The 115,343-nt window shown below is 73.3% G+C and carries 96 protein-coding genes (1 of these 96 running past the window's edge); 48 read left to right on the top strand and 48 right to left on the bottom strand.

Annotated elements, in window-relative coordinates; translation table 11 throughout:
* Together LQ326_RS20300 and LQ326_RS20305 are read left to right on the top strand one after the other, a co-directional pair.
* Positions 1-750 (top strand): elongation factor 1-alpha C-terminal domain-related protein (locus LQ326_RS20300; RefSeq protein ID WP_434056953.1); only part of this gene is annotated, 750 nt, incomplete at its 5' end.
* A 242-nt stretch (positions 751-992) separates the two neighbouring features.
* On the top strand, positions 993-1,445 hold the full coding sequence (locus LQ326_RS20305) for an ATP-binding protein (protein ID WP_234538632.1): 453 nt from the start codon (positions 993-995) through the stop codon (positions 1,443-1,445).
* Positions 1,446-1,612: 167 nt separating this feature from the next.
* Here the strand turns inward: LQ326_RS20305 and argF are convergent, their stop codons facing one another.
* Positions 1,613-2,620, bottom strand: coding sequence for an ornithine carbamoyltransferase (argF, locus tag LQ326_RS20315; protein WP_234538633.1), 1,008 nt, complete (start codon positions 2,618-2,620; stop codon positions 1,613-1,615).
* Between the two features lie 164 nt (positions 2,621-2,784).
* Positions 2,785-4,008 (bottom strand): arginine deiminase, encoded by a 1,224-nt coding sequence (locus LQ326_RS20320; RefSeq protein ID WP_234538634.1) that lies wholly within the window; start codon positions 4,006-4,008, stop codon positions 2,785-2,787.
* A gap of 151 nt (positions 4,009-4,159) precedes the next feature.
* On the opposite strand from LQ326_RS20320, the gene LQ326_RS20325 reads away from it, so the two are divergent.
* Together LQ326_RS20325 and LQ326_RS20330 are read left to right on the top strand one after the other, a co-directional pair.
* Entirely contained in the window at positions 4,160-5,293 is a 1,134-nt protein-coding gene (locus LQ326_RS20325; RefSeq protein ID WP_234538635.1) for an SPFH domain-containing protein, read from the top strand.
* The gene (locus tag LQ326_RS20330) at positions 5,290-6,195 is read left to right on the top strand and encodes a hypothetical protein (RefSeq protein ID WP_234538636.1); all 906 of its coding nucleotides are present in this window, start codon (positions 5,290-5,292) and stop codon (positions 6,193-6,195) included. The genes LQ326_RS20325 and LQ326_RS20330 overlap by 4 nt, the downstream gene beginning before the upstream one ends.
* A gap of 9 nt (positions 6,196-6,204) precedes the next feature.
* Here LQ326_RS20330 and LQ326_RS20335 read toward each other — a convergent pair whose 3' ends face one another.
* From LQ326_RS20335 to LQ326_RS20345, 3 genes are read right to left on the bottom strand one after another with little or no spacing between them, the layout of a single operon-like run.
* Positions 6,205-8,751, bottom strand: a complete 2,547-nt coding sequence (locus LQ326_RS20335; RefSeq protein ID WP_234538637.1) for a polynucleotide kinase-phosphatase — start codon at positions 8,749-8,751, stop codon at positions 6,205-6,207.
* Positions 8,748-10,223 (bottom strand): 3' terminal RNA ribose 2'-O-methyltransferase Hen1, encoded by a 1,476-nt coding sequence (locus LQ326_RS20340; RefSeq protein WP_234538638.1) that lies wholly within the window; start codon positions 10,221-10,223, stop codon positions 8,748-8,750. The genes LQ326_RS20335 and LQ326_RS20340 overlap by 4 nt, the downstream gene beginning before the upstream one ends.
* A gap of 59 nt (positions 10,224-10,282) precedes the next feature.
* On the bottom strand, positions 10,283-11,128 hold the full coding sequence (locus tag LQ326_RS20345; protein WP_234538639.1) for an alpha/beta fold hydrolase: 846 nt from the start codon (positions 11,126-11,128) through the stop codon (positions 10,283-10,285).
* Positions 11,129-11,345: 217 nt separating this feature from the next.
* Between LQ326_RS20345 and LQ326_RS20350 the strand changes: the two genes are divergently transcribed.
* From LQ326_RS20350 to LQ326_RS20425, 16 genes are read left to right on the top strand one after another with little or no spacing between them, the layout of a single operon-like run.
* On the top strand, positions 11,346-12,257 hold the full coding sequence (locus LQ326_RS20350) for a VOC family protein (RefSeq protein ID WP_234538640.1): 912 nt from the start codon (positions 11,346-11,348) through the stop codon (positions 12,255-12,257).
* A complete protein-coding gene (locus tag LQ326_RS20355) occupies positions 12,254-13,102 on the top strand; it encodes a fumarylacetoacetate hydrolase family protein (protein ID WP_234538641.1) in 849 nt (282 codons plus the stop codon). The genes LQ326_RS20350 and LQ326_RS20355 overlap by 4 nt, the downstream gene beginning before the upstream one ends.
* A 57-nt stretch (positions 13,103-13,159) precedes the next feature.
* Positions 13,160-14,347, top strand: a complete 1,188-nt coding sequence (locus LQ326_RS20360) for a sugar ABC transporter substrate-binding protein (RefSeq protein ID WP_234538643.1) — start codon at positions 13,160-13,162, stop codon at positions 14,345-14,347.
* A 3-nt stretch (positions 14,348-14,350) separates the two neighbouring features.
* Positions 14,351-15,940, top strand: a complete 1,590-nt coding sequence (locus tag LQ326_RS20365) for a sugar ABC transporter ATP-binding protein (RefSeq protein ID WP_234538645.1) — start codon at positions 14,351-14,353, stop codon at positions 15,938-15,940.
* A 2-nt stretch (positions 15,941-15,942) separates the two neighbouring features.
* On the top strand, positions 15,943-17,151 hold the full coding sequence (locus LQ326_RS20370; protein ID WP_234538647.1) for an ABC transporter permease: 1,209 nt from the start codon (positions 15,943-15,945) through the stop codon (positions 17,149-17,151).
* Between the two features lie 27 nt (positions 17,152-17,178).
* Complete coding sequence (locus LQ326_RS20375) at positions 17,179-18,351, top strand: acyl-CoA dehydrogenase family protein (RefSeq protein WP_234538649.1); 1,173 nt, start codon at positions 17,179-17,181, stop codon at positions 18,349-18,351.
* 39 nt (positions 18,352-18,390) lie between these two features.
* A complete protein-coding gene (locus LQ326_RS20380) occupies positions 18,391-19,242 on the top strand; it encodes an alpha/beta fold hydrolase (RefSeq protein WP_234538651.1) in 852 nt (283 codons plus the stop codon).
* A 56-nt stretch (positions 19,243-19,298) separates the two neighbouring features.
* Complete coding sequence (locus LQ326_RS20385; RefSeq protein ID WP_234538653.1) at positions 19,299-20,471, top strand: acyl-CoA dehydrogenase family protein; 1,173 nt, start codon at positions 19,299-19,301, stop codon at positions 20,469-20,471.
* A 34-nt stretch (positions 20,472-20,505) separates the two neighbouring features.
* A complete protein-coding gene (locus LQ326_RS20390) occupies positions 20,506-21,453 on the top strand; it encodes a VOC family protein (RefSeq protein ID WP_234538655.1) in 948 nt (315 codons plus the stop codon).
* The gene (locus tag LQ326_RS20395) at positions 21,450-22,406 is read left to right on the top strand and encodes an isocitrate lyase/PEP mutase family protein (RefSeq protein ID WP_234538658.1); all 957 of its coding nucleotides are present in this window, start codon (positions 21,450-21,452) and stop codon (positions 22,404-22,406) included. The genes LQ326_RS20390 and LQ326_RS20395 overlap by 4 nt, the downstream gene beginning before the upstream one ends.
* A complete protein-coding gene (locus tag LQ326_RS20400) occupies positions 22,403-23,833 on the top strand; it encodes an FAD-dependent oxidoreductase (protein ID WP_234538660.1) in 1,431 nt (476 codons plus the stop codon). The genes LQ326_RS20395 and LQ326_RS20400 overlap by 4 nt, the downstream gene beginning before the upstream one ends.
* On the top strand, positions 23,827-24,597 hold the full coding sequence (locus tag LQ326_RS20405) for an SDR family NAD(P)-dependent oxidoreductase (RefSeq protein ID WP_234538663.1): 771 nt from the start codon (positions 23,827-23,829) through the stop codon (positions 24,595-24,597). Before LQ326_RS20400 ends, LQ326_RS20405 begins: the two co-directional genes overlap by 7 nt.
* A gap of 55 nt (positions 24,598-24,652) precedes the next feature.
* Positions 24,653-25,243 (top strand): cysteine hydrolase family protein, encoded by a 591-nt coding sequence (locus tag LQ326_RS20410; RefSeq protein ID WP_234538664.1) that lies wholly within the window; start codon positions 24,653-24,655, stop codon positions 25,241-25,243.
* The gene (locus tag LQ326_RS20415; RefSeq protein WP_268207326.1) at positions 25,240-26,694 is read left to right on the top strand and encodes an FAD-dependent oxidoreductase; all 1,455 of its coding nucleotides are present in this window, start codon (positions 25,240-25,242) and stop codon (positions 26,692-26,694) included. Before LQ326_RS20410 ends, LQ326_RS20415 begins: the two co-directional genes overlap by 4 nt.
* A gap of 1 nt (position 26,695) precedes the next feature.
* Positions 26,696-27,508 (top strand): aspartate/glutamate racemase family protein, encoded by an 813-nt coding sequence (locus LQ326_RS20420; RefSeq protein WP_234538666.1) that lies wholly within the window; start codon positions 26,696-26,698, stop codon positions 27,506-27,508.
* A 2-nt stretch (positions 27,509-27,510) separates the two neighbouring features.
* Entirely contained in the window at positions 27,511-28,899 is a 1,389-nt protein-coding gene (locus LQ326_RS20425) for an FAD-dependent oxidoreductase (protein ID WP_234538668.1), read from the top strand.
* A gap of 87 nt (positions 28,900-28,986) precedes the next feature.
* Here the strand turns inward: LQ326_RS20425 and LQ326_RS20430 are convergent, their stop codons facing one another.
* The 3 genes from LQ326_RS20430 to LQ326_RS20440 all read right to left on the bottom strand — a co-directional run bounded on the left by LQ326_RS20430 (position 28,987) and on the right by LQ326_RS20440 (position 32,137).
* On the bottom strand, positions 28,987-29,820 hold the full coding sequence (locus LQ326_RS20430; protein ID WP_234538670.1) for an alpha/beta fold hydrolase: 834 nt from the start codon (positions 29,818-29,820) through the stop codon (positions 28,987-28,989).
* Between the two features lie 65 nt (positions 29,821-29,885).
* Positions 29,886-30,728: an alpha/beta fold hydrolase gene (locus LQ326_RS20435; protein WP_234538672.1), complete on the bottom strand. Its 843-nt coding sequence runs from the start codon at positions 30,726-30,728 to the stop codon at positions 29,886-29,888.
* A gap of 158 nt (positions 30,729-30,886) precedes the next feature.
* Complete coding sequence (locus tag LQ326_RS20440; protein WP_234538673.1) at positions 30,887-32,137, bottom strand: flavin reductase family protein; 1,251 nt, start codon at positions 32,135-32,137, stop codon at positions 30,887-30,889.
* Between the two features lie 209 nt (positions 32,138-32,346).
* On the opposite strand from LQ326_RS20440, the gene LQ326_RS20445 reads away from it, so the two are divergent.
* Complete coding sequence (locus tag LQ326_RS20445) at positions 32,347-32,982, top strand: TetR/AcrR family transcriptional regulator (RefSeq protein WP_234538674.1); 636 nt, start codon at positions 32,347-32,349, stop codon at positions 32,980-32,982.
* The gene (locus LQ326_RS20450) at positions 32,979-33,611 is read left to right on the top strand and encodes a TetR/AcrR family transcriptional regulator (protein WP_234538675.1); all 633 of its coding nucleotides are present in this window, start codon (positions 32,979-32,981) and stop codon (positions 33,609-33,611) included. The genes LQ326_RS20445 and LQ326_RS20450 overlap by 4 nt, the downstream gene beginning before the upstream one ends.
* A gap of 67 nt (positions 33,612-33,678) precedes the next feature.
* On the opposite strand, the gene LQ326_RS20455 is transcribed toward LQ326_RS20450, so the two are convergent.
* From LQ326_RS20455 to LQ326_RS20480, 6 genes are all read right to left on the bottom strand, one after another.
* A complete protein-coding gene (locus LQ326_RS20455) occupies positions 33,679-34,605 on the bottom strand; it encodes a DUF4232 domain-containing protein (protein ID WP_234538676.1) in 927 nt (308 codons plus the stop codon).
* Positions 34,606-34,704: 99 nt separating this feature from the next.
* Positions 34,705-35,628, bottom strand: coding sequence for an LLM class F420-dependent oxidoreductase (locus LQ326_RS20460; protein ID WP_234538677.1), 924 nt, complete (start codon positions 35,626-35,628; stop codon positions 34,705-34,707).
* A 346-nt stretch (positions 35,629-35,974) separates the two neighbouring features.
* The gene (locus LQ326_RS20465) at positions 35,975-36,433 is read right to left on the bottom strand and encodes a DUF6099 family protein (protein WP_234538678.1); all 459 of its coding nucleotides are present in this window, start codon (positions 36,431-36,433) and stop codon (positions 35,975-35,977) included.
* 148 nt (positions 36,434-36,581) lie between these two features.
* Positions 36,582-36,956 carry a nucleotide pyrophosphohydrolase gene (locus LQ326_RS20470; protein WP_234538679.1) on the bottom strand — a complete coding sequence of 125 codons (375 nt, stop codon included), beginning with the start codon at positions 36,954-36,956 and terminating at the stop codon, positions 36,582-36,584.
* The gene (locus tag LQ326_RS20475) at positions 36,953-38,242 is read right to left on the bottom strand and encodes an AAA family ATPase (protein WP_434056954.1); all 1,290 of its coding nucleotides are present in this window, start codon (positions 38,240-38,242) and stop codon (positions 36,953-36,955) included. The genes LQ326_RS20470 and LQ326_RS20475 overlap by 4 nt, the downstream gene beginning before the upstream one ends.
* Positions 38,243-38,448: 206 nt before the next feature.
* Entirely contained in the window at positions 38,449-38,838 is a 390-nt protein-coding gene (locus tag LQ326_RS20480; protein ID WP_181807701.1) for a cell division protein SepF, read from the bottom strand.
* A 292-nt stretch (positions 38,839-39,130) separates the two neighbouring features.
* Here LQ326_RS20480 and LQ326_RS20485 point away from each other — a divergent pair, with 292 nt between their 5' ends.
* On the top strand, positions 39,131-40,828 hold the full coding sequence (locus tag LQ326_RS20485) for a hypothetical protein (RefSeq protein WP_234538683.1): 1,698 nt from the start codon (positions 39,131-39,133) through the stop codon (positions 40,826-40,828).
* 83 nt (positions 40,829-40,911) lie between these two features.
* Here the strand turns inward: LQ326_RS20485 and LQ326_RS20490 are convergent, their stop codons facing one another.
* Positions 40,912-41,427 (bottom strand): YceI family protein, encoded by a 516-nt coding sequence (locus LQ326_RS20490; RefSeq protein WP_234538685.1) that lies wholly within the window; start codon positions 41,425-41,427, stop codon positions 40,912-40,914.
* 100 nt (positions 41,428-41,527) lie between these two features.
* Here LQ326_RS20490 and LQ326_RS20495 point away from each other — a divergent pair, with 100 nt between their 5' ends.
* The 4 genes from LQ326_RS20495 (at position 41,528) to meaB (ending at position 47,098) form a co-directional block, all read left to right on the top strand.
* On the top strand, positions 41,528-42,025 hold the full coding sequence (locus LQ326_RS20495) for a MarR family winged helix-turn-helix transcriptional regulator (RefSeq protein WP_234538687.1): 498 nt from the start codon (positions 41,528-41,530) through the stop codon (positions 42,023-42,025).
* Between the two features lie 113 nt (positions 42,026-42,138).
* Entirely contained in the window at positions 42,139-43,944 is a 1,806-nt protein-coding gene (locus tag LQ326_RS20500; protein WP_234538688.1) for a methylmalonyl-CoA mutase subunit beta, read from the top strand.
* Positions 43,944-46,103: a methylmalonyl-CoA mutase gene (gene scpA / locus LQ326_RS20505; protein WP_234538689.1), complete on the top strand. Its 2,160-nt coding sequence runs from the start codon at positions 43,944-43,946 to the stop codon at positions 46,101-46,103. The genes LQ326_RS20500 and scpA overlap by 1 nt, the downstream gene beginning before the upstream one ends.
* Positions 46,100-47,098 (top strand): methylmalonyl Co-A mutase-associated GTPase MeaB, encoded by a 999-nt coding sequence (gene meaB / locus LQ326_RS20510; protein WP_234538690.1) that lies wholly within the window; start codon positions 46,100-46,102, stop codon positions 47,096-47,098. Before scpA ends, meaB begins: the two co-directional genes overlap by 4 nt.
* Positions 47,099-47,177: 79 nt before the next feature.
* On the opposite strand, the gene LQ326_RS20515 is transcribed toward meaB, so the two are convergent.
* The 4 genes from LQ326_RS20515 to LQ326_RS20530 all read right to left on the bottom strand — a co-directional run bounded on the left by LQ326_RS20515 (position 47,178) and on the right by LQ326_RS20530 (position 50,084).
* Positions 47,178-47,939 (bottom strand): hypothetical protein, encoded by a 762-nt coding sequence (locus LQ326_RS20515; RefSeq protein ID WP_234538691.1) that lies wholly within the window; start codon positions 47,937-47,939, stop codon positions 47,178-47,180.
* 84 nt (positions 47,940-48,023) lie between these two features.
* Positions 48,024-48,749, bottom strand: a complete 726-nt coding sequence (locus LQ326_RS20520) for an alpha/beta fold hydrolase (protein ID WP_234538692.1) — start codon at positions 48,747-48,749, stop codon at positions 48,024-48,026.
* A complete protein-coding gene (locus LQ326_RS20525) occupies positions 48,746-49,099 on the bottom strand; it encodes a hypothetical protein (RefSeq protein ID WP_234538693.1) in 354 nt (117 codons plus the stop codon). The genes LQ326_RS20520 and LQ326_RS20525 overlap by 4 nt, the downstream gene beginning before the upstream one ends.
* A gap of 13 nt (positions 49,100-49,112) precedes the next feature.
* Positions 49,113-50,084, bottom strand: coding sequence for an alpha/beta hydrolase (locus LQ326_RS20530; protein ID WP_234538694.1), 972 nt, complete (start codon positions 50,082-50,084; stop codon positions 49,113-49,115).
* A 458-nt stretch (positions 50,085-50,542) separates the two neighbouring features.
* On the opposite strand from LQ326_RS20530, the gene LQ326_RS20535 reads away from it, so the two are divergent.
* A complete protein-coding gene (locus LQ326_RS20535) occupies positions 50,543-51,283 on the top strand; it encodes a YoaK family protein (RefSeq protein ID WP_234538695.1) in 741 nt (246 codons plus the stop codon).
* A 333-nt stretch (positions 51,284-51,616) separates the two neighbouring features.
* Positions 51,617-51,739: a hypothetical protein gene (locus tag LQ326_RS47935; RefSeq protein ID WP_268207327.1), complete on the top strand. Its 123-nt coding sequence runs from the start codon at positions 51,617-51,619 to the stop codon at positions 51,737-51,739.
* A gap of 14 nt (positions 51,740-51,753) precedes the next feature.
* On the opposite strand, the gene LQ326_RS20540 is transcribed toward LQ326_RS47935, so the two are convergent.
* Positions 51,754-53,496: a pyruvate dehydrogenase gene (locus tag LQ326_RS20540; RefSeq protein ID WP_234538697.1), complete on the bottom strand. Its 1,743-nt coding sequence runs from the start codon at positions 53,494-53,496 to the stop codon at positions 51,754-51,756.
* Positions 53,497-53,613: 117 nt separating this feature from the next.
* Entirely contained in the window at positions 53,614-53,958 is a 345-nt protein-coding gene (locus LQ326_RS20545) for a GNAT family N-acetyltransferase (protein ID WP_234538699.1), read from the bottom strand.
* A 210-nt stretch (positions 53,959-54,168) separates the two neighbouring features.
* Here LQ326_RS20545 and LQ326_RS20550 point away from each other — a divergent pair, with 210 nt between their 5' ends.
* The 3 genes from LQ326_RS20550 to LQ326_RS20560 all read left to right on the top strand — a co-directional run bounded on the left by LQ326_RS20550 (position 54,169) and on the right by LQ326_RS20560 (position 57,262).
* The gene (locus LQ326_RS20550) at positions 54,169-55,335 is read left to right on the top strand and encodes an MFS transporter (RefSeq protein WP_372496907.1); all 1,167 of its coding nucleotides are present in this window, start codon (positions 54,169-54,171) and stop codon (positions 55,333-55,335) included.
* Between the two features lie 379 nt (positions 55,336-55,714).
* Entirely contained in the window at positions 55,715-56,314 is a 600-nt protein-coding gene (locus LQ326_RS20555) for a Dps family protein (RefSeq protein ID WP_234538702.1), read from the top strand.
* Between the two features lie 78 nt (positions 56,315-56,392).
* On the top strand, positions 56,393-57,262 hold the full coding sequence (locus LQ326_RS20560; protein ID WP_362873340.1) for a LysR family transcriptional regulator: 870 nt from the start codon (positions 56,393-56,395) through the stop codon (positions 57,260-57,262).
* A gap of 144 nt (positions 57,263-57,406) precedes the next feature.
* On the opposite strand, the gene LQ326_RS20565 is transcribed toward LQ326_RS20560, so the two are convergent.
* The 5 genes from LQ326_RS20565 to LQ326_RS47940 all read right to left on the bottom strand — a co-directional run bounded on the left by LQ326_RS20565 (position 57,407) and on the right by LQ326_RS47940 (position 64,172).
* Positions 57,407-57,871 (bottom strand): DUF5709 domain-containing protein, encoded by a 465-nt coding sequence (locus LQ326_RS20565; protein ID WP_234538704.1) that lies wholly within the window; start codon positions 57,869-57,871, stop codon positions 57,407-57,409.
* A gap of 481 nt (positions 57,872-58,352) precedes the next feature.
* The gene (locus tag LQ326_RS20570; RefSeq protein ID WP_234538705.1) at positions 58,353-59,300 is read right to left on the bottom strand and encodes a helix-turn-helix domain-containing protein; all 948 of its coding nucleotides are present in this window, start codon (positions 59,298-59,300) and stop codon (positions 58,353-58,355) included.
* A 5-nt stretch (positions 59,301-59,305) separates the two neighbouring features.
* The gene (locus LQ326_RS20575) at positions 59,306-60,334 is read right to left on the bottom strand and encodes an AraC-like ligand-binding domain-containing protein (RefSeq protein ID WP_234538706.1); all 1,029 of its coding nucleotides are present in this window, start codon (positions 60,332-60,334) and stop codon (positions 59,306-59,308) included.
* 75 nt (positions 60,335-60,409) lie between these two features.
* The gene (locus LQ326_RS20580) at positions 60,410-61,378 is read right to left on the bottom strand and encodes an alpha/beta hydrolase (RefSeq protein WP_234538707.1); all 969 of its coding nucleotides are present in this window, start codon (positions 61,376-61,378) and stop codon (positions 60,410-60,412) included.
* A 31-nt stretch (positions 61,379-61,409) separates the two neighbouring features.
* Positions 61,410-64,172 (bottom strand): LuxR C-terminal-related transcriptional regulator, encoded by a 2,763-nt coding sequence (locus LQ326_RS47940; RefSeq protein ID WP_268207328.1) that lies wholly within the window; start codon positions 64,170-64,172, stop codon positions 61,410-61,412.
* Positions 64,173-64,853: 681 nt separating this feature from the next.
* Here LQ326_RS47940 and LQ326_RS20595 point away from each other — a divergent pair.
* The 3 genes from LQ326_RS20595 (at position 64,854) to LQ326_RS20605 (ending at position 70,350) form a co-directional block, all read left to right on the top strand.
* A complete protein-coding gene (locus LQ326_RS20595) occupies positions 64,854-67,631 on the top strand; it encodes an ATP-binding protein (protein ID WP_234538708.1) in 2,778 nt (925 codons plus the stop codon).
* 255 nt (positions 67,632-67,886) lie between these two features.
* The gene (locus LQ326_RS20600; RefSeq protein WP_234538832.1) at positions 67,887-69,221 is read left to right on the top strand and encodes a PP2C family protein-serine/threonine phosphatase; all 1,335 of its coding nucleotides are present in this window, start codon (positions 67,887-67,889) and stop codon (positions 69,219-69,221) included.
* A 106-nt stretch (positions 69,222-69,327) separates the two neighbouring features.
* Positions 69,328-70,350 carry an MASE1 domain-containing protein gene (locus LQ326_RS20605; RefSeq protein WP_234538709.1) on the top strand — a complete coding sequence of 341 codons (1,023 nt, stop codon included), beginning with the start codon at positions 69,328-69,330 and terminating at the stop codon, positions 70,348-70,350.
* Positions 70,351-70,392: 42 nt separating this feature from the next.
* On the opposite strand, the gene LQ326_RS20610 is transcribed toward LQ326_RS20605, so the two are convergent.
* The 6 genes from LQ326_RS20610 to LQ326_RS20635 form a co-directional block, all read right to left on the bottom strand.
* Positions 70,393-71,991: an SDR family oxidoreductase gene (locus LQ326_RS20610; protein ID WP_234538833.1), complete on the bottom strand. Its 1,599-nt coding sequence runs from the start codon at positions 71,989-71,991 to the stop codon at positions 70,393-70,395.
* Between the two features lie 483 nt (positions 71,992-72,474).
* Positions 72,475-73,143, bottom strand: a complete 669-nt coding sequence (locus LQ326_RS20615) for a response regulator (RefSeq protein WP_234538710.1) — start codon at positions 73,141-73,143, stop codon at positions 72,475-72,477.
* The gene (locus LQ326_RS20620; protein WP_234538711.1) at positions 73,140-74,258 is read right to left on the bottom strand and encodes a sensor histidine kinase; all 1,119 of its coding nucleotides are present in this window, start codon (positions 74,256-74,258) and stop codon (positions 73,140-73,142) included. Before LQ326_RS20620 ends, LQ326_RS20615 begins: the two co-directional genes overlap by 4 nt.
* Positions 74,259-74,296: 38 nt before the next feature.
* The gene (locus tag LQ326_RS20625; protein ID WP_234538713.1) at positions 74,297-75,253 is read right to left on the bottom strand and encodes a hypothetical protein; all 957 of its coding nucleotides are present in this window, start codon (positions 75,251-75,253) and stop codon (positions 74,297-74,299) included.
* Positions 75,234-76,151: an ABC transporter ATP-binding protein gene (locus tag LQ326_RS20630; protein ID WP_234538715.1), complete on the bottom strand. Its 918-nt coding sequence runs from the start codon at positions 76,149-76,151 to the stop codon at positions 75,234-75,236. Before LQ326_RS20630 ends, LQ326_RS20625 begins: the two co-directional genes overlap by 20 nt.
* A gap of 285 nt (positions 76,152-76,436) precedes the next feature.
* Positions 76,437-77,069, bottom strand: a complete 633-nt coding sequence (locus tag LQ326_RS20635; protein ID WP_234538717.1) for a type III effector protein — start codon at positions 77,067-77,069, stop codon at positions 76,437-76,439.
* Between the two features lie 126 nt (positions 77,070-77,195).
* Between LQ326_RS20635 and LQ326_RS20640 the strand changes: the two genes are divergently transcribed.
* From LQ326_RS20640 to LQ326_RS20650, 3 genes are all read left to right on the top strand, one after another.
* Positions 77,196-77,627, top strand: coding sequence for an Hsp20/alpha crystallin family protein (locus LQ326_RS20640; RefSeq protein ID WP_234538719.1), 432 nt, complete (start codon positions 77,196-77,198; stop codon positions 77,625-77,627).
* 435 nt (positions 77,628-78,062) lie between these two features.
* Positions 78,063-78,497: a DUF2267 domain-containing protein gene (locus tag LQ326_RS20645; protein WP_268207329.1), complete on the top strand. Its 435-nt coding sequence runs from the start codon at positions 78,063-78,065 to the stop codon at positions 78,495-78,497.
* A 275-nt stretch (positions 78,498-78,772) separates the two neighbouring features.
* On the top strand, positions 78,773-79,102 hold the full coding sequence (locus LQ326_RS20650; protein WP_234538722.1) for an ANTAR domain-containing protein: 330 nt from the start codon (positions 78,773-78,775) through the stop codon (positions 79,100-79,102).
* Positions 79,103-79,180: 78 nt separating this feature from the next.
* On the opposite strand, the gene LQ326_RS20655 is transcribed toward LQ326_RS20650, so the two are convergent.
* Positions 79,181-79,837 (bottom strand): TetR family transcriptional regulator, encoded by a 657-nt coding sequence (locus tag LQ326_RS20655; RefSeq protein WP_234538723.1) that lies wholly within the window; start codon positions 79,835-79,837, stop codon positions 79,181-79,183.
* Between the two features lie 224 nt (positions 79,838-80,061).
* On the opposite strand from LQ326_RS20655, the gene LQ326_RS20660 reads away from it, so the two are divergent.
* Both LQ326_RS20660 and LQ326_RS20665 read left to right on the top strand, forming a co-directional pair.
* On the top strand, positions 80,062-81,045 hold the full coding sequence (locus LQ326_RS20660; RefSeq protein WP_234538724.1) for a quinone oxidoreductase family protein: 984 nt from the start codon (positions 80,062-80,064) through the stop codon (positions 81,043-81,045).
* Between the two features lie 236 nt (positions 81,046-81,281).
* Complete coding sequence (locus LQ326_RS20665) at positions 81,282-82,550, top strand: MFS transporter (protein WP_234538725.1); 1,269 nt, start codon at positions 81,282-81,284, stop codon at positions 82,548-82,550.
* Between the two features lie 238 nt (positions 82,551-82,788).
* Here LQ326_RS20665 and LQ326_RS20670 read toward each other — a convergent pair whose 3' ends face one another.
* Positions 82,789-83,694 carry a LysR family transcriptional regulator gene (locus LQ326_RS20670; RefSeq protein WP_234538726.1) on the bottom strand — a complete coding sequence of 302 codons (906 nt, stop codon included), beginning with the start codon at positions 83,692-83,694 and terminating at the stop codon, positions 82,789-82,791.
* Between the two features lie 120 nt (positions 83,695-83,814).
* On the opposite strand from LQ326_RS20670, the gene LQ326_RS20675 reads away from it, so the two are divergent.
* From LQ326_RS20675 to LQ326_RS20700, 6 genes are all read left to right on the top strand, one after another.
* Positions 83,815-84,798 (top strand): fumarylacetoacetate hydrolase family protein, encoded by a 984-nt coding sequence (locus tag LQ326_RS20675; RefSeq protein WP_234538727.1) that lies wholly within the window; start codon positions 83,815-83,817, stop codon positions 84,796-84,798.
* Positions 84,795-85,757, top strand: coding sequence for a cyclase family protein (locus LQ326_RS20680; RefSeq protein WP_234538728.1), 963 nt, complete (start codon positions 84,795-84,797; stop codon positions 85,755-85,757). Before LQ326_RS20675 ends, LQ326_RS20680 begins: the two co-directional genes overlap by 4 nt.
* A 228-nt stretch (positions 85,758-85,985) precedes the next feature.
* On the top strand, positions 85,986-87,158 hold the full coding sequence (locus LQ326_RS20685) for an FAD-dependent oxidoreductase (RefSeq protein ID WP_234538729.1): 1,173 nt from the start codon (positions 85,986-85,988) through the stop codon (positions 87,156-87,158).
* A complete protein-coding gene (locus tag LQ326_RS20690; protein WP_234538835.1) occupies positions 87,155-88,162 on the top strand; it encodes an amidohydrolase family protein in 1,008 nt (335 codons plus the stop codon). The genes LQ326_RS20685 and LQ326_RS20690 overlap by 4 nt, the downstream gene beginning before the upstream one ends.
* A gap of 13 nt (positions 88,163-88,175) precedes the next feature.
* Positions 88,176-89,114 carry a VOC family protein gene (locus tag LQ326_RS20695; RefSeq protein WP_234538730.1) on the top strand — a complete coding sequence of 313 codons (939 nt, stop codon included), beginning with the start codon at positions 88,176-88,178 and terminating at the stop codon, positions 89,112-89,114.
* Positions 89,115-89,210: 96 nt separating this feature from the next.
* Entirely contained in the window at positions 89,211-90,182 is a 972-nt protein-coding gene (locus tag LQ326_RS20700; RefSeq protein WP_234538732.1) for a fumarylacetoacetate hydrolase family protein, read from the top strand.
* A gap of 111 nt (positions 90,183-90,293) precedes the next feature.
* On the opposite strand, the gene LQ326_RS20705 is transcribed toward LQ326_RS20700, so the two are convergent.
* From LQ326_RS20705 to LQ326_RS20720, 4 genes are all read right to left on the bottom strand, one after another.
* On the bottom strand, positions 90,294-91,307 hold the full coding sequence (locus tag LQ326_RS20705) for a VOC family protein (protein WP_234538734.1): 1,014 nt from the start codon (positions 91,305-91,307) through the stop codon (positions 90,294-90,296).
* Positions 91,304-92,176 (bottom strand): alpha/beta fold hydrolase, encoded by an 873-nt coding sequence (locus tag LQ326_RS20710; RefSeq protein ID WP_234538735.1) that lies wholly within the window; start codon positions 92,174-92,176, stop codon positions 91,304-91,306. The genes LQ326_RS20705 and LQ326_RS20710 overlap by 4 nt, the downstream gene beginning before the upstream one ends.
* 8 nt (positions 92,177-92,184) lie before the next feature.
* Entirely contained in the window at positions 92,185-93,789 is a 1,605-nt protein-coding gene (gene mhpA / locus LQ326_RS20715; RefSeq protein WP_234538737.1) for a bifunctional 3-(3-hydroxy-phenyl)propionate/3-hydroxycinnamic acid hydroxylase MhpA, read from the bottom strand.
* 887 nt (positions 93,790-94,676) lie between these two features.
* Complete coding sequence (locus LQ326_RS20720; protein WP_234538738.1) at positions 94,677-96,164, bottom strand: long-chain-fatty-acid--CoA ligase; 1,488 nt, start codon at positions 96,162-96,164, stop codon at positions 94,677-94,679.
* A gap of 194 nt (positions 96,165-96,358) precedes the next feature.
* Between LQ326_RS20720 and LQ326_RS20725 the strand changes: the two genes are divergently transcribed.
* Positions 96,359-97,573, top strand: coding sequence for a PucR family transcriptional regulator (locus LQ326_RS20725; protein ID WP_234538739.1), 1,215 nt, complete (start codon positions 96,359-96,361; stop codon positions 97,571-97,573).
* Positions 97,574-97,815: 242 nt separating this feature from the next.
* On the opposite strand, the gene narI is transcribed toward LQ326_RS20725, so the two are convergent.
* From narI to LQ326_RS20750, 4 genes are read right to left on the bottom strand one after another with little or no spacing between them, the layout of a single operon-like run.
* Complete coding sequence (gene narI / locus LQ326_RS20735) at positions 97,816-98,658, bottom strand: respiratory nitrate reductase subunit gamma (RefSeq protein WP_234538740.1); 843 nt, start codon at positions 98,656-98,658, stop codon at positions 97,816-97,818.
* On the bottom strand, positions 98,655-99,437 hold the full coding sequence (gene narJ / locus LQ326_RS20740) for a nitrate reductase molybdenum cofactor assembly chaperone (RefSeq protein ID WP_234538741.1): 783 nt from the start codon (positions 99,435-99,437) through the stop codon (positions 98,655-98,657). Before narJ ends, narI begins: the two co-directional genes overlap by 4 nt.
* Complete coding sequence (gene narH, locus LQ326_RS20745) at positions 99,434-100,990, bottom strand: nitrate reductase subunit beta (RefSeq protein ID WP_234538742.1); 1,557 nt, start codon at positions 100,988-100,990, stop codon at positions 99,434-99,436. The genes narJ and narH overlap by 4 nt, the downstream gene beginning before the upstream one ends.
* A gap of 1 nt (position 100,991) precedes the next feature.
* On the bottom strand, positions 100,992-104,687 hold the full coding sequence (locus tag LQ326_RS20750) for a nitrate reductase subunit alpha (RefSeq protein WP_234538743.1): 3,696 nt from the start codon (positions 104,685-104,687) through the stop codon (positions 100,992-100,994).
* 795 nt (positions 104,688-105,482) lie between these two features.
* Between LQ326_RS20750 and LQ326_RS20755 the strand changes: the two genes are divergently transcribed.
* A complete protein-coding gene (locus tag LQ326_RS20755; protein ID WP_308401976.1) occupies positions 105,483-106,307 on the top strand; it encodes a CAP domain-containing protein in 825 nt (274 codons plus the stop codon).
* A gap of 44 nt (positions 106,308-106,351) precedes the next feature.
* On the opposite strand, the gene LQ326_RS20760 is transcribed toward LQ326_RS20755, so the two are convergent.
* The 6 genes from LQ326_RS20760 to LQ326_RS20785 all read right to left on the bottom strand — a co-directional run.
* Positions 106,352-107,185, bottom strand: coding sequence for an ABC transporter ATP-binding protein (locus tag LQ326_RS20760; RefSeq protein WP_234538746.1), 834 nt, complete (start codon positions 107,183-107,185; stop codon positions 106,352-106,354).
* A 4-nt stretch (positions 107,186-107,189) separates the two neighbouring features.
* Positions 107,190-108,155 (bottom strand): FecCD family ABC transporter permease, encoded by a 966-nt coding sequence (locus LQ326_RS20765; protein WP_234538747.1) that lies wholly within the window; start codon positions 108,153-108,155, stop codon positions 107,190-107,192.
* A gap of 56 nt (positions 108,156-108,211) precedes the next feature.
* Positions 108,212-109,249 (bottom strand): ABC transporter substrate-binding protein, encoded by a 1,038-nt coding sequence (locus LQ326_RS20770; protein ID WP_234538748.1) that lies wholly within the window; start codon positions 109,247-109,249, stop codon positions 108,212-108,214.
* A 94-nt stretch (positions 109,250-109,343) separates the two neighbouring features.
* Positions 109,344-113,681: a non-ribosomal peptide synthetase gene (locus LQ326_RS20775; protein WP_234538749.1), complete on the bottom strand. Its 4,338-nt coding sequence runs from the start codon at positions 113,679-113,681 to the stop codon at positions 109,344-109,346.
* Positions 113,668-113,937, bottom strand: coding sequence for a phosphopantetheine-binding protein (locus LQ326_RS20780; protein WP_234538750.1), 270 nt, complete (start codon positions 113,935-113,937; stop codon positions 113,668-113,670). The genes LQ326_RS20775 and LQ326_RS20780 overlap by 14 nt, the downstream gene beginning before the upstream one ends.
* A gap of 29 nt (positions 113,938-113,966) precedes the next feature.
* Positions 113,967-115,343: the 3' portion of a long-chain-fatty-acid--CoA ligase gene (locus tag LQ326_RS20785; RefSeq protein WP_234538751.1), read on the bottom strand. Its footprint extends 201 nt past the window's final position; the window shows 1,377 of its 1,578 coding nt (coding positions 202-1,578); its start codon lies off the right edge, out of view; it ends in the stop codon at positions 113,967-113,969.

The raw sequence follows: 115,343 nt of genomic DNA on the forward strand, positions 1-115,343 counted from the left end.
GAGCGGGCCGCATTCGAGCGGATCGTCGCCGACTTCACCGCCCAGACCGCCGAGCTGGGGCTCCCCGAGGTCACCGCGATCCCGGTCTCGGCGCTCGCCGGTGACAACGTCGTCGACCGTTCCGTGCCCATGGACTGGTACGACGGCCCGGCGCTCCTGGAGTTCCTGGAGAACGTCCCGGTGGCCGCGGACGCGGCCGACGCCCCGGCCCGCTTCCCGGTCCAGTACGTCATCCGGCACGGCGACATCCGGCACTACGCGGGCCAGCTGGTCTCCGGCTCGCTGCGGGTCGGCGACCGGGTCACCGTCCACCCGTCCGGGGAGACCTCCACGATCGCCGCGATCGACGTGCTCGGCACCGGGGTCGAGGCGGCCCACGCCCCGCGGTCCATCGGGGTGCGCCTGGCCGACCAGCGGGACGTCTCGCGCGGCGACATGATCACGGCGGGTCCCGGGGCGCCCGTACTCACCAAGGACGTGACGGCGGCCGTGTGCCATCTGGCCGACCGGCCGCTCAGGGTGGGCGACCGGGTGCTGCTCAAGCACGCCACCCGGACCGTCAAGGCGATCGTCCGGGACCTGGCGGGCGCCACCGCGCTGATCGCCAACGACCTGGGCCGGATCACCCTGCGCAGCGCCGAGCCGCTGCCGCTGGACGCCTACGCGGTCTCCCGCCGTACCGGCGCCTTCATCCTGATCGACCCGGCGGACGGCGCGACGCTGACGGCGGGGATGGTCGAGTTCGGCTGACCCCCTCCGCCGCGAAAGAGCCCCCGGAAACCGGGGGCTCTTTCGTATGTGCCGTGTCACAAGGTCACAGCGTGTCGATAGCGCGGTAACAGCGGAGCCGGATGTGCGAGCGGGGCCCAGGGACGGGGTAAGCCACCCGTTACCGGGACGAAGGTCTCGTCAGGGGGGCGCCGAAGGCCTCCAGAACGGGACCCGTACCATTCCTACAGCCGAAAGCAGGACAAGCAGTGATCGCCTGCGCCATGAACGGAATCGCCGTGTACGAACCACCTTCCGCAGCCGCCTCCTGGCGTATCGCGCTGCCGCACACCGTCGCGGCCGTGCCGGTCGCCCGTGCCCTGGTGCGTTCGGCGATGGAGGAGACCGACCACGCGGCCGACGCCGACACCGCCGAGCTGCTCACCGCGGAGCTGGTCGCCAACGCCGTGGAGCACACCGCCGGCCGGGGGCCGATAGAGCTGGTCGTCGAGCTGATGCCGGGGGGCTGCAAGGTCGAGGTGCACGACCCGGACCCGGCGCCGCCCGGCCATCTCACCCGTCCGGTGATCGAGGAGCCCGACCCCATGCAGGAGGGCGGGCGCGGCCTGCTGCTGATCCGCGCCCTGAGCTCGTCGTGCGGGCACCGCCCCACGGACTCCGGCAAGGCGGTGTGGTTCAGGCTTCCTGTGGTGCCGCGTCAGTGGCGTCCGGCGTGACCGTGTCGTTCCCGGCCACCACCGGCGTGGAGTTCCGGCGCCCGCAACCGACGTAGACCAGCGGGCCCACGGCCGGGAAGACGGCGAACCGGATCCAGGTCGCCCACCCGGTCTCGTGGCCCGGGCAGAGGCCGACGCCCAGCACGGGGGCCGATGAACGGGGCTGGTCAGGCGAGCGTGGCCACCAGGACCGCCTTGATGGTGTGCATGCGGTTCTCGGCCTCGTCGAAGACGACCGAGTGCTCGGACTCGAACACCTCGTCGGTGACCTCCAGCTCGGTCAGCCCGTGCCGTTCGTGGATCTCGCGGCCGACGACGGTGCCGAGGTCGTGGAAGGCCGGCAGGCAGTGCAGGAACTTGACGTCGGCGTTGCCGGTGGCACGCAGCACGTCCATGGTGACGGCGTACGGACCGAGCAGCGCGATGCGCTCGTCCCAGACCTCCTTGGGCTCCCCCATCGACACCCAGACGTCGGTGGCGACGAAGTCGGTGTCGCGCACGCCGTCCTTCACGTCCTCGGTGAGGGTGATCCGGGCGCCGGACGCGCCGGCGAGTCGCTGGGCCAGCTCGACGACGGTCTCGTCCGGCCACAGCGGCCGGGGCGCGACGATCCGGACGTCCATGCCGAGCAGGGCGCCGGTGACGAGGTAGGAGTTGCCCATGTTGTAACGGGCGTCACCGAGGTAGGCGAAGGCGATCTCCGCGAGCGGCTTGTCGCAGTGCTCGGTCATGGTGAGGACGTCGGCGAGCATCTGGGTGGGGTGCCACTCGTCGGTGAGACCGTTGTAGACGGGCACCCCCGCGAACGCGGCCAGCTCCTCGACGACGACCTGGCCGTGCCCGCGGTACTCGATCGCGTCGAACATCCGGCCGAGGACCCGGGCGGTGTCCTTCACCGACTCCTTGTGCCCGAGCTGGGAGCCGGCCGGGTCGAGGTAGGTGGTGGAAGCGCCCTGGTCGGCGGCGGCGACCTCGAAGGCGCAGCGGGTGCGCGTGGAGGTCTTCTCGAAGACCAGGGCGATGTTCTTCCCGCGCAGGTACTGCGTCTCGGTCCCGGCCTTCTTGGCCGCCTTCAGCTCGGCGGCCAGCTCGACCAGCCCGCGGAACTCCTCCTGGGTGAAGTCCAGCTCCTTGAGGAAGTGGCGGCCGGCGAGGGCGGTCGGGACAGTCGCCATGGGGCGCTCCAGCGGTAGGGGTCATCAGCTTCAGGGGCTTTGGAAGTCTATACGATGTTCCACATTTCTATACAGGGGCTTGGGGCGGGGTCCCGCGGAATGTCACACGTCACGCGTCACACGGCCCCGTCACGCGCTCCCGTCACACGGCGTCCCGTCACGCGTCACACGGCGTCCCGCTGCACCGGACAGCTCATGCACCGCGGTCCGCCCCTCCCCCGCCCCAGCTCGCTCCCCGGGATCTCGATCACCTCGATGCCCTGCTTGCGCAGATGGGTGTTGGTGGTGGAGTTGCGTTCGTAGGCGACGACCACACCGGGTTCGACGGCGAGGACGTTGCAGCCGTCGTCCCACTGTTCGCGTTCGGCCGCGTGCACGTCCTGGGTGGCGGTCAGGACCCGGATCTCGCTGAGGCCGAGGGCGGCGGCGATCGCCCGGTGCATGTGCTCCGGCGGATGGTCGGTGACCTTGAGCTCCTTATCGTCGGTACCCGGTTCGATGGTGTACGACCGGAGCATGCCGAGCCCGGCGTACTGGGTGAAGGTGTCGCCGTCGACCATCGTCATCACGGTGTCGAGGTGCATGAAGGCGCGCCGCTTCGGCATGTCCAGGGCGACGATGGTCCGCGCCGAGCCGGCCGCGAACAGTTCGTGCGCGAGCATCTCGACGGCCTGCGGGGTGGTGCGCTCGCTCATGCCGATCAGGACCGCGCCGTTGCCGATCACCAGGACGTCGCCGCCCTCGATGGTGGAGGGGTAGGCGGCCTGCCCCTCCGACCAGACATGGAACGTTTCGCCATGGAAGAGCGGGTGGTGCCGGTAGATCGCCTCGAAGTGCACGGTCTCGCGCTGCCGGGCGGGCCAGCGCATGGCGTTGATGGAGACGCCGTCGTAGACCCAGGCGGAGGTGTCGCGGGTGAAGAGGTGGTTGGGGAGCGGCTGGAGGAGGAAGTCGTCGAGGTCCATGACGTGGAAGCGGACCGAGGTGGGCTCCTCGTGGGCGGCCAGGAACTCCCGCTTGGTCATGCCGCCGACCAGCGCCTCGGCCAGCTCGCGCGCCGGCAGTTCCTCGAAGGCGGCGCGCAGGTGGTCGGTGGCGAGCGGGCCGTACTCCTTCTCGTCGAAGACCCGGTCCAGGACGAGGGTGCGGGCGGCCGGGATCGCCAGCGCCTCTTCGAGCAGGTCGCCGAAGAGATGGACGGCGACGCCGCGGTCACGCAGCACGTCGGCGAACCCGTCGTGCTCGGCCCGGGCCCGGCGCACCCAGAGGAGGTCGTCGAAGAGGAGGGCGTCCTTGTTGCTCGGGGTGAGCCTTTTGAGCTCCAGATCCGGCCGGTGCAGGATGACGCGGCGCAGCCGCCCGGCCTCGGAGTCGACATGGAATCCCATGCCTCCATCCTGACCATCGCGGACCGTGTTCACCCCCTGCTCCGCCGTTTCTTGTCCCGACCGCCCGGCCGTTTCCGCTTCTCGTCCCCTTGACGACAAGCGAGGTGGGCGCGATTATTGTCATACTGACTCTAAATCACGAGGGGGATTCATGGCCGACATCACCCGGCGCCTGGGCTGGCGGCATCTGCGCGGCGCGCCGACGGCGCACGTCAGACACCACCGGGGCGAGAAGCTGCTGCACAAGGGTCCGGGGCTCAGTTTCTGGTTCCGCGCGCTGACCGCGGCCATCTCCGAGGTGCCGGTGGACGACCGCGAGCTGGCGATGACGTTCCACGCCCGCACGGCCGACTTCCAGGACGTGGCGGTCCAGGCGACCGTCACCTACCGCGTCGGCGACCCGGCCGTCGCGGCCGCCCGCCTCGACTTCTCCATCGACCCGGACACCGGTGTCTGGCGCGGCACGCCCCTCGAACAGCTCGGCACGCTGCTGACCGAGACGGCCCAGCAGCACGCGCTGGACGCGCTGACCCGCACTCCGCTGGCGCAGGCGCTGGTGGACGGGGTGGCGGTGGTCCGGGAGCGGATCGCGGCCGGCCTGGCGGCGGAACCGCGGCTGCCCGCCACCGGCATCGAGGTGGTGGCCGTCCGGGTGATGGCGCTGCGGCCGGAGCCCGAGGTGGAGCGGGCGCTGCGCACCCCGGCCCGCGAGCAGATCCAGCAGGAGGCCGACCGGGCGACGTACGAGCGGCGCGCGGTGGCCGTCGAGCGGGAGCGGGCGATCGCCGAGAACGAGCTGGCGAGCCAGATCGAACTGGCCCGCCGCGAGGAGCGGCTGGTCGAGCAGCGGGGCGCCAACGCGCGGCGTGAGGCCGAGGAGCACGCGGCGGCGGACTCCGTCCGGGCCGCGGCGGAGGCGGCCCGGACGGTGAAACTGGCGGAGGCGGAGGCGGCCAAGTCCGTGAAGCTGGCGGACGCCGAAGCGGCGCGCACCCTGCGCCTGGCGGAGGCGGAGGCGGCCCGGTCCGTCAAGCTGGGCGAGGCGGAGGCGGCGCGGGCGGTCACGCTCGCGCGGGCCGAGGCCGTGGGGGCGCGGGAGGTCGGCGAGGCACGGGCCGCGGCGCAGGCGGCCTGGCTGCGGGTGCACGGCGAGGCGGACGTGGCCACGCTGCACGCCCTCACCGGCGCGCGGCTCGCCGAGAACCTGCCGCGCATCGACAGCGTGACCGTGTCGCCGGACGTGCTGACCGGGCTGCTGGCCAGGCTGGGCGGGGAGCGGGAGTGAGCCTCGCGCCGCGTGCCGTGCTGGTCCACCGGACCACGGAGTACGAGGAGTTGGTGGCCCGGCACGGCACGCACGGCCAGGCCGCCTTCTTCCTCGCCTCCCGCGGCCGGGACATGGCCGAGGTCGCCGAACGGCACCGGCGCACCCGGCGGGCGCTCGCCGAGGTGGCCTCGGCGGTGCCGCCGGCCTGGCGCCAGGCCCGGGTCGAGCGGGCCGACCTGGACCGCTTCCTGTTCGCGCCGGAGGACGTGGTCGTGGTGGTCGGCCAGGACGGTCTGGTGGCGAACGTGGCGAAGTACCTGGACGGCCAGCCGGTGATCGGCATCGACACCGACCCCGGCCGCAACCCGGGGGTGCTGGTACGGCACCGGCCGCAGCGGGCGGCCGTACTGCTGGCCTCGGTCACCGCCACGGCCACGGCCACTGGGGCCGACGAGCTGACGATGGTCGAGGCGGTCGCCGACGACACGCAGCGGCTCGTGGCGCTCAACGAGATCTACCTGGGGTCCGCCGGCCATCAGACCACCCGATACCGCCTGGGCCTCGAGGACGACGGGGGTGTCGTCGAGGTCCAGGCCTCCTCCGGGGTGCTGGTGGGCACCGGCACCGGGGCCACCGGCTGGCTGCGTTCGGTGTGGCAGGAGCGCGGCGGCCGGCTGCCGCTGCCCGCCCCCACGGAGGACCGCCTCCTCTGGTTCGTCCGGGAGGCCTGGCCCTCGCCGGCGACCGGGACCGCCCTGGTCGCCGGCGAGCTGACGGCCTCGGCGGCGCTGACCCTCACGGTCGAGTCGGACCGCCTGATCGCCTTCGGCGACGGCATCGAGGCCGACGCCCTGGAGCTGACCTGGGGGCAGACGGTCCGGGTGGGGACGTGCGCGCAGCGGCTCAGGCTGGTCGGCTGACGCCGCGGCTCACAGCCGCGGGTCGACCGGCTCCGACTCCAGGGCCAGGACCGCGAAGACCGCCTCGTGCACCCGCCACAGCGGCTCGCCGTCCGCGAGGCGGTCCAGGGCCTCCAGGCCGAGGGCGTACTCGCGGATCGCCAGGGACCGCTTGTGGTTGAGGAAGCGGCCCCGCAGGCGGGTGAGGTGGTCGGGGCGGGTGTACTCGGGGCCGTAGATGATCCGCAGGTACTCCCGGCCGCGGCACTTGATGCCGGGCTGGACGAGCCGGCCCTGCGCGTCGCGGACCACCGCGCCGGCCGGCTTGACGACCATGCCCTCGCCGCCCCGGCCGGTCATCTCCAGCCACCAGTCGACGCCGGCCCGCACCGACTCCGGGTCGCCGGTGTCGACGTACAGGCGGCGGGTGGTCTGCAGCAGGCCGGTGGGGTCGTGCTCCACCAGCCGGTCCAGGAGGGCGAGTTGCTCGTCGTGCGGGAGCGCGGCAAGGCTGCGGCCCTGGACCGCGAGGATCTGGAAGGGGGCGAGGCGCACCCCGTCCAGGCCCTCGGTGGTCCAGCAGTAGCGGCGGTAGGCGTCGGTGAACGCGGCCGCGTCGGCGGCGCGTTCACGCTGCCGGGTCAGCAGTCCGGTGACGTCGACGCCGCGTGCCGCCGCGCCCTCCAGCGCGGCCAGCGCGCCCGGGAAGACCGCGCCGGAGGCGGCGCCCACGGCCGCGTACTGGGTGCGCAGCAGCCCGGAGGCCTTGAGCGACCAGGGCAGCAGCTCGGCGTCGAGGAGCAGCCAGTCGGTGCCGAGTTCGTCCCAGAGGCCGGCCGCGTCGGCCGCGGCGCGGATCCGGCCGAGGATCTCCTCGGTCACCGAGTCGTCGGTGAAGAACGGGCGTCCGGTGCGGGTGTAGAGGGAGCCGGTGGGGCCGGGCGCGACGCCGAAGCGCTTGTGCGCGACCTCCGCGTCCCGGCACACCAGCGCCACCGCCCGCGAGCCCATGTGCTTCTCCTCGCACACCACCCGGGCGACCCCGTCCGCGGCGTACTGGGCGAAGGCCTCGGCCGGGTGTTCGAGATGGCCTTCGACGTGTGAGGTGGCCGTCGGGGCCATGGTCGGCGGCAGGTACGGCAGCAGCCGCGGGTCGATCGCGAAGCGGCTCATCACCTCGAGGGCGGCGGCCGCGTTCTCCTCGCGGACCGCGATCCGGCCCTGGTGGCGCGTCTCCACGACCCGCCGGCCCTGCACGTCCGCCAGGTCCAGCGGGCGTCCGTCCTGACCGCCGGGCGCCTCGGTGCGCAGCGGCCGGGCCGGCTCGTACCAGACCCGCTCGGCCGGTACGTCGACCAGCTCCCGCTCCGGCCAGCGCAGCGCGGTCAGCTTGCCGCCGAAGACGGCACCGGTGTCCAGGCAGATGGTGTTGTTCAGCCAGGTGGCCTCCGGGACCGGGGTGTGGCCGTAGACGACGGCCGCGCGGCCCCGGTAGTCCTCGGCCCACGGGTAGCGCACCGGCAGGCCGAACTCGTCGGTCTCGCCGGTGGTCTCGCCGTACAGCGCGTGCGAGCGGACCCGGCCGGAGGTGCGGCCGTGGTACTTCTCGGGCAGCCCGGCGTGGCAGACGACCAGCTTCCCGCCGTCGAGGACGTAGTGGCTGACCAGTCCGTCGATGAACTCCCGTACCTGCGCCCGGAACTCCTCGCTCTCGCGGTCCATCTGCTCGACGGTCTCGGCGAGTCCGTGGGTGTGCTGGACCTTGCGGCCCTTGAGGTGGCGGCCGTACTTGTTCTCGTGGTTGCCGGGCACGCACAGGGCGTTGCCCGACCGGACCATCGACATCACCCGGCGCAGCACGCCCGGGCTGTCCGGGCCGCGGTCGACGAGGTCGCCGACGAAGACGGCGGTACGGCCCTCGGGGTGCACGCCGTCGGTGTAGCCCAGCTTGGCGAGCAGGGCCTCCAGTTCGCTCGCGCAGCCATGGATGTCGCCGACGATGTCGAAGGGGCCGGTGAGGTGGGTCAGGTCGTTGAACCGCTTCTCGGTGACGACGGTCGCCGACTCGGCCTCCTCGACCCCGCGCAGGACGTGCACCTTGCGGAAGCCCTCGCGCTCCAGGTGGCGCAGCGAGCGCCGCAGTTCGCGGATGTGGCGCTGGATGACCCGGCGCGGCATGTCGGCCCGGTCGGTGCGGGCCGCGTTGCGTTCGGCGCACACCTCCTCGGGCACGTCGAGGACGACGGCGATGGGCAGCACGTCGTGCTGCCTGGCCAGTTCGATCAGCCCGCGCCGGGACTCCTGCTGCACGCTGGTCGCGTCGACGACCGTGCGGCGGCCGGCGGCGAGCCGCTTGCCGGCGATGTAGTGCAGGACGTCGAAGGCGTCCTTCGTGGCGCTCTGGTCGTTCTCGTCGTCGCAGACCAGGCCCCGGCAGAAGTCGGAGGAGATGATCTCGGTCGGCTTGAAGTGGCGCCGGGCGAAGGTGGACTTGCCGGAGCCGGAGGCGCCGACGAGGACGACCAGGGAGAGGTCGGTGACGGGGAGGACCCGTCCGTGGTGCTGTGTCTCGGTCATGCTGCCTTCGCCTCCTTCGCGACGACGGTGGCCGTGCCGGTGTGGAAAACGGCCATCTGGGTGGGTGGGCCGACCTCGGGGTCGTCCGGTCCGACGGCGGTGAACCCGACCTCGTAGCCGTGGAGTTCGGCGACCCGGTGGGCCCAGGCGCGGAACTGTGCGCGGGTCCACTCGAAGCGGTGGTCGCCGTGCCGGGTGTGGCCGGCCGGGAGGGTCTCCCAGCGGACGTTGTACTCGACGTTCGGGGTGGTGACGAGAACCGTGCGCGGGCGGGCGGCGCCGAACACGGCGTACTCCAGGGCGGGCAGCCTCGGCGGGTCGAGGTGTTCGATCACCTCGCTGAGCACGGCCGCGTCGTACCCCCTGAGCCGCCGGTCGGTGTAGGCCAGCGAGCCCTGGAGGAGTTTGACGCGGGCGGCCTGCCGCTCCCCCATGCGGTCCAGCTTGAGCCGCCGGGAGGCGATGGCGAGGGCTCGCATCGACACGTCGACGCCGACGATCTCGGTGAAGGCCGGGTCCTTCAGCAGCGCCTGCACCAACTGGCCCTGGCCGCAGCCGAGATCGAGGACGCGGGACGCGCCGGACCGGCGCAGCGCCTCGATGATCGCCTCCCGTCGCCGCACGGCGAGCGGGGTCGGCTTCTCCTCCGCCTCCGCCTCCTCCTCGACCGCGTTGTCGATCTCCTCGACCTCGCTGTCGTCGGCCTCGGCGAGGCGTACCAGCTCCAGCCGTTCCATCGCCTGCCGGGTCAGCGACCAGCGGCGGGAGAGGTAGCGGCTGGTGATGAGCTTCTGCTCGGGGTGGCCGGGCAGCCAGCCCTCGCCGGCCCGCAGCAGCTTGTCGACCTCCTCGGAGGAGACCCAGTAGTGCTTGGCGTCGTCGAGGACGGGGAGCAGGACGTAGAGGTGGCGCAGCGCCTCGGAGAGGGTCAGGGCCTCGGACTCCAGGACCAGGCCGACGTAGCGCGAGTCGCCCCACTCCGGGAACCCGGTGTCCAGCGCGACCGGTTCGGCGGTCACCGTCCAGCCGAGCGGCTCGAAGAGCTGCCGTACGAGGACGGGGCCGCCGCGGGCGGGCAGCGCGGGCACCTCGACGCGCAACGGCCTCGGCTGTGCCGGGGCTTCGGGGCGGGCCTTGCAGACGCCGCGCATCGCGCTGGAGAAGACGTTGCCGATCGCCACGGCGAGCAGTGAGGAGGCCGCGTAGGGGCGGTCGTTGACGTACTGCGCGAGCGCCGCGTCGGGTGCGCCGCCGCGTCCCTTGCCCTTGCCGCGCCGGACCAGCGCGACCGCGTCCACCTCCAGGAGCAGCGCCGCGGTGCAGCGCTCGGCGTCCGCCTCGGGGTAGAAGACGTGCGCGACGCCGTAGGACGTCGTGAACGACTGCGCGTTGCCGGGGTGCTTGTGCAGCAGGAACCCGAGGTCGGTGGCCGGGGAGGCGGCGGTGCCGCTCGTGGAGATCGTCAGGAACACCCGTCCGATTCTTCCCGGCCCGCCCCCGCCGCGACCACCGGTTTTCCCGGGAGGCCGCTTCAGATCCGGTCGTGCAGCAGGTCCTCGAGGAGGTGGACGAACACGTCGTGTGCCTCGATCTGCGTCCAGTGACCTGACTTGGGGATGATGTGGAGCGTCGCGTCCGGCAGTGTCCTCGCGAGATAGGTGCTCGACTCGACGGGGACGATGATGTCGTCGCGGCCGTGGACGCACAGGGTCTTGTGCGGCAGTGAGGTGAGCTCCTCGGCCGTGAAGGCCGGCGGCTTCGTGCCGGGGGCGAACATCGCGGCGTGCGAGCGCTTGACGTCGGCCCGCTCGATGTAGGGCATGCGCTCGGCGACGACGCGGTCGACGACTCCGGAGAGCGTGCTCATGTCGAAGACGAAGGACGCCAGGAGCTTGCGCAGCTGCCCGGGCGTCGGGTCGGCGTAGAAGGTGCGCAGGTGCTCAAGACCGGGAGTGACCGGCAGGTCCGGAGCGCCGCCGGATCCCATGAGGAGCATCGTGCCGACGCGCTCCGGCCGGCTCAGGGCCATGCGGAGTGCGATCATCCCGCCCATCGAGTTGCCGACGAGGTGCGCCTTGCGCACGCCGAGCTCGTCGAGCAGGTCCCACAGGGTTTCGGCCTGGACGAGGTTGAGCGGGCCCATGCCGGTCGGCGGTTCCTCCGGATGGGTCGAGTCGCCGAAGCCGATCATGTCCGGCGCCAGGCAGTAGTAGCGCTCGCCGAGCTCCTCGATGACGGCCTTCCAGTTGGACGTCCCCGTCGCCCCCGGTCCCGAGCCGTGCAGGAAGAGGAGGGCCTCGTCGGCCTCGACCCCGGTCCGGTGAAGCCGGTAGGTGACGCCTCCGACGGCGACGTCGTTGCTGGTCACGGTGGTCATGGGTGGCTCCTCCACGCTCGCGAGAGCTGCGAATCCGTCTGAATCAAGCACTACAATTTATGGCCGCTTCCACACCGCCACAAGACCCGTTGAACCACCAAAGTTCCTGGTTGTCCGCCTCTTGCGTTCGCGTCATGGGTCCTGCATCCTCTGGTGCAACCACTACAGGGACGCGCCGATGTCGCGTCCGTCGTGGTCCCGAATCAAGGGAGATTCGATGATCAGGGAACTCGCGTACCTCCGAGTCGCCTCCCCACGCCACGAGGACTGGGTCGCGTACGCCACCGAGGTCCTCGGCTGCCAGCTCGCCCCCCGCGGTGCCGACGGCTCGGTCCGCCTGCGCGTCGACGACGCGGCACACCGGATCACGGTCTCGCCCGGACCCGAGGACGCCTTCGAGAGCGCCGGCTGGGGCTTCGTCAACGAGTCCGAACTCGCGGCGTACGTCTGGCGCCTCAGGGACACCGGGCTGGAGGTCACCGAGGGCACCGCGGAGGAGTGCGCGGACCGCGCCGTCGCCGGCATGTGGTGGGTGGCCGACCCGTGGGGGAACCGTCACGAGTTCGTCTGGGGCCAGCGGCGCCACCCCGGCGTGTTCTGGCCGGGCCGGCGGATCGGCGGCTTCGTGAGCGACGACTTCGGCCTCGGCCACATCGTCCTCATCACGCCGAGCCTGGCCGAGGCCGACGCGTTCTACGGCGCCCTGCTCGGCTTCACCCTCTCGGACCGGGTGGACGAGGAGTTCATGAAGGTCCGCTTCTACCACTGCAACGGCCGGCACCACTCCCTCGGGATCGCCGAGGTGCCGGGCACAGCCGGGTTCAACCACCTCATGCTGGAGGTGCGCGATCTCGACGACGTCGGCACCGGGTACGACCTCGCCCGGGCGAAGGGCCATCCGATCGTCCGGGCGCTCGGCCGCCACACCAACGACCTCATGACGAGCTTCTACATGTCGACGCCGTCCTCGTTCCAGATCGAGTACGGCTGCGGAGGTCTCGTGCTCGACGACCGCACCTGGGCCGCCTCGACGAACGACCGCCCCTCCCTGTGGGGCCACGAGCTGACCGAGTGGGGACGCACCAACCCGCCCGGCATCCTGAACAAGATCGAGGAGCCGGCCCGATGAGGCTCGCCAGCCGCAACGGGCGCGCGTTCGTCCTGCGGGACGAGTCGTCCGGCTGGGATCTGGAGTCCGCGAGCGGCGGCCGGTTCCCGGCCGACCCGATGGCCATGTACGGCCGCGTCGCCGAGATCCGGCAGTGGCTCGCCGCCCACGCCGGGGCGGGGGCCGCGGCCGAGACCGTACGACCTCAGGAGCTCGACGCACCGGTGCCGAAACCGGGCACGATCGTCGCGATCGGCCTGAACTACGCCGAGCACGCGGCCGAGGCCGGTTTCGAGGCGCCGACCGAACTGCCGCCGGTCTTCGCGAAGTTCCCCTCGTCGATCACCGGGGCGTACGGCGAGATCGCCCTGCCCCCGGGCGGCACGACCGACTGGGAGGTCGAGGCCGTCGCGGTCGTCGGAGCCCCCCTGCACGACGTCGCGCCCGAGGACGTGTTCGACCACCTCGCGGGCCTGACCATCGGGCAGGACATCTCCGAGCGGACCCGCCAGCTCTCCGGGCCCGCACCGCAGTTCGGTCTCGCGAAGTCCTACCCCGGCTTCTCGCCGATCGGGCCGTGGGTCGTCACCCTCGACGAGTTCGACGACCCGGACGACCTGCGGCTCGGCTGCTCGGTCGACGGCGAGACCGTCCAGGACGGCACCACCGCCAAGCTCCTCTTCTCCATCCCGCGCTCGCTCTCCGAGCTGTCGAAGGTCATCACCCTCCAGCCCGGCGACCTCGTGTTCACGGGGACGCCGGACGGCGTCGGGATGGGGCTGAACCCGCCCCGCTACCTCGCCTCCGGCCAGGTTCTGGAGACCTGGATCGACGGCATCGGGCGGATGCGACACGTCTTCCGCTGAACCCCGCGCCACCTGAGTCCGCCGGACCAGGCCCGCACCGGCAAAGGAGCCGAACCCATGACCCACCCCCTCGCCACCCGGCGGTTCACCACCCTGGCCGCGGCCACCGTCACCGCCACCGCCCTCCTCCTCACCGCCTGCGGCGCGGGCGAGCAGGACTCGACGGACACGAAGACCTCCGGCGGCACCAGCACCGCGGCCGACCGCGCCGGCACCGCACAGGCGAAGAAGGACGTCGCCGCCTGGGCCGCCGCCCCGCAGTGGCCGGACGTCCCGAAGCTGAGCAGGAAGGTCGACCTGAAGGGCAAGCGGTTCACCTACGTCGCCCTCGGCGACCAGGTGCCCGTCATCCACGGCGTCGGAGTCGGTGTCCAGCAGGCGCTCTCCGCCGCGGGCGCGACGGTGGACACCTGCGACGGCAAGTTCAACCCGACCTCGATCGCCTCCTGTCTGAAGACCGCGGGCGACGAGAAGGCCGACGGCGTCATCACCTCGTTCATCGACTACCAGATGGCCGGGCCCGCCTTCGACCAGCTCGCGCACAAGGGCGTCAAGGTCGTCGTCGGCGGCGTCGCCCCGTCGGGCGGCAGAACGAACGACGCGACCCTCGCGTTCTACGACAACACTCCGCGCGTCTTCGCCCTCCACGAGGCCATGGCGGAGAGCGCCGTCGCCCAGCTCGGCGACTCGGCGAAGGTGGTGTGGGCCAAACTCATGGACTCCACGACGACCCGGACCGCGAGCGCGAAGGGCATCGCCAAGTTCAGGGAGCTCTGCCCGGGCTGCCAGATCGACAGCGTCGAGTTCACCACGGTCAACCTCGACAAGCTCGGCCTGGCGATCAGCGCCGCGCTCCTGAAGAACCCGGACACGAACGCGGTCATCGTCCCGGTCGACACGATGGTCCCCTCGGTCCTCCAGGGCATCCAGAGCGCGGGCAAGGCGGGCAGGATCAAGGTCTTCTCCTCCAGCTCCGACCTGGCCGGACTGCAGCGGGTCAAGGACGGCCGCCAGGCATCCGACCTCGGTACCCCGGTCCTGTACGAGGGATGGCGCTTCGCCCACGCGATGATGCAGCTCCTCGCCGGTGACGACGTCTCCAAGGGCGACCAGCTCGTCACCCGTGACTTCACCGGGGACAACGTCGGCTCGCTGACCCTGACGCCGCAGAAGTACCTCTCCGACGACTGGTTCGGCGGCAGCGGCTACCGCGCCAGGTTCCTCACCGCCTGGGGACTGAAGTAACCCATGGGGACCGAACTCCGGCTCGAGGCGCGGCGGCTGTCGAAGACGTACGGCGGCTCCCGCGCCCTCCAGGACGCCGACCTCGCCGTCGCGCCCGGTGAGATCCACGCCCTCGTGGGCCAGAACGGGTGCGGCAAGTCCACCCTCGTCAAGATCCTGACCGGCTACCACGCCCCGGACCCGGGCGGTTCGGTCCTCGTCGACGGGACCGGGCTGAGCCTGCCCGTGCGGTGGAGCGAGGCGTCCGCGGCGGGGGTGTCCGTGGTCCACCAGGACCTCGGACTCCTCGACCAGCTCACCGTCGCGGAGAACATCGGCGTCGGCGGCTACCGGCACGCCAAGACGACACGGAAGATCGACTGGCGCGCGCAGAACGAGGTCGCGCGCCGGGTCCTGGACCGTCTGCGGGTGCCGGTCGACCCCACCGCGCCGGTCGCGTCCCTGTCCCCGACGCGCCGTGCCGAGGTCGCGATCGCACGGGCGCTGCGCGACCTCGAACCGGGGCGCGGCCTGATCGTCCTGGACGAGGCGACCCGGGCCCTGCCCCGCGAGGAGCTCGACCGGTTCCACGGTCTGCTGAAGCGGATCGTCGCCGAGGGAACGTCGATCCTGATGGTCAGTCACAACCTGGAGGAGGTGCTCAGGTTCGCCGACCGGGTCACCGTCCTGCGGGACGGCAGGGTCGCGGCGGCGGCGCTCCCCACGAAGGGCCTCACCGAGCACGACCTCGCCCGGCACATGCTCGGCCGCACCGTCGACGCCGTCGCCCGCGAGGAGCGCGACTTCACCGACGCGCCAGCCGTCGCGACGGTCACCGGGCTGACCGCCCGGGGCCTGACCGACTTCGCGCTGGAGATCCGGCGCGGGGAGGTCGTCGGGCTGACCGGGCTGCCCGGCAGTGGGTTCGAGTGGGTTCCCCGCCTGGTCGCCGGCATCGAACGGGCGAAGGCCGGCCTGCTCACGACCGGCCGGCGGACGGTCGACCTGAGCCGGGCCGACGTGCGCGACTGCCTCAAGGCCGGCGTCGCCCTCGTCCCGGAGAAGCGCGTCGTCGAGGGGCTCGCCCTGGAGCTGAGCATCCGCGACAACATCGCCATCCCCGACGTCAACCGCCGGGGCAGGCCCTGGTTCGTGGGACGCCGCTGGCAGAGCTCCACGGCGGCCGAGGCGATCACCCGGCTCGGCATCCGCGCCCGCTCCGCGCGGTCCCTGATCCGCGAGCTGTCCGGGGGCAACCAGCAGAAGGTCCTCCTCGCGAAGTGGCTCGCGGTCGCACCGGAGGCCGTCGTCCTGCACGAACCGACCCAGGCCGTCGACGTCGGCGCCCGGGCGGACATCCTCCGCTCGATCCGCGAGGCCGCGTCCCGGGGTCTCGGTGTCCTCCTCGTGAGCATCGAGCCGACCGACCTCGTGGACGCCTGCGACCGGATCCTCGTCGTCGGCCTGGACGGGCGGGTGCGGACCCTGCGCACCCACGAGCCGGACGACGTGTTCGAGGCCGTGTACGAGGAGCCCGCGCCCACCGGGCCGGCACCGGCCGGACCCACCACCGACACACGAGACGACCGGTCCGCTGGGACCGAGGGGAGGTGACCATGTCGGACCTCACGCGCCGTTCCGACTCCGTCCTCGCAGCCGGAGCCGACCAGGAACCGGCCGCGGGCCACGATCCGGCCCCCGGCCAGGAACCGGCCCCCGGCCACGATCCGGCCGACGGCCGGCGGACCACGCCGGTCCCGGACGCCACGCCGGACCCCGACACCACGACGGACCCCGACGCCACGACGACGACCACCGGCACCACGCCGGACCCCAACGCCACGACGGACCCCGGCACCACGACGCCGGACCGCGGCCGGATGCCCTGGCCGGCGGCGGCGAGCAGGTACGCCCTCGTCGTCGTGTGGGCGCTGATGGCGCTCGTCTACTACATCCTCATGCCGCACCGGTTCGGCTCCACGGCGACGATCTCCTCGATCTTCGGCTCCCAGCAGGTCCTCGTCTTCCTCGCGATGTCGGCGATGATCACCCTTGTCGTCGGGGAGTTCGACCTCTCGATCGCCTCGGTCATGGGCATCGCCGCGACCCTCATCCCGGTCCTCGTGACGAGTCACGGCTGGAACGTCTGGGCCGCCTGCCTGTTCGCGCTGCTCGTCTGCCTGGCCGCCGGCGCGGTCAACGCGTTCTTCGTGGTGATCATCGGGGTGCCCAGCTTCGTCGTCACCCTCGGCATGGGCACGCTGCTGATGGGAGCCGCCCAGGCCGTCTCCGGATCGACGATCGTCTCGGTCGCGAGCCCCTCGCTGAGCGGCTTCGCGCTGCACGAGGTGCTGGGCATGCCGGTCTCGTTCTACTACGGCATCCTCCTGGCGGCCCTCCTGGCGTACCTCCTCGGCTGGACGCCGCTCGGCCGCGGCATGGTCTTCGTCGGGGCGAGCCCCGAGGTCGCCCGGCTGGCGGGCATTCCCGTACGCCGGATCCGGATCGGCGCCTACCTCGCCGGCGCGCTCGTCGCCGGTCTCGCGGGGGTCATGCTCGTCGCGACCGTCGGCGGCTTCGATTCCTCCTCGTCGGCGACCTACCTGCTGCCGGCGCTCGCCGCCGTCTTCCTGGGCACGGCCGTCGTCCAGCCGGGCATGTTCAACCCGGTCGGCACGATGATCGCCATCTACTTCCTCACGACCGGCATCTTCGGCCTCCAGCTGCTCGGTTTCTCCGGCTGGATCCAGAACGTCTTCTACGGCGCCGGCCTGGTCGTCGCGGTCACCCTCGCCAAGGTCGTCCGCGACCGGACCACCGAATAACCCCCCACGCCGAAAGGACCACCGACCATGCACCCGGCAACGGCGTACATCCTCGAACACGCGGACGCCCTGCGCGCCGAGGCCGAACCCAGTGACGAGCTCGGACGGATCACCGACCGCACCATGGAGATCCTCCGGGGATCGGGCGGGATCCGCCTCCTGCAGGCCAAGGACCTGGGCGGCTTCGAGGCCCACCCGAACGACTTCCTCGACTGGGTCCTCGCCGTCGGCGAGCGGCACCCGTCGGCCGGCTGGATCGCCGGCGTCGTCGGCATCCATCCGTGGGAGATCTCTATCGCGTCCCCGCGGCTCCAGAAGGAGGTCTACGGGGACGACCGCGACATCTGGGTCGCTTCGCCGTACGCCCCCTTCGGACGGGCGGTGCCGGTCGAGGGCGGCTACCGGTTCAGCGGGAGCTGGCCCTTCAGCACCGGCACGGACCACTGCGAGTGGGTCATCCTCGGCGGCCTGCTCGCCGACGAGTCCGGCCGGCCCACGACGCCGCCGACGATGCGCCACTTCGTCCTGCCGCGCTCCGACTACGAGATCGTCCCGGACTCGTGGCACGTCATGGGCCTGTCCGGCACCGGCTCCAAGGACGTCCGGATGACCGACGTGTTCGTCCCCGACCACCGCGTCCTCGACGGCGTCGAGGTCCGGGACAACACCTACAGCGACCGGTGGCGGCCGGGCGCGCCGCTGTACGCGATGCGGTTCGGGGTCATGTTCCCCTTCGCGATCAGCGCGGGCACCTTCGCCATCGCCCGGGGCGCCGTCGCGGCCGCCGAGCAGCACATCGAGGACCGGGTCTCCTCCCAGGGCAGCGTCTCGAGGACGGACCCCTTCGTCCTCGACGCGCTCGCGAAGGCGCACGCCGACGTGGAGGCGGGGATCGCGCACGTCCGCGTGATCATCGCCGGGTTCTACGACACGGTCGCCTCCGGCGGCGACATCACGGTCAAGGACCGGCTCCGCTTCCGGCGCGACCAGGTACGGGCGACCGACCGCGCGATCGGCTCGGTCAACGAGCTCTACCGGCTGATGGGTTCCTCGTCGATCCAGAAGGCGTCGCCGCTGGAGCGCTACTGGCGGGACCTCCAGGTCGCGGCGACCCACGTGTGCAACAGCCGCGAACCCTGCTACCTCGCCTGGGGCCTGGACCGCTTCGGCGGCGCCGTCCCGCCCACCGCGCAGTACTGAACGACCGTCACCACCTCAGATCCCAGGAGTACTTGAGCAATGGCGCTGACGTACGACGACACCAGCCGGTCCGTGCAGACCGCGGACTGGACCATCCACTGCCAGGAGGCGGGCCCCGCGGACGCCCCCGCCGTCGTCCTCCTGCACGGCTCCGGGCCGGGCGCGACGGGCTGGAGCAACTTCAAGACGAACATCGAGCCGCTGTCCGCGCACTTCCGCGTGCTCGCGCCCGACATGCCCGGCTGGGGCGAGTCCGACCCGGTGACCGCGGAGGAGCGCGACCACGCCAAGGCCGCCGTCCAGCTCCTGGACACGCTCGGGATCGAGAAGGCCGCGTTCGTCGGCAACTCCATGGGCGGCATCACCACCCTCCGCCTCGCCACCGAGTACCCCGAGCGGGTCAGCCACGTCATCACGATGGGGCCCGGCTCCGGCCCCCAGCCCAAGCTCCTCACACCCGGCGGCGGCCTGTCCGAGGGCATGAAGGTCCTCGTCGCCGCCTACCGCGACCCGTCCGCGGAGTCGATGAAGCGGCTGACCGAGGTCATGACCTACGACACCGCCCGCTTCGCGACCGCCGAACTCGCGGCCGAACGCGCCGCCGGCGCCGCCAGGCACCCCGAGCACCTCGCGAACTACCTCGACGGCTTCGCCCGCGGCGGCGCGATCAGGCGGTGGTTCTCCCTCGACGCCCTGGAGTCGACGGACATCCCGGCGCTGCTCATCCACGGCCGTGACGACCGGGTCGTCCACTTCGAGAACTCCCTGACCCTCCTCTCGCGGATCCGGAACGCCCGGCTGGTCCTGCTCAACCGGTGCGGCCACTGGGCGCAGGTCGAGCACGCCGACGAGTTCAACCGGCTCGTGACCGCCTTCGTCGCCCACAACTGACAGTGCCACCCCGCGCGCCGGCCGGCCGGCGCGCGCCCCAGGAAGGTCATACGCACATGAGCGATGTCACGCCCAAGGTCGACGCCGCGATCCCGGTCCTGAAGGAGGAGTCCGTCCCGAGCGACGACCTCGGCCGGCTGACCGACAAGATGGCCGCGGCCCTCCGCGACACCGGCGTCATCCGGATGTACCAGCCGGTCGAGTTCGGCGGTCAGGAGGCCCACCCGGTCGAGTTCATGCGGGCGGTGATGGCCGTCGCCGCGGCCTCGCCCTCCGCGGGCTGGGTCAGCGGCGTGGTGGGGGTCCACCCGTGGGAGATCGCGATGATGGACCACCGTCTCCAGGAGGAGATCTGGGGCGAGGACCCCGACACCTGGACCGCGTCGCCGTACGCGCCCTTCGGCAGGGCCACACCGGTCGACGGCGGCTTCCTCTTCTCCGGCCGCTGGCCGTACTCGACCGGCACCGACCACTCGGCCTGGGTCATCCTCGGCGGGATGGTCGTCGACGGATCCGGCAACCCCGCCACGCCGCCGGACATCCGCCACTTCGTCATCCCGCGCGCGGACTACACGATCCTCGACGGCACCTGGAACACCCTGGGCCTGAAGGGCACCGGCTCCAAGGACGTCGAGATGCACGACGTCTTCGTCCCCGACTACCGCGTGGTCGAGGGCATGGCCATGCACGACGGGGCCTACGAGGACCGCCGGCCCGGCACGACGCTCTACCGGCTGAAGTTCCCGGTGGTCTTCTCCGCCGCGATCAACAGCGCGACGATCGGCATCGCCCAGGGCGCCCTCGACGTCTACCGGGACTACATGGTCCAGCGGGTCTCCGCCGACGGCCGCGTCGCCAGCAAGGACCCCATCCAGCTGAACACCTACGCCGAGGCCGCCGCCGACGTCGCCGCGTCCAGGGCCCACCTCCTGAGCGACATGCGTGAGCTGTTCGACTTCGTCGACAGGGGCGGCGAGATGAGCTGGACCCAGCGGCTGACCGCCCGCCGCGACGGGGTCCGTGCCGTGCGCCGCGCGACCGACGCCGTCGACCGCCTCTACAAGCTCTCCGGCGCCCAGGGCATCCACCTGCGCCTGCCCAACGAACGGTACTGGCGTGACCTGCAGTCGGGCCTGAGCCACATCTGCAACCTCACCGAGGTGGTGAGCGTCGCCTGGGCCGCCGACGACCTCGGCGCGGAACTCCCCTCGCCCCCGCCGTTCGCCTGACCCGGCCGCCACGACACCACCAGGAGACCCCGAAATGATCACCTCCCTCGCCTACCTCGGCGTCGGCTCCCCGAACAAGGACGAGTGGCCCCCGATGGCCACCGGCCTGTGGGGCGCCATGGTCACCGACCCCGGCCCCGACGGGGCCGTCCGCATCAAGTTCGACGACGCGCCCTGGCGCATCCAGATCCACCCCGCCGAGCAGGACGAGACCCGCTACATCGGCTGGGGCGTCGACCGGGAGGAGGACCTGGACACGGTCGAGAAGGCCCTCGCCGACGCCGGCATCACCGCCCGGCGCGGCGACGCGGAGCTCGCCGCGGCCCGCGACGTCAACCGGATCCTCTTCTTCACCGACCCCTGGGGCTTCCGCCACGAGGTCACCTGGGGCCGCACCGCCCAGCGGTCGACGTTCCGCCCCGGCCGCGCGATCTCCGGTTTCGTGACCGGCCAGCAGGGCCTCGGCCACGTCCTGCTGCTCATGCCGGACATCGAGGAGGGCCACCGCTTCTTCACCCGGCTCGGCTTCCGCCTCTCCGACAAGATCATCGTCCCCGGCCGGCTCAACGCCCGCTTCTACCACTGCAACGCGCGCCACCACACGCTCGCCCTCGGGCAGTGCCCCCCGGGCGTCGCCGGCCTCAACCACCTCATGATCCAGGTCGGCTCGCTCGACGACGTCGGCACCGGCTACGAGATCGCCCGGGAGACGGGCGTCCCGATCACGCTCACCCTCGGCCGGCACACCAACGACCAGCAGTTCAGCTTCTACCACTGCACGCCGAGCTCGGTCCACGTCGAGTACGGCTTCGGCGGCCTGGAGGTCGACGAGGAGAACTGGGTGCCGAAGGTCTACGACCGCACCGCGGTCTGGGGGCACCAGCAGCACCCGGACGGCCAGGGCCGCCCGCCGGGCATCATGCACCCGCTGCCCGAGCCGCCCGCCGGACCGGCCGCCGCGGACGGGCCGGTCCAGCCGTGACCAGCGCCCCCGCGCCCTTCCCGGACGCGGACGCACTGACCGGGGTCGGCCCCGCGCCCACCCCGGCGGCGCGGCGCGCCCGCCTCCGGGCCCTGCTCACCGGCCCCGCCACCGGCCCGCTCCTGCTGCCCGGGGTCACCGACGCCCTCGGCGCCCGGCTCGTGGAGTCCGCCGGATTCCCGGCCGCGTACGCCACGGGCGCCGGCCTCGCCAACGCCCAGTTCGGCGTGCCGGACCTCGGCCTGATCTCCCTCGGCGAGGTCGCCGCCCACGTCGACCGGGTCGCGTCCGCCACCACGCTGCCGCTCGTCGTCGACGCCGACACCGGCTTCGGCGGCCCGGTCACGGCGATGCGCGCGGTACGGATGCTCGAACGGGTCGGCGCGGCCGCGATCCAGCTGGAGGACCAGGAAATGCCCAAGCGGTGCGGGCACTTCGACCGCCACGCCCTCATCCCCGCCGAGCACATGGCGGCCAAACTCGTCGCCGCCCGGCAGGCGCTGGAGGACCCGGCGACCGTGCTCGTCGCGCGCACCGACGCGCGCAGTGCCTTCGGCATCGACGAGGCCCTGCGGCGCGCCTCCCGCTACGCCGACGCCGGCGCCGACGTCCTCTTCGTCGAGGCGCCGCGCACCGTCGGGGAACTGGAGCGGATCGGCCGCGAACTCGCCGGCGTCCCCCTCGTCGTCAACGTCGTCGAGGGCGGCAAGACGCCCCAGCTCACCCTCGACGAGTACGCCGCCCTCGGCTTCCGTGTCGTGCTGTACGCGAACTTCCTGCTGCGCGCCGTGATCCGGGCCGGCGCCGACGCGCTCGCCCACCTCCGCGGCAGCGGGGGAAGCGCCGCCTACGCCGACCGGATGGCGACCTGGCAGGAACGCCAGAGCCTGTTCCACCTGCCCGAGTTCAGCGCCGCCGAGGCCCACTTCGACGCCGCCGGGGTGCCGTCATGAGCGAGGAACCCGGCATCCCGCCCGAGGGCCTGCCGGTCGAGACGGGGCTGCCCGGCCGGGTCGGCGTCCTCGTCCTCGGCGGCGGTCTCGCGGGCGCGGCCGCCCTGCTCGCGGCAGCGCAGGCGGGGGCGTACGCCGTCCTCCTGGAGAAGGCGGACACCTTCGGCGGGTCGACCGTGCGGTCGGCCGGGCTGTCGGCGTTCGCGGGCACCGACGAGCAGGCCGAGCAGGGCATCACCGACTCGGTCGAGCTGCTGCGCGAGGACATCCTCACCACCGGCGGGCACGTCAACGACCCCGCGCTTGTCGACCTGTACTGCCGGCGCCAACTCGACACCTACCGCTGGCTGAAGGGACTCGGCGTCCACTACGGCCACATCCACGCCGCCTCCGGGCAGAGCGTGCCGAGGTCGCACCCGAGCGACACGACCGCCATGCTGCGCGCGGTCTTCACGGCCGCCGGCCGGCTCGGTGCCCGCCTGGTGCCCGGCACCGGCGCGCGACGGCTGCTGCGGGAGGACGGCCGCGTGGTCGGCGCCGAGGTGGAGCGCGACGGCCGCCGCCAGGAGGTCCGCGCCGACGCCGTCGTCCTCGCGACCGGCGGCTTCTCCCGCAGCCGGGACATGCTGGCCCGCTTCGCCCCGCAGATGAAGGACGCGCTCCTCGCCGGCGGCGCCGAGAACCGCGGCGACGGCCTGCTCATGGCCTGGCAGCTCGGTGCGGGCATGCGCGACCTGCCCTACGTCAAGGGCACCTACGGCATCTACCACGAGCCGCACCCCGGCGAGGACGGCACCGGGATCCTGGCCGTCTACAAGGGCGCGATCGCCGTCGACCGCGCCGGACACCGCTTCGTCGACGAGTCGATCCCCTACAAGGCGCTCGGCGACGCCAGCCTCGCCCGGCCGACGGCCCGCACCTGGCAGGTCTTCGACGCCACGACGATGGCCGAGACCAACGACGAGGTCCCCATCTACGACTTCGGCGACCGGCTGCGGGCCGGGATGCTCCAGACCGCCGGCACGATCGGGGAACTGGCCGCCGGGCTCGGCACCGAGCCCGGCGTCCTGGAGGCGACCGTCGCGCAGTACAACGACGCGATCGCGCGGGGCGAACCGGACGCCTTCGGCCGGGTCCACCTGGTCGGCGGCGTCGGTGAGCGCCGCCCCGTGGACAAGCCGCCGTTCTACGCCCAGCTGTCGGGGACGGTCGTCCTCGCGACGTACTGCGGGGTCACCGTCGACCCGGCGATGCGGGTCCTCGACGCCTTCGGCGAGCCGATCCCGCGGCTGTACGCGGCCGGCGAACTCGTCGGCGGCTTCCACGGCGCCGGGTACATGACCGGCACCTCGATCGGCAAGTCCGCGGTCTTCGGCCGGGTCGCGGGCACCTGTGCGGCGGCCGAGGAGAGCGAGCTGACGTGGTGAGCGCCCTGTTCGACCTGACGGGCAAGGTCGCCCTCGTCATCGGAGCCGCGGCCGGGGGACTCGGCGCCGCGGCCGCCCGCGGCCTCTTCGACCACGGGGCGACCGTCGCCCTCGCCGACCTCGAAACCCAGCAGGGCCTTCTCGCCGAGACCGCCCGGGCCTGCGGCGGCGCCTTGCGCCACACCGTCGACGTCACCTCCGAGGCGTCCGTCCGCGCGCTCGCGGACTCCGTCGCCGCCGCCCACGGCGGGATCGACGTCGTCGTCAACGCGGCCGGCGTCATGCTGCGCAAGGAGGTCGAGCACACCAGTCTGGCGGAGTTCGAGCACGTGGTCCGGGTCAACCTGACCGGTACCTGGCTCGTCGGCCGCGAGTTCGGTCCCCGGCTCGCGGCGGCCGGCGGCGGCCGGATCGTCAACCTCACGACCGTCTACGCCGAACGCGTCGGCCCCGTCCCCGAGAGCGCCTACTACGCGAGCAAGGCGGGAATCGTCAACGTCACGCGCTCCCTCGCCGCCGAACTCGGGCACTCCGGCGTGAACGTCAACGCCCTCGCCCCGGCCGTCTTCTACCCGACCGCGATGACCGCCCCGCTGGCCGAGACCCCCGACCGGCTCACCTGGTTCGAGCAGCGGACGATGCTCGGCCGTCTCGGCGACCCCGCCGCCGACCTCGCCGGACCGGTGGTCTTCCTCGCGTCCGCCGCCTCGGCCTACGTGACCGGCCAGGTCCTGTACGCCGACGGCGGCTGGTCCGCATGGTGACCACCGCTCCCGAGAGCCCCGACCGCCCCTCCCCGACCGACTTGAGGACCGCTCGATGACCCGCACCGCCCTGCTCCTGCTCGACTACCAGACCGGCCTGGCCGAGGAGGGAGACCGCTGCCTGGCCCCGCCGCTCGCCGCCGCCGTCCGCGAGCGCGGCGTCCTCAGGACGGCCCGCCGGGTCCTGGACGCCGCCCGGTCCGCGCGGATCCCCGTCTTCCACGTCCGGCTCGCCTTCGACCCCACCTATGGCCTGCGCACCAACCGCCTGGCACGCTTCGACGGCTATCCCGCGAACCGCACGATGCTGGGCGACTCGCCGGAGGCGCGGATCGTCGCCGAACTCGCCCCGGCCGACGGTGAGCCCGTCGTCGACAAGGGCTGCGTCAACCCGTTCATCGGGACGCCGCTGCGCGACGTGCTCGCCGCCGACAGCGTCGGCCACGTCGTCCTCGGCGGCATCGCCACGCACCTCGTCGTCGAGTCCGCCGCCCGGCACGCCTCCGACTCCGGCCTGCGGGTCACGGTCGTCGAGGACATGTGCGCGGCCCCGGCACCCGCCCTGCACGAGCACGCCGTCACCGCGACCCTTCCCCTCTTCGGCACGGTCTCCTCGGCCGACGACGTCATCGGGAGCTGGACATGAGCACGAGCGAGAAGACCTACGACGTCGTCGTCGCCGGCAGTGGCATCGCGGGCCTCAGCGCCGCGATCAGCGCGGCGGAGGCCGGGGCCCGCGTCGCGCTCCTGGACCGTGCGACCGAGCGGGAGAGCGGCGGCAACACCCGGTACACCGAGGCGTACCTGCGGATGAAGTCGCTCGACGAGGTCGCCGACGGCCTCGCCGAGGCGATCGTCGACGACTTCATGGGCCACCCGGACCCGGGCGTCGTCGCCGACTCCGCACTCGACTTCGCGCGACGCAACCCGCTGCTGCGCGCCCACCAGGTCGTCGACCTCGACTACGTCGCCGCGTTCGCCGACCACGCGGGGCCGACGCTGCGCTGGCTGGAGGGCCACGGCATCTCCTTCGGTGAGCTGCCGACGCTGTTCCTCACCGTCTCCACGACCCGCCTCGCACCGGTCGGCGGCGGCCTCGCGCTCGTCGAGACCCTCGGCCGCGAGGCCGTCGGGCTCGGCGTCGACCGGTTCTACGAGACGACCGCCCGCGACCTCGTCGTCGCCGGCGACGGTGCGGTGACCGGCCTCGTCACGACCGACGCCACCGGAGCCAGGACCGTCTTCTCGGGCCGGGTCGTCCTCGCCTGCGGCGGCTACCAGGGCAACGCCGAGATGATGGCCCGCTACCACGGCGACAAGGGGATGACCTGCCGGCCCGTCGCCCGCGGCGGCAACTACAACAAGGGCGAGGGCATCGAGATGGCGATCGCCGCGGGCGCCGCGACCGCCGGCAACTTCAGCCTCTTCCACGCCGAGCCCGTCGACCCGCGCTCCGGCGACCCGGAGGCGGCGATCATGGCCTTCACCTACGGCGTCCTCGTCAACGTCGAGGGACGCCGGTTCGTCGACGAGGCGCGCGGCCCGGTCGACGCGTGGTACGAACGGACGACCCGCGACATCCACGCCCAGCCGAGGGGCATGGCCTGGATGATCCTCGACGCCGACGCCCAGGCCGTCCCGAACCTCAGGACCGCCATCCGCACCGAGGAGAAGCCGGTGCGCGGCGACACGATCGCGGCGCTCGCCCAGGCGATCGGCGTCGACCCGGACACCCTCACCGAGACGATCGACGCGTACAACGCCGCGTGCCCGGACGGCGAGTGGGACCCCACCCGGCCCGACGGACTCGCCACGACGGGCGTCACACCCCCGAAGTCGAACTGGGCCCGGCCCGTCGCCCGGGGCCCCTTCGTCGCCTACCCCGTGATGGCCGCGAACGTCTTCACCTTCGGCGGCCTCAAGGTCGACGCCTCCTCACGCGTGGTGGACAGGGACGGCCGCGTCATCCCGGGCCTGTACGCCGCCGGCGAGCTGACCGGCCTGTACTACTCGAACTACACCGGCTCCACCTCGGTCCTGCGCGGCGCGACGTTCGGGAAGATCGCGGGCGCGCACGCCGCGGCGAAGGCGGTCTGACATGCGGATCTGGCACCAGTCCTTCACGGTTCTCGACGACGTCCCGCACTACCGGGACGCGCTGGCGCGCCACCTCGGCTCGGTGGCCGCGCCGGGCACGGAGGTCGTCCTGCACGGAATGGCGCCCGGTACCTACCCGAGCGACTACCCGGGCACGCACATCCGCTACGCCTATCTGTCCGGGCTGCACAAGGAGCAGTTCGTGCACGCGGCCCTGCGCGCCCAGGACGAGGGCTACGACGCGTTCCTCATCGCGACGATCCCGGACACGGCGTACGAGGAGTGCCGCAGCCTCGTCGACATCCCCGTCATCACGCTCGGGCAGACCTCGGTCCTCCTGGCCGCGACCCTCGGCTCCACCGTCGGGATCGTCAATTTCATCGGGGCCCTCGAACCGCAACTGCGCCGGAACATGCTGGTCTACGGCCTGGACCGGATCGTCGGGCCGATCCGCCAGGTCGCCGCGGAGTTCACCGACGTCATGGCCGCGTACGCCGCGCCGGACGCTCTGGTCGCGGCGTTCACGGCGGCGGCCCGCGAGGCGGTCGCGGCCGGCGCTCGCGTCATCGTCCCCGGGGAGGGCCCGCTCAACGTCTTCCTCGCCGACCACGGTGTGAGCCGTGTCGACGGCGTTCCCGTCCTCGACTCCCTCGGCACCTGCCTCCAGGTCGCCCAGATGCGGGCCCGGCAGTACCGCGACGCCGGGCTGGTCGCCTCCCGCTCCGGCTTCCACCATGAACAGCCACCGCGCGAACTCGTGGGCGCGGCCCGGGACTTCTACGGCACGAGCGGCCTCCCGGCCGACGGGCGGTGACCGTGGCCGAGAACGCCAAGAACGCCAAGAACGCCAAGAACGCCGAGGACGTCGTGGTCGACGTCGTCGTGGCCGGCGCGGGGGCCTGCGGGCTCGTCGCCGGCCTCCGCGCGTCAGAGAACCCCGACCTCGTCGTCGCCGTCCTGGAGAAGAGCACGCGGGACGGCTGCAACGCGCAGGTGTCGAGCGGCAGCCTCGCCGCCGGGGGTACCCGTTTCCAGGCCGCCGCGGGGATCGACGACTCACCCGCGCGGCACGCCGCGGACATCCTCGCCGAGAACGGCGACGACCGGCACCGCCCGCTGGTCGAGGCGCTGACCGCGGCCGCGCCCCACTACGTCCACTGGATCGCCGCCGACCTCGGCTACCCGCTCGAGGTCGGCACCGACATGACCAGGCACGGCATCTCCGTGCCCCGCCTGCACACCGACCCGCAGCGCCGTGGCGGCGGCCCGCTCGTCAGCCACCTCCGCGGCATCCTCGCCGCCCGTCCCAACGTCGCCCTCCTCGACGAGACACCGGTGACCGGCTTGCGGGTGGACGGCTCGGGACCGCAGGCCCGTGTCGTCGGGGTCACGGCCCGCCAGAACGGCACGGCCCTGACCGTCGCCGCGCGGACGACGGTCCTCGCCACGGACGGCTTCGCCGGCAACCGGGCGCTGATGCGCGAGTTCTGCGCCGGACTCGGCGACCCGTTCCACGGGGGTGTGAGCACCGCGACCGGAGACGCCGTCGCCTGGCTGCGCGGCCTCGGCGCCGAGTTCCGCAACATGGGCGCCTGCCTGCGCCACGGCCAGGTCACGATGCACGGCACCCGGGTCAACCCGAACCTGCCCTGGCTCGGCGCCGTCCTCGTGAACACCCGCGGCGAGCGGTTCGTCGACGAACAGGCGCACGGTTACTCGGGGCTCGCCCCGCACGTCGCCGCCCAGCCGAACGAGCGCGCCCTGATGATCTGGGACGACGAGGCCGACCTCGTCGCCGCGCACTCGGAGATGATGCGCGAATCGGCGAAGGCCGGTGCCCTCGGCAGCGCCGCGGACCTCGTGTCCCTGGCCCGGGACGTCCGCATGGACCCGCTGCTCCTGGAGCGCGCCCTCGAGCCGATCGACGGCCGCCGTCGCCTCGTCGCGCCGTTCCACTACGCCTGGCTGACCCACGGCGTCCTCACGACCCAGGGAGGAGCCGCGATCGACACCCACGGCCGGGTGCTCCGCAAGGACGGTTCGGCCGTCGCCGGTCTGCGCGCGGGCGGCGGAACGGCCGTCGGGCTCGCGGGCCCCGACTCCGCCGGCTACAGCTCGGGCAACGGGCTGCTCGCCGCGATGGGCATGGGCTGGATCGTCGGCAACGACCTCGCCGCCGGCACCGGCGGCGGCCTCCCCCGGTGAGAGGCCGGTTCGCGACGACACCCCGCCACCGTGGCGACGGCGGCGGGGTGCGCGTGGTTCATGGTGTTCCGAGCGGGGAGCGGCCCGTCACCTGGCCAGGAAGGCGAGCAGGGCGTCGGTGACCTCCTGCGCGTGGGTCCACAGCAGGCCGTGCGGGGCGCCCTCGACAACGACGTACTCGGCCTGCGGGAGCGCCCGGTGGAACGGCTCCGCGGTCGCCTCGATCGGCAGGATGCGGTCGGCGGTGCCGTGCAGGATCAGAGCCGGTACGTCGATCTTGGCGACGTCGGCCCGGAAGTCGGTGGTCCAGGTCGACACGCAGGCCAGGGAGGCGTACCAGGACGCGCCGGCGGCGACGTTCCAGCTGTTGCGGACCGCCTCCTCGCTGATCCGGGTGCCCAGGTTGTCGTCCAGGTTGTAGAAGTCCTGGTAGAACGCGGTGAAGTAGGCGTAGCGGTCGGCGGTGACGGCCTGCTTGATGCCCTCGAACACGGCGCCGTCCACGCCGTCGGCGTTGTCGTCGGTCTTGAGCAGGAACGGCTCGAGGGAGGCGAGGAAGGCCGCCTTGGCGATCCGGGCCGAGCCGTAGGTGCCCAGGTACCGGCCGACTTCGCCGGTGCCCATGGAGAAGCCGACGAGGACGACGTCGGTCAGGTCGAGGGTCTCCAGGACGGTGTTGAGGTCGGCGGCGAAGGTGTCGTAGTCGTAGCCGGTGGTGGGCTGGCTGGAGCGGCCGAAGCCGCGCCGGTCGTACGTGATGACCCGGTAGCCGGCGGCCAGCAGGGCGGCCGCCTGCTTCTCCCAGGAGTGGCCGTCGAGCGGGTAGCCGTGGATCAGCACGACCGGCTGTCCGGTGCCGTGGTCCTCGTAGTAGAGGTCGACGGGGGTGGAGTTCTCCTGGCCGACGGTGATGAAGCCCATGGTGGTTGTCGCTGCCTTTCGGTGTGGGTTCGGTGCTGCGGAAGGGGTGCGGGGGCGGACGCCGGTCAGCGAAGGTTGCGGGCCGCCTGTTCGACGACGCGGGTGACGGCGCCGGGGTGCGAGACGGAGACCGCGTGCGAGGCGTCGATCTCGGTGGTGCGGGCGTGTGCCCGGGCGGACATGAAGCGCTGGGCGGCCACGGGGATGTTGCGGTCCTGGGTGGTCACGAGCGACCAGGAGGGGATCGTCTTCCAGGCGGCCGCGGTGGACTTCTCCTCCAGAGCGGCGGCGGCGATCGGGCGCTGTCCGGCGGCCATGAGCCGTGCCTTGTCCGCCGGTACGTCGGCGGCGAACTGCTGGTGGAACTTGTCCGGCTTGATGTAGACGTCGGCGCCCTGGCCGCCGTCCGGCAGGGTGTAGTTCACCGACTCGATCGCCTGGCCGAGGGTGCTGCCGGGGAACTTGTCCGTCAGGCCGAGCGAGCTCTCGCCGGTGTCGGGCAGGAACGCCGCGATGTAGACCAGCGCCTTGACCTTCTTCTCGAGCCCGGCGGCGGCCTGGCTGATGACGGTGCCGCCGTAGGAGTGACCGACCAGGACCACGGGTCCGTCGATGTGCTCGACGACACTGCGCAGGTAGGCGGCGTCGGTGGCCGGGCCGCGCAGCGGGTTGGCGGCGGCCACCACCGGATAGCCGTCGCGCTGGAGTCGGCTGACGACCCCGTCCCAGCTCGAGGCGTCGGCGAACGCCCCGTGCTCCAGCACGATCGTCGGCCGGGCCTGGTGGCGGGGCGCCGCGCCGGCCACACCGGGGACGGCCACCGCCATGACGGACAGCCCGGCGGCCGCGGTGGCGGCGAGCAGGCCGAACCTGCCGGCGGAACGGGTCGAGCGGCGGGCGATGCGCATGGTGGAGTCCTCTGTTCCTCGGGGTGCCGCCCCTGAGCGGGTGGCGACACCGAGAAACATAGCGACAAATTAAGTTGTGCGCAAATAAGTCGTGCACAACTTATTTGCCCGGAGGAGCCGCCCCGACCCGGGACCGGCACCCCTCACCGCCCCTTCGCTCACATGAGGTAGTCGCCGGTCGTCGCCTGCCACGCGGCGTACTGGTCGCCCGCCCGCGTCTCGAGGCTGCGCGAGATCCTGGCCGCGGCCTCCGCCAGGGCGGCGGTCCACCGGCGCACCTGATGTGCGTCGGCCCCTCGGGGCAGCTGGCCGAGCCGGAGGCACAGCGCGACCGAGCCGTCCGGGCCGAGGACGGGGCCGACGATCGCGCCCAGGTCGTAGGTCTCGCCGTCGACGACCTCGCACGTCTCGTAGAACGGGGACGCGCCGGAGATCACCGCCCGGACGGCGCGCTCGCGGGCCGGCGTCAGCTCCCCCGCGGCGTACTCCCGCATCGCCTCGGTGAGGTCGCCGTACTGCGGGCCGCCCTCGGGCTGGATCCGGGACATCGCGTATCCGACCTCGTGGACCGTCTTGAGGCGGCGACGGTACTCCTCGACGACGGCGGGCTCCTGCGAGGACGCGCGCCGCAGCCACGCCTCGACGGTCGCCTCGGGCGCCCACGCGATGTACGCCTCGCCGAGCGGGGGCATGAGCGGCACCCGCCGCCCGAGCTGCTCCTGCGGCCGGGCGCTGCCACCGAACGCGCATACCGCGGTGGTGAGTTCGTGGTCGTTCACGGCGACGAGGAGGGCCGCCTCGCACCCGTGCTCGCGCGCGAGCCGCTCGGTCGCCGCCCGCCCGACATCGGCGAGCCGGACCGCCTCGATGAGCTCGGCGTCGCCGCGCGCCGCGAGACCGCCCGGCGAGAAGCCGCCGTAGCCGCCCTGGAAGAAGAGCAACGGTGTCGCGGGCCGGGTGACCGACATGTCCTGGACGCGGCACAGGACGATGAGGTGGTCGCCGGCGGGGACGACCCGGTCGAGGGTGCAGTGGATGTGCGCGACGGCACCGTCGAGGGCGGGCGCGCCGTATGCCGACGCGGACCACGCGACGTCGTCGAACTTCCCCGGCCGCGGCACCGCCAGCGCCCGGCACACGTCGAGCTGGTCGTGCGCGAGGACGTTGACGCAGAAGGTTCCCGCGTCGCGCATGAGGGCGAAGGTCCCCGACGTCGTCTTCGGCATGAAGGAGACGAGCGGCGGGTCGAGGGAGACCGACGTGAAGGTGCCGACGACCATTCCGACCGGTTCTCCCGACTCCGCCGTCCCGGTCACCACGGCCACACCGGTGGGATAGTGCCCCATGACCTCCCGGTAGTGCGCGGGGTCGACGGCTCCTGGCTCGCCCGCCTGCTGGGAATCGATCACGGCGTCACCTCACTGTCCACGACTCTGTAGTGCCCACTACAGCGAAAGGTAGGGTCTGCGGCCGGGTGGCGCAAGGTTTCGCGTGCACCAGCACAGGAATTGAGCGCGGTCCGCAGCAGCGAGAGAACAACAGCTTCCGGAACTCCTGTTACAGTGACAGGAGCCGGACGCTTCCGGCCCGAGCCCGGCAGCAGGGGGAGAGCGAAGCAGTGCCACGCAAGACCGATCGCCGCCACCGCCAGGGGGACGAGTCACGGCGCGCGATCCTCGAGGCGACGCTCGAGATCGCGGCACGCAACGGCTACGACGGCACGACGGTAGCCGCCGTGACCGAGGCGACGGGGCTGCCCGCGAGCTCGATCTACTGGCACTTCCGGAGCAAGGACGCCCTGCTCGCCGCGACCCTCGAATTCTCTTACCGCGAGTGGCGGGCACTCGTTCCGACCTGGTCCGGCCCCGTCGAGAACGGTTCGGTCGCCGAGGAGGTCGAGGCACGGTTCCAGCGGGCCGCCGTCTCGCTCACGTCCTCGCCGGAGTTCTGGTCCCTGGGGCTCCTGCTCACCCTCCAGCAGCGGATCAAGGAACCGGCCGCGCGCCGCCTCTACGCCGAGGTCCGGCAGAACACCGAGACCGAGATCACCGACTGGTGGGTCCGGGTCCTGCGGCCCGAGGCGGTGACGGAGGACCCGCGGCTGCCGCGGCGCCTCGCCCGGTTCCACATGATGCTCATGGACGGCCTCTTCATGCACGTCCGCTCGACCGGCGGCCGCGACGTCAAGCGTGTCGTCAGCCTCGTCGCCCTGGGCCTCGCCGAGTACCTCTCCCGGACAGGAGCAGCGGCATGAACGCGCGGCCGGAACCCACGTCGGTGCCCGAGGAGGAGACGACCGCCCGGTCGGCCGACCGCATCCTCAGGGCGGCCGGTGAGCTGGCCAGGACCCACGGAGTGGCCGGCACGACGATCGCGGCCGTGTGCCGGCGCTCGGGCCTGCCGGTCAGCTCGGTCTACTGGCACTTCGAGGACAAGGACGGACTCTTCGCCGAGGTGGTCCGGCACAGCTTCGCCGACTGGCTGGTGACCGTGCCCCGGTGGGAGGCCGAGGAAGGAGCGACGCTCGGGGAGGGCGTCCGCAACGTCCTGGGCGTCTCCTACCAGACCCTCGGCATGGTCCCCGACTTCATGCGCGTCGGGATGCAGGTCCTCCTGGAGAAGAACGACACCTACGCCAAGACCCGCCGCGCCTTCCTCGACTGCCGCCTCCAGGTCAAGCGGATGATCTCCGCCTGGGCGCGCCGCGTCGAGCAGAGCACGCCGGCGGACCAGGCCGACGACGTCGCCACCCTCGTCGTCGCCTTCGCCGACGGCTCGGCCGTCGGCTCGCAGATCTACCCCGACTGGGACCCCGAGGAGTACGTCGACCTCCTGTCCGGCGTACTCGCCTGCCTCCCGCCGACGGGCAGGGCCACCAGCTGACCAGCCGCCCCTGTCGTCGCGGCACGGGTCGTCGGGGGGTGTGCGGGGCCGGGGAGTTCTTCCCGCGTCATCGGTCGGCCCGCTTCCAGGCGCCGACGCCGAGCTTCCCCGTGGTCCCGAGATCCAGGCCCGGCGTGACCGTCACGGGCGCCGCGCCCGGCTTCGCCAGAACGCGGACGTAGGGCACGTTCACCGCCGTGCCCGCCTGCGTCGTGTTGCGCCAGACCAGACCGGAGAGCGCGGACTCACCGGGCTTCAGGACGAGGGGGCCCGGCGGGTCGTCGAACCCGGTTCCCGAAGCGATGGCGGCGCCGCCGCGCAGGATGCGGATGCCCTCGACGGGCTCGCGGTCGTCGTCCAGGAGGCTCAGCTCCGGGTAGCCGTCGAGCGCGTAGTCGCGCTTTCCGCAGTTCTCCAGATGGAGTCCGACGACGCGCAGGCCCATCGCGGCGTCGCCGTCGTCGGCCCACAGCCGCACCCCCGAGGAGGGACAGGCGCCCGTCTCGGCCGGGGCCTCGTCGGCGGGGACCTTGGTGACCTCGGCGACCTTCACCCGGGTCACCGGGGAAGCGCCCGGGGCGAGCACTCCGAGGTGGACGGTTCCGCTGGTGCTGCGGCCGGGCTGGACCGCGGCCACGGTCACCTTCTTGTCGGCCATGACCGCGCCGGTGTCCGTCGTGAAGTCGAAATGCACGGTGTAGGTCATGGCTTCGTCGCCGTCGTTGGTGACCTGGTAGGCGGCGAAGACGCCGGAGTCGCCGGGCAGCGGGTCCGCGTGGACCAGGCCCAGTTGGGCGGACGGGGTCGGGGAGGCGGTCGGAATGGTGACCGAGGTGATCCGGACGCCGTCCACCGGGGGGTCGGTGACCGCGGCGCGGGGCGCCGGCCCGGCCGCGCCCACACCACCGCTCGGGTCCGCGCGCTCCGTGCCGCAGGCCGTGGCCAGCAGAAGGACGACGGCAGGGGCGAGGAGACGGGGGTGTGGTCTGCGCATCCGGTCACCTCATCAGGGCGATCCCCCAACGGCCGTGACGGAGGCCATAGTTCCGGTCACAGCCCTGTCACAGCCGACCGGATGCGCGACCCCGCCCGGTTACGGCAGCTGCGACTTGACCCGGTCGGAGATCAGCTCCAGGTGGTCCAGGTCGGAGAGATCAAGGATCTGGAGGTAGAGGCGGCGGGAGCCGATCCCGGCGTAGCGGCCGATCTTCTCGACGACCTCGTCGGGGGTGCCGGCCAGGCCGTTGGCCTTCAGCTCGTCGACCTCCCGGCCGATCACGGCGGCGCGGCGGGCGACCTCCTGGTCGTCCTTGCCGACGCAGACCACGAGGGCGTTGGAGTACGTCAGCTCGTCCGGGCCCCGGCCGGCCGCCTCGGCGGCGGCGCGCACCCGGCCGAACTGCCGCTCGCTGTCCTCGACCGAGGCGAACGGCATGTTGAACTCGTCGGCGTAGCGGGCGGTCAGCTTGGGGGTGCGGGTGGCGCCCTGGCCGCCGATCAGCACCGGGATGCGCGCCTGGGCGGGCTTGGGCAGCGCGGGCGAGCCGGTGAGGTCGTAGTAGGTGCCGTGGAAGTCGAAGGTGTCGCCGGGCTTGGTTCCCCAGAGTCCGGTGACGATCGCCAGCTGCTCCTCCAGACGGCCGAACTTCTCCTTCGGGAAGGGGATGCCGTACGCCTTGTGCTCCTCCTCGAACCAGCCCGCGCCGAGGCCGAGTTCGACCCGTCCGCCGGACATCTGGTCGACCTGGGCGACCTGGATGGCGAGCACGCCGGGCAGCCGGAAGGTCGCCGCGGTCATGAGGGTGCCGAGGCGGATCCGCTTGGTCTCGCGGGCGAGTCCGGCGAGGGTGATCCAGGCGTCGGTGGGGCCGGGCAGGCCGTCCACGTCACCCATCTTCAGGTAGTGGTCGGACCGGAAGAAGGCGTCGAAACCGAGGTCCTCGGTGGCCTTGGCGACGGCGAGGAGGGTGTCGTAGCTCGCGCCCTGCTGGGGTTCGGTGAAGATACGAAGGTCCATACCCCCATCCTGCACGGCCCCCGCCCCGTCGGCCGCATCGGCATCGCCCGGCACGGACATCCGCCCTCGGGTGAATGCCGTCAGCCGTGGGTCCACGGGGCGGTCACCGGCGGCCGCGGTGATCGTCGGGTGATCCGCGACGGCCCCGAGGGAAGAGGCCGGCCTCGCCCAGGAGACACCACCTAGTGCTGCGACCGGAAAGGTTCACCGGCTCGCGACGCCCGGCACGGCACCTCGCCGCGTTGTCGCATCACCCGAGTACATCCAGTACGAGGGCGATACTCCGCCTTGCGATGCACCGCACCGGACGCCGCGAGCTTTCCGGCAAACCTTTCCGGTCACAGCACTAGCCGTCGCGGACCTCCTCCCGGGCCGCCAGCTTGCGGAGCATCTCCAGCACCCTGTCCCGGGACTCGTCGGCCGCGTCGATGGCCTCCATGCACTGCCAGTACACCCCTTCGTCGGCCGCGGCGCTGGCCATGCCGACCAGCGCGATGCCGACCTCACCCAGGAGACCGCCGAGGCCCAGCAGGGTCTGGCGGGCGTCGTCCAGTTCGGTGAGCTGGGCGGCGCGCAGGGTGCCGGGGTCCAGGTCGGGGGTGCCGAGCACGCCGCAGCCCCGGCCCGCCAGCTCGGTCAGGCCGAGGGCCTCGCCGCGCAGCTCGGGCGGGCCGGAGACGGCCAGCCTGCTGCCGATCGCCTGGGCCAGGGCCTGGGCCTGCCACACCTCGGTCATCATCTCCGCGACGCCCGCGCCACGCGCCAGCGCCCGCCTGCTCACCCCTATGAGCCGCATCGCGTCCATCCGTCGCCCCGTCTTCGTCCGTTCGAACTGCCTTGCCGCGCTCAGTAGTTCACTACCCAGAGTGAGTGTTCCCGAGACGTCGAGCCAGAGTAAGACGGAAATCTGTGGACAACGATTCGGATTCGGGCGGGATTTCAACTACCCAGTGTTAATTCGGAGGGTCGCATTCTCCGCCCTGGTCCGTCCCCGGGCCGCCAGGCGGCGGAAAGCGCTTCTCGTTGCGGTCGATCTTGGCGTTCAGCGCGGCCAGCGGATCGATGCCCAGGACCTCGCAGAGCTGGAGGAGATAGGCGAGGACGTCGGCGACCTCGTCCGTGACCCGGTGCGCGGTGCCGGGGTCGGCCATCACCCGGGACGACTCCTCCGGGGTCAACCACTGGAAGATCTCCAGCAGTTCGGAGGCCTCCACGCTCAGGGCGGCCACCAGGTTCTTGGGGGTGTGGTACTGCCGCCAGTCGCGGGCAGCGGCGAACTCGGCCAGCCGGCGCTGGAGTTTCGCCACGTCGAGGGGTTCGTCGGTCACGCGTCCAGGTGTACCACCGTGACCGCCTCCGCTCCGCCGGCCCACGAGGCGTCGCTCACCGCGCCGACGAGGCGGATGTGGCCGCGTTCGCCCATCCGGACGGCGGTGCGCAGGAGTTGGGTGCGCTGGTGGGGGTCGAGGCAGCGGTCGAAGCCGTCGGCGAGCACGGTGAGACCGCGCATGGCGTCGGGAACCTCGCCGGGGGCGTCGACCGCGAGGACGCCGGGGCCGGTGAAGAGGACCAGGGCGAGGGCGAGGTAGCGCAGTTCGCCGTCGCCGAGCCGCTCCAGCTCGGTGCGGTGGCCGTCGCCGCGGTCCAGCAGTGCCCGTACCGTGCCGTCGCCGAGCGGTTCGGCGAGCAGGTCGGCCACGGGGCCGGCGCAGCCGGTGCGCACCGCGTCGACGAGCTGGGCGTGCCGGCGGCCGCACTCTGAGCGGGTGCGCCACACGACGTCGGCGAGGTTGTCGCAGCCGCGCAGCAGCCGTCCGGAGCCGGTGAGAACGGGGGTGCGCATCCCCTCGGGCCGGGGGTCGCACGGGAAGACCGACCGCAGGGCGACGACCATCTGCTCGGCGGCGGCGAGGACCTGTCGCTGGCCGTCCGTCTTCCCGGCGACGCGCAGCGGCAGCAGGGCGGTGCCGAGGCGGTCGTCGGGAAGCGGGGCCCGGGTCACCGGCGCGGAGCCGGCGGTGTGCCAGGCGGCCTGTACGGCCGGCCGGCCCGGGTCACGCAGCGCGGTCTCCAGGAGCACCAGCCCACCGGCGGTCAACCGCTCGCCGACGACGCGCAGTTCGGGTTCGGCCTGTACGGCGACGTCGAGCCGCACGGGGCCCTCGGCGCCGTCCGCCGTACATCCGATACGGAAGCCCCGCCGCCGCTGCGCGTCGGGCCGGGCCCGCTCCGGCACCAGCGCGCCCGGGTCCGGGAACACCTCCGCGAGCGCGGCCCCGCCCCCGAGCCGCGCGAGCGCCTCGTAGGCCGCGAGCACCGCGCTCTTCCCGCTCCCGCTGGGCCCGGCGAACAGCGTGACCCGCCCGACGGGAAAGCTCGCGCCACGATGCCGGGCGAACGCGGAGAGCCGCAGCTCGGTGACGCGGGGACGCGGGTCCCGACGGTGCGCGGGAGCGGATGCCGGCGCACCGGCCGACGCCCCTTCCCGACCACCCGAGCGAGCAGACGAAACCACCTCCGGCAACCGACCCGACGCACCCGAGCCCGACCGGCGGGAGCCCTCGGGCGGCGGGCCGTCGGTTCCCGTCGGCGCGCTCGGCGGCGCCGACGGCATCGCGTCTTCGGGCGACGGCGGCGGGGCCGGGGTGTCGCCCGGGGCGGAACGAGCGGAAGGAGCAGCAGGGCGGGACGCGGACGAGGCGGAGGGCACGGGCATGGCCGGACCGTAGGCCTCCGGTCGCGCGGCGAACCGTTCCGCCGTCGGGATCTTCCTACGATCGAGGGACGCCCGGTGGTCCGGTCCCCGGCCGAGCGGGCCCCTCAGCCCCCCGACACCCCCGCCCCCTCCATCAGCCCGCTGACCTCCGTGCCCGGCGGGGTGAGCAGGAAGACGTTGCGGTCGACGCGGTGCATTCCGCTGGCCAGGCCGAAGACCACGCCCGTACTGAAGTCGAGGACACGCTTGGCGACCTCCGTCTCGGCACCGGTCAGGTCGAGCAGGACCGGTATGCCGGCCATCAGCGTCTCGGCGACGTCACGGGCGTCGGCGAAGACATTGACCCGCAGGACGACGAAACGGCGGCGCGTCTCGGTCTCCGCGTCCGGCAGCGCACGGTGGCCCACCGCCGACGGCCACGCGTCGCGGCCCCGCAGCGGTACGACCTGGGCGAGCCCCTCCCACTGTTCATCGGTGACGTCGTAACGGCTCACCGGCTCCCCCCGACCTGACTCGCACTCGTTGCCTGCACCAGCCAATTCTTACGCCAAGTCACCCGTTCGGCCCAACAGCGACACGGTGCGCGAACGTTTCCGGTCGCCCGCGCACGAAAGAAGTGATCTTGCCGATATTCAGGCGATTGACGCGCATTAGGGGCTTCTTACCGCCCTCACACCGGACTCTTCTCCTTCTGTGACGCCTCGCTCACCGCCCGCGAATACCGTCCGATCCGTGCACTTGGCAGAAAAACAACAGGTGACACCCGACCGGCGGACACAGTCGGCGGTGTCCGCCGCTCCGGGCGATGCCGGAGCCCCCCTTCCCTGGCACCGCGTCCTGACCCTCCTCGCCGACATCGGTCTGTTCATCGGGACCCGGTCGGTGTGGACCCAGGCGGCGACGCACCACCTGGTCCTGGCGGCCCTGATCTCCGTCTGCTACGTGTCGATCCTGGTGACCGGCGTACTGGCGCTGACGGTCCGCGGCACCCGCTCACTGGCCCGCCTCGACCTGGTGGTCCTGGTCACGGCGGTGACGCTCGCGCTGTGCGCCTGGGCCCTGAACCACAGCGGCGGCGACGAGGCGGCCCTCACCACCCAGGCCGCCAAGGAACTGGTCGCCGGCCACCCCGTCTACGGCCAGGCCTGGCCCTGGCTGTTCCACAGCAAGGGCGTCGCCCTCACGCCGACCATAGGCGGCGGGTACGACTACACCTACGGCTACCCCCCGCTGGCCCCGCTGCTGACCGCCCCGCTGCTGTGGCTCGGCCACCACGGCGCCCCGGCGACGGCGGCGTGCACCGGCGCGCTGATCGCCGGCACGGTCGCGCTGTGGCGGATGCTCCCGGTGCCGTGGCGGTCGGCGGCGACGCTGGCCTGCCTGGCCTTCGGCTTCCTGCCCGCGTACGCCCGGGTCGGCTACCCGGCGGTCATCGCCCTGGCGCTGCTGATCCCGGTGGCGGTGCGCTGGCCGCGGATCGGGCAGGGCGGCCGGCTGGGCACGGCCGGGATCGCGCGGGCGGCGTGCCTGGGGGCCGCCTGCGCCGCGCAGCAGCTGCCGTGGTTCGTCACGCCGTTCCTGCTGGCCGGGATCTACGCGGTGCGGCGCGGGGAGCTCGGCGGCCGGGCCGCCGCTCTGGTGGTCCTGCGGGTGGCCGGCGTGGCCGTCACGGTCTGGCTGCTGATCAACACGTACTTCATCGTGTCCGAGGGAGGCCGCTGGCTCCGCGGGATCGCGCTGCCGCTGATCCAGGACGCCGTGGTGCACGGTCAGGGCCTGGTGGGCATCACCCTCTACTACACGAACGGCAGCGACCGGATCGACTGGTACTCGCACGCGAGCATGCTCCTCGCGGCGGCCCTGCTGGCCCTGTTCGTGCTGTTCGTACGGCGGCTCGGACCGGCGGCGACCGTGCTGCCGTGGCTCGCCTTCTTCCTGGCGACCCGCTCCCAGGACGGCTACTACCTGCTGATGACCCCGCTGTGGCTGGCGGCGGCCGTCACCGTTCCGCTGTCGGAGTTCCAGCGGGCCTGGCAGCCGCGTCCGGCCCCGCTGACCGGCCCCCGCCGCCGTCCCGCCCTGATCGCGACGGTTGTCCTGCTGCTCACCCCGGCGCTGGTGAGCGCGGGGCTCGCGGTGTCCGGCAAGCCACCGCTGCGGATGGAGATCACCGCCCTGCGGCGCGCCAGGCACCATCCCTCGGTGGTCCGGGAGATGACGCTGAAGGTGGTCAACACGGGGAGCGTGCCGCTCACTCCGCACTACACGCTGACCACCGGCCAGGGCATGAGCATGTACTGGCTTCGGGTGCGGGGTCCGGCGACGATTCCCGGGCACGGCACGGCGAGTGTCGAACTCAAGCCGGCGAACGGCCGGTTCGGCATCCCCGCCAAGCCGAGCACCCGGATCCGGCTGCGCGCCTTCACGGCGGATCCGCAGACGTTGTCCAGCCAGGACGTCAAACTCCGGCGCACGGTCCGCTAGGCCGCAGGCCGGGCCGTCAGGCGGCCGGGCCGTCAGGGCGGCCGGGCCGTCAGGGCGGCCGGGCCGTCAGGGCGGCCGGGCCGTCAGGCCGCCGCGCGGATGAAGCGCAGGGTGGCGGTGACGGTGGTCGGGCCGCCCATCATGCCCATCTGGTTGAGCGTGAGGCCGAACTCCTCGCGCACCACCGTGAACTCCGCCTCCAGCGTCAGCCCGTCGGCGTCCGCCGGGACAAGCTTCGCGGTGACCTGCTGGGGCCTGCTGACGCCCCGGACGGTCAGCTGACCGTCGACCCGCACGGCGTCGCCCGCGCCCCGCTCGGCACCGCGCACCGCGAAGGTGATCTCCGGGTGGTTGGCGACGTCGAAGAAGTGGGCCGAACGCAGGTGCTCGTCGCGCTTCTTGTTCTTCGTGTCGAGCGAGGCCGCGTCGAGCACCAGGGTGCCGGTGGCGGTGCCGTCGGCGGACACCTCGCCCCGGCCGGTGACCCCCGTGAAGGTGCCCTTGACGGTGACCAGGCCCCAGAAGGTCTTGTGCCGGACGGCGACGGCGGAAGCGGTCGGGTCGAGCTGCCAGAGGCCGGTTTCCACGGTGACGGTCATGGCCGTGCTCCGATCCATTGATGGTCCAAATTTGGATGACTGCGGTACGGCTGCACGCTAGCCCACTATCCAAATTTGGACAACAGGTAGACTCGATGCCATGGCCGCCGCCCAGGAAGACCCCGCCGAGCTGCCCGAATGCCCCTCCCTGAAGGGCGGCGGGCTGCTCCCGCCCGAGCTGCGCGCCTGGATGCTGCTGCTGGCCGCGACCGGTGCGGTGGAGCAGCGGCTGCGGTCGGTCGTGAAGGAGACGCTGGCCGTCTCGCACGACGAGTTCCTGATCCTGTGCCTGCTGGCCGAACAGCCGCGCGAAGGCGTGCGCATGACCCGGATCGCCGAGCTGCTGGGCCGCCCCAAGACCCGCCTCACCTACCAGATCGCCTGCCTCCAGCACGCCGGCCTGGTCACCCGCAGGGCCGCCTGCGGCGACAAGCGGGGCATCGAGGTCGCCCTCACCGACAAGGCCCGCCGACAGCTCCAGGACGCCTCCGCCGCCCTTGCCGGGACCGTCGCGCAGGCGGTCGGCCACGTCATCGGACCGGAGCAGCGCGAGGCGCTGTGCGCGCTCGTCCCCAGGCTCGCCGACGACACGCCCTGACCGTACGAATCCGGCCACTCCATCCCCGGGAGGCGCAGGTCACAGCCACGGAGAGGGCAAGGTCACAGCCCTGCCAACGGCACGGTTCCAGCGGTCTGCCCTAGCATCCGAGCATGACGGTCCTGCCTGACGACGGGCTCTCACTGGCCGCCGAGTTCCCTGACGCGACGCACGAGCAGTGGCAACGCCTGGTCGAAGGTGTGCTGCGCAAGTCGGGCAAGGAAGTCTCGGGCGAGGCCGCCGAGGACGCTCTGTCCACGACGCTGGAGGACGGGCTGCGCACCCGTCCCCTGTACACCGCGCGCGACACCGCGCCCGACCCCGGCCTGCCCGGCTTCGCGCCGTATGTGCGCGGCGGCCGTCCGGAGGGCGGCGTCACCGGCGGCTGGGACGTACGGCAGCGGCACGCGGCGGCCCCCGACGGCGCGGTCCTGACCGACCTGGAGAACGGCGTCACCTCGCTCTGGCTGCTCGTGGGCCGGGGCGGCATCCCGGTGCCCGGCCTCGCCCGCGCCCTCGACGGCGTCTACCTCGACCTGGCCCCGGTGGTCCTGGACGCGGGCCGGGACACCGAGGCGGCGGCGGCCGAACTGTTCCGGCTGTACGACGAGAAGGGCGTCGACCCCAAGGCCGTACGCGGCAACCTGGGCGCCGACCCGCTCGGGTACGAGGCCCGCACGGGCGAGTCCCTGGACTTCGCCGCCTTCGCCGCGCTCACCCGGCGCGTGGCCGAGGAGTTCCCGGGGCTGCGCGCACTGACCGTGGACGCGCTGCCGTACCACGAGGCCGGCGGCTCGGCCGCACAGGAGCTGGGTGCCTCGCTGGCCACCGCGGTGACCTACCTGCGCGAGCTCACCGAGGCCGGTCTCGGTGTCGAACAGGCCCTCGGGCAGCTGGAGTTCAGGTACGCGGCGACTGCCGACCAGTTCCTGACCATCGCCAAGCTGCGCGCCGCCCGACGGCTGTGGGCGCGGGTCGCCGAGGTCAGCGGGGCGGCCGGCGCGGGCGCCCAGGTGCAGCACGCCGTCACCTCGCCGGTGATGATGAGCCGCCGCGACCCGTGGGTGAACATGCTCCGCACGACGGTCGCGACGCTGGCCGCCGGGGTGGCCGGCGCGGACTCCGTCACCGTGCTGCCGTTCGACCACGCGATCGGTCTGCCGGACGCGTTCGCCCGCCGGATCGCCCGGAACACCTCGACGATCCTGGTCGAGGAGTCGCACCTGGCCCGGGTGATCGACCCGGCCGGCGGTTCCTGGTACGTGGAGCAACTGACCGACGAACTCGCCCACGCCGGCTGGGAGTTCTTCCGGACCATCGAACGGGACGGCGGGCAGGCGGCCGTGCTCCGCTCCGGCCGGCTGCGCACCGACCTCGCGACCACCTGGGCCGCGCGCTCCAAGAAGCTCGCCAAGCGCCACGAACCCATCACCGGGGTCAGCGAGTTCCCGCTGCTCGCCGAGAAGCCGGTGGAGCGCGAGCCCGCGCCCGAGCCGCCGTCGGGGGGCCTGCCCCGGGTGCGCCGGGACGAGGCGTACGAGGAGCTGCGCGCCCGCTCGGACGCCCACCTCGCGGCGACGGGCAGCCGCCCCCGGATCTACCTGGCGAGGCTCGGCCCGGCCGCCGCCCACACCGCCCGCGCCGCCTTCGCGGCCAACCTCTTCCAGGCCGGCGGCATCGAACCCGTCACCGAGGGCGGTTTCGAGGAGAGCGGCGCCACCGAGGCGGTGCTCTGCTCCAGCGACGCGCTCTACGCCGAACAGGCCGAGCAGGCCGCCGAGTCGCTGAAGGCGGCCGGTGCCCGGCACGTGGCCCTCGCGGGCCGGGGCGGGTTCACCGGCGTCGACTCCTACGTCTTCGCAGGCTGCGACGCCGTGGCCGTGCTGTCCGAGACCCTCGACCGCATGGGAGTGTCCTGATGGGAATCCCCGACTTCTCCGGCATCGAGCTGGGGACCCCGCACGCCGAGGGCAGCGCCGATCAGTGGCGGACGGCCGGCGGTGACCTGCCGCTGTGGGAGACCCCGGAGGGCATCGGGGTCAAGCCGCTCTACACCGGCCGGGACCTGGAGGGCCTCGACTTCCTCGGGACCTACCCGGGCATCGCGCCGTACCTGCGCGGCCCGTACCCGACGATGTACGTCAACCAGCCCTGGACCATCCGCCAGTACGCGGGCTTCTCCACCGCCGAGGAGTCCAACGCGTTCTACCGGCGCAACCTGGCGGCCGGCCAGAAGGGCCTGTCGGTCGCCTTCGACCTGCCCACGCACCGGGGTTACGACAGCGACCACCCGCGGGTGACCGGTGACGTCGGCATGGCGGGCGTGGCCATCGACTCGATCCTCGACATGCGGCAGCTGTTCGACGGCATCCCGCTGGACCGGATGACGGTGTCGATGACGATGAACGGCGCGGTGCTCCCCGTCCTCGCGCTCTACATCGTGGCGGCGGAGGAACAGGGCGTACCGCCGGAGAAGCTGGCCGGGACCATCCAGAACGACATCCTCAAGGAGTTCATGGTCCGCAACACCTACATCTATCCGCCGAAGCCGTCGATGCGGATCATCTCCGACATCTTCGCGTACACCTCGCAGCGGATGCCCCGCTACAACTCGATCTCCATCTCGGGCTACCACATCCAGGAGGCGGGCGCCACCGCCGACCTGGAGCTGGCGTACACGCTCGCGGACGGCGTCGAGTACCTCCGGGCGGGCCGGGAGGCGGGCCTGGACGTGGACGCGTTCGCGCCCCGGCTCTCCTTCTTCTGGGCGATCGGCATGAACTTCTTCATGGAGATCGCCAAGTTGCGGGCGGCCAGGCTGCTGTGGGCCAAGCTGGTCTCCCAGTTCGAGCCGAAGAACACCAAGTCCCTCTCCCTGCGCACCCATTCGCAGACCTCGGGCTGGTCGCTGACCGCGCAGGACGTCTTCAACAACGTCACCCGCACCTGCGTCGAGGCGATGGCGGCGACCCAGGGCCACACCCAGTCGCTGCACACCAACGCCCTCGACGAGGCCCTCGCCCTGCCCACCGACTTCTCGGCGCGCATCGCCCGCAACACCCAGCTGCTCATCCAGCAGGAGTCGGGCACCACCAGGGTCATCGACCCGTGGGGCGGCAGCGCCTACGTGGAGCGCCTGACGTACGACCTCGCCCGCAAGGCCTGGGCGCACATCCAGGAGGTCGAGCAGGCGGGCGGCATGGCACAGGCCATCGACGCCGGCATCCCGAAGCTGCGCGTGGAGGAGGCGGCGGCCCGCACCCAGGCCCGGATCGACTCCGGACGGCAGCCGGTGATCGGCGTCAACAAGTACCGAGTGGAGGCCGACGAGGCGATCGAGGTCCTCAAGGTCGACAACTCCTCGGTGCGTGCCCAGCAGATCGAGAAGCTGCGGCGGCTGCGGGCCGAGCGCGACGAGACGGCGTGCCGGGACGCGCTCGACGCGCTGACCCGGGCTGCGGACGGCGACGGCAACCTGCTGGAGCTGGCGGTGCACGCGGCCCGCGCCAAGGCGACCGTCGGCGAGATCTCCGACGCCCTGGAGAAGGTGTACGGCCGGCACGCCGGCCAGATCCGTACGATCTCCGGTGTGTACCGCAACGAAGCAGGCGAGTCCCCGAACGTGGACCGCACCCGGGCCCTGGTCGACGCCTTCGACGAGGCCGAGGGGCGCCGCCCGCGCATCCTGGTCGCCAAGATGGGCCAGGACGGCCACGACCGCGGCCAGAAGGTGATCGCCACCGCCTTCGCCGACCTCGGCTTCGACGTCGACGTCGGCCCGCTGTTCCAGACCCCCGAGGAGGTCGCCCGCCAGGCGGTGGAGGCGGACGTCCACGTGGTCGGCGTGTCCTCGCTGGCAGCCGGCCACCTCACCCTCGTACCGGCGCTGCGCGAGCAGCTCGCCGAGGAGGGCCGGGCGGACATCATGATCGTGGTCGGCGGGGTCATCCCGCCGCAGGACGTGCCGACCCTCCTGGAGATGGGCGCCACGGCCGTGTTCCCGCCCGGGACGGTGATCCCCGACGCGGCCTACGACCTGGTGAAGCGGCTGTCGGCGGAACTCGGGCACGACCTGTGATCGATGTCGACGCCTATGTGAAGGGTGTGCTCGACGGGAGGCGCGCGGTCATCGCCCGCGCCATCACCCTCGTCGAGTCCACCCGGCCACAACACCGGGCGCTGGCACAGGAGTTGCTCACCGAGCTGCTCCCGCACAGCGGCCGGGCGCGGCGGATCGGCGTCAGCGGGGTGCCGGGCGTGGGCAAGTCGACGTTCATCGACGCGTTCGGCACCCTGCTGACGGGGCTGGGGCACCGGGTGGCGGTCCTGGCCGTGGACCCGTCGTCCACCCGCACCGGCGGCTCCATCCTCGGCGACAAGACGCGCATGGAGCGGCTGGCGGTCGACCCGGACGCCTTCGTCCGCCCCTCCCCCAGCGCGGGCACCCTCGGCGGGGTCGCCAAGGCGACCCGCGAGTCGATGGTGGTCATGGAGGCGGCCGGATACGACGTGGTCCTGGTCGAGACGGTCGGCGTCGGCCAGTCCGAGACCGCGGTCGCCGACATGGTCGACTCCTTCCTGCTGCTCAGCCTGGCCCGCACCGGCGACCAGCTCCAGGGCATCAAGAAGGGCGTCCTGGAACTCGCCGATGTGATCGCCGTCAACAAGGCGGACGGCCCGCACGAACGCGACGCCCGGTCCGCGGCACGGGAATTGGCGGGCGCCCTGCGCCTGATGCACGGCAAGGACGCGTTCTGGACTCCCCCGGTGCTCAGTTGCAGCGCGCGGGAGTCGACCGGTCTGGAGCTGGTCTGGGAACGGCTTGAGCAGCACCGGGCGGTGCTGGACTCCGCCGGGCGGCTCGCCGGCAAACGCCGGGAGCAGCAGGTGGGATGGACCTGGTCGATGGTCCGGGACGAACTGCTCGGCCGGCTGGCCGCCCACCCGGCGGTGCGCGCGGCCGCCCCCGGCCTCGAACAGCAGGTCAGGGAGGGCACGTTGACGGCGACGCTGGCCGCCGAGCGCATCCTGAAGGCGTTCGGCGAGCCGGCCGGGGACCCTCGGGCCGGCTGACCCTGGAGCGCCCCGCGGGGCCGGGCGACCAGGAGCGGACCGTGCCCTGGTACGGCGGTCCACCGGCGGGAGGCTCGCCTCACGAGCCGCCCCTCGCCCACGGCCCCTCCGGCACCGCCGTCGGTACCCTCTCCCCCGTCACGTCCACCACGATCGTCCGGTCGTCGTCCAGGTCCTCCCTGACCCGGCGCAGCCGCCCCGCCCCGTCGATCCAGTACCGCAGCGGCGCGTCACCGGCGGACGAGACGACGTCGTAGCGCCGGCCGTCGATCCGGTCCGTCCCCAGATGGCGCCGTCCCGACCGGGCGATCCGCCGCGCGTCGTCCGGGCGGTCGGCGGCCAGGGACAGCGTCAGCCGCAGCGCCGTGTCCAGCGAAGCGGGCCCGTACCGGCGGCGGATCCACGCCGTCGGCCTCAGCCGCGCGGCATCCCGTACCGCCTCCGCCGTGGACGCCGGTCTCGCCAGCGGGCCCGCGGTGCCGTCGGCCCTGGGGCGGGCCACCGCCAGCCCGGCACCGTCCCAGGCCAGCAGCCCCCGCTCCGCCGCGTCCCCCGTGTCGAACCAGCCCACCCCCCGGCGCCGGCGCTCGTCGACCACCGCGCGGACCACGGCCGTACCGCCGGGCAGCGGCGCCCGTACCGTCACCTCGGCCGGGCTGTCCTGGTACGCGCGGAGCGGGGTGAGGGCCAGGCGCCGGGCCTCGTCGGCCGAGAGCGGACGGGGGCCGCCGCCGGCCAGAAGGAAGGGCAGTGCCACGCACACCGCGGTGACGGCGGCGAGGGCCGCCCAGGTCCAGGGGGATCGCAGCCGTGCTCGTACGCGCGCCGGAGTCGTCCGCATGGCACGTACCTACACGCGGACGGGCCGCGCCCGGTCGACACCGGTGCGCGGCCCGCTCGGCATCACCCTTGCGGGGTGCGCCGGTTACTCCGTACCGAGGCTCCGGACGGCCTCGCGGATCAGGTCCACGACCTTCTTCGGGTGCGCGAGCATGACGAGGTGGGACGAGTCGACCTCGACCGTGGTCATGCCGGCGCGCTCGTAGCCGTACCGCTCGACGTCGGGATTGATGGTGTGGTCCGAGGACGACACCAGGCCCCAGGACGGCTTGGTCTTCCAGGCCGCGACCGGGGCCGCCTCGGCGAAGGCCGCGCCGGCCAGCGGCCGCTGGGAGACGGCGAGCACCCGGGCGAGGCCGGGGTCCACGTCGGCGGCGAAGATCGCGGGGAACCTGTCGATCTCGACGGTCACGTCGATGCCGGGCTCGTCCGAGCCCTCGACCGGGAACGGGGTGTACACCAGGGCCGAGGCCAGTTCGGAGTCGGGGAACCGGCCCTGCAGCTCGCCCAGGCTCTCGCCCTCCTCCAGGGCGTAGCCGGCCAGGTAGACCAGGGCCCGCACGTTGTCCTCGGCGCCCGCGACGGTGATGACGGCACCGCCGTAGGAGTGCCCCACCAGGACGACCGGGCCGGGGACGGCGCGGACGACCGAGGCGATGTAGGCGGCGTCGCCGGTGAGGCTGCGGTTGGGCACGGCCGGGACGAGCACCTTCAGGCCGTCGGCCAGCAGCTCCGGGACGACCCGGGCGAAGCTGGACGCGTCGGCGAAGGCCCCGTGCACGAGGACGACGGTGGGTGTGGAGTCGGTCATGGCAGTTCCTTGTCGGTTGTCCGGGAGGGCAGGGCTGTCGGCGTCGGCCGGCGCGGGTCGACGCCGAGGTCGGTGTCGACGTCGTAGGCGGCTTCCGCATGGTTCGGGGCGGGGTGCGCGATGTCGGCGCCCAGGTCGAAGGCCGCCGTCCCGACGGTCTCCGCCAGCTCGGCCTCCTCGCGCTCGGCCCGGCTCTGGCGGTGGTGCTCGGCGAGCTGTTCCTTCAGGTGCCTCAGCAGCGGGTGGCCGTCGTGGGCGGACGGCTCCGCGGGTTCCGGCGGTCCGTACGACGACCGCGACGGTTCGGAGGACGGTTCGGAGGACGGTTCGGACGGCTTGTTGGTGGTCACGTCGGCTCCCGGGTCAGCAGGTGTGGAGGGCCGCGTGCAGCGTGTGCACGGCCAGTGAGATCGCGGCCTGAGCGGCGCGGGTCCCGCGCAGGGCGTCGAGCATCACGAAGTCGTGGATGATGCCCTGGAAGCGGACCGCGGTGACGGGCACGCCGGCCTCGCGGAGCTTGTTGGCGTACGCCTCGCCCTCGTCGCGCAGGACATCGGCCTCGCCGGTGATGACCAGGGCCGGGGGCAGGTCCGTGAGCTGCTCGGTGGTGGCGCGCAGCGGGGACGCGGTGATCTGGGCACGCTCGGCCTCGTCGGTCGTGTACTGGTCCCAGAACCACTGCATGCCGTCGCGGCGCAGGAAGTAGCCCTCGGCGAACTGGTGGTAGGAGCCGGTGTCGAAGCTCGCGTCGGTCACCGGGTAGAACAGGACCTGCCGGCGCAGCGGGAGGCCGCCGCGCTCCTTGGCCATCAGGGTGAGGGCGGCGGTCATGTTGCCGCCGACCGAGTCACCGGCCACCGCGATCCGGGCGGGGTCCAGGTCCTTGGTGGCGCCCTGCTCCACGGCCCACTTCGCGACGGTCCAGTTCTGCTCGACGGCGACCGGATAGCGGGCCTCGGGCGAGAGGTCGTACTCCGGGAAGACGACGGCGGCGTTCGCGCCGACGGCGAGTTCGCGGACCAGGCGGTCGTGGGTGTGGGCGTTGCCGAAGACCCACCCGGCGCCGTGGATGTAGACGATCACCGGCAGGGTGCCGGTGGCACCGGCGGGCCTGACGATCCGGGCCCGCACCGTGCCGGTGGGGCCGCCGGAGACCGTGATCCACTCCTCGTCCACGGCCGGCTTGGCGATCTCGCCGGACTGCACCTCGTCGACGGCCTTGCGGCCCTGAGCGGGAGCGAGGTCGAAGAGGTAGGGCGGGTCGGCGGTGGCCTCGACGAAGGCCTGGGCGGCGGGTTCGAGCACCGGCGTGACAGGCGAGAAGGCTTCGGACATGCGAGTCTCCCGGGATTGCCTACGGCGGCACCGGTCACTCCGGCGCCGCCGCTGTTCACCGTAGGAACCCCGGGCGCCGGGCAGTTGCCTCCGAGAGCACACCCGTCCACCGCGCAGTGCACGCGCGGACCGGGTGCGCTGTGGGGCGGGTGCGAGTGCGCGCACGGGACACACCGCGGCCTGGAACGGGCTAGCGTGACGGTGCCGCGGTCGTGGCTCACCTCCTTTTCGCCGGCCACCTCGTACGCCGGCACCGCGCTTCCGTCCCGGAAGGGGTCCTGCAAGCGTGTCCGCCATGCCGGTGGGCGGTCTGACACCCCAGGCCTCCCACGACGCAGCCGAGTGCGGATCGCCCTCGCGGCGACCGCGGCCGGTCCCGCCGGCGGGTTCCGCACCCGCACGGTGCCTCACCCGGGCGGTGCCGCACCGCGCGTCCACCGCGGCGGAAGGGGCGCCCCGTGCGCAGGCTGCTGACTGACGCGTTCCACACGCTCATACCGCCCCGTGACGACCGGCACGGCCCGCTGCCGCCCCTGATGCTGACGCTGACGGTGGTCACCGGCCTGGTGGACGCGGTCAGTTACCTGTCCCTCGGGCATGTCTTCGTCGCCAACATGACCGGCAACGTGGTCTTCCTCGGCTTCGCGCTGGCGGGTGCCCCGGACCTGTCCGCGCTCGCCTCCGTCATCGCGCTGGCCGCGTTCCTGGCCGGCGCGCTGGGCGGCGGCCGGCTGGGCACCCGGTTCGCCGCGCACCGCGGGAATCTGCTGAAGCGGGCGACGGCCCTGCAGGCGGTCCTGGTCGCCGTCGCGGTCGCCGTCACCGCGGTCGCCGACGGGCGGGTCACGGCCGGCGTCCAGCACACGCTGATCGTGTTCCTGGGGCTCGCCATGGGCCTGCAGAACGCGGTGGCCCGGCGCCTCGGCGTCCCCGACCTCACCACGACCGTACTGACGCTGACCCTGACGGGACTTGCGGCGGACTCCGTCCCGGCGGGCGGCGCGGCCCCCCGGCCCGGGCGCCGGATCCTGTCCGTCCTCGCCATGCTGCTCGGCGCGTTCGCCGGTACCGGACTCCTGCTCCACGGCCACCTGGTGCTCACGCTGGGCCTGGCCCTGCTGCTCCTGGCCGTCACCTCCCTGGCGACGCACCGCCTGGCCGCCGGCGACCCCGCCTGGACCCGGCCGGGACCGGCATGAGCGACCCCGCCCCCGGCTCGACCGGCTCGGCCTGGACACCCGCCCGCTGACCGCCGCCGCCACGCTGCCGCTGACCACCGCCGCATACGGCGGCGGCCGCCGCGAAACCCCAAGGGCACCGGCCCCAGGCCCGCACCACGTCCGGCTGAACAACCGCCACGCTGCCGCTGACCACCGCCGCATACGGCGGCGGCCGCCGCGAAACCCCGAGGACACCGGACCCAAGCCCGCACCACGTCCGGCTGAACAACCGCCACGCTGCCGCTGACCACCGCCGCATACGGCGGCGGCCGCGGCGGAACCCCGAGGGCAGCGGTCCGGGCCCAGCACCACGTGCGGCTGACGGCCGCCTGCCGCCGGTTCGAGGAGGAGGGCCGCGCGCTGCTCACCTCGGACACCGTGCCCGAGGTGACGCGGGCCTTCGACACGACGGCGGGACCGGCGCTACGGCCCTGAGCCCGAGGACGGGCTCACGGGCGGGGGATGTTGCGGAGGTTGGCCCGCGCGAGGTGGACCATCCGGCCGACCCCGCCGCTCAGCACCGTGCGGCTCGCGGAGAGCGCGAAGCCGCTGACCTGCTCGGCGGTGATCTTCGGCGGGACGGCCAGGGCGGCGGGGTCGGTGACGACGTCGACCAGCGCGGGCCCGTCATGGGCGAACGCCTCGCGCAGCGCACCGCGCACGTCGGCCGGCCGCTCCACCCGGATGCCTCGTGCCCCGGCCGCGGTGGCGATGGCCGCGTAGTCGGTGTGCGGGTAGGAGGTGGCGTGCGGGGGCAGGCCGTCGACCATCATCTCCAGGTCGACCATGCCGAGCGAGGAGTTGTTGAAGACGACGACCTTCACCGGCAGGCCGTACTGGACGAGGGTGAGGAAGTCGCCCATCAGCATCGAGAAGCCGCCGTCGCCGGAGAGCGAGACGACCTGGCGGCCGCGGTCCAGGAACTGGGCGCCGATCGCCTGGGGCAGCGCGTTGGCCATCGAACCGTGCACGAACGAGCCGAGGATGCGGCGGCGGCCGTTCGGCGTGAGGTAACGCGCCGCCCACACACAGCACATGCCGGTGTCCACGGTGAACACGGCGTCGGCGGCGGCCTCTTCGTCGAGCACCGAGGCCACGAACTCGGGGTGGATCGGGGTCTGCTTCTCGACATCGTGGGTGTAGGCGTGCACGGCGCCTTCGAGGGCGCGGACGTGCCGCTCCAGCATGCGGTCGAGGAACCGGCGCGACTGCTTCTCCCGCACGGCGGGGGTCAGGCACCGCAGGGTCTCGCCCACGTCACCCCAGACGGCCAGGTCCAGCTGGGTGCGGCGGCCGAGCCGCTCGGGCTGGACGTCGACCTGGACCGTGCGCACGTGGCGGGGCAGGAACTCGGTGTACGGGAAGTCCGTGCCGAGGAGCAGCAGCAGGTCCGCCTCGTGCATCGCCTCGTAGGCGGCGCCGTAGCCGAGCAGTCCGCTCATCCCGACGTCGTACGGGTTGTCGTACTGGATGTGCTCCTTGCCGCGCAGCGCGTGCCCGACGGGGGCCTTGACCTTCTCGGCGAAGGCCATCACCTCGGCGTGGGCGCCGGCGACGCCCCGGCCGCAGAACACCATCACGCGTTCGGCGGAGTCCACGAGCTCGGTGAGGCGGGCGAGTTCGCGGTCGCCCGGGCGGATGGCGGGCAGGTCCAGGGGCAGAGTGAGTTCGGGGGCCGCGTCCGGGGTGTGCTCACCGGCGGTGTCGCCGGAGAGGGCCACGACCGAGACTCCGCGGCGGCCGACAGCGTGCTGGATGGCGGTCTGGACGACACGGGGCATCTGGTGCGGGGAGGAGATCAGCTCCGAGTAGTGGCTGCACTCGGCGAACAGCCGGTCGGGGTGGGTCTCCTGGAAGTAGCCGGTACCGATCTGGCCGCTCGGTATCTGGGCGGCGAGGGCCAGCACGGGCGCCATCGAGCGGTGGGCGTCGTACAGACCGTTGATCAGATGCAGGTTGCCGGGGCCGCAGGAGCCGGCGCAGGCGGCGAGGCGGCCGGTGAGCTGGGCCTCCGCGCCGGCCGCGAAGGCGGCGACCTCCTCGTGGCGGACCTGGACCCACTCCACCGCCTCATGGCGTCTGACCGCGTCGACGACCGGGTTCAGGCTGTCCCCGACCACGCCGTAGACGCGGCGCACACCCGCGCGCGCGATGAGGTCGACGTACTGTTCCGCGATGGTCTGCTTGGCCATGGCACTCCTCGGGCTCCGGCGGCGCGGCGGGGGCCCGCCCCGCCGGCGGTCACGGTAGCCGCCCGGGACGGGCCGGAGTTGACCATCAGCGCATGGGATCGCTGCCGTCAGCGCATGTCACGCCCGGTCGAGTTCGCCGCGCAGCCACCGCAGGACGTCGGGGCTCACCGGATCGGCCAGATCGGCGAACTCCTGGTGCCGGTGCAGGAACCCGGCCACGTACCGGCACACGGGTACGACCCGCTTCCCGCCGGTGCGGACATCGGTGAGCGCCTCCTCGATCAGCCGGCCGGCCAGGCCCTGTCCGGCGAAGGCGTCGTCGACCTCGGTGTGGTAGAAGACGCGCTGGTCACCGTGGTCGCGGTAGGCGGTGAGGCCGACGCGTTCGCCGTCGACCAGGATCTCGTAGCGGTGGTGGGCGCCGTCGTGCACGACGACCGGGGCGGCCTCGGGGCGGCTCATCGGTTTCCTTTCGGTGGGGCGTGGGACAGTCATCTCCCGCTGAGATGACTGACATCCCGGATCATCGCCGGGAAGGGGGAAGCATCACGGGCGGACGAGCGCTGGTGAGGGGTGAGAGCAACACCTGCTGTGAGGAAGGTCCCCGTGTCCCAGTCGTCGTCCGAAGTCCGCTCCCCGCGCGGGGAGGCAGCCGCCGAGGCAGCCCACGGGGTGCCGGGCTGGCTGATCGCACTGTTCGCCGTCGCCTCCGGCATGACGGTCGCGAACCTGTACTACGCCCAGCCATTGCTGTCCGAGCTGCGCGGTGTCTTCCACGTCAGCGAGGCCACCGCGGGCGCGCTGATCACGCTCACCCAGGTCGGCTACGTGATCGGCATGATCTTCCTGGTGCCGCTCGGCGACCGGCTGGAGAAGCGGAACCTGGTCACCGGGCTGCTGACGGTCACCACGCTCGCCCTGGTGGCGGCCGGTCTCGCGACCGGCTTCCCGATGCTGCTGATCGCCTCGCTGGTCAGCGGTGCCACCTCGGTGGTGGCCCAGATACTCGTCCCGTTCGCCGCGAGCCTGGCGCCCGACCATGCCCGGGGCCGGGTGGTGGGCCGCGTGATGAGCGGCCTGCTCACCGGCATCCTGCTCTCCCGCACGCTCAGCAGCCTGGTCTCCAGTGTCGCCGGCTGGCGGGTCGTCTACCTCGGCTCGGCCGTCCTGATGGCCCTGCTGGGCGTGGCCCTGCGGCTGGCCCTGCCGCGGCACGCGCCGACCACCTCCGTGCCGTACCACCACGTGCTGCGCTCCACGGCGGCGCTGGTGCGCACGCACCCCGCGCTGGTGCGCCGCGGCCTCTACCAGGCGGCGATGTTCGGTGCCTTCAGCGCCTTCTGGACCACCGTCTCCTACGTCCTGACCGGACCGCACTTCCACTACTCCGCGGTCGGCGTCGGGGTGTTCGCGCTGGTCGGCGCGGCCGGTGCGGCCATCGCCCCGTTCGCCGGGCGCTGGGCCGACCATGGACTGACCCGCCGGATGACCGGTGTGGCGTTCGGCGTCGCCGCGCTGGCCTTCGCGACGGCCGGCTTCGGCCGGCACAGCGTCATCCTGATCGGGCTCGCGGCCGTCGCCCTCGACATGGCCGTGCAGACCACTCTGATCCTCGGCCAGCACACCGTCTACCAACTCGATCCCCTCGCCCGGGCCCGCCTCAACAGCGCCTTCATCGCGATCTTCTTCTTCGGCGGCGCGCTCGGCTCGCAGCTCGGCTCGATCGCCTACCGGGCCGGCGGCTGGAGCACGGTCAGCCTCTTCGGGGCCGCCCTGCCGGTGCTGGGGCTGCTGTACTGGCTGACCGAGCGCCGGACCGGCGCGAAGCTCTCGGCGTGACGCGGCGCGGGCGGCACGGGCGGCTTCCGTCGCGCGGCGGACAGGCCGGTGGGAAGGCGCCCGTCGAGCCCCGCGCCGGCGAGGCGCCCGTCGAACTCCGTGTCGGCGAGGCGCCCGCCCGGTACTCCCCGCCCGGCCCGGGGCCGACGACGACCACGCCCGCCTGCTCGTTCACACGCGCCTCGCTTCGTACGGCTGCCGGCCACCGACGGTAGGGCGGTACGGCGGGCGGCTCCTGTCCGTGCGCGCACGGCGGTCGGTCCCGGAGTGCACCGGGTGCGCTCCGGGGCACCACCACGGGCGCTGGGGGACAACGCCCGCGCCGCCGGTGCGCCTAGCGTCATCCGCACCGCACATCACATCCACCAGGAGGCGCACCATGACCACCAGCTCCGAGCCCGCCAAGACCTCGGGGAACGCCCTGGGGCACAGCCAGCCGTGGCTGCACCAGAAGGGCGAGGTCATCCAGGAGTTCGGGACCGTCAAGCAGTTCCCGCTGGGCCTCTCGCACGACGCGCGCATGTACTCCTGCCAGCGCCTGAACCGGGTCCTGGCGGACACGCAGATCCTGTACGGCCTCTACAAGAAGCACCACTGGCTGCTGCGCGGCGCGACCTTCTACCAGCTGCACCTGCTGCTGGACAAGCACGCCGGCGACCAGCTGACCCTCGTCGACACGATCGCCGAGCGGGTCCAGACCCTGGGCGGCGTCGCGGTGGGCGACCCCCGGCACGTCGCCGAGATCACCTCGATCCCGCGCCCGCCGGACGGTGTCGAGGAGGTCCCGGCGATGCTCTCGCGGCTCCTCGCGGCCCACGAGACCATCCTGGTGGAGGCCCATGACGCGGCCGCCCGCACCGCCGAGCTCGGCGACGACGGCACCAACGACCTGCTGGTCTCCCAGGTGATCCGCACCGGGGAGCTGCAGGCCTGGTTCCTCGCGGAGCATCTCGTCGACACTCCTCTGGTCCGTTCCTGAGGGCGGGCGGCGCCTGCCTAGGATGCAGCGGAGACCGCCGCCCGGCCGAGGCGGGCGCTGTGTCACCGGGAGCGGATGATGGACCTGCGGCAGATGGAAGTCGTCGTCGCCGTGGCGGACGCGGGCGGGTTCACGGCGGCGGCGCGGCGGCTGCACGTGGTCCAGTCCGCCGTCTCCGGCACGGTCCGCGCCCTGGAACGCGAGCTGGGCACGGCGCTGTTCACCCGGACCACGCACCGGGTCCGGCTCACCCCCGCCGGTGAGGCGTTCGTCCCGGCGGCCCGGCAGGCCCTGCGTGCCGCCGCGCTGGCCCGCGAGGCGGTCGACGCGGCGAAGGGGGAGCTGCGCGGCCGGGTGACGGTCGGCACGATGCAGGGGGTCTGGGCCGACCTGCACCTCGCGCTGGCCGCGCTGCGGGCGGAACACCCGTACGTGGTCGTGCGGTTGCGGCAGGCGGCGGTCACCGACCTGCGGCAGGCGCTGCGCGAGGGCACGGTGGACCTGGCGGTGGTGGCGCTGGACCGGCAGCAGCAGCGCGGGCTGGTGACCAGGCTGCTGTCCCGGGAGGAGATGGTCCTGGTGGCCTCGCCCCGCCGGACTCTCACCACGAGCGGCCCCGAGGGCACCGTCGACCTGGCGGACATCGCCGAACTGCCGCAGGTGGAGTTCGCCCCCGGCTGGGCCATCCGGGACGCGGCCGACCGCTCGTTCCGGGCGGCCGGCGTCGAACGTGCCACGGCCTTCGAGGTCAACGACATCGTGGCCGCGTCCGAACTGGTCCGGGGCGACCTCGGGGTCTGCATCATGCCGCCGACCGTCGCCGGCCGTTTCCCGGACCTGACGACCTACCGGATCGCCCGGCACGCACCGACCTGGAAGGTGATGGTGGTACGCCCGCCGGGCGAGCCCCCGGCGGCCGTCGCCGCGCTGTTGCGCCACATCACCTGAGACCAACCGTGGCCCGGCCCCGCGCCCCGGCCGCCCGGCCCCGGCGTGTCCCGGCACCTCCCGGTGCGCCACGGGACGGCGCGCCACGAGGCAGGTCGCCGGGCCGGGCCGGAAGCCGTCCGGAAGCTGTCGGGGTCCGGTTCGTCAGAAGTCGCCGGACTCGGGGATCACATGCATCGCGGCCTCCTCCGCCGACGCCCCGGCGCCGTCCAGGCCACGGTCGGAGGCGAACAGGCCGGAGTCGGTGACCTCGTGCGCGCCCTCGTCCGGGGCGAGGAGCCGTCCGGCGCGGCCGTCGCCGACCTCGTCGTCCAGGAGTTCGCCGTCCGTGTCCCAGGCGTCGCCGAGGCCGTCGCCCTCGGGGACGCCGACGTCCGGCACCTCCTCGGCGAGGCGCTCGTCCAGGGTCTCCCCGCGCCGTCCCTCCGCCGCGGTCACGCCGGTGTGCTCCACGGCCCAGGGCCGCTCCGGCGGCGAGTAGCCCTCGTCCAGGGCCTCCTCACCGGCCCGGTAGTCCAGGGTGTCCGAGGCGTCCAGCAGGCCCGCGTCGTCCTGCACCTCGGAACCGTCCGGCTGGTAGACCTCGTCACCCATCGCCTCATCGGTCATGTGCGCTCCATCATCACTGTGGTCATCGGTTCGATCCGGCCACCCAGCGGAAAGGGTAGAGGCCGTGGTCGCGGCGGCGCGGCGCGACCACGAAAACGCCGGCCGTCCACGTGCGGACAGCAGGCCGTGGTGGGGCCCCGAGGCCGCGGCGGTGGCGGTCCGCCGTGGTCCGGCCGCCCGACCGCCGGGAACGGGAACAGCACGCGGGCGCCGCCTCGGCCCTGCGCCGGGTGGCCGTCAGTCCCTCGACAGCGGAGCCGGAGTTCGTGCCCGGTTCCGCTCGCCCTGCCTCGCCCGCCCCTGTCGTCCGCCGCCCGCCCGTCCTCTTCGCTCACTCCTCTTCGCTCGCCTCTTGCCTCACAGGGCCGGTGATCCGGACGGTAGGCGGGGGAAGCGGGGGTGATCGTTCCCTGCGTGCCACGGGTGCCGCCCGGCAGCGAACAACCGGGCGGGCACGCGTGCGGGCAGGCAGGGGCGGGGGTCAGCCGCACGGGCCGGACTCGCCCGCCGCCCGCCGCCACTGCGCCGGGGACATGCCGTACGTCTCGCGGAAGGCCCGGCTGAAGTGGGAGGGGCTGGTGAACCCCCAGCGGGCGGCGACCGCGGCGATCGACCGGTGGGCGGCGCCGGGCGCCGCCAGCTCCTCGTGGGCCGCCTCCAGCCGGCGGGCGCGGATCCAGGCGCCCACGGTGGTGCCCTGGCGCTGGAAGAGCCGGTGCAGGTAGCGCAGCGAGATGGCGTGCTGGTCGGCGATGTCCCGCGGGGCGAGTCCGGGTTCGCCGAGCCGGGCCCGGACGGACGCGGTGATCCGTTCCCACAGGGCCGACTCGGGCTGCCCGCCGGTCCGTTCCAGGGCCAGCGTGGCGAGGATGTCCACGACGGTCCGGGCGAGCTGTTCGCGTCGGCCCGGCTCGGGCCGGGACACCTCCTCGGTGAGCCCGTCGAGCAGGGGCAGCAGCAGGCCGGCCGCGCCTCCGTCGGCGCCGTCCACCACGGTGGCGGTGAGGGCGTGCAGCTGCCGTTCCTCCAGGCGCAGCAGGGCGCGGGGCACCATGAAGACCCGGGCCCGCTGCCGCTCGGGCAGCACGATCCGGAACGGCCGCCGGGCGTCGTGGAAGGCCAGCCGGCCGGGGTGCAGTTCGGCGGTGCGGCCGTCCTGGAGGAGCAGGGCGGTGCCGGTCAGCTGGCGGCGGACCAGGATGTGGGTGCGGGGATCGGCGGCGGCCGTGCGGGCGCCGCGCAGGATCGTGCCGGGACCGAAGTCCTCGGTGGCGATCTGGAGGGCGCCGAGCCGTTCGGCGGCCAGTTCGCCGGTCCAGGTCCGGTCGTGCTCCACGGTGACCTCGACGTCCACGAAGGTCCGCGAGAGGGCGCGCTGCCAGGCGGCGAGGCGGTCGCCGGGTGCCAGGTCCCGGGTGGCGCGGGACACCGCGGTCAGCATGGCGGGCCGTCCGCCCGTACCCGGTCCAGCCAGTCCGTCGGGGACAGCCCGAAGGAGCTGCGGAAGGCCTTGCCGAATCCGGCCGCGCTGGTGAACCCCCAGCGCCGGGCGACCTGGCCCAGGCTGACCGAGCCCGCCGGCCGCGCGGTGAGCTCCCGGCGGCACTCGCCGAGGCGCAGGTCGCGGATCCACTGGCAGACGGTGGTGTCCTCGGCTTCGAACAGCCGGTGCAGGTAGCGCACCGAGATGCCGTGCGCGCGGGCGATGACGGACGGGGTCAGTCCGGGGTCGGACAGGTGCCAGCGGATGTACGTCCTGACGCTCAGCAGCAGCGCGCCGTCGGCGCCCGGCAGGTCGGCCGGGTCCGCGCCCAGCTGGTCCGCCGCCGTGGCCGCCACCAGGTCGATGACGCTCTCCGCCAGCCGCTCGGCCGTCGGTGTGGTGTACGACGCGGAGGTGTCCGCCAGCCGTTCCAGCAGCGGCCCGAGCAGCGCGGGGAGCCCGCCGCCCGGGTGGATGGCGCGGCCGGTGAGCTGCCGTATGTCGGCCTCCGGGAGCCCCAGCAGCGGGCGCGGTATGGCGAAGATCTTCAGCCGGAAGCGGTCCGGGAAGGTGGTGTGGAAGGGGCGCCGGGTCTCGAAGAACCCGATGTCGCCGGGGAGCAGCTCGGTGGCGCGGCCGTCCTGTTCGACCCGGGCGCGGCCGGTGCTCTGGACGGCCACGAAGATCTCCCGTCCGTCGCCCCGGGCGATGAACCGCGGCGACCGGTGGACCCGGCCGGGGTCGGCCTCCACCGTGGTGATCCGCAGCTCGCCGAGGCGGTCGGTGCGCAGGGTGGCGTCGTAGGTACGGCCCTCGGCGGCGATGTCCATCCCCACCAGAGTGCCGAGAACGGCGTCGTGCCAGTACTCCAGGCTCTCGTGGGGCGGGACCGAGCACGTGGTCAGCACCCTGGTCCGTTCGCTCGCCGCGCCGGCCGGACGCCGGCTCATCTCCTCGTAGGAGCCGATCGCGGTTGGCATGCTCGCAGTCTCACCGGGCGACGGGTACCCACGCATCAGTCGGCCGACTGGTCCTCGGTGCTGTTCCCGCGCCCGTCACCGCAGTCGGGCCCGCAGGAAGGCGCAGCCCGTCAGCAGCGCCGCCCGGGTGGGCGCGCTGTCGGCGAGGGCGTGCAGCGCCACGAAGTCGTGGATGGTCCCGAGGAACCGCGCGGACAGCACCTCGACGCCGGCCTCGGACAGCCGTCGCGCGTACTGCTCGCCCTCGTCGCGGGCCACGTCGGCCTCGGCGGTGACGACCAGGGCCGGCGGCAGTCCCGCCAGTTCCGCCGGGCGCGCCTGCAACGGTGCCGCGGTGGGCTCGCCGCGGCGGGCCGGGTCGGCGACGTACCGCTCCCAGTAGGCGCGCAGCGCCCGGCGGGTGAGCAGGTAGCCGGTGGCGAACTGGCGTTGCGAGGGACTGTCGCAGCGGGCGTCGGTGAGCGGGTAGTAGAGGAGCTGTGCGCGGATCCGCGGTCCGTGCCGCGCCTTCGCCAGCATGGTCACCGCGGCCGCCAGCGTGGCACCGGCGCAGTCGCCGCCGACGGCCAGCCTGCCGGGGTCCAGCCCGAGCGCGTCGGCCCGGGAGACCGCCCAGTCCAGCAGGGCGTAGCACTCCTCCAGCGCCACCGGGTAGCGGGCCTCGGGGGTGCGGCTGTACTCGGGGACGACGGCGCACACGCCGGCGCCGGTGACGAGTTCGCTGATGAGCCGGGCGTGGGTCTGGGCGTCGCCGAGCGCCCACCGGCCGCCGTGCAGGTACAGCAGGGCCGGGAGCGGACCCGTCGCGCCGGCCGGGCGTACGGTCCAGAAGCCGAGCAGCCGCGCGGGGCCCACCGGTGCCGCCTGGAAGACCGCGTCCACGTCGAAGTCCTCGAACCGGTCGGCCTGGGACTCCCGCAGCGCCTGCCGTGCCGCGTCCGGGCCGAGGTCGTCGAGGGCGGGCGGCACGGCGGCGGCGTTGACCAGGCGCTGCACCACCGGGTCGAGGACGACGGCGGCAGGACCCGGTGCTCCGGCTGTCATCTGCGTCCCTCCGACCGTCCCTCGGACACCCTCACCGGCCCTGCACCAGGTCGCGGAGCTGATGGCGGCTGCTGATGCCGAGCTTGGGATACACGTTGTACAGGTGCGAGCCTACGGTGCGCGGCGAGAGGAAGAGCCGTTCACCGATCTCGCGGTTGGACAGGCCGCGCGCGACCAGCTGGACGATCTGTTGCTGCTGCGCGGTCAGTTGCTCCAGCAGACCCGCGTCCGCCGGGGCGGGGGCCGCACCGCTGGCGCGCAGTTCGGTGCCGGCGGCGGCCGCGAGGGCGCCGGCGCCGAGGCGTTCCGCGGTCTCCAGGACCGTGGTCAGCTGCTGGCGCGCCTCCAGGGTACGGCGGCAGCGGCGCAGCCAGATGGCGTAGTTGAGGCGGACGTGGGCGCACTCCCACGGCCAGCGGTTCGCTCCGTGGTTGACGAGCGCGAGCTGGAAGTGCTGCTCGGCCTCGCGGTCCGGGCCGACCAGGGCGGTGGCGTGGTGCAGCAGCAGCGTCATCCGGGTGCTGGGGCGGTCGCCCTGCTCCGCCAGGACCCGTTCCACGATCGGCAGCGCCTCGGCCGACCGGCCGGTGCGCTGGGCGGTGACGGCGAGTTCGGCGACGGCCCGCGCGGACAGGCAGGGGTGCAGGGGCGCGCCGTCGGCGGTGAACAGGTCGCGCAGCTGCCGCCAGGCGTCCTCCATGTCCCCGCGCCCGAGGGAGGCGAGACCGCGGGCGCGCAGCAGCCGGGCGTGGGTGGCCCGGTTCTCGTCCAGGGAGACGGCCCGCCATACGGAGGGGGTGAACCAGGGCTCAGGCGGCACGGTGCCGCGCAGCGCCCGTACGGTCAGGGCCTGCGCCTCCAGATCGGCGCGCAGCCGTGGCAGGCGCAGCACCGTGGCCTCCGTGAGGGCGTCCTCGATCACGCTCCCGGCCTCGGCGAACCGCCCGGTGGCCAGCAGCGTGTCCACCAGCGGCGGCACCGACCAGCCGCGCAGCCCGAAGGCGCGGGCGCCGCGCAGCCGCTCGTCGGCGGTACGGGTCTGCCCAAGGTCCACGTCCGCCTCGTCCGCCTGGTGGGCGACCGCGGCGAGGACGGCGCGGGCGGCCGCCGCGTCGGGGGCGGCGGGCGGCCGGCCGGAGCCGGGCGGGGCGCCGGTGGGCGGGGCGGACCGCGGCCGGGTGACCGCGGCGACCAGTGCGGCCAGGGTCCGGGTGTGCGGGGTGTCCAGCCGGGCCAGGGGTCCGGCCGTGGCGGGCCGCCAACGCCCCGACGCGTCGGCGTGCCGGGCCCGGTCGAGCAGCGTGGGCAGGGCCGCCGTGTGCTCGGGCAGCCCGGACTGGACGGCGATGCCCGCCGCCAGGCCGGCCAGGGCGAGCGCGAGGGTCCGGTCGACGAAGGGAAAGTGCTCAGCGGCGTCGACGAGCAGCTCGAAGGCCTGGCGCTGGGCGGACTCGTGGGACAGGACGGAGGCCAGGGCACCGGCCGCGGCACAGCCGAACTCGGGTTCGCCGCCTTCCTGGACGAGCCGTTCGTACAGCTCACGGACCCAGCCCGGGTCGCCCGCGGCATGAGCGGCCGTCATGGCCTCGGCCAGCCGGCGGGCGCGCTCCGGCGGCCGTGGGCTGAGCCGGGCCGCCTGCTCCAGGGCGCGTGCGGCCTCCACCGCGTCCCCGCGACGCCAGGCGGAGGCCTCCAGGGCGGCGGCGACGGACGCGTCGGCGCCCACGGTGGCGGCGGCCAGGTGCCGGGCCCGGACCTCGGGCAGCACGGCGACCCTGGCGAGCTCCCGGTGCGCCTGCTGGCGCTCCCCCGCCGGGCGCCTGAGGTAGGCGGCCGAGCGGGCCAGCGGCTGCCGGAAGTCGAAGCGGTCCTCGGCCAGCGCGATCAGCCCGGCCGCCTCCGCGGGCGCCCACACCGCGAGTTCGTCGGTGCCGAGGGCGGCCATCACGGTGGCGACGGTCTCGCCGGGTCCGGCGGCCGCCGCGTACAGCAGGGCCCGGCGGGTGGCGGCGGGAAGCGCGTCGACGCGTACGCCGAAGACGTGCGCGTGCCGTACCGCTTCGGCGGGGCCCGGCGCACCGCGGCCCAGTTCCACGAGGGCCAGCGGGTTGCCCTCGGCCTCGGCGAGGATCTCCAGCCGGTGCCGGCCGGTGGGCGCGGCCGGCTGACGGTCAAGGAGGGCGGCGGCCGAGGTGGCGCTCAGCGGGCCCAGCCGCAGGGTTTCGGTGCCCGGCGGCGGGGTGGGCAGGTCGGCCTCGTGGCGTGCGGCGAGCAGCACGGTCAGGGCGCGGCCGGACAGCTGGCGGACCGCGGCGAACAGCGCCTCCGGGAAGGTTCGGCCGCACAGGTCGGCGTCGTCCACGCACACCAGCACCGGCCGGGACGCGGCGAGCCGGTCCAGCAGCGCGGTCACTCCCGCGTGCAGCTCGGCCTCGTCCACCGGGTCGTCCGCTCGCGGTGCGGCCGTCAGCGCCCGTTGCTGCGCGGCGGGCAGGGCGGCCAGCTCCTCCTGGACCGGCGGCGTCAGCAGCTGGCGCAGACAGGCGTGCCCGTGCCGTGGGTCCTCGGCCCAGCCCTGCGCCGCCAGTACCAGCACACCGTCGACGGCGGCCCGCTCCCGGACGTGCCGGAGCAGCGTGGTACGCCCGGTTCCCTCCTCACCGAGGAGCAGCAGGGTCTGGGCGGCGCCGGGCTCCCGCGCCACGCACCGCAGAATCCGCCCGATCTCGCCGTCCCGGCCCAGAACGCCGACGCCGTCGCCGATCGTGGACTGCTGGGATGGGTGGACCGTCATGCACGTACTCCCCGGGCGGTGCGCTGTTCCCTTGACCGGGGCCATCATCGCGGAGACCGGGGAGACCCGCTTCTGTCACATGACCAGTCACCGGCGCCCGCGGCCCGGCCGGCTCACCTCCGGCCCCGCCACACCGGCCCGGTCGGCTCACCCCCGTCACCACTCCTGACAGTCCCCCGACGGCACCGCTCCCGTCGACTCCCGCACGGCCGGCCTGCGGCCTGCCCCGCCGACCCGACCACGCCTCCCAGCCCACCGCCACCCCCGCGCCCCTGCCGCACCGGCACACCCGTGACGCTGCCCACCGACCCACCCGCAGTCCTGCCGCACCGGCACACCCGCGCCCCGCCACCGCCACCCCCGCGCCCCTGCCGCACCGGCTGCCCACCGACACACCCGCAGTCCTGCGGCACCGGCACACCCGCGCCCCGCCACCGCCACCTCCACGACCCTGCCCACCGCCACCCCCACGGCGCTGCCCCACCGGCACACCCGCGCCCCGCCACCAGCACCCCCCACAGCCCTGCCCCACCGGCCTTCCCACGACCCTGCCCGCCGGCCCGGCCACGCCCGTGCCCCGCCGGCCCGGCCACGGCCCCTCTCGTCCCCTCCGCGGTTCCCGTCCGGCCATAGACCACTGGCAGGATTGTCGTATCAGCGGCTCGACGAGAAGGACGGCTCATGCGCGCCGGCACCACCGACCACTCCTTTGATCCGGGCATCCTGGGACGGGCCGCCGAGCTGGGGCGCCTGGACCGGCTGCTCGGGGCGGTGGACGGCGGCGGCCCGCAGGTGCTGGTGCTGAGCGGGGAGCCGGGGACGGGCAAGAGCACCCTCGTCGACTGGGCGGCCGAGCAGGGCCGGGCCCGGGGGCTCGGGATCCTGCGGGTGCGCGGCAGCGAGGGCGAGGCGGGTCTGGGGCTGTCGGGTGTGCACCAGCTGCTGCATCCGCTGCTGCCCGGAGAGGGCCTGCCCGCAGGGCAACGGGAGGCGCTGGACCGCGCCTTCGGACCGGAGGCGGCGCAGTACGAGCTGAAACTCGATCAGCTGTCCCTGTGCGTCAGCGTGCTCGGGCTCATCACCGAGGCCGCCGCACGCCGGCCGCTGCTCCTGCTGGTGGACGACGCCCAGTGGCTGGACCTCGGCTCGGTGGACGTGCTGGCCTTCCTCGCCCGGCGTCTTGAGGGCCGGCCGGTGGTGCTGCTGCTGGCCGCCCGCGAGGACGGCGTACCGGCCCGCTTCGACCGGGTCTTCCCGCAGATCACCGTGGGTCCGCTGAGCCGTACCGCGGCCGGGCAACTGCTGGACGCGCAGCCGGATCCGCCGCGCGGCAAGGCACGGGCCGAGATCCTCCAGCAGGCGGCCGGCAATCCGCTGGCCCTGATCGAGCTGCCCCGCGCCCTGGCCCGGGGCCGGGCCGGCGACATGGGGGCCGGCGGGGCGGGGGGTGCCACCCTGCCGCTCACCGCACGTCTGGAGAACCTGTTCGCCGCCGACCTGCCGGGCCTGCCGGCGCCCACCAGGGCGGCGCTGCTCCTGGTGGCCGCGGCCGGCCCGGCCCGGCTGACCGATCTCATCCGGGCCGCCCCCGACCTGGACCTCGTATCGGCGCTGGACCCCGCCGAACGCGCCGGCCTGGTGCGGGTGGCGGACGGCGCGGTGCTGCTGCGGCATCCGCTGGTGCGCTCGGCCGTCTACCACGCGGCCTCCTTCCACGAGCGTCGGCAGGCCCATCTCGCCCTGGCCGCCGCGCTGGCCGAGGAGCCGGACCGCCGGGCCTGGCATCTGGCCGCCGCCGCGACCGGCCAGGACGCGGAGGTCGCCGACGCCCTGGCGGAGAGCGCCGAACGGGCCCGGGGCCGGGGCGGCTACGCGGCGGCCGCGACCGCGCTGGAACGCGCCGCCGCGCTGACCCCGGCGCCGGAGCTGCGGGCCCGGCGCCTGCTGACGGCCGCGCAGGCGGCGATGTTCGCCGGTCATCCGCAGTGGGTGAGCGAGCTGAGCGGCCGGGTCGGCCGGCTGACCGAGGATCCCCGGCTGCGCGCCGAGGCCTCGATGCTGGGCGGCTGGGCGCTTGGCGTGACGCTCCGTCACGAGGAGGCGCTGGCACTTCTGCTGGGCGTCGCCGAAGCCACCGCCACCTCGGCTCCCGGCCTCGCCCTCGGCGCCCTGAGCACCGCCGCGACGTCCGTCTACAACTCCGGCACACCGCACTACCGCGCCGAACTCGACCGGATCGGCGCCCTGATCGACAGCGACGGGGATCCCGCCGCCCGTGCCTGGGTGCGGACGGTCGCCGATCCCGTTCACGAACGGCCGCTTCTGGCGCGGCACTTGGCGGACGGGATGGCCGCCCTGGTGCAGGACGAGTCCCTCGGCAACCTCACGGCGCTGGGCGGCACGACGTGGATCCTGGACGAGACCGAGCAGGCTGTGCGTGTCCTCGGGCGGACCATGGACCTCCTGCGGCGGGCCGGCAGCGCGGGCACGAACGCGACCGTGACCCAGGCGCTCGCCCTCGCCCTGTTCGAGAGCGGCTCGTGGACGGCGGCCGGGGAAGCGGCGGACGAGGCGTTCTGGATGGCGACGGAGGCGGGAGCGGACAACGTGACCGTGGGCGCCGACATCCTGCGGGCCACCCTGTGCGCGCTCCAGGGCGACCCCGCGGCCGCCCGGACGCGTGCGATGCGGGCCGTACGCGGCATGGACCCGCGCAAGTCGCTGAGTCTCCGGGTCCGCCACCGGCACGCCATGGGCATGGCCGCGTTCGTCGCCGGCGACCACGTGGACGCGTACGAGCAGTTGCGCGCGACCTTCACCCGGGACTTCCGCCCGGCCCCCGTGCACTACCACGCCTCGCTCTACTACCTGGGCGACCTGGCCGCCGCGGCGGTCCGGGCCGGGCGGGCGGACGACGCGCGCACGGTGGTCGACGCCGTCGAGCAGGACCTGCGGCCCGACCCTTCTCCCCGCCTGGCGGCCGTGCTCCACCGGGCCACCGCCCTGCTGACGGACACCGAGGACGCCGAGCGGCACTTCCGCGCCGCCCTCGACGACTCGGCCACCGACTGCTGGCCCTTCGAGAAGGCCCTCGCCCACCTCGACTTCGGCGAGTGGCTGCGCCGGCGCCGCCGCAGCGCGGAGGCCCGCCCGCACCTGAGCGCGGCCCTGGAGTGCTTCGAGCGCCTGGACGCCCGCCCCTGGACCGAGCGTGCGGCGGCGGAGCTACGGGCGGCGGGAGCGGCGACGGCGCCCGCCGCCCCCGCGGGCGAACTCACGCCGCAGGAACGCCAGATCGCCGAACTCGCCGCCCAGGGCCTGACCAACCGCGACATCGCGGCCCGCCTCTTCCTCTCTCCCCGTACGGTCGGCTACCACCTGCACAAGGTCTTCCCCAAGCTCGGCATCACGGCCAGAGCCCAGCTCCGGGACGCCCTCACACAGGAGGACCAGGGCTGACCCGGCCGGGCGGGGACCCTCTGCTCCCTGACCCGCGAGGCGCGGCCGCGCCAGGCGTACGCCGATTTAATATCCTATAAATGCCCTTTATCCTGTTTGTTCATTCTCGCTGCGGCCACGGTGGTGGAGCAGGCACGCGCCAGGAGGCGGAATGCACCGCTCGATCGTGTGGGCGGACCCGACGGCGTCGACGCGGAGCGACGGTCGTCGGCCGAAGGCGCCCGCGACCCGGCCCCGCGCCGCCGGACCGTCGTGATGACGGGAATCGGAGGAAGAGAGCACGCGGAGGAGCCCCACCTCTCCGACCTGCACCTTCGCCTGCGGGCCGAGCTGGGCCGGATCGACGAGCAGTTGCGCGCCCTGCTGACCGCCATGGACCGGCTGCAGAGCCTGCTGGAAGCGGTGGTGGCCATCAGCCGGGAGGTCGAGCTCCCGGCGGTGCTGCAACGTATCGTGACCACCGCCATGGAGTTGGTGGGCGCCCGTTACGGGGCGCTGGGAGTGCTCGACGAGTCGGGGGAGCACCTGGCGCAGTTCATCACCGCCGGCCTGTCCGAACAGCAGCGCGCCGCTCTCGCCGGGACCGGCTTCCCCCGCGGGCTGGGGGTCCTCGGGCACCTGATCCACCACCCCGAGCCGCTGCGGGTGGATCACATCCAGACTCATCCGGCCTCCGTCGGATTCCCGCCCGGCCATCCGCGCATGCACACCCTGCTCGGCGTCGCCATCAGCGTGCGCGGCGAGGTCTACGGCGACCTCTACCTCACCGAGCGGCGCGACGGAAAGCCCTTCGACGCCCACGACGAGGGCGTGCTCGTCGCCCTGGCCGGCGCGGCCGGCATCGCGATCGAGAACGTCCGCCTGTTCGAACGGGTGCGCGCCGGAGCCGAGCAGTTCCAGCGCCTGCTGCTGCCCACGCTGCCCGACCTGCGGCCCTTCACGGCCGCCGCCGTCTACCGGCCCGCCGCCGAACCCAGCCGGCTCGGCGGGGACTGGTACGACGCCGTCCCGCTGCCCGGCAACGTCGTGGCGGTCGTCATCGGCGATGTGGTGGGGCACGACATCAGGGCCGCGGCCGCCATGGCCTCCGTCCGCAACATGCTGCGCGCGCTGCTGTTCGAAGGCGGCGGCACGCCCGGCGCGGTTCTCGCCCAGCTCGATCGCACTCTGCACGCCATCACCGACACTCCCGTCACCACCACGACGCTGGCCCGCATCGAACCGGACGGGCCGGGCTGGCGGCTGAGATGGAGCAGCGCGGGGCACGTCCCGCCGCTGCTCATCACCCCTGGGCACGAAGCGGAGTACCTGTTCGTCGAGCCCGGGCTGCCGCTCGGGGTCGACTGCGAACAGCCGCGCCCCGACCACTCCCGGTTCGTGCCCCCGGGCGCCACCCTGGTCTTCTTCACGGACGGGCTGATCGAGCGCCCGGACCGGTCCATCGACGCGAGCCTCGACGACCTCACCGGCCTCGCCACCGCGTACGCCGATCTGCCCCTGCAGGAGTTCGTCCAGGCGCTGGCCGACCACCACCCGAGCGACGGTCACGACGACATGGCCGTGCTCGCCCTGCGCGTCCCGCCCGCCTGATAACCCCGGCGGCCAGGCCGAACAGCCGGCTCAACGGTGCCGTGGAGGATCCGGGAGATCCGTCGGATGATGGACCGAGGGGCGATGTCGATGCGGAGGTCGCCCGATGACTGTCGCGCGGCATGCCCGGCTCCGGCACGGTGGTACGGCTGTCCTGGACGTCTGTGTCGTCGCCGCGCTCTACTACGGCTCGGCCAGACTGGGGCTGCTGCAGACACTGGTGCGCGGCCAGGTCACCCCGCTGTGGCCGCCCACCGGTGTCGCGGTCGCGGGCCTGCTGCTGCGCGGCCCACGGGTCTGGCCCGGGATCGCGCTCGGCGCGCTCCTGACCAACGTCGCCCTCGGGCCGTCGGGCTGGGCCGTACTCGTGATCGCGACGGGAAACACGGTCGCACCCGTCTGCTCGTACCTGCTGCTCCGCCATGCGGGATTCCGGACGGAACTCGACCGCCGGCGGGACGTGCTCGCGCTGATCTTCCTCGGCGCGTTCGCCGGGACGCTGATCAGCGCGACGACAGGCAGCGCGACCCTGGCTCTCTCGGGTGCGGTGGCCGCCGGCGGCTTCTGGCCCACCTGGTGGGTCTGGTGGACCGGCGACGCGATGGGCGTCATGGTGGTGACGCCGGTCCTGCTCGTGCTGCGCTCGGCGCGATGGCCGAAGAACGTTCCGGCCGCCCGCTGGGCGGAGGCGCTGCTGCTCGTCGCGGCCACCTACGGCGTCGGTCTCCTGGAGAACGGCAGGACGCCCCTCCTGTTCCTCGGCTTCCCCTTGCTGATCTGGGCGGCCTTCCGGTTCCAGCTGGCCGGGGCGGCGCCCTGCGCGCTGGCCGTGTCGATCTTCGCGATCCTCTCCGCCGTCCGGGGCGCCGGTCCGTTCGCCGGTCACGACCTGCTGACCCGGATGATCACCCTGCAGGCGTTCAACGGTTCCTCCTCATTCACCGCGCTGCTCGTCGCGGCGGCCGTCTGCGAGCGCGACGCGACCCAGAAGGAGGTCGCGCGAGCCTGCGCCCAGCTCGCCGACATGGTGGCCAAGGTCACCGCGGTCGGCCACCACACACCGCCCCCCGACGCCGCGGACACCAGGAGCGACGGGAAACCCGGCGAACGCCCCAGCGGCCGGCCGTGACCGGCCGCCCCGGCCCCCGGGCTGTTCAGGCACCGGCCGGTTTCAGCTGCCCGTCGGGGGACGGCGGCGGCGGTCGGCCCGGACGGCGCTGTCGTCCGCGGCCGGGACGGGCGCGCCGGGGCTGCCCGGTCCGCCCGCGGTGTCCCGCTGCCGCGTGCGTTCGGCGGCGCGGACGATGTTGCGGGCCATGCCGCCGAAGACGATCGAGTGAAAGGGCGACACGATCCACCAGTAGAGCTGGCCGAGCAGTCCGCGCGGGTGGAACAGGGCCCGCTGCCGGTAACGCGCACCGGTCCCCTCCTCCTCGACGTACATCTCCAGCCAGGCCAGGCCGGGCAGCCGCATCTCGGCGCGCAGCCGCAGCAGCCGCCCGCGTTCGATCTCCTCCACCCGCCAGAAGTCCAGCGAGTCACCGACCCGCAGCCGCCGGGCGTCACGCCGTCCCCGGCGCAGGCCCACCCCGCCGACGAGGCGGTCGAGCCGGCCGCGCACCGCCCAGGCCAGCGGCAGGGAGTACCAGCCGTTCTCACCGCCGATGCCCTCGACCACCTCCCACAGGGCGTCGGGGGCCGCCTCGGCGTGGTGTTCGCGTACGTCGGTGCAGAGGCTGCCGCCGGCCCACTCCGGGTCGGTGGGCAGCGGGTCGCTGGGAGCACCCGGCACGGAGGCGGAGGACCAGCGGGTGGCGACCTGGGCGTCCCGCACGCGTTGCAGCGCGAGGGAGACGGCACGGTCGAAACCGATCGGGTGGCCCGGCGGACTGGGCACGTACCGCTCGATGTCCCGTTCCCGGCACACCACCTCGTGGCGCAGCGACTCCGTCAGCGGGCGGGCGACGGCGGCGGGCACGGGGGTCACCAGGCCGACCCAGTGACTGGACAGGCCGGGCGTGAGCACCGGCACGGGCACGATGAGCCGCCGGGGCAGCCCGGCGACGGCGGCGTACCGCCGCATCATCTCCAGGTAGGTGAGCACCTCGGGGCCGCCGATGTCGAAGGCGCGGCTGACGTCGGGCGGCAGGCCGGCGCACCCCACCAGGATGCGCAGCACGTCCCGTACGGCGATCGGCTGGATGCGGGTGCGCACCCAGCGCGGCGTGACCATCACCGGCAGCCGCTCGGTCAGGTAGCGCAGCATCTCGAAGCTGACCGAGCCGGACCCGATGATGACAGCGGCCCGCAGGACGGCCGTCGGCACGCCCGAGCCGAGGAGGATGCGCCCCACTTCGGCGCGGGAGCGCAGGTGCGGCGACAGTTCCCGCTCGGGCACGTCGGCCGGGGTCAGCCCGCCCAGGTAGATCAGGCGGCCGACGCCGGCCGTGCGGGCCTGCTCGCCGAAGACCCGGGCCGCCTGCCGGTCGGTGTCCTCGAAGTCGCGGCCGGTGCCGAGCGCGTGCACCAGGTAGTAGGCGACATCGACACCCGCCATCGCGGCCGCCACCGAGCCCGCGTCGGTGACGTCGCCCTGGACGACCTCGACCCGCCCGGCCCACGGCAGGTCCCGCAGCTTGCGGGGGGTGCGCACCAGGCAGCGCACCCGGTACCCGGCGTCCAGCAGCTCCGGCACCAGCCGCCCGCCGATGTACCCGCTGGCACCGGTCACCAGACAGGTCCGCGGCTCCGTGGCAGCGGTTCCGTCCACGTTCGCCGTCCCGGCCGTCTCGTCCGCCACGCCAACCGCCTCAGTCGTCGTCGGTGCGCCCTGGCGCCCCTCGCCCCACTACCTCTCTACGGTGCGGTCCACGCGTCCGGATGCGCCGGGTGACTGCGGCATCCGGGTTACGCAGAGCGCTTCACGGACCGCCGGGCGGCCGGCACGAACGCCTGGCGGCGGGCGGGGTCCCGGCAGGAACGGAACGGTGAACCGGCGTGTCGGTCCCGTCGCGGGTGGCCGGGTCGAGCGGCTCGTGGTCGGCATCCGGGTCGGCGCGGTGGGCGGGGGCTGCCGATGCCGGGCGGGCGCAGGAAGAACGGGTGGCCCATGAGGCGGAAGAGGCCGAAGGCGGTCTCACCGGCGCCGTGGGTGTCGGCGGTGATCTCGACTGGGCGGAGGGCGCTCTCCTGTTCCGGCGGGTCGAGGCCTCAGCGGTGGCAGGGGCTGCCGTTCCCGTGCCGGGCGGCCCGGCTACGTCGGTCTTCGCGGTGCCGGGCCGGCGAGGCCATGCTCGTAGGCGAAGAGCACGGCGTGGACGCGGTCGCGCAGCCCGAGTTTGGTGAGGGCGTGGGTGACGTGGGTCTTGACGGTGCTTTCGGCGACGAAGAGTTCCTGCGCGATCTCGGAGTTGCTTCTGCCGCGGACGATGAGGTCGAAGATCTCGCGTTCGCGGGGCGTGAGCTGGTCCAGCACCGCGGGCGGCCGGGCCCGAGGGGGCTGCCGGGTGAACTCGCCGAGCAGGCGTTTGGTGACGGTCGGGGAGAGGAGCGCTCCGCCGTCGGCGGCTGCGCGTACGCCCAGCAGGAGTTCCTCGGGCGGGGCGTGCTTGAGCAGGAATCCGCTCGCGCCGGCGCGCAGGACGTCGTAGAGGTACTCGTCGAGGTCGTAGGTGGTCAGGGCGACCACGTGCGGAGGGGAGGGCTGGGCGAGGATGTGGCGGGTGGCGGCGATGCCGTCCAGGCGGGGCATCCGGATGTCCATGAGGACGACGTCCGGTGCCATTTCGCGGGCGAGCGCGACCGCCTGCACGCCGTCCGCGGCCTCACCGACCACCGTGAGGTCCGGCTGGGCGTCGAGCAGCGCGGCCAGTGCGACGCGGACCATGGCCTGGTCGTCCGCGACCAGGACCCGGACCGTCACGACGCCGCCTTGGTGAGCACGTCCGTGCAGGGGACCGACGCGAAGAGCCTGAACCCGCCGCCCGGTGTCGGACCCGCATGCAGGTGTCCGCCGTACAGACCGACGCGTTCACGGATGCCCAGCAGCCCCCGCCCGCCGCCGCCCGGCGAAGGGCGAGGCGCGGGTGCGGAGCCGTTGACGGCGGTGACTTCGACGCGGTCGGGCCGGTAGGCGACGGTGAGGTGCACGGGCGCTCCGGGGGCGTGGCGGGTGGCGTTGGTCAGGGCTTCCTGACAGATCCGGAACAGCGACAGCTCCAGTCCGGGGGTGAGCTGACCGGGGACGTCGCCCGCTGTCCGGTAGCGGACGGGTGTTCCGGTGGCGCGGATGCCGTCGACCAGCGCGTCGAGTTCGGCGAGCGAGGGCACGGGCCGGCGGTCCGGCGCGGTCTCCTGGTCGCGGCGCAGGGCGCCGAGCAGGTGGGAGAGTTCGGTGAGCGCCTCGCGGCCCAGGTGCTCCACGGCCGCGAAGACCTTCCCGGGGTCCTCGGGGGGCGCCAGCCGGGCCGTCCCGGCGTGCACGGTGATCGCGGCGAGCTGATGCGCCAGCACATCGTGCAGCTCCCGGGCGATACGGGACCGTTCGGCCAGGTGCGCGGCCTCGGCCGCGGTGGCCGCCTCGTGACGCCGGGCAGTGGCCGCGTCGCCGACGAGGAACGCGGCGCCGAGCAGCACCCAGGGCACGCCCCCCATGCGGTGGGAGAAGTCGAACAGCCCGATGCCCCCCGCGACGGCCAGTGACAGGGCGCCGAGCAGCTGGGCCGTGCGCCGCCGCGTGCCGTACGCGCCCACGCCGTAGGCAGCGGCCAGCATCGCCACGCCGGCCGCGACCTGGTTGCGGTCGAGCGCGCCGCGCAGCAGGAAGGCCCCGGTGGCGCAGCCGAGCACGGCCGGCGGCACGCGCCGCCACCACCAGAACGGAACCGACTGCGCCAGCGCCAGGGCCAGGTAGCCCAGGACCACCGGTGTCGCGGCCGCGTGCCCCGGCGGCCGCCACCACCAGGGCACGTCCGGCAGCGACCACACCAGCAGTACCGCCGCCAGCGCGGCGTCGACCCGCCTCGGGGAGAAGCGCATGCCATGACTGTACGGGCGGCGGTGCGGCACCGGGTACCTCATCCGAGGACGTCGCCGCGCTGGAACAGTACGGTCGCGCCCCACACGCACAGCGCCGCGACGGCGCCCAGGGCCGTGGCCTCCAGCCCGGTCTCCAGACGGCTCGGCGGGGCGCCGGACGCGCTGAAGAACCGGGACCAGAAGTTGTCGGGCAGGGCCGTGATCGAGTTCTGGCCCGCTCCGAAGCCCATCCAGTCCTGGACCCAGGTCGCCGGGGTCCAGCGTCCGAGGCCCGGCAGCGAGGCGGCGGCGAGCAGGCCGACGACCACCGCGGCGCACGACCCGAGGGCGCCGACGGCGCCGCGGGTGACGACGGAGGCCAGCAGGCCCACCGCGGCGAACAGGGCGAGGACGAGCAGCGCGCGGCCGCACTGCCCGGCGGAGTGCGCCAGCAGGCGAGTGGCCGGGGTCTGGGCGCCCGGCAGCCGGCTGAGCCGCGCGATCAGCGGCCCGGCGCCCGCGAGCACGGCCCAGTCGGTGGCCATGACCGCGACGGCGGCGAGCCACAGGCTTGCCGCCTTGGCCGCCAGCACGCGGCGCCGCCGACCGCACTGGGTGAGCAAGGACTTGAGGGTGTGTCCGGACCATTCCGCGCCCACGTGGCCGCCGGCCAGCAGCGAGACGACCAGCGCGCCGGGCAGCGAGGCCATCAGGCCGGCGGTCTCCGCGCCCGCCCCCGCTGCGGTCAGCCGCTCGGCAGTGTGCACCGCGGTCGCCGAGCGTTCGGCCTGCTGCCGCGCGGCCCGACCCCGCGCGACCCGCTGGACATCGGCGCACGAGGGGCCCGGGGCGAGATGCAGCTCGGCGCAGCTGGGCACGGTGACCGGCTGGGCGTACTGCCGGGCGTTGCCGGCTCCGCCGACGGCGAGGAGCACCGTGAAGACGATCGCTCCCAGCGCGGCGCTCCACAGCAGCGGGCGGTTGAGCTTGAGCAGTTCAGCGCGCAGCAGGCGCATCGGACCCCTCCCCGTCGTGGTCGTAGGCGGTCAGGCTCAGGAAGCGGTTCTCCAGCGCGCCGGGCTCCCGGCGCACTTCGTGAGCCCACACCCCCGCCTGGCCGAGCCGCTGGTTGATCTCGCGGGGGTCGGCGTCCTCCACCAGGAGCCGTCCCGGGCCGGCGGCCCGGTAGCGGTAGCCGGCGAGCAGCCCGGCCGCCTCGGTCATGTCGCTCGCGTCGAGCGTGACCCGCACGGTGGGCCTGGCGACGTCGTGAAAGGGCCCTTCCTCGATCAGCCGTCCGCCGTGCAGCACCGCGACGCGGTCGCAGACCTGTTCGATCTCGGAGAGCAGATGGCTGGAGAGGAAAACCGTGGTTCCGGCGGCGGCCAGCTCGCGCAGCAGGGAGCGCATCTCCTGGATGCCCGCCGGGTCGAGTCCGTTGGTGGGCTCGTCGAGGACGAGCAGCGACGGCTCGCGCAACAGCGCGGCGGCCAGGCCGAGGCGCTGCCGCATGCCCTGGGAGTACGTCTTGACCTTGCGGTCGGCGGCCTCGGTGAGTTCGACGCGCGCCAGAACTCGTTCCACCGCGTCCGGCCGGGGCGCGGGCCCGGCCAGGGCCAGGTACTCCAGGTTGCGGCGCCCGGTGGCCCATGGGTGGAAGCCGGGCTCCTCGATCATCGCGCCGACGCGCGCGAGGCCGTCGGGGTCGGGCAGCGGGCGGCCGTGGATCCAGGCGCGCCCGGAAGTGGGCCGCACCAGGCCCAGCAGCATGCGCATCGTGGTGGTCTTGCCGGAGCCGTTGGGGCCGAGGAAGCCGAAGACCTGGCCTGCTCCGACCGTCAGGTCCAGCCCGTCGACCGCGAGCGCCGCCCCGTACCTTTTGGTCAGCCCCGCACAGCGGATCACTTCGTCCATGCCTGCGACGCTAGGCATCGAAAGCCGCCGCGTCGTCAGCCGTGAGCCGAGATCCGTCTCCCCCGAAGGACGAGGGGCCCCTCGTGCCCACGGGGATCTGCCCGCGGGGCGTGGTCGAAGGTGCTGCAGCCGCCTGTTCGCCGGCCGCCTCGGCGTCACCGGCCTCCGGCGGCGCCCCACCGGCACCGAAGCCGTCCCGCTGCCCCAGGGGACGGGCGGGTGCCGGACGCGGTCACCCACGGCCGACGCGGCGTCGTCCGCGCACCCGCCGGCCGGCCGGCCGGGTCAGGGAGTGATGAGCGTGTCGAGTTGGGCGGCGAGGTCGGGGTGGGTGGCGGTGAGGTGGGGGCGGGTGGCGTGGAGGGGGTGGATGAGGTCGGCGGGGTTGTCGTGGGCGAGGGCCGCGTGGAGATGGCTGAGGGGGAGGCGGGCGGCGTCCGGCAGGTCGGTGAGGGCGGTGATCTGGCCGGCGATGCGACGCAGGTCGGCCGCGTTGCGGCGGGCCCACACGGCGGTGGTGCGTTCGGCGGCGCGGCGTTCCCGGGTGGCCTGGACGCGTTGTTCGCCGGTGGTTCCGGCCGGGCCGGGACGGCCACGCAGGTAGCGGCGTTCGGCGGCCTGGCGGCTGGCGACGCCGAGGGGGTGGGCGAGGTCGGCCCAGCTGGCTCCGGCGTCCCGGGCCGTCTCGATCAGGCCGGTCTCCCATCCGGCGAGCCGCTCGCGCACCTGCCGCAGCAGGAGGAGGGAGGCCAGTGCCTGGTCCGGGCCGACCTCGTGGGCCTCGGCAGTGGCGGGGGCCTCGTGGCGGGCGGCGCGCAGGGCGTCGTCGATGGCCTCCAGGGCTGTCGCGGCGGCCAGGAACGACGCCGGGCTGTTCGCGTCGGCACTGGGTGAAGCCGGCTGGTCGGCCGGGGTCATGGGCACCTCCCTCGGGTTGTCATCCTTTTGACGACACCGTGTTTGTCATCCATCGGATGACATGTTACAACGGTTTCAGTGAGGCGCATTGGCAGCAACTGCCCGAACCCCTGGAGGTGTTTTCCGATGTTGATGCGCACCGACCCCTTCCGCGATCTCGACCGGCTGGCGCAGCAGCTGATGGTCCCCGGCACCTGGTCACGGCCGTCCCCGATGCCCATGGACGCCTACCGCGAGGGTGACCAGTACGTGGTGGCCTTCGACATCCCCGGCGTCACCCCGGACGCGATCGACGTCGACGTCGAGCGGAACATGCTGACCGTCAGGGCCGAGCGTAGGCCTGCGGCGAAGGCCGAAGGCGTGCAGATGGAGCTGTCGGAGCGGCCGCTGGGCGTCTTCTCCCGCCAGCTGGTGCTGGCCGACACGCTCGACACCGAGCACATCCAGGCCGACTACGACGCGGGAGTGCTCACCCTGCGCATTCCGATCGCCGAGCGCGCCAAGCCCCGCAAGATCGCCATCGGCCTCGGCTCCGACCGCAAGGAGATCTCCGGCTGAGCCGGACGGACGAGGGCTGAACAGCGGCGGAGGACGGGAACCGATCTCCCCCCTAGGGGCTGTCCTCCGCGCCCCGAGGACCGCGGAAGGGTGGCGGCCGGCACGCGACAGGGAGCCGAGCGCACGGCCCGCGTGACGGCCGCCCCGGGTGCGGACCCGGTCGGCGAGGCAGGCGCCCCATCGGACGGCGCACCTGCCGGCAGGCACCACCCGTCGCGGAGCTCCGAGCCGCCGGAGCCGCCGGCCCGGAGCGGTTCTCACGGGCAACCGCACGACCTGGACCGAGGACGCCACCGAGCGGACCCGCCCACGGCCCGGGCGGCCGGCGCCGCCCTCCCCTGCTCTTCGGCCACCCCCGGCCCAACCGACCACCCACCCCCGGTGACCGCACACCGGCACCACGACCCTGGTGACAGAAAGGCAACCACCGCAGTGATGTCCGAACGCCGCGCACCGTTCCAGCAGCACCACGGGACGGCGTACGAGCAGATGCTGGAGAAGGTCCGCTACGAAGGCGCCTACTCCACCCGCGAGAGGGCCGAGGAAGCCGTCCGCCTGGTCCTCGCAGGGCTGGGACGCCAGCTGACCGGCGACGAACGCGCCGAACTGGCCGCCCGCCTGCCCTTCGAAGCCGCACGCATCCTCACCACCCAGATCCCCGACTCCCAGCCGCTCACCGGCTGGGCCTTCGTCAAGGACCTCGCCACCCGCACCGGCGCCCCGCAGGCCACGACCCGCTGGGACACCGGCTCCGTCCTCTCCGCCGTCGCGGCCTGTGCCGGCCCCGACCTGATCACCCGCGTCCTTCACCAGCTCCCCGCCGGCTACGCGCTGCTGTTCGGCCGCGCCGAACTCACCCCCGCCGCATAGACGGCGACGGCGAGCAGGTGGCGGGGCGGACGACGACACGACCTCGGCGCCACCGTCCGCCCCGCACCCCGCACCCCTCCCCCACCGCCACCGCCACCGCCACCGCCACCGCCACCGCCACCGCCACTGCCACCGCCACTGCCACTGCCACTGCCACTGCCACTGCCTGGCCAACGCTCTCCCCCGCCCGGCCGAGCGCGTCGGGACCGCCCCGCGCACCCGGCCGGGGCAGCACGCCCTTTCGACCACCTGCCGTACATCGTCTGGACGGTTCCATGGCCCCGACACCGAGCGACCCGGATTACGCCGCCCGCATCCTCGCGCTGGAAGCGGAAGTCGAGCAGTTGAAGGAGGCCGTCACCGCACACGCCGTCGTGGACCAGGCGATCGGGGTGACGGTCGCTCTCGGCCGGGTCTCTCCCGATGAGGGCTGGGCCGTCCTCAAGGAGGTCTCCCAGCACACCAACATCAAGCTCCGCAACATCGCCGAGCAGATCCTGACCTGGGGGCGCCTCGGCGAGCTTCCTCCAGGCATCCGCGCCGAGCTGGAAGACGCCCTCGACCGCCGCGGCCACACCCGGATTCCGGAGACTTCTCCGGAATGACCGGTTCATCTCGAAGCGGCCCGCCGGACCGGCACGGCACCGGACACGGTGGACGCGTCGGCGTCCGCGAGCCCGTGGTCACTCACCGTCCATCACGGTCGCTCCCACGGCGACGGCCTGCAGCAGTCGGGTGAGGCGCGGTTCGAAGTCGAGGGCGACGTGCCCCCACCGGGGGTTCTGGGCGTAGAGCTCCGCGAGCGTGGGGGTCGGGTGGGAGACCTGCCACAGGTGCGCGGTGAGCCCGAGCGCCGCAGCGACCAGGTCCTGGGCCTGTGCCGTCGTGAGGGTGCCGGAGGACACGGTGAGGGCCTCGACGATGCCGTCGTAGGCGGCGAAGGAACTGGTCTTGTAGCGGCGGGCGCGCTCGATGCCGACCTCGCCCTCGAGGCTGAGCGGCACATGGGTGAGCAAGTCGCAGAAGAGGGGCTGGGCCGCGAGGGTGGTGGCGACGGCGGCGGCGGACTCGGCCGGTGCCAGACCCTGCGCGCCCGCCAGGTGGGCGGTGAGGCTGTCACGCCACTGGTGCCACCCGCGTTCGGCCAGTTCCAGCAGGAGTTCCTCCTTGCTGTCGAAGTAACGTCGCACGGCGGACGGATGCAGGTCGGCGGCCTCCGTCACGGCCGCGAGAGTCACGTGCCGTACTCCGCCGCGGGCGGCCGCGAGGGCGCGCGCCGCGTCGAGCAGGTCCTCGGTACGGCGGAGTTTGGCCTCCGGGGAGCGGGCGCGGCTGTGCATTCCCACACCTTAACGCACGCGAGGTGCGTTACATCTCGAAGGCGTGCTAGCTTGCTTTAACGCAAGCACATTGCGTTAGAGACCCAGGAACAACAGGCGATCTTCGCGGCTTGGCGTTCTCCTCCCCGCACCGCGGGGAGGGCCCACCGATGCCGACATAACGCAAGCCGATTGCGTAATGATCTCGCCTGTTTCCAGCCCCTCACCGACTGAGTGGAGTCCCCATGCAAGCCGCCGTCGTCACCGCCTTCGGCCCGGCCGATGTCTTCGAACTGACCGAACTTCCCGACCCCGCACCCGGTCCCGGGCAGGTCGCCATCGACGTCACCCACGCCGCGGTGGGGCTGATCGACGTCCACCTCCGGCAGGGCAGGTACCAGGACCAGAAGGGGCTGCCGCAGCCGCCCTACGTGCCCGGACTGGAGGTGGCGGGCACCGTCCGCGCGCTGGGTGAAGGAGTTGAGGGGCTGCGGGTCGGCGAACCGGTGGTGACCTTGTCGGGCACCGGGGCGGAGGGAGGGTACGCCTCCGTCGCGGTCGCCGACGCCGCGATGACCGTCGGCCTGGAGGGAAGCGGCGTCGATCCGGCGCTGGCGGTCGCGGCCGTGCCCAACGCGGCGACCGCCTACCTGGCGCTGACCGAGGTGGCACACCTCAAGCCGGGTGAGCACGTCCTCGTACACGGTGCGCTGGGTGGCCTGGCGTCCGCCTTTCCGGGCGTGGCCCGCACCCTGGGCGCGGCCGGTGTGACGGGGACGGTGCGTCGCCCTTCGCTGGAACGTGCGCACGCCTCCGCCCTGCCCTACGACGAGGTTCTCGCCAGTGACGACTTCGCCGAGACGGTCGGCGACCGGCGCTTCGACGTCGTCGTGGACCCGGTCGGCGGCCAGGTACGCACGGACAGCCTGCGCGTGATGGCCCCGATGGGGCGGATGCTGCTGGTGGGCAACGCGAGTGGCGACTGGCAGCACACCGCACCCACCAACACCCTGTGGGGCGGCAACCTCGCGATTCTCGGCTTCGCGGTCGGCTTCCACCTCCCCCACCACCCGGAGCAGGCCCGCCCCGCGGCCCGCGCCGCGCTGGAGGCAATCCGCCGGGGCCTGGTGCCGATCGACGTCCAGACCCTGCCGTTGGCCCGGGCGGCGGAAGCGCACCGCCGTATCGAGCAGGGATCGGTCGGAGGCAGGATCGTGCTCACCCCGTGACGTCGACGGGGTCCCGGGCCGCGCGGGGACGCGCTCATCAACGGCGTGGATGACGCGGATACGCGATTCGGATCGCGCCGAGGATGGCGGTACGCGACATGACCGCCCATAGTCGTCCCTACCCGCCCGCCGACGTCCGGACGAGCCCTCGGCGCGCGGCCGTCCCCAGCATGCCGTGCGCCCGTTCGCGCCTGTGACAGGCATGCCCGCTCCGTACCCCGCCCTCTGGAGTCGTCATGCCCGGTTCCGTTCCGCCGCCGTCCGCCACCGAGGTCGACGACGCCGCCTCGCCCCCCGTGGCCGTCTCGGGCCCGGCCCATCTCCTGCGGGTCACCCTCCTGATGGCGGGCAGCTGTCTGCCGATCCTCGGGGCGGTGCTGATCGCCCCCGTGCTGCCGAAGATGCAGGACCACTTCGCCTCCGTGCCGGGGGCCAAGGCGCTGGTGCCGCTCGCGCTGACCGTGCCGGCCCTGGCGCTCGCCGTGCTGGCCCCGTTCGCCGGGGTGATCGTGGACCGGCTGGGCCGCAAGCGGCTGCTGGTCGTGGCGACCCTGCTGTACGCGGTGTTCGGCACGGCCCCGCTCTGGCTGGACTCGCTCGGCGCGATCATCGCCAGCCGCGCCCTGGTCGGGGTGGCCGAGGCCGCGATCATGACGTGCTGCACCACGCTGATCGGTGACTACTACTCGGGGCAGCGGCGGGTGCGGTACCTCGCCCTGCAGACCATGTGCGCGTCCGCGTCGGCCACGGTCTTCTTCGTGCTCGGCGGCGCCGCCGGATCGGCCGGCTGGCGGGTGCCGTTCTTCGTGTACGCCGTGAGTCTGGTGCTGGCCCCGCTGATGGCGACGGCGCTGCCGAGCCCGGCACCGCGCGCGGCGGCGGTCCGGACACCGAGCGACCGGGCCCGACGCACGTTCCCCTGGCGGCAGTTGGGCGGGATCTGCGCCCTGACCTTCTTCGGAGCGATGGTCTTCTACACCGTCCCCGTCGAGATGTCGTACCTGCTCGACGACCTCGGGGTGAAGAACTCCGGGATGATCGGACTGGCCACGGCGATCGCCAGCGCGGCGACGGTGGGCGGCGCGGTCGCCTTCGCCCGCCTGGGCCGCTCGCCGGACCCGCTGCTGCCGGCGGTCCTGGCGGTGTGCGCGGTGGGCTTCGGGCTGATGTTCCTGGCGGGCAACGCGCCGCTGCTGGTCGCCGGGGCGGTCGTCAACTGCGTCGGCACGGGGATGCTGCTGCCCGCTCTGCTGACCAGCGCGATGTCCCGCCTCGACTTCGCGGACCGCGGCCGCGGCACCGGGCTGTGGACGGCGGCCTTCTTCGGCGGCGAGTTCGCGTGCCCGCTGGTGCTGCTCGCGGGAGAGGCCGCGGTGGGGAGTCTGGCGAGGGCGGTGGGAGTGCTCGGGCTGGCTGCGGCCCTGGTCGCCGGCGGGTTGTGGACGGCCGCCCGGCGACGGGGCGAGGCGGTCGGTCCGCGGCCGTCGCCGGAACAAGTGGCATGACCGCTGCCCCCGGCGGACGCGGGCGCTGCGCGACCACCCACCAGACACCCGCAGCCGCCGGCCGGTCCATGACGGCACCACGGCGGCTGACGCCTGGCGGCTGGCAGTTGGCCACTGGCGGCTGACGCCTGACAACTGGCGCCTGACGGCCGACGGCTGGCGCCTGACGGCCGACGGCTGGCGGCTGACGCCTGACAACTGGCACCAGGCACCAGGCGGCGCCCACCGTGGGGTGTCGCTACTCCGTGAGCGACGCCCCCACCTCCGCCGCCTTCTGCCGCAACCAGATGTGCGCCGCGTCCTGCGCATGCACCGGATGCCACCACATGGCCTCCTGCACGGGTACGGCCTCGAAGGGACACGGCAGGACCCGCACCGCCGCCGAGCGCACCGCCCTGCGCGCCAGCCGTTCCTGGATCATCGCCACCCGCCGCGTGCCTTCCACCATGTGGGGCAGGAGCTGGAAGGTCTGCACGGAGACCTCCACCCGGGGACTGATGCCGATCATGCTGAGCTGGCGGGCGACCGGGGCGTCGTAGGGGCGCTGGTAGACCGCCCAGGGCAGACGGGCCAACTGGTCGAGGCTGAGTTCGTCTCCTGCCTCGGGGTGGTCGTCGGCGACCATGCACAGCCAGCGGTCGCTGAAGAGGTCGACGGCGGGCAGGCCGTCGATGACGCCGTGCGGCATCAGCAGTCCGTCGACGGTGCTCAGCACGGTCGCCGTGTTCTCCACCACCGAGGGTGCCGGATGCTGAAAGGTCAGCCGGATACCGGGCGCCTCCTCATGCAGCGCACGGGCGAGTGCCGCGCCGAAGACGGCCGCGCCGTAGTCGGAGGCGAGCAGCGTGAACTCGCGGGTCTCGGCGGCCGGGTCGAACTCGGCCTGGCTGGCGAAGACCCGTTCCAGCAGGTCGCACGCGGTGGCACTGCGGTCGCGCAGGGCCACTCCGAGCGGGGTCAGTTCGTAGACGTTGCCGGTGCGGGCGAGCAGTTCGTCGTCGAAGTGGCGGCGCAGCCGTGCCAGCGCGGCGCTCATGGCGGGCTGGCTCAGCCCCACCCGCTCCCCGGCCCGCGTGACGTTGCGTTCCTCCAGCAGCGCGCGCAGGGCGAGGACCAGGTTGAGGTCGAGTCGGGACAGGTTCACCGGGCACCACCTGGCAGGTCAGAGGTATCCATCGGATGGATTCGCCGCATCCACAGGATCTATTTCCGTGATCGCACGGCGAGGGCCAGAGTAGACCGCAACCCAGTGGGAGGAAATCTCATGGCAACGCTCGCGCAACCTGCCGGCCCGTTCGCGCTCGGCACGTTCTCCGCTCCGGAGGGACCCCGCTTCCCCGGCCTGGTGGCCGCGGACCGGGTGCTCGACCTGAGCAGAGCCCTGGACGGGGCGCCTGCCGACATCCGGGCCGTGCTGGACCGGTGGGAGGAGTTCCTGCCCGTCCTGCGCGCGCTGGCGGACGACCCCGGTCCCGGCCGGTACCCCCTGGACGGCCTGCGGGTGCACGCGCCCGTCGAGCCGCGGCAGATCTTCCAGTCCGGCGCCAACTACCGGCAGCACGTGATCGATCTGGAGGTCGCCCACCGCACCCCCGACGACCCGCGCACGGCCGAGGAGGCGCGCGCGGAGATCGCCGCCGTCATGGACCGCCGGGCGGCCGAGGACCTGCCGTACGTGTTCATCGGGCTGCCGAGCACCGTGGCCGGCCCCTACGACGACGTCGTGCTCCCCTCCTGGGCCGAACAGCCGGACTGGGAGCTGGAGTTGGCCGCCGTCATCGCCAAACCCGCGTACCGGGTTCCTGAAGCGGGGGCCCTGGAGTACGTCGCCGGGTACACGATCGCCAACGACCTGACCGACCGGGCCACAGTGTTCCGGCAGGACATGAAGGCCATCGGAACCGACTGGCTGCGCTGCAAGAACGCGCCGGGCTTCACGCCTCTCGGGCCGTGGCTCGTGCCGGCCGGGTCGGTCGCCGACCCGGGCGATCTGCGGGTCACGCTGAAGCTGAACGGCGACACCATGCAGGACGAGTCGACCAAGGACATGCTCTTCGGCGTCGCCCGGCTGGTGTCGTACATCTCGCAGACCGCTCGGCTGCTGCCCGGCGACCTGGTGCTGACCGGCAGCCCGGCAGGCAACGGCATCCACTGGGGGCGGCTGCTGCGCGACGGCGACGTGCTGGAGGGCTCCATCACCGGCCTTGGCGTGCAGCGCACCCGGTGCGTCGCGGAGGCAGCGGCATGAGCCTGGACCGCACGGACCCCGAGGGCGCGATCGCCGAGGCCGCCAAGGCGTACTCCAACTGGGGGCGTTGGGGCTCGGACGACGTGCTCGGCACCCTGAACTTCCTCGACGCGGCCAAGCGTCGCGAGGGCGCCGCGCTGGTCCGGCGGGGCGTGAGCTTCTCGCTCTCCCAGCGGTTCGACATGAACGGACCGCAGAAGGGCTGGCGGCGGCGCACCAACCCGGTGCACACCATGCTGGACACCGGCACCGACGCCGCCCTCGGCAACCAGGGCTTTCCGCACGGCATCGGCGGCGCGGACGACGTGATCGCGATGCCGCTCCAGTGCTCCACCCAGTGGGACGGGCTCGGGCACATCTTCGACCACGGCAAGGCGTGGAACGGCCGTGACGCGGCGACCACGGTCACCTCCGACGGCGACCTCGTCACCGGCATCGAGCACATGGCACCGTACGTCGCCGGACGCGGAGTCCTCCTGGATGTCGGCCAAGTCATCGGTGAAAAGGGCGAGTTGCCGGACGGCTTCGCCATCACCGAGGCGCACCTGACCGCGACCGCCGAGGCCCACGGCGTGCGCGTCGGCCGTGGCGACATCGTCCTCGTGCGCACCGGCCACCTCACCCGCGCCAGGCGCGACGGCTGGGGGGACTACGCCGGCGGGCCCGCGCCCGGACTGTCCTTCACCACCGCCGGCTGGCTGCACCGCACCGAGATCGCCGCGCTCGCCACCGACACCTGGGGCTTCGAGGTACGCCCCAACGAGTTCGAGCACGCCTTCCAGCCCCTGCACCAGGTCGCCATCCCGCACATCGGCCTGCTGATCGGCGAGATGTGGGACCTCGACACGCTCGCCGCGGACTGTGCCGAGGACGGCGTCCACGAGTTCTGGCTCACCGCCGCGCCCCTCCCCATCACCGGAGCCGTCGGCTCCCCCGTCAACCCCGTCGCCGTCAAGTAGCCCCGCACCGACGCCGGATGCACCGTTCCCGTCCCGTCCCGGACAGCGGCGGCACGTCCGGCCCGCACGCCCCTGGCCCGCGTCCCCGGCGGGCGAGAGCCGCATCCCCGCCGCCCGCATCCCCGCCAGCCGCATCCCCGCCGCCCGCATCCCCGCCAGCCGCATCCCCGCCGCCCGCATCCCCGCCGCCCGAAGCTGCGCGGCCCGATCCCGTGAGGTATCCGCGAGATGACACCCGCCCCCGCCCTCCCCCACTCCCGACTCCGCCCGAGCGGGGAAAACCCCGTCGTCCTCGTCATAGGCGGCGGTACCTCCGGAAACGCTCTGACCGTGCTCCTGCGCCGGGCCGGGATCGCCGTCGACCTGGTCGAGGCCAGCCCGGACTGGAAAGCCTCGCTCGGCTCCGGCATCACCCTCCAGGGCAACGCCCTGCGCGTCCTGCGCGAGGTCGGCGTCCTCGACGCGATCGAGAAGGACGGCTACACCGCCGACGGAGTCGCCATCCTCACCCCCGACGGCACCGTCCTGGCCGCCCACGAGGAACTGCGCACCGGCGGCGACGACCTGCCCGCCCACATCGGCATGCAGCGCCCCCGCCTGCAGCAGCTCCTCATCGAGAAGGTCCGGGCCTCGGGCGCCGACATCCGCCTCGGCACCACGGCCACCGCCTTCGACCAGCACGGGGACTGCGTGGACGTCACCTTCTCGGACGGGACGAGCCGCCGCTACGACCTGGTGGTCGGCGCCGACGGCCTGCACTCCGCCACCCGCCGGATGATCGGCATCACCGACGAACCCGTCCCCACCGGCATGGGCATCTGGCGTGCCCCCGCGCCCCGTCCGGCCGGGATCACCCGCACCGAGATGATCTACGGCGGCCCGTGCTTCATCGCCGGGTACTGCCCGACCAGCGAGGACACGGTCTACACGTATCTCGTCGAACCGGCCCGCGACCGGGCCTCGCTCGACGCCGCCTCGTACGCCGACGAGATGCGCAGGCTCAGCGAGGCCTACGGGGGTGTATGGCCGCAGCTGCGGGCCGCGTTCACCGACCCGAAGGCCGTCAACTACGCCTGGTTCGACCGGCACCTGGTGACGGGCCCCTGGCACCGCGGCCGCATCGTGCTGGTCGGCGACGCCGCCCACTGCTGCCCGCCCACCTTCGCCCAGGGCGCCGCGATGTCCCTGGAGGACGCCCTGGTCCTCGCCGAACTGCTGGCCGGCCCCGGCGACTGGGACGACCGCCTGCTCACCGCCTATCACTCCCGTCGGCTGCCGCGCGTGCGCATGGTCGTCGACGCCTCGGTGCAGCTCGCCCAGTGGCTGCTCGACGGGGTGCGGGACGCGGACGTGCCCGGCCTCCTGCACCGCACCATGACCGCGCTGCGGGAACGCCCGTGACCGGGCCCGAGCCGGCCCCCACGATCGACGTGCACGCCCACCTCCTGGTCCCGGAGGTCGAGGAGGCCGTGGCCGGCCGGCCCGGTCTCGCCGAGGCCCGCGCCCTGGACGCCCGCCGCAACGGACCGGCCGCCCTGAGGGTGAACGGCCCGATGGTCGGCGCACGCGTGCCGATGCTGACGGACGCGGCCGTGCGGCTGGCGGCCATGGACGAGCAGGGCGTGGACGTCCAGCTGGTCAGCCCCTCCCCGTCGCACTACCACTACTGGGCGGAGCCCGAACTGGCCGCGCGCGTGTGCCGGCTGGCCAACGAGTCGACGGCCGCCCACTGCGCCAAGGCCCCCGGGCGCCTGTACGGCCTGGGTCTGGTCCCCCTCCAGCACCCCGCCCTCGCGGCCGGCCTGCTCGACCACGCGCTGGAGCAGGGGCTGCGCGGCGTGGAGATCTCCTCGCACGCGCCCGGCCACGAGCTGTCGGACCCCGCGTACGAGCCGCTGTGGGCGCGGGCCGAGGAGACGGGCGCCCTCCTCCTCCTGCACCCCTTCGGGTGCACGCTCGACGAGCGGCTGGACCGCTGGTACCTCTCCAACACCGTCGGCCAGCCGACGGAGAACGCGGTCGCGCTCTCCCATCTGATCTTCTCGGGCGTCCTGGACCGGCACCCGGGGCTGAAGCTGATAGCCGCGCACGGGGGCGGCTATCTCCCCACCCACCTCGGCCGCTCCGACCACGCCTGGCGGGTGCGCCCCGACGCCCGGACCTGCACGCGGGAGCCGAGCAGTTATCTGCGGCAGCTCTACTTCGACTCCCTCGTCCACGACCCGGCCGTCCTGCGCGAGCTGGTCCGGGTCGCCGGCGCCGACCGGGTGCTGCTGGGCTCCGACTTCCCCTTCGACATGGGCGCCGACGACCCGCTCGGTGCCCTGCGCGCCGCGGGCCTGTCCGACCCCGACTTCCAGTCCGTGCGCGGGGCGAACGCCGCCGCACTGCTCCACCTCTCCTAGGAGGAATCCCCCCATGGGCGACCGTCTGCTCACCCACCTCAGGCACGTCGACCTCGCCGTGCCCGACTACGACAAGCAACTCGACTTCTACGCCGGGGTCTGGGGCCTGACCAAGGTCGCCGAGGACTCCGGGATCTCCTTCCTGGCCGCCGAGGGCTCACCGGAGAACTACGTCGTCCGGCTGCGCAGGGCCGACGAGAAGCGGCTCGACCTGGTCGCGTACGGCGCCGCCTCGGCACCCGACGTGGACACGCTCGCCGAGCGACTCCTCGCCTCCGGTGTGCGGCTGGTCTCCCAGCCCGGCAAGCTGGACACGCCCGGCGGTGGTTACGGATTCCGCTTCTTCGACGTGGACGGACGCACCGTCGAGGTCTCCGCGGACGTGGAGGTGCGCCGGCACCGCAGGATCGAGGAGAAGGAGTCGATCCCCGTCAAGCTCTCCCACGTCGTGCTCAACTCCCCCGACCTGGACGCGACCCGCTCCTGGTACGAGACCCACCTCGGATTCCGCCACTCCGACACCCTGAGTTCGCCGCACGTCGGCGATGTCATGCACTTCATGCGGATCAGCAACCAGCACCACTCGATGGCCATCGCCAAGGGCCCGCACACCTCGCTGCACCACGTCTCCTTCGAACTGCGCGGCATCGACGAGTACCTGCGCGGCTCCGGGCGCGTGCTGCGGGCCGGGTTCAAGAAGGTGTGGGGGCCGGGACGCCACATGGCGGGCGACAACACCTTCACCTACTTCCTCGACCCGCACGGCAACACGGTCGAGTACACCACCGAGTTGGAACTCCTCGACGAGGACACCTGGCACCCGCACGTCTACGACTTCTCCCGGCCGGAGGTCACCGACCAGTGGGGCACCGCCAACCCGATGAACGAACTGGTCGCCAAGGAGTCCTTCAACGACGTCGACCGCGGGGTGTTCGTCGCCCCGCCGGTCTGACCGGCCCGGAACCCTGATCACCGGGGGCGCGGCAGCACGGGCAGCCCCTGACTCCCCGCCGCGTCCCCGGTCCCGCTCTCCCGACAGGACCCCTTCATGCGCTTCGCCACGTACGAACACCGCGACCGACGCCGGGTGGCCGTCGTCGAAGAGGACGGCACACTCCGTCCGTTGCCCGGCGTCACGTCGCTGACCGGCCTGCTCGCCGCGGGCGGCGGGCTGCCGGAACTCCTCGACGCCGGATCCGCGGCGCTCGCCGTGCCGGCCGGCCCCCATGTCTCGCGGGTTCGGCTGCTGCCGCCTCTCCAGCCGCCCACCGTGCGGGACTTCGTGACCTTCGAGGAACACGTCGAGGGCGTACGGCGGTCCGTGGACGGTGCCGCCGGGGTGCCGGAGCAGTGGTATGCGGCACCGACCTTCTACTTCACCAACCCCTACGCGGTGTACGGCCCTTACGACGACGTCCCCGCACCGCCCGGATCGTCCCTGCTCGACTTCGAGCTGGAGGTCGCCGCCGTGATCGGCAAGGAGGGCCGCGACCTCACCCCCGGGCAGGCCCGTGCGCACATCGCCGGGTACACCGTGCTCAACGACTGGTCCGCCCGCGACCTCCAGTCCGCCGAGATGCGAGTGGGGCTGGGCCCGTGCAAGGGCAAGGACACGGCCACCACCCTGGGCCCGTACCTGGTGACCGCCGACGAGCTGGAGAAGTACCGCGACGAGGACGGCTTCCTGCGCCTGGGCCTCACGGCCTCGGTGAACGGCGAGGTGGTCGGCGAGGACCTGCTGTCCAACATGAGCTGGACCTTCGAGGAGATGACCGCCTACGCCTCCCGCGGCACCTGGGTCCGCCCCGGAGACGTCCTCGGCTCGGGCACCTGCGGCAACGGCGGCTGCCTCGCCGAACTGTGGGGCGTCCGGGGCAGGCAGGACCCGCCGCCGCTGCGGCCCGGAGACACGGTCACGCTCACCGTGGAGGGCCTCGGCAGCGTCTCCAACACCGTGGCCGCCGGCCCCGATCCGGTGCCGGTGCCGCCCGCGCGGCGCCGTACCCGGCAACGGCCGTGACCGCCCCGCACAAGCGGACAGGCCGCGGCCCGGGCGTCCTGCCGGCGGCCGGCCGGGCGCGGTCGCCAAGGCCGGCCCGGCGGCTGCCCGTCCGCACGGGCAGCCGTGCCGTCAGTCGTCGGGGACACCCGCCCCGCTGAGGGCGGGGACCGTGGTCTCCCGGTGGGCGAGGGAGCGGATGCCGAGCCGGAACTGGTCGAGTTTGCCGACGATGGTCTGGCCCACCGGGGTGTGGCCCCAGATGCTGATGCCCTGGTGGGTGCTGGGCTGCCAGGTCGACTCGTCGACGACGACGGGGTTCCAGCCCACCTCCCACTCGAAGCCCGACGGGGTGCGCGCGTAGTAGGACAGCTCCTTGTCGTTGGTGTGCTGCCCCACGGACAGGGCCATCTGGAAGCCGAGTTCGTGCACGCGCTGGTAGCTGCGGGCGAGGTCGTCGAGCGTGGCGGCCTGGACATTGAGGTGCTGGACGCGGGTGCGGACCGGGTCGAGGGGCAGCCCCCGGACGGCGGCGATCGCGATGGTGTGATGGCGTTCGTTGACCCGCAGGAAGCGGATCTTCAGCTTCATGCCGTTGATCGTCTCGTCGATGTAGTCGGTCAGGCGGGCGTCGAAGACGGTGTCGAAGTAACCGCGCAGCTGCGCCGGCCTGGTGGACGTGATCGCCACGTGGCCCATGCCGGAGTCGCCCGTGACCCAGCCGGAGGCGAGCATCCGCAGCGGCTCGGACGAGACCACGGGCGTGGTGCAGATCTCCTGGGTGATGCCTTTGGGGCCGGGGAAGCGCAGCAGCCGTTCGACGCCGCGCAGGGCGGCTTCCTCTGCCGAGCCCTGGACGACGGGGACCCCGTGGGCCCGGACACGCGCCTCTATCCGCTCGAACGAGGCGTGGTCGTCGATGTGCCAGCCGGTGACCACGACGTCCTCGGCCGGGCCGCGGCGGAGCAGGAACCGGCACTCCTGCTCGTCCAGGCGGAATCGCATCAGGTCGGCGGCCAGGTCGTCGTGGTGCATGCCGATGGCGTCGGTGCCGAAGCGGCGCCAGTCGGCGAAGCGGTCGGTCTCGATGACGAGGTAGCCGAGGTGGACGGCACCGAAGACGGACGGAGAGCTGTTCGTGTTCATCGGCGGCCTGCCAGGAAGTCGGCGGACAGCCGGTTGAAGAGTTCCGCGCGTTCGAACTGCACCCAGTGACCGGTGTTGGCGACGAGGTAGAGATCGCAGTTGGGCATGCGGTCGGCCAGCATACGGCCGCCGGACGGCCGGTTGACCTTGTCCGCGGTACCCCACAGCACCAGCGTGGGAACCGGCAGGCGGGACAGGCGCCGGTCCCGGGTGAAGTCCATTCTCCACAGCGTGCGCGGTGCGTTCGGGCCGGAGGGGCGGCGCAGCGGCGGGGCGGCCACGACCTCGGGGTCGAGGCTGTCCCGGTAGCGTCCGTCGATGACGCTGTCGGGCACGTCGGCGGCGTTGAAGACGAGGTACTGGCGGATGAACTTCTCCAGTTTCAGGCGCGAAGGCCCGTCCCCGGAGTAGTAGCCGAGGAGGCTGTTGAGGCCCGGGGTCGGCAGGGCGCGGGTGGTGCCGATGCCGCCCGGGCCCATCAGGACCATGCGGTCGACCCGCTCGGGGGTGTCCAGGGCCAGCCGCAGGGCGCAGGAGCCGCCGTAGGAATTGCCGACGAAGTGGGCTTTGTCCAGCTCGAGCCGGTCGAGCACGCCGCGGATGTGGTCGGCGAGGTACCCGAACGGGTCGGTGCCGTCGACGCCCTTGGTGCTGCGGCCGTAGCCGGGCAGGTCCGGGACGATGACCCGGTACTCCTTCGCCAGCTCGGCGATGTTGCGGGCGTAGTTGGAGACACCGGAGGCGCCTGGGCCGCCGCCGTGCAGCAGCAGGACGGGCGGACCGTCCCCGGTCTCGGCGACGAAGATCTTCTTGCCCGCGACGTCGAGCAGCAATTCCCGCATCGACGGCGGTTCGGTGAACGCGGTCATGGGATTCCTCAGGTGGCGGTGGCGGTCGCGGTCGGGTGCGCCGCGGGGGCGAATCCGGCCGGGGGCGGGGGAAGCGGGGCGCCCGCGGGGGCGGCGGCGTAGACGTAGGAGTCCGGCCGCAGGACGAGGGTGGCCGCGCGGTGCTCGCTCATCCAGCGCAGCAGCACTCCGTCGCTGTCGACGAGGGTGCCCTCGGCAGGGTGCGATCCGGCGGGCGTGACGGTGAACGAGGGAACACCCAGCCGGTCCCATGCGGGCTGCGGGCCGGGCAGTCCGCCGTGCAGCAGCAGCCAGTGGCCGCCGAGGACGTCGTCCAGCCGTACCGGTTCGCCGTCGGCGCCGGTCACCCGGGGCTGGGGGATCTGGTGCCCGGACGCCTTGGTGCGGGGTCGGGCCTGGAAGCCGTCGGTGTAGTGGGCGACGGGTATCCAGTTCGAGTCCTGGATCCAGTCGCTGAAGCCTGCCACGCGGTTCAGGACGGGCAGCACGAGGTCGCGGACCGCGGTCACCGCCCGGCGCCGTTCGGTGATGATCCGCCCGACGGTCACCGCCCGCCGGGTGACCTCTTTGACATGCGGCTTGCGCTCGGCCTCGTAGCTGTCCAGCAGAGTCTCGGGCAGCCGCCCGCGCAGCACCGCGTCCAGCTTCCAGCACAGGTTGGCGACGTCCCGGACCCCGGCCGCCATGCCCTGGCCGATCCACGGCGGCATGGCGTGGGCGGCGTCGCCCGCGAGGAAGACCCGGCCCACCCGGAAGCGGGCGGCGAAGCGGACGTGGTGGCTGTAGACGGTGGCACGCAGGATCTTGACGCTGTCCTCGCTGATCCCGTACCGGGCCACCAGTTCGTAGATCGCCTCGTCGCTGGTCAGGTACTGCTCGTCGTCGCCCGGCAGAACCGGGAACTCCCAGCGGTGGTGCCCCAGCGGGGTCGGGCAGTCGACCGCCGGGCGGGCCGGGTCGCAGCGGAAGCGCAGCCGGTCGTGGTCCGGCCACGGCTTGAGCATCTCGGTGTCGATGACCACCCAGCGGTCCGTGTACGTCCGCCCCTCGTAGCCGACGTTCAGCTGGGCGCGGGTCAGGCTGGTGCCTCCGTCGGCCGCGATGACGTAGGAGGCGCGCAGCCGCCGCACGGCGTCGTCGGCCGTACCGGCCACCGTCAGCTCCACGCCGTCCGCGTCCTGTCGCAGGCGCAGGCACTCGTGGCGCAGCCACACCTCCACGTTCGGGTAGCGGTCCACTCCGTCGCGCAGGACCTGTTCCAGCGCGGGCTGGTAGATGAACATCTGCGGCGGATGTCCGTGCCCGCGCGGAACGGGACGCGCGCTGACGAAGGTGCGGCCTCTCGCGTCGACGAAATCGAGCGGGCGGTCGGCGAGCATGTCCCGCTTCAGCCGCTCGGCCAGCCCGGCGCGCTGCCAGATCCTCACGACCTCCTCGTCCGTGGAGATCGCCCGGGCGCGGGAGTACACCTCCGCGTCCCGCTCCAGGACGACGACCCTGAGGCCCATCGCCCCGAGCAGGTTCGCCGCGGTCACGCCCGTGGGGCCGTATCCGATCACCGCCACGTCGTAGGCACTGTCCCCGGCTCCGTCCTGAGCCCGGATTTCACTCATCAGGCCACCTCACTGTGTCCCGTCGGTCTTGATGTAGCGTTCACTCCAATTGGAGCAGTCGTTACGGTAAGCCGGGTTCCGAGGTCGGTCAAGAGCCGCGTACGGGCAGGAACAGCACCCCCATGACCGGGCCGCGGAACGACGTGAGAGAGGCACGTCACCTTGGGGGAGTCGCGACAGCGCGCCCTCGACGTCGCACGGGTACGAGGGCACGCCCGTCGCGGCGCTCGGTGCCGGGTGCGGGTCGCCCGCCGGCTCCGGCTGCGCGCACTTCGAGGACGAGGGCGGCCTGATCGCCGCGGACATCGAGCGCGACTCGGCGGCCCCGGACTGCTGGGAGAAGAGACGGGCACCCCACTGGAGCGGGCCACGATCCCGCGCCGAAGACCGGCGAAGCCACTCGTGGACGCGCCGGGCTTCCCGCGCCTCGGCCTCACGCCCGCCCCGAAACGGCGAAACGGCGCCCCGCCGAGCCGCACGGCCGGGAAGTGACGAAAGGGTGCCGCGTACGACACCGGAGGCGGGCGCGTGATCTCCGGGTCCCGCCCGCACTGCCGTCGGGCGGGGCCGGGACGCGCGCCCGACGGGACCGCGCGTCGCGTCGCCGCGGGGCGCGCGGCGCGGGCCTGCTCACGAGGGCGGGTGTCTCGTACGGCACCGAAGGCGCGCGCCGACTCCGCCGGCGTGACATCCGGGGTCCGCCCGCACTGCCGGCGGGCGGGGGCCAGGTCGCGCGCACGACGGGACCGGGCGTCGCGTCGCCGCGGGGCGCGGGCCTGGGCACGGGAGACCGCTGTGTGGTGGTGGCCGGGGGGAAGGACGGAGCCTGACAGCGGTCTTCTCCGTTCCGGCACGGCCGGAAGGTCACCCCGGGTACGGCCGGGAGGTCACCGGGGAGGCCGGATCTCCCGCTTGAGGATCTTCCCGGTGGGGCCCTTGGGCAGGGCGGCCAGGAACCAGACCTTGCGGGGGTACTTGTACGGAGCGACGCGTTCCTTGACGAAGGACTGCAGTGCCTCGGCGGTGACCCGGGCATCGGGGGTGAGGGCGACGGCCGCGGCGACCTCCTCGCCGAGGGAGGCGTGCGGGACGCCGACGACGGCTGCCTCGACGACCTCCGGGTGCTCGTAGAGGACCTCCTCGATCTCCCGCGGGTAGACGTTGTATCCGCCGCGGATGATCAGATCCTTCTTGCGGTCGACGACGTAGAGGTATCCGTCGTCGTCCTGGCGGGCCAGGTCTCCGGTGCGCAACCAGCCGTCCGGGATCGCCTCGGCCGTCGCGTCGGGCCGGTTCCAGTAGCCCGCCATGACGTTGTGTCCCCGCACGGCGATCTCGCCGACCTCGCCGGCCGGGACTTCCCCGCCGGCGCCGTCGACCAGCCGTATCTCGACACCCTCGATCGGGGTGCCGATCGAGCCGGGCCTGCGGGGCCGGTCGCAGTGGTTGAAGGTGGCCACCGGTGAGGTCTCCGAGAGACCGTAGCCCTCGGCCACCGCGCAGCCGAAGCGGGTCTCGAAGGCGTGCAGCACCTCGGTCGGCAGCGCCGCTCCACCGGAGACGCACACCCGCAGGGTGCCGGCCTCGGCGCCGGTGGCGGACGGGGCCTGGTGCAGCAGCGCGTTGTACATCGTGGGCACCCCCTCGAAGACCGTCACCCGCAGCTCGTCGAGCAGGGCCAGCACCGCGGCCGGTTCGAAGCGGGGCACCAGGACCAGGCAGGCGCCCTGGCGGACCGCCGCGTTCATGCCGCACGTCTGGCCGAAGGCGTGGAACATCGGGAGGCAGCCCATCACCACGTCCCGCTCTCCCAGCTCGATCACCCGTTCGGCCACGACCTCGGCGTTGCGGCCGAGGTTGCGGTGGGTCAGCGCGGCGCCCTTCGGCCTGCCGGTGGTGCCGGAGGTGTAGAGGATCACGGCGAGGTCTTCGTCGTCTCGCGGCGTCTGGGTCCCGGCGGGTTCGCAGTCGTCCGCCTGCGACAGACCGGGGTCGACCGTGGTCACCACGGTGCCCGTCACCCCGGCTGCCGCCGCGGCCTCCTGCGCGGCACCCTCGTGCACGAACAGCAGGCCGGCTCCGGAGTCGGCCAGACAGTGCTCGATCTCACGTGCCTTGAGCAGCGGGTTCATCGGGACCACGACGCCACCGGCCCGCAGGATGCCGTAGTAGAGCCCCACGAACGCCGGAACGTTGGGCAGCATCACACCGACCCGGTCGCCGGCCGTCAGACCCAGAGTCCGCAGCATTCCCGCGACACGCGACGCGGCCATGTCCAGCTCCGCGTAGGTGAGAAGCGTGCTCCCGAACCGGAGAGCGGGGCGCTCGGGGTGACGGCGAGCCGTCTCCGACAGATTTCCCGCGATGTTCGGCATGCGTCCTCCTGTTAACAGCCCGGTAACCTCCGGATGCCGGGTTCAGACTGGCGTCAGGACGGGCCGCTGCCAATGGACCGGCGCACAGGATGGCCCGGCCATGTGTTGTTCCCTGGAACAAGGGACAGCGAGATGATCACCGTGGCTCGGCCAGATCTTGTCCGGGGGAACAAGGGCTCCCGTACCCTGGCCTGGTGCAGCGCCGCCCGCCCGTACCCGAGATCGCCGCCGTGGCCCAGTCCCTGCGCCCACGGCTGGCCGAACTCGTCGAGCGCGCCGCCCGCCGCATCCGCGACGAGATCGACGTCTACGGACCGTCCGGCACCGTCCCGGAGGGTGAGCTGCGGGCGTCGCTGCGGCGCAACATCGACAGCATGCTCGCGCAGTTCGCCCGGGGCAGCGGGCCCGACCTGACCGAACCCGGTGGGACGGGCCGGCTGCGGGCGGTTCAGGGCGGGCCGCTGCCCGACGTGCTGCGCGCCTACCGGATCGGTTTCGCCGAGGTGTGGACGGTCGTGGCGGAGGAGGCGGCGCGTCTTCGCGTGGACCCGGCCGTCATGGTGGCGGCGACGGCCGACGCGTGGCAGCTCGCGGACGAGTACAGCGACGCGCTGACCTCCTCCTATCGCCAGGCGACCGCCGAACTCGTCCGCGCCCGGGAGCGGGAACGGTCCGCTCTCACGGAGGCCCTGCTCAGCGGCCGCATCAACGACCCGGGGGCGCTGTGGGAGGTGGCCCAGACCCTTGGCCTGCCCCGGAAGGGCCCCTTCGTCGCCGTCGCCGCCGAGGTGACCATGCTCGGCCATGAACCGCTCGGCGAGGTCGAGGCACAACTGGCCGCCCACGGCATCCCCTCCGCCTGGGCGCTGCGGCCCGACCTCCACATCGGCATCACGTCCCTGCTCCGCCCCGACGCCCTCGACCTGACCATGACGGTGCTACGGCGCGGCGCCACCGCCCGGGTGGGCATGAGCCCGGCCTTCGCCTCGCTCGACCGCACCGGCCAGGCCCTGCGGCACGCCCGGCTGGCCATGAAGAGCCGGCCCGCCGGCACGGCCGCCGTGGTCCGCTTCCAGGACGATCCGCTCACGCTGGTCATGGCCGCCACGCCGGAGGCCGCGGCCGACCTGGCCCGCGGGGTCATGGGTCCGGTACTGGCGCTCGGCAAGGACGCGAGCGCTGTGCTGCTCGACACCTTCCAGTGCTGGATCGACGCGGCCGGGAACGCCGTCGCGACGGCGCGGGCCCTGCACTGCCACCCCAACACGGTCCGCTACAGACTGCGCAAGCTGGAGGGCCTGACCGGCCGTTCGCTGCAGGCCCCCGGGGACACGGCCGAACTCGTCGCGGCCCTGCGTGCCGTCAGGGTCCTGCCGGACACCGCGGCGGACGGGAACGCTCGTCCATGAACGCGCCGGGAGCGGCCGCGGTCGGGCCAGGGTAGGGAAGCGCTCCCTCCCTGGTCGGCCGAGGCCGGGCAGCGGGGCGCCGGGCGACGTCCCGGGCTCCGCGATCACCTGGATGAGCGCGCCGGCCTCCCCGGTCCGGGCGAGTATCCGCCGGGCCGGGCGGACGAGGGCCCGACGGGTCTCGGCACGGCGATGGCCACCCGGGCGGCCCGGGAACTCGACGACGGCGCAGTTCCGCGCGACTACCTACCGCGTCCCGCCCGCCGGGCAGGCATGGGCCACGAGTCCCGGTCCGCCGGGCGGACGGCGCCCGGGCCGGGTCCGTCCGCCGCCTCCCGCCGGGCACGCGCCCGGGATCTCCCGCCCGGCTCTCCCCGGAACCCCGGGCCGGCAGCCGGCTGGGCCCGCCTGCGGTAGACCAGGTAAGGGCGGGCCAGATAGCCGATCGGGGCACTCCACACGTGGACCAGCCGGGTGAACGGCCAGGCCGCGAAGAGCAGGCAGGCGGTCAGGGCGTGCAGTTGGAACAGCAGCGGGGCGCCGGTCATCGCCTCGGGCCGGGGCTGGAGGGCGAAGACGCCGCGGAACCAGACCGAGACGGTCTCGCGGTAGTCGTAGCCGCCGCCGAAGACGTTGTGCGTGGCGGTGGCGGAGATGCCGAGCACGACGGTGGCGGACAGCAGCGGGAACATCACCTTGTCGCTGCGGTCGGTGGTGAGCCGGATCCGGCGGGTCAGCAGCCGTCGCGCGCACAGCATGCCGAGGCCGGTGAGCATGGCGACGCCCGCGACGGAGCCCAGCCAGACGGCCGTGGTGTGGTAGGCGTGCTCCGAGACGCCGACCGCCTCGGTCCAGGAGGCCGGTACGGCGAGACCGACCACGTGGCCGGCGATCACCGCGAAGGCGCCGAGGTGGAACAGCGGGCTGCCCCAGCGCAGCCAGCGACGCTCCAGCAGCTGGCTGGTGTGGGTGGTCCAGCCGAACTGGTCCTGCCGGTAGCGCCAGACGTGCCCGACGGCGAACACGGCGAGGCAGACGTACGGGAAGGCGACCCACAGCACCAGGTCGGCGGTCGTGACGTTCATCGGCGGTCTTCCTGACGTGCGGTCGGGGCCAGGGTCGGCGCGGCCTGCTGCGGCGGGGTGAAGGTGCCGGGCGGGGCGAACTCCCCGTCGCCGTAGGTTCCGTAGGGGTCCAGGCCGACCTCCTCGTTCGGCGGGCCCTGGGCGGCGAGTTCGGCGACGGCCGCGAGATCCGCCTCCGTCGGCGGTGGCAGCAGGGTGAGCAGAGCGGCCAGGAGGTGCCGGTACGGCGAGTCCGCGTCGGTGAGGGCGCGGTGGATCAACTCCAGCCCGCGCCGGTGCTGCCGCAGCGGCGCCTCCCCGGCGCCCGGACCGGCGAGGGCGGCGAACTCCAGGACGACGGGGAGGTGGTCGGGCAGTTCGCCGGCGTCGGTGCCCCAACCCGTGGCGGCGTAGCGCTGGTTGAGGGTGAGCAGGGCCATGCCGCGGCGGCGGGTGTCGCCGTGGAGGTAGTAGGTGAGATACAGGCCGCTCTTGCGGCGCAGGTCGAACATCTCGACGTAGTGCCGCTCCAGCGCCTCGGGATCCTGTGCGGCGAACCAGTCGGTGAACCCGGCCAGGTGTGCGGCCGCCGGCGTGTCCGGCAGGGCCTCCACCACGGAGGTCAGCTCCGTCCGGGCCGCGGTGATTTCGGCGTCCGGGTACTGCAGGAGCAGCGACACGAGCCGCAGCACCAGCGCCCGGCCCGCCGTCTCCTCGGGTGTGAGCGTGGCCCGGCGGCGGATCGCCGCGCGGACGCGGGTGCGGACGATGGCCGGGACGGTGGCGGGCAGGGGGCTCATGCGCGGTCTCCTGTCGAGGTGCGGCGCAGGGTGGGAATGCCGAGCATCACCCGTCGGCCACCGTCCTGTGCCGGTTCGCCGGGCGTCTCGACCGGGCAGCGGTTCTCCGTCGCGGTGAGCGCGGCGGCGTCCTCCTTGTGCGCGGCGGGGACGACGTACCGGTCCTGGTACTTGGCCACCGCCAGCAGCCGGTGCAGGTCCTCCGCCTCCCGGGCGGTCAGCCCGACGGCCTTGAGGGCGGCCTCGTCGCCCGCCTCGCCCAGGGTCCGCTCCCGCATGTACGACCGGAGGGCGGTGAGTTTCATCAGCACGCCTGCCACGACGTCGGCGTCCCCGGCGGTGAACAGCTCCGCGAGGTACTCCAGCGGGATGCGCAGCCGGGTGACGGCGGCGAAGACGTGGTCGGGGTCGTCCTGGTCGCCGCCGGCCGCGTCGACGGCGTCCAGCACGGGCGACAGCGGCGGGACGTACCAGACCATCGGCATCGTCCGGTACTCCGGGTGCAGCGGAAGGGCGACCTTGTACCGCATCACCAGGTCGTACACCGGCGAGCGCCGGGCGGCCTCCAGCCAGTCCTCGGGGATGCCGGACTCCCGTGCGGCGGCCCTGACCTCGGGGTCGTGCGGGTCGAGGAAGACGCCGCGCTGGGCGTCGAGGAGGTCCTGCTCGTCCGGGGTGGCCGCGGCCTCACCCACCTTGTCGGCGTCGTAGAGGAGCAGGCCGAGGTAGCGCAGCCGGCCGACGCAGGTCTCGGAGCAGACGGTGGGCTGTCCGGCCTCGACGCGCGGGAAGCAGAAGGTGCACTTCTCCGCCTTGCCGGTGGCGTGGTTGACGTACACCTTCTTGTACGGGCACGCCGTCACGCACATCCGCCAGCCGCGGCAGCGGTTCTGGTCGACGAGGACGATGCCGTCCTCGACGCGCTTGTACATGGCGCCCGAGGGACAGGCGGAGACACAGGCCGGGTTGAGGCAGTGCTCGCACAGGCGGGGCAGGTGGAAGAGGAAGGTCTGCTCGAACTCGAACCTGACCTTCTCCGCCCACGCGCCGGTGAGGTTGGGGTCGCCGGCCGCGTGTTCGGGTGCTCCGCCGAGGCCGTCCTCCCAGTTGGCACCCCAGGTGACGGCGGTGGGCCTGCCGGTGAGGACGGAGCGGGGGCGGGCCACCGGGAGGTCCTCGCCGGCCGGGGCGCTGACGAGGTTGTCGTAGTCGTAGGTGACCGGCTCGTAGTAGTCCTCGATGGCGGGCAGGTCCGGGTTGGAGAAGAGCGACAGCAGGCGCCTGACGCGCCCTCCCGAGCGCAGGACCAGACGTCCGCGCTTGTCGAGCATCCAGCCGCCCTTCCAGTGCTCCTGGTCCTCGTAGCGGCGCGGGTAGCCGACACCGGGCTTGGTCTCGACGTTGTTGAACCAGGCGTACTCGACGCCGGTCCGGTTGGTCCACGTCTGCTTGCAGGTGACGGAGCAGGTGTGGCAGCCGATGCACTTGTCGAGGTTCATCACCATCGCCACTTGGGCCATGACGCGTCCGATGGTGGCTTCGCCACGGGGCATCTCAGTACTCCACTTCCTGGCTGCGGCGGCGGATGACGGTGACCTCGTCGCGCTGGTTGCCGGTGGGACCGTAGTAGTTGAAGCCGTAGGTGAACTGTGCGTAGCCGCCCGCGAGATGGGTCGGCTTGAGCAGCAGCCTGGTCAGGGAGTTGTGGATGCCGCCGCGCCGGCCGCTGACCTCGGTCTTCGGCACGTTCACGGTGCGGTCCTGGGCGTGGTGCATGTACACGGTGCCCTCGGGCATGCGGTGGGTGACCACGGCGCGGGCGACGACGACGCCGTTGCGGTTGTACGCCTCGATCCACTCGTTGTCCTTGACGCCGGTCTTCTCGGCGTCGGCGGTGGACATCCAGATCGTGGGTCCGCCGCGGGACAGGTCGAGCATGAACTTGTTGTCCTGGTAGTTGGAGTGGATGGACCACTTGGAGTGCGGGGTCAGGTAGCGGACGGTGACCTCCGCCCGGCCGTCGTGGAGATGCTCGTCGCCGTAGTGCCGGAGCGCGTTCAACGGCGGCCGGTAGACGGGCAGTTGCTCGCCGAGTTCGGCCATCCAGTCGTGCTGGACGAAGAAGTGCTGGCGGCCGGTGAGGGTGTGCCAGGGCTTCTTGTGCTCGGTGTTGATGACGAACGGCGAGTAGCGGCGCCCGCCCGTCTCGCTGCCCGACCACTCGTACGAGGTGATGACCGACCGGGGCTGGGTGCGGGTGTCGGCGAAGGTGATCCGCTCGGCCTCGCGCTCCGCGGCGAGCTCGACCAGCCCCGCGCTGCCGGTCTGCCGCTCCAGTGCGCGGAAACCCTCGGTGGCGAGGCGGCCGTTGGTGGTGCCGGACAGGGCGAGGATGGCCTCGCACATGTCGGAGGCGGTGGCCAGGGACGGACGGCCGGCGGCCACTCCGTCCCGCACGGTGCCGCAGCGGTGGCGCAGTTCGTCCAGCTCCCGGTCCGGGTGGACGGTGATGCCCTTCGTCGTGGTGCCCAGGGTGTCGAGCAGCGGGCCGACGGCGCGCATCTTCTGGGCCACGGCGGCGTAGTCCCGTTCGACGGTGACCAGCTTCGGCATGGTCCGTCCCGGGACCGGTTCGCACTCGCCGGCCTTCCAGTCCCGTACCGCTCCGCCCGGCTGGGCGAGTTCGTCCGGGGTGTCGTGCAGCAGCGGTACGGCCAGGACGTCGGTGCGGGTGCCGAGGTGCTCGGCGGCCAGCTCGCTGAACCGGTCGGCGATGGTCAGGAACGTGTCGTAGTCGGTGCGGGCCTGCCAGGGCGGGGCGATGGCCGGGGTGAAGGCGTGCACGAAGGGGTGCATGTCCGTGCTGGACAGGTCGTCCTTCTCGTACCAGGTCGCGGCCGGCAGGACGACGTCGGCGAGCAGGCCGGTGGACGTCATCCGGAAGTCCATGCAGACCAGCAGGTCGAGCTTGCCCTCGGGGGCCTCGTCCCGCCACACCACGTCCTTCGGGCGGGCCTCGGGCGGGGTCTCCTCGGAGCGGACCGCGGCGTCCGTGCCCAGCAGGTGGCGCAGGAAGTACTCGTTGCCCTTGCCGGAGGAGCCGAACAGGTTCGCCCGCCACACCGTCAGCACCCGGGGGAAGTTGGCCGGGTCGTCGGGGTCCTCCACGGCGAACCGCAGCCGCCCCGACCTCAGTTCGTCGACGATGTGCTCGGCGACCGGCCGGCCGGCCCGCGCCGCCTCGTCCGTGAGGTCGAGGGGGTTGCGGTTGAAGCCGGGGTGGCCGGGCGTCCAGCCCAGCCGCACCGCCTGCGCCAGACAGTCGGCGAACCCCTTCCCCCGGAACCGCCCCTGTCCGAGCGGCGAGGCCAGCTCCTCGGGCCCGAACGCCTCGTACCGCCACTGATCCGAATTCAGGTACCAGTACGAGGTACCCGCCATGTGCCGGGTGGGCCGCTGCCAGTCGAAGGCGAACGACAGATGCTGCTGGCCGGTGACCGGGCGGACCTTCTCCTGGCCCACGTAGTGCGCCCAGCCGCCGCCGTTGACGCCCTGACAGCCGGTCATCGTCGTCAGGGCCAGGAAGGCGCGGTAGATGGTGTCGGAGTGGAACCAGTGGTTGGTGCCCGCGCCCATCGCGATCATCGAACGGCCCCGGGTGCGCTCGGCGTTGCGGGCGAACTCCCGGGCGATCCGGGCCGCCTGCTCCGCGGGCACGGAGGTGATCGTCTCCTGCCAGGCCGGGGTGTACGGCTCGGACGCGTCCTCGTACGACGTGGGCCAACTGCCGGGCAGACCGGGCCGCTCCACCCCGTACTGGGCCAGCATCAGGTCGAAGACCGTGGTGACCAGGCGCCCGCCGACGCGCCGTACCGGTACACCGCGCACCATCACCGAGCCGCCCTCCGTGCCGCCCTCGTCGAAGCGGGGCAGGGCCACGGCCGCCGTGTCCTCGGCGCTCTCCAGCAGGCTCAGCTCGGGCACCACGTCGCCGAGGTCGAGGTTCCAGCGGCCCTGTCCGGCCTCCCCCCAGCGGAAGCCGAGCGAGCCGTTCGGCACGACCGGCTGCCCGGTCGCCGCGTCGAGGAGCACGGTCTTGGATTCGGCGTGTTCCGTGTCGTGTCCGAGGTCGGCCGCGGTCAGGAAGCCGTCGGGGACGAGGCCGTGCTCGTGCTCGCGCAGGGCGACCAGGAACGGCGCGTCCGTGAACGTCCTCAAGTAGTTCTGGAAATACGGCACTTCCCGGTCGACGAGGAACTCGCGCAGGATCACGTGCCCCATGGCCATAGCCAGCGCGCCGTCCGTGCCCGGGTGCGGGGCCAGCCACTCGTCGGCGTGCTTGACGTTGTCCGCGTAGTCGGGGCTGACGGCGACGACCTTGGTGCCGTTGTAGCGGGTCTCGGTCAGGAAGTGGGCGTCGGGCGTGCGGGTGACGGGGATGTTCGAACCCCACATCACCAGGTAGCCGGCGTTCCACCAGTCGGCGGCCTCCGGTACGTCCGTCTGGTCGCCGAAGACCTGCGGGGAGGCGATCGGCAGGTCGGCGTACCAGTCGTAGAAGGAGATCAGGGTGCCGCCGATGAGCGACATGAAGCGGGCGCCGGCCGCGAAGGACGCCATCGACATCGCCGGGATCGGGGAGAAGCCGGCGACGCGGTCGGGGCCGTACGCCTTGACCGTGTGCACCTGGGCGGCGGCGACCAGCTCGCTCACCTCGTCCCAGTCCGCGCGTACCAGGCCGCCCTTGCCGCGGGCCCGCTTGTACGCCCGCGCCTTCGCCGGGTCGGACGTGATCTCGGCCCAGGCCGCCACCGGGTCGCCCAGACGCTTCCGCGCCTCGCGCCACAGTTTGAGCAACTCGCCGCGCACGTAGGGGTAGCGGACCCGGCTGGGCGAGTAGGTGTACCAGGAGAACGACGCCCCTCGCGGGCAGCCGCGCGGCTCGTACTCGGGGCAGTCCGCGCCGATCGACGGGTAGTCGGTGGCCTGGTGCTCCCAGGTGATGATGCCGTCCTTGACGTACACCATCCACGAACACGAGCCGGTGCAGTTCACCCCGTGCGTGGAGCGCACCACCTTGTCGTGCGCCCAGCGGTCCCGGTAGAAGCCCTCCCACTTCGGGTCGGCGGTGCCGAACACGGCACGCCCGTCGGCCGACACCTCACGGCGCGTCAGCAGCCGTCGCGCGGCCAGCGGCCAGCCCTCGGCGGCGGGTCCGTGCGCGGGACCCGCGGTCTTGTCCGTCTCCATGGTCAGGAACGCTATGCGGTGCGGCCTCCGGGGTACCTGGGTCCGGTGGCCCCCGGGGACGGCCTACCGGCCCAACTCGTGCCGTCGTGCCGGGGCCAATGGTCCCGGCACCCGGGCCGGCCGACCGGCCGGGGAGCGGACCTGTCCGGCGTCGCGCACCGGGCCGGTCGAACCGCGGATGCGTGGCTCCGAAGTGTCCTGTACACGACCGACGTCACGCGGCACGCCGGACGCCGCGCGGTCGAGGCCGCCCCGGCGTCAGAGCACCCGGCCGTTTCCACCACGTGCGGCCGGCCGAGGCCCCGGCCCCACGCCCAGGTCAGAACAGGCCAGGCCAAGCCAGAACCGGAATGCGGTATTCCGTGACATCTGTCACAAGGATCCGGGACCTGTGCGTGCCGGATAGTAGACGTCGCTCTGGTGACATATGGGATTTGTCTGACTTGCGGCAGACGTGAGTCCGACCCGGATTCCCGGCCCGCCGCCCGCGAGCCGCCCTCACCCGTTCCGCGCCCACACAGGGCTTCTGACGGGGCGACAGGATTCCGCACCGGCCCCGGAAAGCGGACCAGCGCCGCCCCGCTCCCATGACAAGGGCCGCCCCGGCCTACGAAGCGAGCTAGTACCGAGGCCCTTTGCGCCGCATGTGAAGGCGTCTTAAGAATGACGACCCGCAAGACGCCGCCGCAGCTCAGGAGCGGGTTACTCATGGGTAAACATCGTAAGAACACGCATTGCCGGCGGATAGTCATCGCTGCCGTCGCCGTAGGCACCGTGGGCATACCGTCCGCCGCCATGGCCTGCACCGACTGGCCGGACAGCGGTGGACAGCGCTCCAGCAGCGCCGGGACCAGCGCAGCGCAGGTCTCGTGGCACAAGAAGGACTGGTGGAACGACGCGAGCTGGGGCCGCCCCTGGAACGCCGACCGGACCGGCGAGCCCTCGCGGACGGCATCGGCGGCGCCGAGCGCCACGAAGACTCCGCACACCGCCCCCGCGAAGGCCGCCGCACGGCGGCTGAGGGCCACAGCGCCCTGGCACACCGCACGGACCACTGCTCCCGAGCCCGGCATCACCGCGTGGCCCGGCACGACCGCTCGCAAGCCCGGCATCACCGCGCCGCCCAGCACCACCGCTCCCCGGCCCAGCACCCCCGCGACGCCCAGCACCCGGAACCCCACCGCCACCGCTTCCGCGCCCTCCCCCGGGCCGTCGAGCACCCCGACGGCCACCGCCACGGCGTCCGGAGCCGTCGCTCGCGTCGTGGAACTGGTCAATGCCGAGCGCGGCAAGGTCGGCTGTTCGGCCCTGACCCTGAACACGACCCTGTCCAAGGTCGCGCAGGCACACAGTGAGGACATGGCGCTGCACCAGAACATGTCGCACTCCGGGTCCGACGGCTCCTCCCCCGGCGACCGGCTCACCGACGCCGGGTACGCCTGGAGCACCTACGGCGAGAACGTGGCCTACGGTTACGCCTCTCCCGAGCAGGTGATGGCGGGCTGGATGGCCAGCCCCGGCCACAAGGCCAACATCCTCAACTGCGCGTTCAAGGAGATCGGCGTCGGTCTCGCACAGCCCGACAGCTACTGGACCCAGGACTTCGGCACCACCCGCTGAGCGGCGGCCGGTGCCGCCCGCCGCCCCGCCCCGTCGTCCCTCGCTCAGTCGTCTCCGGCACGCCCTTGAAGGCTCTCGTCGGCCACCTCGTCGTCGGTGTCGTCGGTCGCGAGCGGCCGGGCCGCGTACGTGATGCGGATGACGCCGTCGGCGTGCCGTTCGGTGCGGGCGCGGACGCCGAAGACAGCGGCGAGGATCCGCGGGGTGAGCACCTCCAGGACCGGTCCCGCCGCCACCACGGTTCCCTCCCGCAGGACGACCAGACGGTCGCAGAGGCGGGCGGCCAGGTCGAGGTCGTGCAGGACGGCGAGGGTGGTGATCCCGGTGGCCCGGACGAGGTCCAGCAACTCGAAGCGGGCACGGATGTCGAGGTGGTTGGTGAGTTCGTCCAGCACCAGGAGCCGGGGGTTCTGGGCCAGCGCGCGGGCCAGCAGCACGCGTTGGCGTTCGCCGCCGGACAGGGAGGCGTAGTCGCGGTCCGCGAAGGGGCGTACGCCGCAGCGGTCGACGGCGTCCGTCACGGCCCGGTGGTCCTCGGCGCCGTCGCGGCCCAGCAGGCCGTGGTGGGGGGCGCGGCCGAGGGCCACGATCTCGGTGACGGTCAGGCCCGTGGTGTTGCCGCCCGCGTCCTGGAGGACGGCCGCGGTACGGCGGGCGGCGGCCCGGGGGGACAGTGCCCAGACGTCGTCCTCGCCGACCCGGACGGCGCCGTCCGCCGGGCGCAGCGAGCGGTAGACGGCACGCAGCAGGGTGGACTTGCCGCTGCCGTTGGGTCCGACCAGGCCGACGATGTCGCCCTTGCGGACTCGGAGGCTCACGTCGCGCAGGATCGGGGTGCGGTCCAGGGTGATGTGGAGCCGGTCGACGGTCAGTTTCATGCGGTCAGTCCAGACCCTTGTTGCGGCGCAGCAGCCACAGGAAGAACGGGGCACCGAGCAGGGCGGTGAGGATGCCCAGCGGGAGTTCGTTGGGGCGGTCGAGCGTGCGGGAGAGCAGGTCGACGAGGACCAGGTAGACGGCGCCGAGCAGGGCGGTCAGGGGCAGCAGCCGGCGGTGGTCGGCACCGGTGGTCAGGCGCACCAGGTGCGGGATCATCAGGCCGACGAAACCGATGCTGCCGGCGACCGCGATGACGGTTCCGGTCAGCAGCGCGCTGAGCGCCAGAAGGACGGCCCGTAGCCGGTTGACGTCGACGCCGAGGGCGGTGGCGGAGTCGTCGCCGGCCAGCAGGACGTTGAGGCGGCGGCCGAAGAGCGACAGGAGCGTCGTCGTGACGAGCACCACCACGGCGACCGTGGGGAGCTGGTCCCACTGGGCTCCGGCGACGCTGCCCAGCATCCAGAACATCACCGTCCGCAGCTCGGTCGGGGTGGCCTGGAGCTGGACGAAGCTGGTGGCCGAGAGGAAGACGTAGCCGACGGCGACACCCGCAAGTACCAGCCTGGCCGGGGCCATCCGCCCCTTCCGCCGCCCGAGCGCGAAGACCAGCGCACCGGCGGCGACGGCACCCAGGAAGGCCGCCGCCGGCACCCCGAGCCCGGCCAGCGCGGCGCCCCCGCCCAGGGTGATGACGAGGACGGCGCCGAGGGTGGCGCCGTAGGAGAAGCCCAGCACGACGGGGTCGGCGAGCGGGTTGGACACCACCGTCTGGAGCACCGCGCCGGACACGGCGAGACCCGCGCCGACCAGGGCCGCCAGGATCACCCGCGGGGTGCGGAAGTTCCAGACGATCTGGTCGAGCGCGGGGTCGGAGGGCGCTGCCCCCACCCCGGTGACGTGCTGCAGGACGATCTTCCAGACGTCACCGACCGGGACGTCGACGGCGCCGATGCTGATCGCCACGACCATGGTGGCGATCAGCGCGACCGGCAGGAACGTGAACGCCAGCGGGGCCCTGAGACGGCTCAGAAGGCGTCCGGGTGCAGCACCTTGGCGACCTTCTCCACCGCCAGGTCGTTGCTGGGGCCGAGGTACATCGAGTCGGACAGCGTCACGAACGCGTTGTTCTTGGCGGCCGGCCACTGGGGGAACTCCTTCAGCAGTTTCCTGGCGTACGCCGCCGGGTTCGGGTCGTTGTAGGCGATGACGACGAGGGCGTCGACGTCCGTGGCGGCCACCTTCTCCTTGCTCAGGTCGGCGAAGGACGTGCTGGACGCGTTCGCGAAGGCGTTGGAGCCGCCGGCCCTGGCGAGGATGTCGTTGTAGATGCCCTTGGCGACGACGGAACTGAAGTCGTTGCCGCCCATGGACATGTTGGAGAAGAGCACCATGACCTTCGGCTTCTTCTTCCCCTTCACCCGGGCCGTGACGGCCGCGATGTTCTTCTGGGAGGCGGCGACCAGCTTCTCGGCCTGCTCGCTGACGTGGAAGACCTTGCCCATGTCGCGCAGCAGCCGGTAGCTGTCGGCGATGGTCATCCTGGAGGTGTCCTGGTCGCAGCCCTGCGGGGAGACGTAGGTGCGGGCGCCGGCCTCCGCCAGCTGCGCGCGGGTGGCGAAGCCGTTCTTCTCGTCGAAGCCGTACGACGTCGTCGACAGCACCAGGTCGGGGCGCAGGCCGAGCATGGCCTCGCGGGGCACGTCGTAGGCGTCGTTGAGCTTGACGTTCCCGGTGGGCAGCTTCTTGATCGCGGCGGCCCGGCCCGCGACCTCGGAGGCACCGAAACTCTGTTCGTTGGCGGCGATCCGGTCCCCCACACCGAGCGCGAGGAGCGTGGAGACCTCGGCTACCGAGGCACCGTTCATGACGACGACCCGGCTGGGCGCCTTCGTGAACGTCTCCTTCTCGCCGCAGTTCTCCAGCGTCACCGGATAGCCGGACTTCGAGGCCGCGGCCGCGGCCGGGCCGGTGCTCGTCCTGTCGTCGGACGAGGAGCCGCATGCCGCGGTGAGCAGACAGAGGACTGCGGCCAGGGCGGTGGCGGCCGGCCGGTTGACGGACATGCGGACTCCTATGCGTGCGGGACGTGCTGGCGGTCTGAGGGGTTCTGGTGCAGTAGTCGGGGCGCGGCGGCCGCGAGTTCCCGGCGACCGCCCTTTACGTGCTGCGGGTCGCGGGCCGCGCCCGGCGCGGCCCGGCCGGGGCGGGCAGCAGGCCCGTGGCCACGCAGTGATCCAGGTGACGGCGGACGAGGTCACGGCCGACGGACGGACGGGCGATGCCGCTGCCCGCCAGCCCGGCACGGACATGGCCGGCCCGCACGTGGCCGAGGCGCAGGTCGGTGGGGGCGGCCTGCCCGGCGGAGTCGAAGAAGGCGAGCACGGTGGCGGCGGTGCCGGCCGAGCCGCGCAACTGCTCCCGCCAGCGCGCCGGCGGCAGGCGCCGTATCGGATAGCCGTACTCCTCCACCCAGTCGTAGACGTCGGCGAGCCGCACCCGGGGGAGGATCGCGTGGTTGAAGACCGGGCCGCCGGCGGCCCGGTCCGGAAAGAGGGAGAGACGGACGACGGACCGGGCGGCGAAGTCCGCCGGTGTCCACACCTCGTCCTCGAACAGCTCGGGGACGATCCCCGCCGGGATGCCCGCGCGCAGCACGCTCCACAGGAAGTCGTGCTCGTTGACGTACCCGGTGCCGGACGGTCCCACCACCCGGCCCAGGCGGTGCACGGTGACCGGCAGCCCGCGCCCGGCCGCCTGTTCCAGCAGCCGCTCGGAGGCCCACTTGGACTGCTGGTAGCCGTACCGCAGCCCGTCGTGGAGCGGCAGGAACTCCTCCGGTACCTCGGGGCCGCGGCTCGCGGGCGGGGCCACGGACAGGGTGGAGACGTAGTGCAGCGGGGTCGTGCGTACGGCGGCCAGGCGCAGCAGTTGCCGGGTGGACTCGGTGTTGGCGGCGCGCAGGCTGGCGTAGTCGCGCAGGATGCTGACCGTCGCGGCGTTGTGGACGATGGCGTCGCAGGTCGCCGCGAGGTCGCCGAGCGTGTCACGGGTCAGGCCGAGGTGCGGGCGGGCGAGGTCGGACGGGAGGGCGGTGACGCGGGACCGGGACCGCTCGTCCAGGGTGAGGCCGTGCCGGGCGAGGGCCGCCCCTATGCGGGCGACGGCCTCCGCGGCGGTGCCGGCGCGGACCGTGCAGACGATCTCGGCCGTCGTGGCCGCGAGGAGTTCGGCCAGGAGATGCGCGCCCACGAAGCCGGTCGCGCCGGTGAGCAGGACACGGCGAAGGGGGTCGTGCGGGGTCCGGCCGATGCCGGGTCCGACGGCCGGGTCGAGGACGGTGTCGGCGAGGAGCGTCGGCGGCGGCCCGGACGGCGGGGTGGGCCCCTGGGCGCCTTGCCCGTCGGCCTCGCCTTCGGTCCCGGCCAGGAAGCGGGCGAGTGCGGCGGCCGTGGGGTGCTGGAAGATCCAGGCGACCTTCACGTCCCGGCCCAGTTCGGCGCAGAGCCGGTTGGCGGCCTGGATGGCCTGGAGGGACTGGGCGCCCAGGTCGAACACGTCGTCGTCCACGGCGACGGCGGCGGTGCCGAGGAGCTGCTGCCAGACGCCGGTGACGGTCCGCTCCAGGGCACTGCCGGCAGCGGGGAGCCCGGGCTCGGCGGGAGCGGCGGCGGCCGGCCCGAGCGCGGCGAGAGCCGTCCGGTCGGTCTTGCCGGAGCCGGTGCGGGGCAGCCGGTCCAGGAGTGCGACGGCGGAGGGGATCATCGCGGCCGGCAGCATCGCCCGAAGGTGGGCCCTGACCTCGGACGCGGAGGGAGCCGGAGAGTCCGCGACCAGGTGGGCGACCAGCCGCCGGGTGCCGTCGCCGAGCGTCTGCCCCACGACGGCGGCCTCCCGGATCCGGGGGTGCGTGAGCAGCGCGTTCTCGACCTCGGCGGGCTGCACCCGCTGACCGCTGATCTTGAACTCGTCGTCCGCCCGGCCGAGGAAGCGCAGTCGGCCGTCCGCACCGAGGCGGACCAGGTCGCCGGTGCGGTAGGCGCGCGGGCTGCCCGGCAGCGCGGTCAGCGGGCCGAAGCGAGCGCTGTCCGGTGTCTCGCCCCGGTAGCCGCGTGCGAGGGCGTCACCCAGCAGATACAGCTCGCCGTCGAGTACGGCGGCACGGGTTCCGGGCAGCGGCCGGCCGATGGGGATGTCGCCGGGGAGGAGATCGGGGTCGTGCAGGTCGGCGACGGTGGCGACCACCGTCGCTTCGGTCGGGCCGTAGGTGTTGAGCAGCGCCACCGAGGTGCCGACCGCCTCGCGCCAGCGGCCGACCCGCTCGGGCAGCGCCGCCTCACCGCCGATGACGACGGTCCGCACACTCTCCGGAAGGGCGGCGGCGCCGGTGGAGAGCGCGTAGGCCGTCTCGTGCCAGTACGCGGTGGGCAGGTCCAGCACGCTCACCCGCAGCCGGGCGCACTCCGCCAGGAACCGGGGCACCGACTCGGTCATGTCGTCGGCGCGGATCACCAGGGTGGCGCCGGCGCACAGGGTCAGGAAGACCTCCTCCACGCTGGTGTCGAAGTGGAGGGGGGCGAACTGGAGGACCCGGTCGTCGCAGCGCAGCCCGTAGCGGTGCGAGGCGCCCGCGACGAAGTGCGCCAGCGCCGCGTGGCCGATCTCGACGCCCTTGGGGCGGCCGGTGGAGCCCGAGGTGTGCAGCACGTAGGCGAGGTCGGCCGGACCGGGCGCCGGCGGTACGCCGGAGGCGTCGCCGGCCGGCTGCCGGTCCAGGAGGAGGACGGGGTGGTCCGGGAAGGCGGCGGCGCGGCCCGCCGTCGTCACCACCAGCGCGGGAGCGGCGTCGGCCAGCAGCTGTGCCGTGCGGTCGGCGGGGGCCTCCGGGTCGAACGGACAGTAGGCGGCGCCGGAGAGCAGCACGCCGAGGACGGCGGTGACGGCGTCGGCGCCACGGGGCAGGGCCACGGCGACCACGTCTCCGCCGCCGACTCCCCGGGCGGTCAGGCAGTGGGCCATGTTCTGTGCGGCGTCGAAGAGTTGGGCGTAGGTGAGGCTGCGGTCGGCGTCCTCCACGGCGACGGACCCGCCCCGGCGGGCGGCGTGGTCGGCGATCAGGCTCAGCACCGGCCGGGCGGGCGCGGGCAGCGGGCCGCCGTCCAGCAGCGTGACGGTCGGGGCGGCGGGGGCGGTGCCGCCCGCCCGGCCCGTCAACCGCCGGTCCGGGGCCGCGACCGCGTCGGCCAGCAGGCTCAGCAGCCCGTCCAGCAGACTCGCCGTCTCACCCACCGTGTACAGGTCCGGGTTGGCGTCCAGGGCGAGGCGCAGTCCCGTGCCGTCCGCGCGGTCGTAGACGTTGAGCGCCAGGTCGTCCACGGGCCCGGCCGACAGGTTGTGGACGGTGCTGCGGTGTCCGGCGAACCGCAGGTCGTACGCGAACGGCATGATGTTCACGCCGGGTCCGGACAGCCGCCGCGGGCCGCCCACCAGCTTCAGGTCGCGGCGCAGTCGCTCGTAGCGGTAGCGCTGGTGGGGCAGTGCGGCGCGCAGTTCGCGGGAGACGCGGACCGCGAGGTCGTGCAGGCTGTCGCCGGCGGTGACGGCGACGCGCAGGGGCAGGATGTTGCGGACCGTGGCGGGGACGCGCAGGGAGACCGAGCCGAGGCGGCCTGTCACGGGCAGGCTCAGGACGGTCTCGGGTGCGCCGGTGACCCGGTGGAGATGGGCGGCGGTCACCGCGAGCACCGCCTCCGGCCAGGTCACCGACAGCCGGCGGGCGACCGTGCGCAGGTGGTCCGCCCGCTCCGGTGCCAGGTCCGCGACGTGGCGGTGGAAGGTGCGGGCGGGCAGGGCGGACCGCCCGGCCGGGGTGGCGACGGGCGGCCGGTCGGCGTAGCGGTCCGTCCAGTAGGCGCGGTCCTCGGCGCGGCGGGCGGACTCGCGGTAGGCGCGGTCCTCGGCGCGGACGGACTCCAGGGTGCCGAAGCCGCTGCCGGGGGCGGGCTCACCGGCCATGAGGGCGGTGTAGACCTGCGCGACCCGCCGGGCCACCAGGGAGAGTCCGAAGCCGTCGAGGGCGATGTGGTGGACGCGGTGGTACCAGAGGTACTCGTCCTCGGCGGTGCGCAGCAGGGCGTGTCCGAAGAGCGGGCCCCGGGTGAGGTCGACGGGACGCGCCAGGTCCTGGCCCATCCAGGCCAGGGCCGCGGCGTGCGGGGCCGGGCCGGCGGTGAGGTCGCCGATGTGGGTGTGCCAGTCGCCGGCCGGGGTGTCGAGCTGCCAGGGGCGGCCGGAGTCGTCGGCGCCGAAGGTCGCGTGGAGCGCCTCGGTCTCCGCGACGACGTGGTGCAGGGCCGCGTCGAAGACGGCCGTGTCGACGGGGCCGTGGATGCGCACGTATTCGGCGGTGTTGTAGGCGGGGCTGTCCACGTCGAGCTGCTGGCCGGTCCAGATGCCCTCCTGGGCGGCCAGCAGCGGGTGGCGTTCAGGCGTCGGCATGGCCCGCTCCCCGCTGACGCGCGGTGAGCAGTTCCCACCACTGGGCGAAGGTGGTGCGCTCGGCGAGTTCGACGAACGTCACGTGCACGCCGGCGGCCTGCCAGCGCTCCAGCAGGGTGACGATGCGCAGCGAGTCCAGCCCCGCGTCCAGCGGGCTTTCCTCCAGGTCGACTTCGTCGGCCGACCGGAAGAGGCACTCCGCGAGCTCGGCGCGGAAGCCTTCGAGAGTGAGAGAAGTGCGAGAGGGGTCGTGCACGGGTGCTCCCTGGGGCCGTGTCGGCGGGCTCAGTTGACCTTGCGCGCGGAGTCGCTCCAGAAGCGGTCGCGCAGTTCGCGGCGGAGGATCTTGCCGCTGGGGTTGCGCGGCACGTGGTCGATGACCTCGTAGCGCGAGGGCAGTTTGAAGGCGGCCAGCCGCGGCACGAGGAAGGTGTGCAGTTCGCGGGAGCTGGGCCGTTGTCCGGGCGCGGGCACGACGAAGGCGTGCACCCGTTCGCCCCAGCGCTCGTCGGGGGTGCCGACGACCACGGCCTCGGCGACCAGCGGATGGCTTTCCAGGGCGTTCTCGATCTCGGCGGGATAGACGTTCTCGCCGGCGACGAGGATGACGTCCTTGACGCGGTCGCGGATGAAGACGTACCCGTCCTCGTCGGCGTATCCGGCGTCGCCGGTGTGGATCCAGCCGTCGACCAGGGTCTCCGCGGTCTTGCCGGGCAGGCCCCAGTACTCGGTCATCCGGGCCGGGGTGTGCAGGCAGACCTCCCCCACCTCGCCCGGGGGCAGTTCCCGGCCCTGCTCGTCGATGACCTTGACCCGGACGCGCGGGTAGGGGCGTCCGGCCGCCTGCATCAGCGGGCCGCCGGGGACGTGGGCGGCCGGGGGCAGGCAGACGGCGGTGTTGCCGGTCTCCGTCAGGCCGTAGATCTGCGCGAACTCGCAGTCCAGGACGGCGAGGCTCTTCTCCAGGAGGGCCTCGGAGATCGGGGAGCCGCCGTACACGGTCTTGCGCAGGGTGGTGAAGTCGCCGGTGGTGACGCCGGGTTCGGTGAGCATCATGCGGAGCATGGCCGGGACCACGCAGGCGGTGGTGACGCCGAGGTCGCGGACGAGGTCGACGGCCTGCCGGGCGGCGAAGGCGCGCATCGCCACGATCGTCGTGCCGGCGTTGAGGTTCTGGGTGGCCCACCACAGGCCGCCGACGTGGAAACCGGGGATGCCGACGAGCGCGATGTCACCCGGCCGCCAGTCGATCCAGTCCAGCCCCTCGGCCGCCAGCGCGTCACGGATCGCGAAGAAGCTGCGGTGGGCGAGCACGACGCCCTTGGGCAGGCCGGTGGTGCCGCTGGTGTAGAGCTGGGCGACCGGGGTGTCGGGCGTGGCTTCGAACCCGGTCTCGGTGTCGGGGTGTCCGGCGCGCCACGCCACGATCGAGCCGAGGCCGACGACCGTCTCGGGCGGGGCGGTCGGCATGCCCCCGACGATCGGCGCGAACTCCTCCTCCAGGAAGAGCAGCCGGGTGCCGGAGTCCTGGAGGATGTGGCTGACCTCGGGCGCGGTGAGCCGCCAGTTGACGGGGACCAGGACGGTGCCGGTCTTGGCGCAGGCGAAGAGGACCTCGTAGTAGTGCTCGGACTCCTTGCCCAGGTAGGCCACCCGGTCGCC

It is taken from the genome of Streptomyces shenzhenensis (assembly GCF_021462265.1).
GTDB classification, from domain to species: Bacteria; Actinomycetota; Actinomycetes; order Streptomycetales; family Streptomycetaceae; genus Streptomyces; species Streptomyces shenzhenensis.

Coding starts and splice junctions, on each gene's coding strand:
- LQ326_RS20305 (WP_234538632.1), top strand. CDS start 993: ATGAACGGAATCGCCGTGTACGAACCACCTTCCGCAGCCGCCTCCTGG.
- argF (WP_234538633.1), bottom strand. CDS start 2,620: ATGGCGACTGTCCCGACCGCCCTCGCCGGCCGCCACTTCCTCAAGGAG.
- LQ326_RS20320 (WP_234538634.1), bottom strand. CDS start 4,008: ATGGGATTCCATGTCGACTCCGAGGCCGGGCGGCTGCGCCGCGTCATC.
- LQ326_RS20325 (WP_234538635.1), top strand. CDS start 4,160: ATGGCCGACATCACCCGGCGCCTGGGCTGGCGGCATCTGCGCGGCGCG.
- LQ326_RS20335 (WP_234538637.1), bottom strand. CDS start 8,751: ATGACCGAGACACAGCACCACGGACGGGTCCTCCCCGTCACCGACCTC.
- LQ326_RS20345 (WP_234538639.1), bottom strand. CDS start 11,128: ATGACCACCGTGACCAGCAACGACGTCGCCGTCGGAGGCGTCACCTAC.
- LQ326_RS20350 (WP_234538640.1), top strand. CDS start 11,346: ATGATCAGGGAACTCGCGTACCTCCGAGTCGCCTCCCCACGCCACGAG.
- LQ326_RS20355 (WP_234538641.1), top strand. CDS start 12,254: ATGAGGCTCGCCAGCCGCAACGGGCGCGCGTTCGTCCTGCGGGACGAG.
- LQ326_RS20360 (WP_234538643.1), top strand. CDS start 13,160: ATGACCCACCCCCTCGCCACCCGGCGGTTCACCACCCTGGCCGCGGCC.
- LQ326_RS20365 (WP_234538645.1), top strand. CDS start 14,351: ATGGGGACCGAACTCCGGCTCGAGGCGCGGCGGCTGTCGAAGACGTAC.
- LQ326_RS20370 (WP_234538647.1), top strand. CDS start 15,943: ATGTCGGACCTCACGCGCCGTTCCGACTCCGTCCTCGCAGCCGGAGCC.
- LQ326_RS20375 (WP_234538649.1), top strand. CDS start 17,179: ATGCACCCGGCAACGGCGTACATCCTCGAACACGCGGACGCCCTGCGC.
- LQ326_RS20380 (WP_234538651.1), top strand. CDS start 18,391: ATGGCGCTGACGTACGACGACACCAGCCGGTCCGTGCAGACCGCGGAC.
- LQ326_RS20385 (WP_234538653.1), top strand. CDS start 19,299: ATGAGCGATGTCACGCCCAAGGTCGACGCCGCGATCCCGGTCCTGAAG.
- LQ326_RS20390 (WP_234538655.1), top strand. CDS start 20,506: ATGATCACCTCCCTCGCCTACCTCGGCGTCGGCTCCCCGAACAAGGAC.
- LQ326_RS20400 (WP_234538660.1), top strand. CDS start 22,403: ATGAGCGAGGAACCCGGCATCCCGCCCGAGGGCCTGCCGGTCGAGACG.
- LQ326_RS20410 (WP_234538664.1), top strand. CDS start 24,653: ATGACCCGCACCGCCCTGCTCCTGCTCGACTACCAGACCGGCCTGGCC.
- LQ326_RS20415 (WP_268207326.1), top strand. CDS start 25,240: ATGAGCACGAGCGAGAAGACCTACGACGTCGTCGTCGCCGGCAGTGGC.
- LQ326_RS20420 (WP_234538666.1), top strand. CDS start 26,696: ATGCGGATCTGGCACCAGTCCTTCACGGTTCTCGACGACGTCCCGCAC.
- LQ326_RS20430 (WP_234538670.1), bottom strand. CDS start 29,820: ATGGGCTTCATCACCGTCGGCCAGGAGAACTCCACCCCCGTCGACCTC.
- LQ326_RS20435 (WP_234538672.1), bottom strand. CDS start 30,728: ATGCGCATCGCCCGCCGCTCGACCCGTTCCGCCGGCAGGTTCGGCCTG.
- LQ326_RS20450 (WP_234538675.1), top strand. CDS start 32,979: ATGAACGCGCGGCCGGAACCCACGTCGGTGCCCGAGGAGGAGACGACC.
- LQ326_RS20455 (WP_234538676.1), bottom strand. CDS start 34,605: ATGCGCAGACCACACCCCCGTCTCCTCGCCCCTGCCGTCGTCCTTCTG.
- LQ326_RS20460 (WP_234538677.1), bottom strand. CDS start 35,628: ATGGACCTTCGTATCTTCACCGAACCCCAGCAGGGCGCGAGCTACGAC.
- LQ326_RS20465 (WP_234538678.1), bottom strand. CDS start 36,433: ATGGACGCGATGCGGCTCATAGGGGTGAGCAGGCGGGCGCTGGCGCGT.
- LQ326_RS20475 (WP_434056954.1), bottom strand. CDS start 38,242: ATGCCGTCGGCGCCGCCGAGCGCGCCGACGGGAACCGACGGCCCGCCG.
- LQ326_RS20490 (WP_234538685.1), bottom strand. CDS start 41,427: ATGACCGTCACCGTGGAAACCGGCCTCTGGCAGCTCGACCCGACCGCT.
- LQ326_RS20495 (WP_234538687.1), top strand. CDS start 41,528: ATGGCCGCCGCCCAGGAAGACCCCGCCGAGCTGCCCGAATGCCCCTCC.
- LQ326_RS20500 (WP_234538688.1), top strand. CDS start 42,139: ATGACGGTCCTGCCTGACGACGGGCTCTCACTGGCCGCCGAGTTCCCT.
- scpA (WP_234538689.1), top strand. CDS start 43,944: ATGGGAATCCCCGACTTCTCCGGCATCGAGCTGGGGACCCCGCACGCC.
- LQ326_RS20515 (WP_234538691.1), bottom strand. CDS start 47,939: ATGCGGACGACTCCGGCGCGCGTACGAGCACGGCTGCGATCCCCCTGG.
- LQ326_RS20520 (WP_234538692.1), bottom strand. CDS start 48,749: ATGACCGACTCCACACCCACCGTCGTCCTCGTGCACGGGGCCTTCGCC.
- LQ326_RS20530 (WP_234538694.1), bottom strand. CDS start 50,084: ATGTCCGAAGCCTTCTCGCCTGTCACGCCGGTGCTCGAACCCGCCGCC.
- LQ326_RS20540 (WP_234538697.1), bottom strand. CDS start 53,496: ATGGCCAAGCAGACCATCGCGGAACAGTACGTCGACCTCATCGCGCGC.
- LQ326_RS20545 (WP_234538699.1), bottom strand. CDS start 53,958: ATGAGCCGCCCCGAGGCCGCCCCGGTCGTCGTGCACGACGGCGCCCAC.
- LQ326_RS20555 (WP_234538702.1), top strand. CDS start 55,715: ATGACCACCAGCTCCGAGCCCGCCAAGACCTCGGGGAACGCCCTGGGG.
- LQ326_RS20560 (WP_362873340.1), top strand. CDS start 56,393: ATGGACCTGCGGCAGATGGAAGTCGTCGTCGCCGTGGCGGACGCGGGC.
- LQ326_RS20565 (WP_234538704.1), bottom strand. CDS start 57,871: ATGACCGATGAGGCGATGGGTGACGAGGTCTACCAGCCGGACGGTTCC.
- LQ326_RS20575 (WP_234538706.1), bottom strand. CDS start 60,334: ATGCCAACCGCGATCGGCTCCTACGAGGAGATGAGCCGGCGTCCGGCC.
- LQ326_RS20580 (WP_234538707.1), bottom strand. CDS start 61,378: ATGACAGCCGGAGCACCGGGTCCTGCCGCCGTCGTCCTCGACCCGGTG.
- LQ326_RS47940 (WP_268207328.1), bottom strand. CDS start 64,172: ATGACGGTCCACCCATCCCAGCAGTCCACGATCGGCGACGGCGTCGGC.
- LQ326_RS20595 (WP_234538708.1), top strand. CDS start 64,854: ATGCGCGCCGGCACCACCGACCACTCCTTTGATCCGGGCATCCTGGGA.
- LQ326_RS20600 (WP_234538832.1), top strand. CDS start 67,887: ATGACGGGAATCGGAGGAAGAGAGCACGCGGAGGAGCCCCACCTCTCC.
- LQ326_RS20605 (WP_234538709.1), top strand. CDS start 69,328: ATGACTGTCGCGCGGCATGCCCGGCTCCGGCACGGTGGTACGGCTGTC.
- LQ326_RS20620 (WP_234538711.1), bottom strand. CDS start 74,258: ATGCGCTTCTCCCCGAGGCGGGTCGACGCCGCGCTGGCGGCGGTACTG.
- LQ326_RS20625 (WP_234538713.1), bottom strand. CDS start 75,253: ATGCGCCTGCTGCGCGCTGAACTGCTCAAGCTCAACCGCCCGCTGCTG.
- LQ326_RS20630 (WP_234538715.1), bottom strand. CDS start 76,151: ATGGACGAAGTGATCCGCTGTGCGGGGCTGACCAAAAGGTACGGGGCG.
- LQ326_RS20635 (WP_234538717.1), bottom strand. CDS start 77,069: ATGACCCCGGCCGACCAGCCGGCTTCACCCAGTGCCGACGCGAACAGC.
- LQ326_RS20640 (WP_234538719.1), top strand. CDS start 77,196: ATGTTGATGCGCACCGACCCCTTCCGCGATCTCGACCGGCTGGCGCAG.
- LQ326_RS20645 (WP_268207329.1), top strand. CDS start 78,063: ATGTCCGAACGCCGCGCACCGTTCCAGCAGCACCACGGGACGGCGTAC.
- LQ326_RS20650 (WP_234538722.1), top strand. CDS start 78,773: ATGGCCCCGACACCGAGCGACCCGGATTACGCCGCCCGCATCCTCGCG.
- LQ326_RS20655 (WP_234538723.1), bottom strand. CDS start 79,837: ATGCACAGCCGCGCCCGCTCCCCGGAGGCCAAACTCCGCCGTACCGAG.
- LQ326_RS20660 (WP_234538724.1), top strand. CDS start 80,062: ATGCAAGCCGCCGTCGTCACCGCCTTCGGCCCGGCCGATGTCTTCGAA.
- LQ326_RS20665 (WP_234538725.1), top strand. CDS start 81,282: ATGCCCGGTTCCGTTCCGCCGCCGTCCGCCACCGAGGTCGACGACGCC.
- LQ326_RS20675 (WP_234538727.1), top strand. CDS start 83,815: ATGGCAACGCTCGCGCAACCTGCCGGCCCGTTCGCGCTCGGCACGTTC.
- LQ326_RS20680 (WP_234538728.1), top strand. CDS start 84,795: ATGAGCCTGGACCGCACGGACCCCGAGGGCGCGATCGCCGAGGCCGCC.
- LQ326_RS20685 (WP_234538729.1), top strand. CDS start 85,986: ATGACACCCGCCCCCGCCCTCCCCCACTCCCGACTCCGCCCGAGCGGG.
- LQ326_RS20695 (WP_234538730.1), top strand. CDS start 88,176: ATGGGCGACCGTCTGCTCACCCACCTCAGGCACGTCGACCTCGCCGTG.
- LQ326_RS20700 (WP_234538732.1), top strand. CDS start 89,211: ATGCGCTTCGCCACGTACGAACACCGCGACCGACGCCGGGTGGCCGTC.
- LQ326_RS20705 (WP_234538734.1), bottom strand. CDS start 91,307: ATGAACACGAACAGCTCTCCGTCCGTCTTCGGTGCCGTCCACCTCGGC.
- LQ326_RS20710 (WP_234538735.1), bottom strand. CDS start 92,176: ATGACCGCGTTCACCGAACCGCCGTCGATGCGGGAATTGCTGCTCGAC.
- mhpA (WP_234538737.1), bottom strand. CDS start 93,789: ATGAGTGAAATCCGGGCTCAGGACGGAGCCGGGGACAGTGCCTACGAC.
- LQ326_RS20720 (WP_234538738.1), bottom strand. CDS start 96,164: ATGCCGAACATCGCGGGAAATCTGTCGGAGACGGCTCGCCGTCACCCC.
- narI (WP_234538740.1), bottom strand. CDS start 98,658: ATGAACGTCACGACCGCCGACCTGGTGCTGTGGGTCGCCTTCCCGTAC.
- narJ (WP_234538741.1), bottom strand. CDS start 99,437: ATGAGCCCCCTGCCCGCCACCGTCCCGGCCATCGTCCGCACCCGCGTC.
- narH (WP_234538742.1), bottom strand. CDS start 100,990: ATGCCCCGTGGCGAAGCCACCATCGGACGCGTCATGGCCCAAGTGGCG.
- LQ326_RS20750 (WP_234538743.1), bottom strand. CDS start 104,687: ATGGAGACGGACAAGACCGCGGGTCCCGCGCACGGACCCGCCGCCGAG.
- LQ326_RS20755 (WP_308401976.1), top strand. CDS start 105,483: ATGGCCTGCACCGACTGGCCGGACAGCGGTGGACAGCGCTCCAGCAGC.
- LQ326_RS20760 (WP_234538746.1), bottom strand. CDS start 107,185: ATGAAACTGACCGTCGACCGGCTCCACATCACCCTGGACCGCACCCCG.
- LQ326_RS20765 (WP_234538747.1), bottom strand. CDS start 108,155: ATGGTCGTGGCGATCAGCATCGGCGCCGTCGACGTCCCGGTCGGTGAC.
- LQ326_RS20770 (WP_234538748.1), bottom strand. CDS start 109,249: ATGTCCGTCAACCGGCCGGCCGCCACCGCCCTGGCCGCAGTCCTCTGT.
- LQ326_RS20775 (WP_234538749.1), bottom strand. CDS start 113,681: ATGCCGACGCCTGAACGCCACCCGCTGCTGGCCGCCCAGGAGGGCATC.